Below are 115,343 nucleotides of genomic sequence, written 5' to 3' on the forward strand. Positions count from 1 at the left end.
AGCCGCCCATCCTGTTGATGGATGAGCCCACCGGGTCCATGGATCACTCAACGGAAGTGGCGGTGAAGCAGCAACTGACGGGCTGCCTCAAGGGGCGCACCTGGCTGGTGGTTACCCACCGCAACTCGCTGCTGGAGATGGTCGACCGCATTCTGGTTATCGACAATGGCAAGCTGGTGGCGGACGGGCCGCGCGATAGCGTTATTCAGGCGCTGCAGCAGGGCAAGATAGGGGCGGCGCGATGAACGAGGAAAAAGAAGCAGCGCCAGCGGAAACTGCCCCCGAGCGGCCGCGCCGTTTTCTGGCAGATTTCATTTTTGCGCCTTGGTTGCGCAAAACTGATGATACACCCGCCGGTTGGGAGCAGGATGCCCATCGTGCCTACCTGCAGCAGCAGCCGCTGCGCGCCCGGGGCCTGCTCTACGTGGTGGCCCTCATTGTGCTCGCCCTGGTGGTGTGGGCGGCATTTGCCGAGGTGGACGAGGTCACCCGTGGCGAGGGCAAGGTGATTCCCTCGCAGCAGATTCAGGTCATGCAGTCCCAGGACGGCGGGGTCGTCACCGAAATCCACGCGCGTGCGGGTGACGTCGTCGAGGCCGGCCAGCTGCTGGTGCGGCTCGACCAGACCCGCTCCGCCTCCAACCTGCGGGAAAACCAGGCGGAGTTCCGCGCGTTGTCAGTGCGTGCGGCGCGCCTGACGGCCAACCTGGCGGGCACAGCATTTACGCCGGAGCCGGAATGGTCCCTGCAGGCGCCGGGTATTGTCGAGCAGGAGCAGGCGCTCTACGCATCACTGCAAGCGCAGCTCACCCTGCAGCGCCAGATTGCCGCCGAACAGCTGGAGCAGCGGCAACAGGAGCTGGCGGAGGTGACTGCGCGCTCCCGGCAACTGGCCCGCTCACTGGAGTTGAGCCGGCAGGAGCTGAGCGTGACGCGGCCCATGGTTGCCTCCGGTGCGGTGTCCCAGGTGGAAATTCTGCGGCTGGAGCGCGAGGTGAACCAGCTCAGCGGCGAGTACGATCAATCCCGCGCCCAGCTCAAGCGCATCGATTCCGCCATTGCCGAGGCCCAGCGGCGGCTGTCGGAAGTGGAAGTGGAGTTCGAGAATACAGTGCGCCAGGAGTTGACCGATACCATCGCGCGTATCAACGGTCTGCGCGAGGCGGGCGAGGGACTCAGTGATCGCGTGCGTCAAACGGAAGTGCGCTCCCCCGTGAAGGGTACGGTCAACCGTCTTTACTTCAATACCATCGGTGGTGTGGTACTGCCGGGCAAAGAAGTCATTGAAATTGTGCCGCTGGACGACAGCCTGCTGGTGGAAGTGCGTATTCGGCCTAAGGACATTGCATTCCTGGTGCCGGGGCAGGAAGCGCTGGTGAAGCTGACGGCCTACGATTTTGTGGTGTACGGCGGCCTCGAGGGCGTGGTTGAACACATTGGTGCAGACACCATTATGGATGAGGAGGGCAACCCGTTTTATGAGGTGCATGTACGTACCCGCGAGTCGGGTTTTGGTGTGGACATGCCGATCATGCCGGGTATGACGGTGCAGGTGGATGTGCTCACTGGCAAGAAAACCATCCTTGCCTACTTGATGAAACCGGTGCTGCGCGCGAAACAGTACGCGCTGACGGAGCGTTAATGAAACATGTTTTTGTGACACCGGGTGGCGCCCTGCGTAACCGCTGGCGGGAAGCCTTTCCCGAGGCGCTGGTGGTAACCTCGGTGGAGGCGCTTGCGCTGGAAGCGCCCGCGGCGGAAGTGGCGTGGCTGGATGCCAGCCAGATGGACGACCCGGTGCGCCGGGCCAGCCTGGCGACCGCTATCGCGGCGGGTTACCGCGTTGTCGTCATGAGTGCGATGCCCGGGGAAGCGGATGCATTTCAGGCGCTCAATGCCGGTGCTGTTGGCTACTGTCACCTGGAATCGGCGCCAGAGCAGCTGCGCGAGATCGGCCTGGTCGTGGCCCATGGCGGCCTGTGGATGCCGCCGGAGCTGGTGCAGCGGCTTTTGGCGCTGTCAGTGCGTACGCAGCCCACAAGTGAGGCGGCTCGCGCCGATCTCAAGCTACTTACACCACGCGAGCACGATGTGGCGCGCCATATCGCGCAGGGTGCGAGCAACCGTGAAATCGCCGTTGCGCTGGACATCACGGAGCGAACGGTGAAGGCGCATTTGTCCGCCGTGTTTGAGAAACTCGCTGTGCGCGATCGGGTGCAACTGGCCCTGGTGATGCGCCAGATAGCGGGCTGAGCCACCGCTAGCGCGCCATCCGTCACGGTTTCTTGCCGCTGGTCAGCGCCCGCTGGTATTGCCCCGGCCGCTGGCGATACTGGAAGCTGATGGTATTGCAAGCAGTTGGAGCGGGTAGAGCGTGAGCAGAGTCACCACAGTTTGCCGGCGCGGTTCAGGCGGGTTCAGCCTCATCGAGATGATGGTGGTGCTGGTCATCCTGGCGATTGCCCTGTTGTTGGGTGGCCCCGCATTTACTGACCTCATTCGTGACAATCGCCTCGTGTCCAGCGTCTACGGGGTGCGTGCCACACTGAATCTTGCGCGCTCCGAGGCGTTGGCGCGCCGCGACCGGGTGGTCGTGTGCCCGAGCAACGCCGCGGGTTCCGCTTGCCTCGACAGCACCAACTGGAGTGGTGGTTACCTCGCCCTGATGGGGGTTGATGTCAGCGCTACCGTAGACGCAGCAAATCCCGGACGCAGCCGCATTCACTGGGAAAGCGAAACCAACCCGGCGGTTAGCGTCAGTTTTACCCCGAAACTTGTGGTTTTCGATACGATCGGTTCCGCGCTTGGGAGTGCGGGAACCTTTGTATTTTGCGACGAGCGCGGTGCGAGCAAGGCCCGCGGTCTGATTCTGACCAACGCTGGTACCGTTGCGGCCAGTGTCGACGGTGATGCCAACGGTGTGGTTGAAGACGGAGCAGGCAATGATGTTTCTTGCTAGAAAACAGCATTCGGTTAGCAGAACCCGGCGGCAGGCCGGCGTCACGCTGATTGAAGCGCTGGTCACCTTTGTCATTCTGTCGGTTGGGCTGCTGGGTATTGTGAGCCTGCAGGCCGTGTCCAAGGGTGCCCAGCACCAGGGCATCCAGCGCAGCAAAGCGGTGATGCTGGCCAACGATCTGGTTGAGCGCATTCGTATCAATCCCGCGGGTCTGGCGACCTACACCGCCGGTGGTCTGACGACGCCTTTTGGTGGCGGCACGTTGAGCGCCCCCGCGACCGATTGTGCCGCAGTGAGCTGCACCCCCGCCCAGCTTGCGGCTTACGATCTTTGGCTCTGGGAGCGCGGTATTGACGGCGCGACGGTTACCGCCACCGGTTCTGACGCAGTGGTCAGGAATGCCGCGGGCTTGATTGCACCGCAGGCCTGTGTGCGGTTCACCGCGGATGCCGGCATGACACGGACCGGTCTGGTAGATGTGATTATCCAGTGGCGTGGCCTGGGTGAAACGCAGGATGCGGTGGCAGCGGTCGGTGGTGAAGCCTGTGGTGGTGCCGCCGCGGGTGCAGACGATTTTCGCCGGCAGCTGGTGGTGAGCACGTTTGTCATTGACGAGGCCGAGCTATGACGCTGGGTGTGATGCGCAAGGCAAGCCAGGGCGGGTTCTCCCTGGTGGAATTCATGGTCGCCATGACGCTGGGCTTGATATTAATAGCCGGTGCTGTATCGGTTTACCTGGCCACCAAGCGTTCCTATACCGAAGTCGAGCAGGTGGCAAGCCTGGCTGAAAGCAGCCGTTTCGCCGTGCAGGTGTTGAACGACTCCCTGCGCCACGCCGGCTTTTTCGGTGGCGCACATCCGCGCGATATTGTGGAGGATACCGCTCTGGGTGCGGTGGCGGGAGACTGTACGGGTGATGCCTCTGCCTTCAGCGTCGGTGATTACTTGCTCGCCGGGGTGCCCTCGGCAGCCGGCGAGGCTTTTGGTTGCATTACTGATGCCCTGCCGCCGGTGGTGGGTGGACCGCCGCGCGAGGTGCTGGTGGTCAAGCGGGTGCTGCCACGTCCACTTTATGACCGCGACCCGGATGACGCCTCGGCAGCGGTCGATGGCGTGATCAGCTTTCCCTCGGCGATGAGTGCCCAGGAGGTCTATGTTGTTGCCAACAGTGAGCGTGGCATCTTGCTGGATGGCGCGGACACCGCGCCGGATGTGCTCGCGGGAAATCCCTTTGCCCTGGCAGCTGCCTGGCCGTATCGCCTGCAGGTCTATTACATTCGAAACTTGCCAACCCCGACCCTGAGTCGCCGTGTGCTGGCGTGGGACGCCGGTACTGGTGCCATGGCGATGACCACGGAAGATCTGGTGCCTGGCGTGGAGTCACTCCGGTTCCGCTTTGGCGTCGATACCACGGGCAACGGCGAGGTTGACCGCTTCATGACGGTAGCGGAAATGACGCTAACCCCGGCTTGGGAAGCAGTCGAGGCACTGGAGTTGTCCCTGTTATTGCGCGCACCGGCAGAGGATGGCGCCTATGTGGATGGTCGCAGCTACAACATCGGCGGGTTTGTGTGGCAGCCGGCCGCCAGCGACAACTGGCGCCGTCAACTGGTGCAGGGAAGTGTGTCGCTGCGTAACCCCAAATTGATGATTCGCGGAGGTTTGTGATGACTCGGCAGCATTCCGAGCGTGGTGTGGCCCTTGCGGTGTCACTGTTATTCCTGCTGGTGGTGACCATCGTCAGTATTACGGCGGCGACCAACAGCTCTATCGGGCTGCGCATGGCGGGCAACCTGCAGGACAATTACGAATCCTTTCAGGCGGCTGAAGCGGGCATCTACGGTGCATTGGCATTGGCCGGTACGGCGGAAGACCCTTTCCTGCGGGTTGACGACGATACGCCGTTTGCTGGCCTGGATGCGTCCACTGAGCATCCGCTGCGTCGCTTGCGCGACGGTGTGGGCGCCGTGGATGTGCGTGTGGCGGTCGTCGGGGTGGCGCGGGAGTGCCCGCGCCCGCCAGGCGAGACGGGCGGCAGCAGTATTGGCGTATTCGACTGTGATTTTTACCGGGTCACCTCGGAGCATGACGTGGCTGGGAAGGCGCGCTCGCGCGTGGAATTGGGTGTGGTCAAGACGGTGGTAGGTGAAGCCGGTTAGGCATCGATTGAGCCTGTGTGAACAGGGGGCGGAAAAATGAAAATGGCAATGGATACGTGGAAGACATTTCGGGCGACGGCGGCGGCGTCTTTGCTGCTGGTGGCGGGAACGTTCCCCGCAGGGGCTGATGACACGGAAATCTACAAGGCGGAGTTCAGTGCCAGTACCGGCTCCAGGCCCAAGGTGCTGGTGGTGTTCGACGACTCCGGCAGTATGGCGAGCATGGTGGACCAGCAGCGGCCACCCTATGACCCAGAGGATACGACCTATCAGTACTCGTTTAGCTCGGGTGGCCGGCCCAGCGACTGGTCTGACCGCATTTACTGGTCCACCGATGGCGACGTGCCGCCCAAGAGAATCGGCGGTCAAGCCAACCCGAACTGGTTTCTGAAAAGCAAGAATCGGTGTGCAACGTCTTACGACAGCCTGGCCTTGGACGGTCGCTTCACGGCGGACCGCGCGCGGCGCTGGGTGGATTCGCGCCTCGTGGAAACGGCGGGCTATTTTCGCTGTGATAACGATGATGAGACCGTGCAGGGCAATGGTTGCTTCAAGTTTGTGGATGTAGAAGTAACTACCGAGGTTTGCCCTGACCCCGTGGTTGTTGAGGTTACGCAGGCGGAGTGGGAAGCCTGGACGGGCCCAAAGACACGGGATTGCCCTGAAAAGCGTGAATCGAGATGTGTTGATAATCCGGCTCTTTGGGATTATTTCATTACCAGGCAGGACCCCTGCACGACCGAGACCGTGACGGAATCCACCTGGACGCGTATGCGTGACGCGGTGTGGGTGCCGCCATCCACATCCCTGAGCATCGAGAGCTGGCAGCCACTCACAGGCGGCGTGACCGAGCCGCCACATGTGGAGTGCCTGAACGACGTGGCCTCCGGGATCACCAACAACGGTTCCGGTACGGGCCCGGGTTATCCACAGGATGATGTGCAAACCGGCAGCGAATATGGTCCCAATCCGGACCCGTCCATGAATTGGGGTACCGGCGCCTACACGTTCTATACCGGTCACTATCTGGACTGGTATTACGATGACTCTCTGGAGGAGCCGCGTAGCCGCATCGATATCGCGCAGGACGTTGTATCTACCATTATGCGCAGCAACCCTGGTGTGGATTTCGGCTTGATGGAGTTCAACAGTAACCAGAGTAGCAGCAACAACGGCGGACGCGTGGTCAGTCGCATCATTCAGAACATGAGCGATACACAGCGCACCAACGTCATCGACATGGTCAACTCCATGTCGGCAGACGGCGCTACGCCCCTCTGTGAATCCATGTACGAAGCCTACCGCTACCTGTCTGGCGGGCAGGTGCTGTGGGGTGATGATCGCCGCACGGGAGATAGCTGGCCGCCGGATGATGCGCTGCCCCAGGATTCACTCGCCTCCAGTGGCGGCACCTATGTCTCGCCCAGCACGGATTGTGCCTATACCTATGTCATCTTGATGACCGATGGGCGGCCGACCAATGATGAAGGCGCAAATACCTTTATCGAGTCGTTGACTGGAAAAACCTGTAGCAATTATCAGTACGACAGCGGTCAGGGTATGCGCAAGAATTGTATGCCTGAACTTGCCGAGTATATGGCCAATACGGATCTGGATGACGATACGACCAACGGCAACCAGTTTGGGATCACCTACACCATCGGTTTCACTACCGATCAGGATCTGTTGGCTGATACCGCAGAAAAAGGCAAAGGCGAATACTACACCGCGAATAATGCGCAGGAACTGGCGGCGGCCTTCCAGGGCGCCATTGTCAGCATCCTGGCTACGGATACCACGTTCACATCACCCGCTGTGGCTGTGGACACCTTTACCCGTACGCAGAGCCGTGACGAAATCTTCTATGCCATGTTCAAGCCCGGTGAAACGGTCGACTGGCAGGGTAACATCAAGAAGTTGAAACTGCGTATCGACGACGGCGACGCTGTACTGGTGGACGGTAATGGCACCCCGGCCATTGACGCCGCGACCGGATTTATCAAGGACAGCGCGGTGACCTTCTGGGGCGCTACCGCAGATGGCGGTGGCGTGGAGAAAGGCGGTGTAGGCGCGTTGCTTGTTGCCAGGAACGCGGGTTCGCGCGCGATCTATACCAATACCGGGTCGGGTGGTGCATTACAAACGCTGGAGTCCGATAACATCACCGCAAGCACAATGGGTGTTGCCGATGATGCCGAGCTGCACAACCTGTTCGGCGTAACCTCCGATGTGGCCCTGACGCGCCTGATCAACTGGGCGCGTGGTTTCGACGCCTATGACAGGGACGGTGATGGCGACAGCACGGATACCCGCAGTTGGGTCATGGGGGATGTTCTCCACAGCCAGCCGCTGGTACTGAACTACGGTGCGCGCAGTGGTTATACCCAGGCGGCGCCGGACATTCGGCTGTTGGTGGGTACCAACGCCGGCTTTGTCCATATGTTCGGTAACGACAACGGGCAGGAAGACTGGGCGTTTTTCCCCAAGGAGCTGGCAACGATCCTGCGTGCTCGCAGCCAGAATGCGCGTTCATCGCAGAACATCTACGGCATGGACCTCACGCCGGTAGCCTATACCCTGGACGTCAACGGTGACGGTACGCTGAATTCCGGCGCCGGCGACAAGGTGTGGGCGTATTTCGGTATGCGTCGTGGCGGTAACGGCTATTACGCACTGGACATCTCCGATCCAGAGAATCCGTCGTTCCTGTGGCATATCAACGCCTCGACGACCGGCTTCACCGAGTTGGGCCAGACCTGGTCTGAACCCGTGGTGACGCGTATCCCGGGGTACACCGACGGCAGTGGTGTGGCGAAACCTGTACTGATATTCGGCGCAGGCTACGATACCAACAAGGACAGTTCTGGTTTGGCGACGCCGGATGCGCGCGGCCGCGGTATCTTCATCGTCGATGCCCAGACAGGCGCGTTGGTGTGGAGCGTAACGCCGGCTGCCAACAGTGCGAAAAACCTGCGGGAGTCGGGGCTGCAGCACTCGGTGGCGGCACCGGTCACGGTGCTGGACGGCAACGGTGACAAGCTGACCGATCGCATCTACTTTGCGGATACCGGGGGTAATATCTGGCGCGTCGACCTGCCGGGCAACGTACTGCCAACCGCAAGTCAGGATACGTGGCAGATCAATCAGCTGGCCAGCCTGGGTGGTGGGAACACGGCCAATGACCGGCGCTTCTTCAGTGCGCCAGATGTGGTGAGGATTCGCTTCGATGGTAACCCCATTGATGCCATTCTTATCGGCTCGGGCGATCGCACCAACCCGAATGCCACGGATGTGAACAACCGCTTCTACATGATCCGTGACCTGGCGATCGGGGCCTATACCACCCCCAGGCCCAGTACGGCGGATTGTGCCGATGAAGATATTGTCGACTTCCGCTGTTTCCTGCCGATCAATAACAGCAGTCTGTACAACATTACCAACAACCGCCTGGTAACCGGCACAGAGGAGCAACGGGCAACCGCGCTGGCGGCACTGAAGGCGGCGCTCGGTTGGCGCCTGAACCTGACGGGTGACGGTGAGAAGTCCCTGTCCAAGTCGATTACGCTGAGTGGCAAGGTGTTTTTCACCACGTTCACACCGAGCAGTGTGCTGGACGACATCAATGTGTGCGAACCGGTATCGGGGGCCGGTCGTCTCTATGTCGTGGATCTCTACAACGGGGACCGCAACGTGGTCGCGCTGGGTGCCATCATCCCGGATACGCCTTCGGTGCACTTCGGCGAAGACGGCCAGATACGCCTCCTGTTGCCCCCGGGTACGCCGCAGGGTGATACCGATGGCGATGGGGAGGAGAATTGCGAAGCGGGTGTGTGTGACATCGGTACGCCCCTGCGGGCGCCCTATGGTGATCACTGGTTCGAGGAGGGCTACTGATGCCGGGTACCGCGGTGAGCATCGCGCAACGCCGGGGAATGGCGGGGCGCAGTGCGACCGCCGGCTTCACCCTGATGGAGGTCATGATTGTGGTGGTCATTGTCGGCATTCTGATGGCGATCGCCTTGCCCTCCTATCAAGGCAGCTTGCAGAAAGGCCGGCGTAGTGATGCGATGTCGGCACTGCTCGACGCGTCCAACCGCCAGCAGCAATTCATGCTCGACCAGGGGCGCTACACCACGGACATGCAAGAGCTGGGTTATGCCGCCAGCCCCAGGATTTCCGAGGAGGGACACTACAGCGTCAGTGCGGCAGCCTGTGATGGGGGAGTGATAGCGAACTGCTACGAACTCACCGCCACCCCGGTCAGCGGTTCGCCGCAAAGCAGTGACACGCGCTGTACCACTTTTGTACTGGATTCATTCGGCACCCGCTCTGCGACGGGTACAACAGCCACCGAGTGCTGGTAATGCGGAAACGCGTAGGAGAGAAATCATGAAAGTAGCAGGTCGTTTGAGCGCGCTGGCAGTTTTCTGCGCCTTGTCTGTGTCTACCGGCGTTGTATTTGCACAGGCAAAAATGCCGCAGGGCGAGTTCGTCTGCCAGGTAAAAGATGCCGACGGCGAAACGCGTTTTGTCGGTATACAGGCGTCCGACATGGACAGGGCCCGAGAGATTGCCCAGGGCAAATCAAAGTGGGCGGTACCGGCGGGTCGTGAATTGGTCGAGTGCATCAATCCGAATACGCAGACATTCAAGAGCCGGTCGGCACAAAAGCAATACCGGGAAGACGTCCGGTAGTCGCGCTGGTCCCAGTCCTGCCCCGGAGCACGCGTCCGCCAGCGCCGGGGTTTCATCCAGCGATATCGCCCAACCCCCCGCTCTACCAGCCCGACACCTCGCGCATCCCATGCCGCGCTGATTCTTGTTGTAGCCGCTGCTTGTTTGCGGATCTGTGAACGAGGTCACTTTTCCAGAGCACGCCTTGTCCTTTCGTACAATGCCAGCCGCCGCCGGTCCCTCTACTATCACGCTATTGCTAATGGCGCGTAAACCGCGCACATGTTTCCAGGAGAACACCACATGGCAGATCAGGCGATTGCAACAGTAGTTTCGGTCTCGGGCACGGCGTACGCCCGTGGGCCGAACGGTGAGCTGCGTGAACTTCAGCCGGGCGATGTATTGCTTGAGGGCGAAACCGTTGTGACGCCGAATGGTGGCTCAGTCGAGTTGGCTCTCGAGGATGGCAGCCCTTTGATGGTAGTCGATGTGCCCGAATTGCTGCTCACACGCGATATCGTGGCGGAACGCGCAGCGAGCGCAGAAGAGAGTGCCGTTGAGGACGAAACGGTTGAAACCCTGTTGGCCAATTTGGAAGGGGGTGGCGACATTCTCGATGGGTTGGAGGCGCCGGCCGCTGGGGCCGAGGGGGGTGGCGTCAGCGAAGGGCACGGCTTTGTGCGCTTGACGCGGATTGTGGAGAACACGGACGAGTTCCAATCGGTCGCCCGTTTCACCCCTGCCGAAACCGAGTTGCGGGTAGAAGAATCGGCACTCCTGACAGTTGATGCCATTGATGATGCTGAAACGACGGAGGAGGGCGTCCCGGTTGTTGTAGCGGTCAAGGACAATGATGTCTTTGTCGAGGGGTCGGTCATCACCGGCACCAGTCAGCCCGCCAATGGCAGTGTCGTCATCAATGATGACGGCACAGTGACCTATGCCCCCAACGACGGTTTCACGGGAACGGACACGTTCACCTACACGGCAACCACGCCGGATGGCAACAATGCAGACACGGCAACGGTTACCGTGGTGGTGACGGGTGGGGAACCGATTACACCCCCTGCGCCGCCGGTGGTGAGCGTTGGCGACGCCACCGTGGTCGAAGGCGATGTGGCGGAAGTGGTGGTGAGTCTTTCCAAGGTCAGCGACGACCCCGTTACGGTGCGCTTTCAGAGTGAGGATGGCACGGCGACCGTGGTTGGGGGAGATTACGATCCGGCCTCGGGCACCATCACATTTGCGCCGGGGACGACCAGCGTCACGATTCAGTTCCAGACCAATGCCGATGAACTACAAGAAGGGACCGAGCAGTTCACAGTCAACCTGAGCGACGCGGCGGGCGCGGTCATTGGTGATGGAGAGGGCGTTGTCACGATCCTCGACGGGTTTACGCCGGTGATCAGCATAAACGATGTCACCGTGACCGAGGGCCAGACGGCGCAGGTGACGCTGAGCCTCTCCGGGTCGAGTGATCAGCCCATCAGCGTGCAGTTTGCCACCGTGGATGACAGTGCCACGGTAATCGGTGGTGATTACGACCCGGCGTCGGGCACGGTCACCTTTGCGCCTGGCACGACCACTGCGACAGTGCTTGTCCAGACCAACGAAGATGCGACTGAAGAGCCGACTGAGCGCTTGCTGGTGAACCTGAGCAACGCTTCGGGCGCGACCATTGGCGATCCGCAGGGCGTGGTGACAATTGTTGACGGTACGGAGATCTCACCGCCACCGCCACCGCCACCGCCACCGCCGCCACCGCCACCGCCGCCACCACCGCCGCCACCGCCACCGCCTGTGGATACAGAGCCCACCGCCAGCAATGGCGCGGCGACCACGGCAGACGCCACCCTGGGCACAGACAGCGGCACGCTGTCCTTCGACCTGGGTGACGACACCCCGGTGACCTTCGGAGCGGTGTACGACGGCGGCCTGGGTGCGGCGACGCAATCCAGCACCGGCGGCGTCACTACGCTGGCAGCGAACGACGGCAGCTGGACGCTGACCGTGAATGAAAGCACGGGCGCCTACGCGTTCACGCAGAACAGTGCCTACAGCCACGCCGTGGGCGCGGACAGCGACAGCGCGCTGGTGACGATTACCCTGACCGACAGCGACGGCAGTGTAGCCACGCCCCAGCTGACGCTGACCATCAACGACGACGGCCCGACGGCCGTCGCGGATGCGGCGAGTGCGACGGAGAGCGGCCCGGCGGTTGAGGGCAACGTACTGGGCAACGACCAGGCGGGCGCGGACGGTGGCATCACCGTGACCGGCCTCACCGGCGGCACGGTGGGCACGGCCCTGGCCGGCGCCCACGGCAGCCTGACGCTGGCGGATACCGGCGCGTGGACCTACACGCCCAACGCCAGTGTGCCGGCGGGCTCCACCGACGTCTTTACCTATGAGATCACGGATGCAGACGGTGATACGTCCAGCACCACGCTGACCCTGACCTTTGCCGGCGATTCGGTTCCTGTTGTCACGGTATCCAACGATGCCATGGTCGATGAAGACGATCTGCCCCTCGGCGCCGGTGATCAGGCGCCCGGTGACGATGCCGCAGTACCGACAGGCCAGATACAGTATGACCTGGGCGGTGACAGCTTTGCCTCTATCGCCCTGTCCACGGTAGGCAGCACAACGCCCCTGTTCACCAACGATGGTCTGGGGGTAGATACTTTCTGGGATGCGTCTACCAGTACGCTCATTGGTTACGTCAGTGGTGAAAACCCCATGGTTGCTGGCAGCCAGGTCTTCACAGTGGCGCTGAGCGGCATCGACAGCAGCTCGGCTGACTACGCCGTCACGCTGCTGCAGCCGGTACGCCACGCGCCGTCCGCGGAGGAAGATAATGTCGCCTTCTCGGTAGATGTTGCCGTGACTGATAGCGATGGCAGTGTGGGCACCAGCGCATTCACCGTTAGTATTGATGACGACAGTCCTCACGGTACTGACACCACATCCGCGACACTGGTCGTGCCATTGAGCGAGCTCGCTGTGGGTTCACTCAGCGCGGGTTGGCAGAATGTGACCTCGACCAGCGGCAGTGGCAGCATTGCGTCCAGTACAGACAGCGGTGGTATTGGCCTGCAGTGGGGGGGTAGTAATGGCTCGGGCTATGATTTCGATTACGCGCCGTCGCTTGTCGGCAATGTACCTGTGCAGGCAGACAGCATGTTCTCGGTTGGCAGCCTGACCCACAATAACTTCCCCATTTCGGCCAGTGCCAAGGTGCTGCAGACGGTCGATTTGAAAGTCAGCTTTACACTGGCGATTGACGGCGTTCCGACTCAGGTCACAAGCACTGTGGGGCTCAGCCACACAGAGACGCCTAACGATGCATCTCCCTCGTCCAACCCGGCTAACGACGATTTCCTGAGCATCTCCAACCCGAATCAGGTGCAAGTCATTACTGTGGGCGGACGTGAGTTCGAACTGGAAATTCTCGGCTTCCGCGATGCCCAGGGTAATCTCGTCAGCTCCGTGCGCACGGTTGAAGGCCAATCCACGTCGTACGAGTTGTTTGCGGAAGTACGGTCCATGGACGACCTGCCCGAACTGCAGGGCACGGTGCCCGGCAATTGGGGGGCGGACGGCCCCGGAACGACCGGTTCACTGGTCTGGACCGGCGAGAGCGGCGGGCAGGTACAGGGGAGCTTCGGCGTGCTCGCGGTCGATGGCCAGGGTGGTTATACCTACACCCTCTCCGCCGCAGCGCGGGATGCCATGAGCGTTGGCGAAATACGTCAGGAGACCTTCACTTACACGCTGCTCGACGACGACGGAGACAGCCAGCAATACACGCTCACGCTGAATCTCGACGGTGTTGCCAATGCCAGTATTGTCGATGGCGTCGTCGAGGGTATGAGCTACGAAACCTCCTCGGGCCTCACCGGCATCACCGATGAGGACGGCGGGTTCAACTACCGGCCGGGTGATACAGTCACGTTGCGCGTCGGTGGCGTGGTGCTCGGGTCTTTCCTGGCGGAAGAGGCGATTGCCGATGGCAAGGTCTTCCTGCAGGAGATTGCCGGCGTCGGCTTGCATGACCTCAACGATGACCATGTCGAGAAGATGGCGGTGTTCCTGCAGTCCATCGATAACGACCCCGATCCCTATAATGGCATTGTGATCACAGACGCCGTGCGGACGGCGCTTGCTGATGACGCGTTTGATCTTGACGCCGTCAGCAAGGATGCATTGCAGGCATTGCTGCTGGAGAACGGCTATGCGCCCGTCGATGAAGATGGCGCCATGCAGCACGTCAAGGACATGATTGTGGAGCATACCGGCCTGACCGAGTTCGATGCGCGCGCCGCGGATAGTGGTGCTTTGCTGGCGAGCCCGGGCGATGACGTCTTCGCCTTCTCGCTCGCAGCTGCCGACGCGGTCGCGCCCGAGGTCAGCATTCTCGGGTTCGGGGAGGCGGGCAACGATGCCCTTGATATGCGTGACCTGCTGCAGGGCGAAGAGTCAGCGGCGGACCTCACCAGCTACCTGAACGTCAGCTATGACGGGAGCAACACGGTGATAGAGGTCAGCGCCACGGGCGCGTTCACCGGCGGTGCCGATGATGCCGGTGCTGTCAGCCAGACAATCCATCTTGAGGGTGTTGATCTGGTAAGCGGCCACGACGATCTGGCCTCGGTGATCCAGAACATGCTGGACAGCGGCAGGCTGACTGTCGACCAGTAGGGTTCTGGGCTATCATGACCCCGGCGACCAGAGGGTTGCCGGGGTTTTTTTATGGAGTATAGGCGCGATGCCCTTTGTACAACGCGATTCCGCTCACCGCATTGTCGCGGTCAGTCAGCTGCCCCAGGATGGAATGGAGCCGATAGCGGCAGACGACAGCGAACTGGCCGACTTTCTCGCGACGCTAAATGACGAAGCGAGCCGCATCAGCGCAACCGACCAGGATTTCGTGCGGGTGCTGGAAGACGTTGTGGAGCTGTTGGTCAGCCGTGGCGTTATCCTGTTTACCGATTTGCCCGACTCCGCCCAGCAGAAGATGATTTACCGACAACGCCTGCGCAGTGCCCTGCCAGGCAGCCTTGATCTGCTGGGTGACGATTAGCGCGCTGAGCTGTCATCGGCGAGAGCGGAAATCGCCGGCCCGGTCGCACCGTCGAAACCCAGTTCCCGCAATTGCTGCCACTCCGCTGTGCTGCGCACACCTTCGGCGATGACCGTCACACCGATGGAGTGCCCGACAGTACAGAGGGTCCTGAGCAGTGTCTGATTGCCCGCGTTGCTGTCGATATCGCGGATAAAGGCCGCGTCCACTTTGAAGTAATCGAGTCCGATCTCGTGCAACTGACCGATGTCCGCCAGCTGGTGGCCACCGTGTTCAATGCCCACCTGACAGCCGTAACGGCTGGCGTGGCGGGTCAGAAGCTTGAATGCGTCAAAGTGGCGGAACGCCATGGCTTCAGGCACTTCCAGCCAAAGCTTGCCGGCGGCTTTGCCGGCAGTTGACAGGGCTTGATCGAGCCAGTGCAGGAAAGCGGGCTCGACCAGCGCGCCCACAGAGAGGTTTACAGCCAGTGGGGCAGCCGCGTCCTCTGCTGCCGTCAGCGCCATTTCGATCACCCGTTGGTCCAGATCGCCGGACATTTCCAGCCGGTTAATCCACGGTAGAAAGGTTGCGGCCGCGAGTTGCTGGTTGTCTTCCAAGAGGCGCACCGGGGCTTCCACATGCAGTAGCTGACCCCCGCTGTCCAGCACGGGAAAGCTGGCAAGGCTGAAGCGATCCTCAAGAAAGGCTTTCTGCAACACGCCCTTCCAGTGGGCCATCTGCTCGCGCACAGGCTGCATCTGGATGTCGCCCGCAAAGGTGATATTGATGTCCGAGCTGCCGGCCTGGGCAGCTGGCACCAGCGTGCTGTCGAGTCGGGTGAGCAGGGTGCTTGGTGTGTCTTCGTGGGTGAACAGTGTGGCCACAGCCGGCAGCGCCGTATCCGTATGCATGCTGTGCGCTGCCAGCACCTCCAGCATCAGTGACTGCATTTCTTCCACGAGTTCGCGTGGATCTGTCGCGCGCGGTGCCATCAGCGCAAAATCGGAGCCGTTCAGCCGCGCTGCGGCCCAGCGGCTGTGCCGGCTGACGATGGTGTTCAGCGCGGCGCCAATGTCTGCCAGCACGCCGTCGGTGGCCTTGCGGCCGTAGGTCTGATTCAGGCGTGTGAGGCTGGCAACGCGCACCAGTGCAAAGCTGCCGGCTGCGTTGATATCGTCGCTATCCAGCGCCGCATCGAGAGTGCGCATGAAGGGCTCGCGGCTGAGCAGGCCGGTCAGACTGTCGGTGTGCGTGTCTTTTTGCCACTGGTTCAGGCGGCTGGCTTCCTGTTGCAGGGCACTGCGTATACGCTTTGAAAGCGCGTTCATGGCGCTGACGAGGCGTTTGAATTCCAGTGTGCCCGGCTCCGGCAAGGTGACAAACCGCCTTTGACCAATCGCTTCGGCCTGTTCCACCACCTCGTTGAGCGGTCTGATGATGCGGCGTAACAGATAGCTGCCCAGCAGGCCACCGCCGATCATGGTCATCAGGAACATAAGCGCCAGCAAGCGGGTGCTGTCCCACAGCGCCCGATAGGCGAAACGCGAGTGGCTGCGCACGGTTAGTGTACCCAGTTGCTGCCAGCCTTGCTGCACCTGTGCCACACCGGGCTCGACCTCCAGCGGCAGTACCCCGGGTAGCCAGCTGGGGGCGTCGGCAAGCGGCTGGCGGTCCTCACGTCGAATCAGTACTGTGCCGTCGGGGGATACCAGCTCAATGAGCTCGTAGTGCCCTGTGTCGAACTGCGCCGCCAGTGTCAATTCAAGCAACACGTCGTCTACGCCCTGTTGGCCCAGTGATAGGGCTAACGCCGCCGCGTTGTCCACGTTCTTCAGGTACAACTGCTGCTGCAGGTAACGCTGTGCCGCCAGGCTGCTGACGATAAGGCTACTGCCGAAGGCGAGTGCCAGCAGCAAAATGATGGCGAGCCAGAGTTGTTTGAAAAGTGACATGCCCTTATCCCTCAGTTATTCCACATCAGCCCAGCCCATCAGCTGTCATGCGTCGCAGTAGATCGCGCCAGCGTGAGAGCCTTGCGGCTGGGTTGTTGATGGCCGGTGCACTGCCGCCGCTGACCCAGAGTCCCTCGCTGTTGAAGCCGAAAACCGGATTCAGGTCTTCGCGCTGCGAGGCGGGTCGCACCTCGGAGATCATATTGTCGAGAATCAGTGGATCCGCGTTCGGTGTGGGGTAGTAGGCGAGCACCATGTGCGCCTGGGTTACGTTGCCGTAATTGCCTCCGAGGCGTGCCTTCACATAAGTGATGCGCATTTTGTGCACATCAACGCCCGCCAGCAACAGCGTCATGTACTTCGCGATGCTGAAGTCCTCACAATCTCCCTCTCGCTTGGCCATCAGCTCCAGTGGTGTCGCCCAGTAGTCGTGCTGCTGCCAGATATCGATATCCTGTCGCCAGCGGGCGAGCTGGTTGAAGTAGCCGTTCACTCGTTCGATTTTCTGCCTCTCATCAAGCGCTGCCAGCTCTTTGAGCATGTCTCGCCAGCGTCCGACAATCAGGGCCGTTTCCGGGCCGTGACGGCTCAGCGCTATACGTTCCATGCGATCGAGGTCTGCCTTGGCCAGAAGTATCACGGCACACAACATCAATACAACGACCAGGGCCAGAAGCCCGGGTATACGCTGTAGAGGATGACTCATTGGGAGCATTGCGTTCTTCCAGTGCCGGTTGGCATCTTGGCGCTGCCAGTTGCGCGCCGGGTAGCGCCTGAAACGATTTGTGCACAGTGCCGAGTCTACGGGAGTTTCAGGCAAGTCCGGACAATTTCTCGCTGTAGTCGGGCCCGGCGGGGCTGTTTGTGATAGACGTCATACTTTTACCACGCAGAGTGTCTGCAGAGCCACTGTTTACCGTACAATGCCGGCGTTTCTGCTGATTAGAAACCTCGCCTGCACGTGTGGGCTGACAGTGGCCAATTGAAGGAAAGGGTTCCATGAAGAAGCAACTCTGTTTAGCGGTCGCCATGGTGGCGGCAGGTCTGCTGCAGTCTCAGGGCGTGGGAGCACAAACGCAGCCGGTCGCCGACTTTCGGGAGGCGGTTACCCAGGCCGTACTTACCAATCCACGCGTCAATGCGGCGTGGTACAACTTTGAGGCCACTCGTGAAGCGCAGCGTGCGGCAGAGGGCGGTTATTTCCCCAGTGTTGATCTGAGCTCTGAAATTGGTCGTGAGGAGCGTGAAACCCCGCTCGTGGACCTCGGCAGCTACACCCGCGACGCGACGCGGTTCACTATCACGCAAATGCTGTTTGATGGCTTCGCCACCCGCGAAGACGTGCGCGCCCTCGGCTTTTCCAAGCTGAACCAATACTACGAGCTGCAGCGTGCCTCAGAAGAGATTGCGTTGGAGGCCGCCCAGGCCTATCTGGACACGGTGCGCTATCAGCAACTGGTGCGCTTTGCCGAAGACAACTACGTGTACCACCGGGAAGTGTATGACAAGATTGCTGAACGCACCCGTGGTGGCGTGAGCCAGGGTGTTGACCTGGAGCAGGCCGCGGCGCGAGTCGCGCTGGCCGAGTCGAACCTGCTCACGGAAATGACCAACCTGCATGACGTACAGACGCGCTTCCAGCGCATTGTCGGCAATGTGCCCGCGGATAGCCTGAGCATGCCGGAAATTCCATCAGCACGCATTCCTGAGCTGCGTGAAACGGCGCTCAATGTCGCCTACGAGAAAAGCCCGGAAATTAACGCCGCTATCGAAAACCTGCGTGCCGCCCAATCCAACCTGAACCGTACCAACGCGCCTTTCATGCCGCGGGTGGATTTTCGCTACCGCAACGAAATCGAGCACGATACGGATGGCCTGGATGGCCGCTATGACGAAGAGGCCGTAGAACTGGTGCTCAACTACAACCTGTTCCGGGGCGGTGCCGATAGCGCGCGCAAGCGGGAGTTTTACAATCGTTACAACTCGGCGCTGGAAGAGCGCAAGCAGGCCTGCCTGAATGTGCGCCAGAACACCATGATTGCCTTCAATGACATTCAGGCGCTGGAGCAGCAGGTGGTGTTCCTCGGCCGCAACCGGGTGTCACAGGACAAGACGCGCCGTGCCTACCAGGACCAGTTTGATCTGGGTCAGCGCAGCCTGCTCGACCTGCTGGATTCACAAAACGAGTACTTCGAGACTGAGCGTGCCTACGTAAGCGCCCAGGCAGCGCTGCGAGCGGCGCAAACGCGCACGCTGTCGAATATGGGGCTGTTGCGTGCCGCCATGGATGTCGACGGGCTCAATGCGGAGCAGATTGCCGAGTACAATCTTGAGCTCGCCCGCGGTGACGACCCCAATGGCCAGGCGCTGTGCCCACTGGAAGCGCCACCGGCAGTGAAAGTCGACAAAGAGGCCCTGTTGGCGCGCCTGGCGAATGCCAGTAGTAGTCAGGATGTCAGCCGCTATCGCATCGTTGACGATAATCGGGTTGCCGCGTCACTGAACGTGCAGTTTGCGGTCAACTCCTCACTCATCACCAGTGCCTTCGACGAGGAAATCGGCAGGGCGGCTGCATTTTTGCAAGCCAACCCTGACATTGTGGCCATTGTGGAAGGCCACACCGACATAAGCGGCACGGCGCCCTACAACCAGTGGCTTTCCGAGCGTCGTGCCAACGCCGTGCGTAACCTGTTGGTGGAAAAGTACGCGGTACGCGACACGCAAATCACTGCCGTCGGCCACGGCCAGAGCCGCCCGATTGCGGACAACGCCACTGCCGAGGGACGGGCGCTTAATCGGCGAGTGGATTTGGTGTTGGACAGCAGCGGGTCCTGATTTCTGGCGCCTGCTGAAAGTGTCTGTAAGCTAATACTGCATCGAAGGCATAAGCGAAGCTGGAGCCTCTCTTGCTTCGCTTGTGTCTGTCATCAACGATGCATTGCTTGCGGACATCAAAAGACCTTTTGTGCTCAATCGCGTGGTCAAGGTAGTTTTCCTCGCCCTCGCCCTCGCCCTCGCCCTCTGAAGTCATTGTCTCCGGCCAAGCGGCGAGCGCAGCGCTGAAACGCAGGCAGGTGCCGCTGTTGTGAGGCTTCCTGCAGGTTGCGCAGGACTGCAATGATGTCCTCGCGCCGGGTTACGGTAAGCAGACGTTCATACATGTCACCATTGGCAATCTCAGCGGCGACACCCGCTTCACAGGCGGCTTGCAGGCTGTCGTAGCGCGTTACTTTACCTGGCCACTGGTTTTCCGGTATTGAAAGCTGGTAGCGCGCGAATAATGCTAGCAATGCATCGATATGGCGCGCCTCGGCATCGCGAATATTGGTGAATGGGCGTTCTTCGCCAAAATCCATAATTACCTGATCATAGGTAGCCCATGCGAGGTACTCGTCTTCGAGGGCTTCGTGAAGCACTTCAACTTCAACCTTGGTAAGCGCAAGCATGATTCATCCTCCGTGATGAAATATTGCGATGGTCCCTATTCCAGCCAACAGCAGTACTAGCTGACGTAGAGATTCCGCTGGAAACACCTGTCGGTGCAGGCCGGGAATCAAGTCTGCAGTGGAGATATAAAGAAAACTGGCAGCGGAGATCGCCAGAATATAGGGCACCGCTACCGTTGTCTCTGCCAGCCAGAAGTAGGCAAAGATTGCACCGGGCAGGGTGGTAGCTGCGGACAGTGTGTTGAGTAACAGCGCTTTGGTCCGGGCATAGCCGCTGTCGAGAAGAATTGCAAAATCCCCGACTTCCTGCGGTACCTCGTGCGCAATCACGGCGAGTGAAGCTATGACGCCAAGCTCGATCGAGTGGAGAAACGCAGCAGCTATCACAACACCGTCGACGAAGTTATGAAAGGCATCTCCAATGAGAATCAGTGGGGCTGCGCGCGCGTGCACTTCGCACCCCGCATCGTGGCAGTGACGCCATAGCACCAGCTTTTCCAGCACGAAGAACATTACCATCCCGCCCAATACGGTTGCCATGACTCCACGCGCGGGCGCCGAGGCCAGTGCCGCCGGCAGCATGCCTAGAAACGCGGCGCCAAGCAGCGTGCCGGCAGAATAGCTGATGAGGCACGGCACCAAAGTCTTGCGTGTGCTTTCCGAAAACAGCAGGAATAACGCGGCTCCAGCGATAGCACCTATGCTGCCTAAAATGCTGAAGCCAATGATCCACAGGAGCATTGGGTACGCCTCAATCCTTTTTCATGCCGACTTGAGAAAATCGGGAATCGCTACATGATCAGGGGATAAGTGGAGCGGCCGGCTCTATTCCTTCAACCTCCACTTCGGGGTCGAGCTTTTTGATAATCCGCTCGAATCGCTCAACATCGTTTTTCGGAACATCGGCCATGATCAGCAGCTTGCCTTCATCAATGGCGGCCTCAAACGACTGTAGCTTGGAATTAGAGAATGAGCCGCCGACAATGCCGGTAAGCACCCCGCCAACTCCCGCTCCCCATAATCCAACCAACAGCACCAGACCGCCGCCGACCACAATGCCGGACGGCGGAAAAGCCAGGGCCGCCAAGCCAACCAGAAGGCCTGCGGTACCTCCCAGTTCCAGTCCGCGCTTGTACGCCGGCATAAAATCATCGAAGTCCGGGCCGGCATCAGGCAGGCCCTCAACATCCACGTCATGCTTCGCGAGCACATAAATATGTTTATCCGTAACGCCTGCAACTTTCAGGTCGTTGACGACCTGACGCGCATGGTTCAGGTCAGGAGATAAAAAGCACAGTCTCTCCATCTTCAAATCCTCATTCCGCTAGACTACATATTTCACAATCAGGAAAGAAACGACTGCCAAACCCACGATTGTGCTCCCGAGAACCAACAGATTCCGCAAAGCAGCATTGTCTTTTCTCATGTCTTTCACCTCAACGAAATGAAGGGCCGTTAGCGTGAAGCGAGCTTGCGGTTAGCTGCGTCTGGTGCGCTGCTCCTATTTCAGGCGCCTCACAGTCCCATACGGTCCATTTCATGTTTAACGCAATAGCCATGGTCTTTTCAAGTCCTTTGTGTTTTCCAGGTCATACGGGCGGGCGGGCCCCAGGGCTGAAATGCCTCTTTGAGTGAGCGTCGACGAATTGTTATTGAGGTCGGCAATGACAGCGCTACAGGTGAAGTTTTTTCCACCTGGCTGTCGTTCGACAGGTTTGCTGGCTACACGGTGGAATACACGATAAATCTTGCAGAACGGGACCAAAAAAAGCCCGGCTCTTGCGAGCCGGGCTTTTTCATAGTTGCAGAATCGGCCCTAGAACGAGTACTTGGCCCTGACGCCGAGAATACGGCCTTCATCAACGAACTGGCTGTGGGTGCCGGCCAGCACCGGTGTGTCAAAGCTCTGCACCAGCACTTCTTCATCGAAGATGTTGCGGCCGTACGCCATGATTTCCCAGTTCTCGCCGCGCAACCCGGTGCGCAGGTTCACCTTGCTGTAGGAGTCGATACGGTCGATGGGGTCGTTGTCGCCGCCAGGCTCAAAGCTATCCCGGTAGGTCGCTTCGCCCGAGAGGAACAATTCCAGACCATTACTCATCGGGTAGTCGTAGTCAAACGTGAATGTACCCGTGTACTCGGGTGCGAAGGTTGTCGTAGCGCCGGACAGGTCGTTGTTGGTAAAGCCGCCTGGCGTGCCACAGAGTGGGTCTACGTCAAGTTGTATGGCGGTACACGGTGCGTCCACGAAGGAATCGTACGTGGCGTCCAGATAGGCACCGCTCAGGCCCAGACGCAAATGGTCAGTCGCCTGCCACAGCATATCGACTTCCAGGCCCTTGATCTCCGACTTGGCGGCATTGGTAACCCCGAAACCGAGACCTTTGAAGATTGAGGTCTGCAGGTTGTCGTACTGGGTATAGAAGGCCGCCCAGTTGAGTGTCATGCCACCGTTCAGCAGTGTGTGCTTGCCGCCGACTTCGAAGGCATCCACCTCTTCATCATCAAACTCGAAATCCTCGTTCGGGTTGGTGGGATCGTAACAGGCCTCAACCGGCTGGCCGGGAACGCAGGGGAAGGCGCCGGGTGTCAGGTCACCGGGTTCGCCGTCGTCGGCATCGGTGAAGCCGCCGCTCTTGAAGCCCTGGGAGAAGCTCGCGTAGAGCATGCTGTTCTCGGTGGCGTCCCACTGCACGTTGACTGATGGCAACCACTTGTCGGTGCTGCGTTCCTGTTCGTAGTCGTAAATATAGGCGTTGAAGCTGGTCGCCTGAATGAAGCGCAGGAAGAAGTCCTCCGAGGGATTATCCATTCCCGTGATGCTGTCACTGAGGAACTGGTTGGTGTCCACTTCCTTGTTTTCTTCCGTGTAGCGAAGGCCCACCGTAACCCGCACGCGGTCGCTGAGGTTGAATGTGCCCTGGCCAAACACGGCGAAGGAGTCGGCGTCCTGGTCGTAAAGGTGGTTGCGGCCAATCTGTTCAGCCGAGTAAGCGCCGCCGCTGACCAGTGCAAACAGGCTGTTGACACCCAACAAGCCCGGCACCAGGCCGTTCATGTTCGCATCCAGGGTCACGCGGCGGTCAAACTTGAGGGTACTTTGTTCGTAATATACGCCTGCCACGTAGTCGAAAAATTCACCCCCGGGTGAAGCAAAGCGGAACTCCTGGCTGAACTGTTCGAACTCCTGGTTATCGTCCCGATGGATAAACTGCAGCGGTAACCAGTCGACGTCTACGCCGTCGATATACTGGTACTCCGACCACCCCGTGGTTGAGGTCAGGGTGCCACCGGGGAGCTCGTAGTCGATGTTCAGGGCGAAGTTGTCGAAGTCTTCGTCACTGCCGTCGGGGTTCTTGCCAAGGCCCAGGCTGCCGCTGCCGACGCCGTTATCCTTGAAGGCAACAAACTCCCGCTGCCCAATCTCGTCAAAGTCAGGGAAATAGCTGTCGGTCAGCAAGTAGGCGATGGTGGCAAAGGCCGAGCGGTTGGGAAACAATTCGTCGCGGCTTGCCGGGTCCAGGTAGCGCTTCGTGGTGGAAGGCGAACCAATGCGCTCGTACTCGGTGTTGCTGTATTTGAAGTTTACGCTCAGCTCGTCACTGGGTTGCCAGACTGTTGTCAGGCGGAAGGCAGTTTCATCGATCTCACCCTCGGAGCGATTGAGGAATTCGTTGTCCATGTAGCCATCAGTCATGCGCGTTTTGAATGCGAGGCGTGCCGCGAAGGTGTCGGTCAGCGACCCCTGTACGAAGCCTTCCAGCAATTGCCCATCGTGTGATTCGAAGCTGGCGGCGATCTCACCGCTGAAGCCCTCGCCCGGGTCCGGTGATGCGCTGATGATATTCACGGCCCCGGCAACGGTGTTCTTGCCGAACAGGGTGCCCTGTGGCCCGCGCAAAACCTCTACCCGTTCCAGGTCGAGAAAGCCTGAGCGATACTGGCGGCCGCGGCCCATGTAGATGCCGTCGATATACATGCCCACCGATTGCTCGAACCCCTGGTTGTTGCCTGAGCCGACCCCGCGCAGGTAAATGTTGGTGTTGACCGATGCGGCCGCGACGTACAGGTTCGGAACGTAGTCTGACAGGGCCTGCATGTTGGGAATGCCCGCGCTCTGCAGTTGTTCGCCCTGTATGGCAGAAACAGAGATAGGTACATCCTGCAGACTTTCTGCGCGCTTCTGCGCGGTAACAATAACCTCTTCGAGTTGCTGGCTGTAAGCCAGTGGGGCTGCGGTCAGCACGGTAAGTGCTGCAACGAGCGGAGCCTTGCGAAAATGGAAAGCCATGGGTTAACCCTTTTTTGTCAGCTGTTATAAGAATTATGTCTGGCCCTCTGCGGGGCCAGTGACGCACGATCAATACTAGGTGATTACCTCCCGCCGACACAATACCCCCGCACGGCTTGCTGTTGCGCCCTTGCCACAGCAGTCTGTTACGCTGATCGCTCGCTGACGCGTTCATGAAGGGAGGGTGCAATGACAACCCGTACAGAGACAGACAGCCTTGGCGACGTGCAGGTGCCCCGCAGCGCACTGTATGGCGCGCAGACCCAGCGCGCGCTCAATCACGCCCAAATCGCTCCCCGGCGCACCATGCCGCTGCCTTTTTTGCACGCAATGGCCCTGCTGAAGTCCGCGGCCGCACAGGCCAACGCGCAAGTAGACGCGCTGAGCCCGGCGCTGGCAGCGGCGATTGTCGAGGCGGCGGAGGCGGTGGCGAGCGGGCACCACGACGATGCCTTTCCGGTACCGGTGTTCCAGACCGGGTCCGGCACCAGCAGTAATATGAACATGAATGAAGTGGTGGCGAGCCTGGCCAGTCGTGCCCTGGGTGAGCGTGTGCACCCCAACGATCATGTCAACTGCAGCCAGAGTAGCAACGACGTTGTGCCTTCTGCCACGGCCCTCGCAGCAGCCCGGGAGATCCGCGCGCGTTTGCTGCCCGCGCTCGGGCAATTGGAGGACGTGCTGTGCCAGCGGGGTAATGAGCTCGAGGCTGTGGTGAAGACCGGCCGCACGCACCTCATGGATGCCATGCCGGTCACGCTAGGTTTCGAGCTGCGTACCTGGGCAGCACAGTTGCAGGACTGCCGCCAGCGGCTGACCGATCTGCAGCCGCGGTTGTGTGCGCTGGCGATTGGCGGCTCCGCAGTCGGTACCGGCGTCAATGTGCCTCCGGGCTATGTGGAAGCATTGCTGCAGCGCTTGAGCGAGCGCGTGGGGTTCAGCCTGACCGCGGCTGCAATGCCCTCGACGCGGATGGCCGCTCAGGAGACTGCTGTGGAGTGTTCAGCCGGCTTGCGCAGCATCGCGCTGGTCCTTATCAAGATGGGCAACGACCTGCGCTGGATGAACTCGGGGCCGCTCGCGGGCCTGGGCGAACTGCAGCTCGAGGCGCTGCAGCCGGGCTCGTCCATCATGCCGGGCAAAGTGAATCCGGTGATTCCGGAAGCGGTGTTGATGGCCGCTACCGAGGCGCTGGGCAACGATGCGACGGTCGTGCTGGCGGCGCAGTCGGGGAACTTCCAGCTTAACGTCATGCTGCCGCTCATTGCAGACAAGCTGCTGGACAGCATCGCGCTTCTCGCGGGGAGTTGTGCATCAATGACGGACTGTCTGGCGGGGCTGCAACCGCTTGCCGACCACGCCGCGGCAACGCTCGCGCGCAACCCGGTACTGGTTACCGCCCTGAATCCCGAAATTGGCTACGAGGCCGCGGCGGCCATTGCCAAGCGGGCGGTCGCGGAGGGGCGGCCGGTACTCGATGTGGCCGAGGAGGACACTGGCATGTCACGTGACGCTCTCGCCCGCTTGCTCGACCCCGGACCTCTCGCGCGCGGAAACCACGGGGAGTAGGGTGCAATTGATGAGAATCGACCGGGTTTGACGTACCCCTGAGTCGCGCAATCGGCGATGCTGACAGCCACTTGAGAAAACGTGTGCTGTAAAGGAGTCGCCGATGTCGCTGCAAACAAGTCAACGTGTGCTGTCCGGTGTGCTCTTCATGCTACTTCTCCTGCCTTTGTCGGCAGCCGCCCAGTTGCCCCTCAATATTGAAGAATTGCTGGTAACCGGCAGCACACTCAAGCTGCAGACCTTGCTCGGCTATAGCAGCACGGATCGTGTCCTCTCCGGCGGTATGCCGGTCATCCCGGGTACCTCGCCACTTCCGCTCGTCGATCACCAAACCCGTTCCGCAACGGCGGTTACGCGGCTGCGTTACGGTCTCAGTCGTACTGTCGAGATCAACGCCAGTGTGCGGCGAACCCGCGTCGACTGGCAGCGCCCGGGAGCGTCCGGTGGCGGCGACGAATACGCGCTGGGGCTGGGAGCCAACTGGTTGGTGTCACCGGATACGAAAACCCCGGCGCTGTTGCTCACGGCCGGCCTCGATGCGGTGGAAACCAGTTGGCTGGCACCGGATGAACGTTACTTCGGCAAGTCGCTGCGCGCCGGGGCGCACGTCTACCGTGCGCTTGATCCAGTGGTACTTTCCCTGGCGGTTCTCTGCGAGTGGCGCGGCGCGCGCAGCATCGGTCCAAGTCGTTACTACCCGGGCGACACCCTGCGCCTGCAGCCACAAGTCAATTTTGCGGTGAACCCTCGGGTAACACTGATCGGCGGGCTCTCCTGGCAATATGCGGAAGCCGACCGTGTCGATGCGGTGCGCCCTGCGGGCAGCCTTTACCAGACCGATCTCTCTTTCGGCCTGGGCCTGCAAGCAGGCCGCGACTCAATCATTTTCGTTGACACGCGTGTCGCCACCAGTGGTGGTCGTGGTGCCAGCGTGGGTGTCGACTGGCACTACCAATTCTAGCGTGGGAGTGGGGATGGGCCTGCCATGAGGGCAGGGTCCACAGCAGGATAACCTGTGTACAAGGAGACGTACCATGAAAACACTAACGGCAATGAGCAGCAGCCTGGCGCTGGCTGCATTGATCTTCAACCCACTGGCGGCGAGCGCGGCGCCCACGCAGGACACACCCTGGGTGGCCAGTGCGTTCGGCAGCGCGGGCACGGTACCGGAAGGCGCCACGCTGCTCGCCGCGCCGGAGCTGGCATCCAGTACCGGGCGACTGGCACCGCTGGCGGTTGCTCTCGGTATTGCGGGTGTGGACATCGCGCTGATGTCGTTTTATTGGGGGATCTATGTTCCCCAGTACGGCGGCGGTGGTGGTTCCTGCGCGGTGTGTAACAACTCGAAATTCAATTCCCACTGAGTAGGCCGGGCAGCGCCCCATCGATGGGCTATGCTGTTGTCGTGGGGCGCTGTTTTTCTGTCAATCGTGTAGACGTCTAGGAGGCCTGGATGCGTGACCCTGCCCTGGAAAAAAAGCTCAGGGATTATCGCTTTGAGCAACTTGAATTGCGCCACTCAATCCGCCTGCTGTTTCAGGGCAGTGTGGTGCTGGTGAGCCTTGTCGCCCTGCTGGTGGCCCTGTTCCATGAGCACTGGCCCATGGCGGTGTTTCTGGCCCTGGCGGCGGCTGGTTTGGCCCTGGTTAGCGGGATATCGGCGCTGTTCAGTCGTCGTTGTGCACTGGCGGACCTGCAGCGGGAGTTGTCCCCCGGCGAGACCTATGAGCCGCCTCGTAGCGTCCTTTAGGCAAGTCGCCCTGCGTGGCTGGGTAGTCCAGTTTGTACTGTGCCTTGGGAGTGTCCTGGCAGCGCCGTCGCTTCATGCCGGCGAAGCCGTGGCCTTTCGTTCCTGGCTTGAGCTGCGCGATGCCGGGGTGGTCAAACAGCAGCGTGATTTCTCCTGTGGTGTGGCGGCACTGGCCACCTACCTCAGTTTGTACCTCAATACATCGGTGTCCGAGGCCGAGCTGCTGCAGTTATTGCAGTTGCGCGGTGACGACTGGGGATTGCCCCAGGACTGGCGCGAGCAAGGCGTTTCCTATGCCATCCTTATGGCCCTCGCGGCACATCACGGTGTGCAGGGAGCGGGCCTTGCGGTGACACCCGAGCGCCTCATGTCACTGCGTGTACCGGCGATCGTGCGTCTGCAGGTGGACGGGGGTGCGCATTTCAGCGTGTTACGGGGCATTGATCGCGCCGGGCGACTGCACCTGGCTGACCCGAGTTGGGGTAATCGCCAGCTGAGTTCGGACCGCTTCCTCGCCATGTGGCTGGACCCGGCGCAGAACGCGCAGGTGGGGACTCTGCTGCTATTGCGTAGCGACAGAAGCAAAGTGCAGCCGCTTGACGGGCCCGACACACTGCAGCCGCGGCGGCCCCTGGTGCGTGCGCCCGGCTAGTGCCTGCGGCGGCGTGTCGTTGGCAGCGTTGACAATCCCCTGTGGCTGGCTAAGGATGCGGCTTTCGCGTGGGTGGAATGATGGAGTGTCTTGCGGCTATGAGGTATGCGTGCAGTGCCCTGTTGAGCGGGTTGGTTTTGCTGGTATCAGTGTCAGGGCTGGAGGCGCATGCCGCTTCCGCGGATGAACAGCTGCGGGCCTTGTACGAAGCCGAATACAGCTGGCGACAGGCCCAGTGGGGGCAGGTCCGTGATGCCCAGGGCGGCTGGCGAGATGGCCCTGCGCTGCCACACGTCGATGCCGCCACCCAGCGGGACAGGTTGACGTACTGGGACAACAGCCTGGCACAGCTGGCGGCAATACCCCGCGGCGCGTTGAGCGCCGAGGGCAAGATCAATGCCGCTGTTTTTGAGCAAATCGTCACCGCGCTGGCGGACGAGGTGCGCTTCGCAACGTACGAAGCACCGCTCAACTCCGACACCTTTTTCTGGAGTGGCCTGTACCCGCGTATGGGTGGCTTCCAGACGGAGCCGGCTTACCGTGACTACTTGCAGCGGCTGGCCCAGTTGCCGCGCTTCTTCGCCCAGCATCAGGCCAATATGCGCATGGGATTGGCGCGGGGTTACAGCGTGCCATTCGTCTCTTTGCAAGGGCGGGAGCGTTCCCTCGAAGCCTACCTCGCTGCGGGCGAGGACAATCCCTTCTGGTCTCCCATGGCGGCTATGCCCGCGCAGTGGCCGCAGGCGCTGAAGGTCGAACTGCAGGCAGAGGCGCGCACAGTCATCAATGCCGCCGTGGTGCCCGCCTACACCGAGCTCTTGCAATTCATGCGTGAGGAGTACCTGCCGCAGACGCGCAGGTCGCTGGCGGCGCGCGATCTGCCCAACGGCGACGCGTTCTACCAGGCCCAGATCCGCAACTTCACCACGCTCGCCCTGAATGCCGAGGAGATCCACCAAATAGGCCTTGCAGAGGTCGCCCGTATCCGCGCCGAGATGGATGCTGTGCGGGCCTCCACCGGGTTTGATGGCGATATGCAGGCGTTCCTGCAGTTCCTGCGGTCCGACCCCCGCTTTTATGCGCAAACGCCCCACGAATTGCTGGCTTTCACCGCCTGGGTGGCCAAGCGAGTGGATGGTCAGCTAGCTGCCAATCTGGGGTTTCTCCCCCGCAGGCGCTACACCATATTGCCAGTGCCGGATGCCATCGCGCCGTTCTATACCGGGGGGCGGGGCGGTCTGGAAAGCTGCCTGTTCAATACCTACGACTTGCCCTCGCGCCCTTTATATACGCTCACTGCCCTGACCTTGCATGAGTGCGCGCCGGGGCATTCCCTACAGGCGGCCATTGCCCGCGAGGCGCCGGGCGACATTCCGGAGTTTCGCGCCAACAACTACTTCTCCGGTTACGGGGAAGGGTGGGGCTTGTATACCGAGTGGTTGGGCATCGAAATGGGGGTGTACGATACGCCCTACGAACACTTCGGCCGCCTCTCGTACGAAATGTGGCGTGCGGCACGTCTGGTGATCGACACCGGCTTGCATCACTACGGCTGGAGCCGCGAGCGCGCCCAAGCCTATTTGCGCGACAACACCGCGCTGTCCGAGCACGAGCTGACCACCGAGATTGATCGCTACATTTCCTGGCCGGCACAGGCCCTATCCTACAAGTTGGGTGAGATGCTGATTCGGCGCAAACGCGGCGAAGCCGAGGCGGCGCTGGGAGCGTCATTCGACAAACGCTATTTCCACGACACCATTCTCGGTCTGCGCTCTGTGCCGCTGACGGTGCTGGAGCAGGCGCTGGATCAATGGGTCGCAGCCGGGGGCCCCGATCCCTACGCCAATGCCGCGGTTCAGTGATCGGTGAGCGTCTGTCCGAGTTTGCGGTAGAGGCTGCGTACACTGATCCCGGCAATGCTGGCGGCGCGCGCCTTGTCGCCTTCACAGTGTGCCAGCAGGCTCTCCAGATATTGTGTTTCCTGTGTTCGCAGATCGGTCCAGGCACTGGCTGGCGGCGCCGGTGGTGTCAGCGTCTGGCCGATGCAGCGTTCCAGAATGCGGTGGTCGATGATATCGCCCTGGGCAAACACCAGCGCCCGTTCCAGTACGTTGCGTAGCTCGCGGATGTTGCCCGGGAACGGTTCCTGTTGCAGGCGTTGCACGGCAGACTCGGTCAGGCGAATGGGGCGCCCGTCTCGCAGTTTTCCCAGGATGGAGTTGGCGAGCAAGGCCAGGTCCTCGCGGCGCTCGCGCAGGGCGGGCAGGTGAATGGGGAAGGCGTTAATGCGGTAGAAAAGATCGCGGCGAAAGCTGCCCTCGTCAACCATGGCCGCCAGGTTCTTGTGGGTGGCGCAGATAAGGCGAAAGTCGGCATGGCGCAGCGTTGTGCTGCCCACCGGGCGCCAGGTGCCTGTCTCCAGCAGGCGCAGCAGCTTGACCTGCATGCCCAGGGGGACATCGCCAATCTCATCCAGAAACAGTGTGCCGCCCTGTGCCGATTCCAGTAACCCGGGTTTGTCCTGCGTGGCGCCGGTAAACGCGCCCCGGACGTGCCCGAACAGTTCGCTCTCGAACAGAGTTTCGGTCAAACCGGCGCATTCAACTGCCACCAGTGGGCGCTCCCGGCGCGCGCTCGCCTGATGAATCGCGCTCGCTGCCAGCTCCTTGCCGGTACCGGACTCGCCCAATAGCAGGATGGAGGTTTCGTGGGGCGCCACCAGATTAACCAGGTGCACCAGGGCGTTGAACGCGGCGCTGCGGCCCACCATCTGCCGCGTACTCAGCTCGGCGCTGGCGACCGTGACCGGTGTCAGCAGTTCAACGAAATAGAGCAGCTCGCCAGCATCATCGTGAATGGGCAGCATCGCCACGTCCACGTGTTGGCGCCCCTCGGGTGAAAGGTGCACGTGTAGTACCCGCTCTTTCTTGCCACTCGCCCGGGCCGCGGCCAGTGGGCAGCTTTCTCCTGCCTGGTCGCAGGGTACCTGGTAGCCGTGTGAGACCTCAAAACAGTGGGCCGGGGTTGCGGCGTCGAGCTCGCCGAAGCTTTCCCGGTAGGCGCTGTTGGTCGCCAGAATACGGTATTCCGGGGTTACCAGGATGGCGGGGCAATCGTAGCCCTCCAGCATGCGGGCCAGTGCGCGGTCGGTATCGGTGGCGATCAGTTCGCTCATGTCAATATTGGCAAGCTATTTTGCCAATATTGGCAGATTTGGGTTGGCCAAGGCCAGTCGTTTTTTCGGCCCGGCCAGCATTTTGTGATTAATAACACTAATAAACAATAGGTTACAGAATTCCGGATGACTGCCTCGTAGCTTGGCACGAGCATTGCTGTAGTACCTCACAAGCCCTATACCCGTAATCAGTGAGGTGGATGTCATGCAAGCAACGGTCAATTTTCAGGTGGATCTGCAATGCCGGCCGGAAGTCGTGCCTTTTTTCGATGCCGACACCCATACGTTTTCCTATGTGGTGCGCGATCCGGCGAGTACCGCCTGCGCGGTGGTCGACTCGGTGCTGGATATAGACTACGCAGCCGGCCGCATCAGCACCACCAGTGCGGATCGCATTCTCGACTACATCCGCCAGCACGGCCTGGCACTGGAGTGGATCATCGAGACCCATGTGCACGCGGATCACCTGTCCGCGGCGCCGTATTTGCAGGATGCCCTCGGCGGCAAGATCGGCATAGGCGAGCACATCGTGACGGTACAGGAGACCTTTGGCAGCGTCTTCAATGCAGGCGCTGACTTCGCGCGCGACGGTTCGCAATTCGACCGTCTTTTCACGGACGGTGACCGCTATCAGGTGGGCAGTATGACGTGCCATGCCATGCACACGCCCGGCCATACGCCAGCCTGCATGGTGCATGTGATGGGTGACGCCGCGTTTGTCGGTGACACCCTGTTCATGCCGGATGGCGGCACCGCGCGCGCCGACTTCCCCGGAGGCGATGCGCGTACACTGTATCGCTCTATCCAGCGCGTGTTGTCGCTGCCCGGCGAGACGCGCCTGTTCATGTGTCATGACTACATGCCCAATGGCCGCGAGCTCGAATATGAGACCAGCGTGGCGGCGGAGCTGGCCGACAACATTCATGTGCACACCGGTATCAGTGAGGACGACTTCGTGCGCATGCGCGAAGCCCGGGATGCAACACTGGATATGCCGCGCCTGATTCTGCCTTCACTGCAGGTGAATATGCGTGCCGGCCACCTGCCCGCGGCGGAAGACAATGCAACGGTTTACCTGAAGCTGCCCATCAACGCGCTCTGATCACTGTTCTCGAGGAAAGCCCCATGGATATTCGTACTCTGGACGACCGCCTCAGCGTGTCTGCGCAGGTAACGCCCGATGAACTCGCCGACCTGGCGGCACGCGGCGTGCAGCATATTATCTGCAACCGCCCTGACGGCGAGGGTGCTGACCAGCCCGCCTATGCCGAGGTGCAGCGCGCTGCGGAGGCGGCGGGGATACAGGCACACTACCTGCCCGTGGTGGCGGGCAAGGTGTCCGATGCCGAGGCACGCGAGTTCGGCCAGCTGCTGGATGCGACTGAGGGGCCGGTGCACGCCTACTGCCGCACCGGCATGCGCTCTACGACACTGTGGGCCCTCTCGCGGGCGCGCAGCGGGCTTTCCCCGGCCGACATCGTGCGACGGGGTCGAGAAGCCGGTTATGACATGAGCAGCGTTGTGGCCCGGGTGGCCGGTGATGGCGAGGGGCATGGGGGCCTTGTGCTCGCCGAGTATGACGTGGTGATCGTGGGGGCAGGGGCAGGGGGCATTGCCTGCGCGTCCAGTTTGTTGAGCCGCGACAAGACGCTGTCGGTGGCGATCATTGACCCGGCAGATATCCATTATTACCAGCCCGGCTGGACCTTTGTTGGAGCAGGCATCTTTCAGCCGGCGACCACCGCGCGCACCATGGCATCGTTGATTCCCCGTGGCGCTGACTGGATCAAGGCGGCGGTGGCGGCCTTCGACCCGCTGCATAATGCGGTGGTGCTGGAGGGGTGTCGTGTCATACGTTATCGGCGGCTGGTGGTGGCGGCGGGCATCAAGCTGGACTGGGACGCGATTCCAGGGCTGGCAGAAAGCCTGGGGCGCAACGGGGTCACCTCCAACTACCGCTTTGACCTGGCCCCCTACACCTGGCAGCTGGTACAAAAACTCAAAGGCGGGCGGGCCCTGTTCACGCAACCGCCTATGCCGATAAAGTGCGCCGGAGCGCCACAGAAGGCGATGTACCTGTCGGCGGACTACTGGTTGCGCCAGAAGTGCCTGCAGGACATCGAGGTGGAGTTCTACAACGCCGGTGCAGTCCTCTTCGGTGTCCCCGACTATGTGCCCGCGCTTATGGACTACGTAAAGCGCTACGATGCGCGCCTCAACTTCAGTCATCGCCTGCTGCGTATTGACGGCGATGCGCGCCGCGCCGTATTCGAGGCGACAGACAGCGATGGCGCCAAGCGTGAAGTGGAGCGCGAATTTGACATGATTCACGTGGTGCCCCCGCAGACGGCGCCGGATTTCATTCGTGCCAGCGCACTGGTGGATGAAGCGGGGTGGGTGGATGTGGATCAAACCACGCTGCGACACAAGCGCTTCGACAACATCTGGGCGCTGGGCGATGTGATGAACGCACCCAACGCCAAAACCGCGGCGGCGGCGCGTATGCAGGCCCCCATCGTCGCCAATAACCTGCTGGTAGACAGCGGGCGGGTTACGGGGGTGGCACACTACAATGGATACGGCTCTTGCCCGCTCACCGTGGAACGAGGCAAGATCGTGCTGGCGGAGTTCGGTTACGGCGGCAAACTGCTGCCGAGTATGCCGGCGTGGCTGCTGGATGGCCGCAAGCCCAGTCGCGCCGCCTGGTTCCTGAAGGAGCGCCTGTTGCCGCCGATCTACTGGAAAGCAATGCTGCGTGGCAGGGAGTGGCTGGCTAAGCCGGTGATCGGCGAGGGATAACACATTGCATGAATTAAAGCGCTATCTGCCGCTGCTGGATTGGGGGCGACGCTACAACAGCGAGAGTTTTGCCAGCGACGGCCTGGCGGCGGTGATCGTGACCGTCATGCTGATTCCGCAGTCCCTGGCCTACGCCATGCTGGCGGGCCTGCCCGCCGAAATGGGCCTGTATGCGAGTATGCTGCCGCTCATTGCCTATGGGTTGTTCGGCACCAGTACCACCTTGTCGGTGGGGCCTGTGGCAGTGGTGTCGTTGATGACCGCAACGGCAGTCAGCCAGGTCGCCGAGGCCGGGAGCCTGGCCTATATCGACGCCGCAATCCTGCTGGCGTTGATGTCCGGTGCGATGCTGCTGCTGTTCGGCCTGCTGCGCATGGGCTTTCTGGCGAGCTTTCTGTCCCACCCGGTGATCGCCGGTTTTATCACCGCATCGGGTGTGATTATCGCCGTCAGTCAGCTGGGCCATGTGCTGGGCATTCGGGGGCGGGGTGAGAACCTGCCACAGCTGGCGCAGCAACTCTGGGAGCAGCTGACCCTGGTACATCTGCCGACCGTGCTGGTGGGCGGGTGTACCCTGCTGTTCCTGTTCTGGGTGCGCAGCGGGCTGAAGCCCTTGTTGCAAAAAGCGGGGATGCCCGACTACTGGGCCGGCATGCTGACGCGCACCGGGCCGGTCTTTGCCGTGATTGGCACCAGCATGGTGGCCTGGGGGTTCGACCTGGAGGCGCAGGGGGTTGCCCTGGTAGGTCACGTACCGGCGGGGTTGCCGGGCCTCGACCTGCCAATGCTCTCGCATCCTGCCTGGCGGGAGCTGGCGGTATCGGCGCTGCTCATTTCCATTATCGGGTTTGTCGAGTCGGTTTCGGTGGGGCACACGCTGGCCGCGCGCCGTCGACAGCGCATTGTGCCCGACCAGGAACTGATCGGGCTCGGGGCATCGAATATCGCTGCAGCGGTGTCTGGTGGTTATCCGGTCACCGGCGGTTTTGCGCGCTCCATTGTCAATTTTGATGCGGGTGCCGCAACGCCGGCCGCCGGCATGCTGACCGCGCTGGGTATTGGCCTCACGGCAGTGTTTTTCACCCCCTATCTCGCCTACCTGCCCAAGGCGACACTGGCGGCCACCATTATCGTGGCGGTACTGTCGCTGGTGGACTTCTCCATTCTGCGCCGCACCTGGGATTACGGCATCTCCGACTTCGCGGCTGTGGCGATCACGTTGTTTGTCACCCTCGCGGTGGGCGTGGAAACCGGTGTCGCCTGCGGTGTGCTGGCCTCGCTGGCGCTGCACCTTTACAAGACGTCGCGGCCGCACATGGCGGTGGTGGGTGAGGTGCCCGGCACCGAGCACTACCGCAATGTGGATCGGCACGAGGTTATCACCCGCGGTGACATACTCTCCCTGCGCATCGATGAGAGCCTGTATTTCGCCAATGCCAGTTTTGTCGAGTCGCGCATTTACGCGCTGCTCGAACCCCGTCCGGAGGTTCGCCACGTGATCCTCATGTGCACGGCGGTGAATGAAATCGACCTCAGTGCACTGGAGGCCCTGGAGTCCATCAACCGGCAGCTCGCGGAGCGCGATATCGTGCTGCATCTCTCCGAGGTCAAGGGGCCGGTCATGGACGTATTGCGGCACACCCACTTCCTGCACGACCTCACGGGTAAAGTCTTTCTCTCCCAGCACCACGCGGTGCAGCATGTGATGGCAGAGGAAGATGCTGCCCGCGGCGACCGCCCCCACGACTGGGTGATCTAGCGCCGCGGCGTTGTGCAGTGCGGTGACACGGGCGCGCTTTCTCAGTACTGTATCGACATAACGATAGAGTAGGGAGAGCGGCATGAACTATTTCGTTACCGGTGGCACGGGTTTTATCGGTCGTTTTCTGGTGCCGCGGCTACTGGATCGTGGCGGGCGTGTTTACCTCCTGGTGCGGCCCGGCTCGCTGGCCAAGGTGGACGGGCTGCGTGAGCTTTGGGGCGCAAACCGGCGCCAGGTGGTGGCGGTTGAGGGTGACTTGAGTGAACCGCGGCTGGGCGTGAAAGCGGCATGGGTGCGCCAGCATGCAGGCAAGATGGATCATTTTTTTCACCTCGCGGCCATCTACGACATGCAGGCCAGTGCGGAGAGCCAGCGCAAGAGCAATGTCGAGGGCACACGCCAGGCACTGGTGTTGGCGAAGGCGCTGAAAACCGGCTGTTTTCACCAGGTCAGCTCCATCGCTGCGGCCGGGCTTTATGAAGGCACCTTTACGGAAGACATGTTCGAGGAGGCGGGGGCGCTGGATCACCCCTACTTCCAGACCAAGCACGAGTCTGAAGGAATTGTGCGCGCCGAGAAGCGGCTGAAATGGCGTATCTACCGCCCTGGTATGGTGGTGGGGCACTCGGTAACCGGGGAGATGGACAAGGTCGATGGCCCCTATTACTTTTTCGAGACGCTCCGCAGCCTGAGCAAAGTCGTGCCCGAGGGCCTGCCACTGTTGATGAACAAGGCGGGGTTGCTGAATATCGTGCCGGTCGATTACGTGGTGGCGGCCATGGATCATCTCGCCCACCTGCCCGGTCATGATCGTGAATGCTTCTTTCTCACCGACCCCGATGGCATTCGCGTGGGCGACCTGCTGAAAACACTCATGCGGGTGTCGCACGGGCCGAAGCTGCGTGCGGTCGATGCTTCCCTGCTGGACTCCGCCACCCGGCTGGCAGGCAAGGGTCTCGGCCATCTGGGGCCTGTGCGCAAGCTGGGCGAGCGCCTGATAGCCCAGATGGGCATTCCGCCGCAGGTGGTGGCCTACATCAATTACCCCACCCACTTCGACTCCACGCGGACACGGGCACTGCTTGAACCCGCTGCCATACAGTGCCCGCCCTTCGAAGAGTATGCCCCGGTTATCTGGGATTACTGGCTGCACTTTCTGCGCAAGGATGCCGGTGCTCTGGAGAAGGACGTGGACACGCTGTTCGATCGTCTGGTGGGCCGCCCGACACTGGCGGCGCTGCGCAAGCGGGTCAAGGGCAAGGTGGTGGTGGTCACCGGGGCGACCTCCGGTATCGGGCGCGAGTGTGCACTGCGCTTGGCGCGAGCCGATGCCCGCGTGGTGCTGGTGGCGCGCACGGTGGAAAAGCTGGAGGAGACCATCGCCGCGATAGAGGAACAGGGCGGTGTCGCTCACGCCTACGCCTGTGATGTGGCGGATCTGAATGCCTGTGACAAGCTGGTGGCAGACGTGATCGCTGACGTCGGCGGGGCAGATATTCTGATCAACAATGCGGGCCGCTCCATTCGCCGCTCCGTGCGCTACAGCTATGATCGTTTCCACGACTTCGAGCGCACCATGCAACTGAATTACTTTGGTGCCCTGCGCTTGATCATGGGCTTCCTGCCCGGCATGGAGCAGCGCGAGCAAGGCCAGGTCATCAATATTTCATCCATTGGCGTGCTCACCAGCCCGCCGCGCTTTTCAGCCTATGTGGCCTCAAAAGCCGCGCTGGACGCATTCAGCCTGTGCGCGGCACCCGAGTTCACGCGCTGCAATATCGAGTTCACCACCATTCACATGCCACTGGTGCGTACCCCCATGATTGCGCCCACGGGGCTGTACAAGGCCTTCCCCACACTCTCGCCCGAGCAGGCCCGGGACCTGGTCATGAAAGCCATTGTGTCGCGACCGAAGAAGGTCTCCACCAGTCTTGGTGTTGCCGGTGCGGTGGCGCAGGCCACGATGCCGAGCTTTACCGAGGCGTTTCTCAGTCAGGCCTATGACCTGTTTCCGGATTCACCGGCGGCCCGGGGCCTGAGTGCAGAGGAAGCGGCAGCGGAGCTGGCTGAACTGCCCTCCTCAAGACTGGCGCTGGCGCGGCGGCTGTTTTCGCAGGTCATGCGGGGCGTGCACTGGTAGGAACAATGCGTATGCCGCTCGGCCTTGTGCTGCTCATGGTGCTGGTAGCACTCAATTTGCGTCCGGCGCTGGCTTCGCTCGCGCCCCTGTTGAGCCGTGTGCAGGCGGACACCGGTTTGAGCGCCGCGGCTATCGGTGCCCTGACTACGCTGCCGGTGCTGTGTCTGGGCCTCTTTGCCCCGCTGGCACCCTGGCTGTCGAGGCGTATTGGCATTGAGCGAACACTCTCACTGGCTTTGTTGTTGTTGACGCTGGCGCTGTGGCTGCGCGCCGATGAGAGCAGTCTGCGCCTGTTCCTGGGCACTGCGCTCGCCGGTGCTGGCATCGGTATCGGCGGTACCGTGCTGCCGGTGCTGGTGAAGCGTGACCTGCCGCGCGGGGCCGACCTGATGACGGGTGTGTACACCATGGCGCTTTGCCTGGGTGGGGCGCTGGGTGCCGGCCTGAGCATTCCACTGGCTGACACGCTGGGCAGCTGGCAGCTCAGTCTGGCAAGCTGGTCAGCTCTCGCGGCCCTGGCCTTGTTTTGTTGGCGCGTGTTCGCGCCTCATCCCTGGCCGCAGGCCACTGCGGGCCCCCGCGCCCCGGTCGGCGCGGGTTTATTGCGTTCGCCCCTGGCGTGGCAGATTACCCTGCTCATGGCATCCCAGTCTGCTCTGGCCTATATCGTGTTCGGTTGGCTACCCGTGCTACTGCAGCGGCGCGGGCTGGGTGAGGCGGAGGCGGGGTTGCTGCTTGGCGCATCGGTGTTTGTGCAGCTGTTCGCCGCGCTGGCAGCCCCCTGGCTGGCGCGCCTGGGGCGCGACCAACGCCCGGCCCTGGTCTGTGCCCTGACGCTGGTGGCGGTCGGATTCTATTGCCTGTTGCAGGGCCCCGCTGTGCTGCGCTGGCCGGGTGTTGTGGCGCTGGGCCTGGGGCAGGGGGCGAGCTTCAGTCTCGCCTTGGCGTTACTGGTGCTGCGCAGTGCCAATCCGGCTGTCGCTGGCGAACTGTCGGGCATGACTCAGGGCCTTGGTTATTGTCTCGCCGCCCTGGGACCACTGGCGGTTGGCCTGTTGTTGCAGTTCGAGATGTCATTGACGGGCATCTGGCTGGTGCTCACCGCGGTGGTGTTACTGGCAATTTTTCTCGCCATGCTGGCCGGTCGCCAGCGCGTTCTCGATGTGGATACCGCCGGGCGCTTTGTCACCCACGACCGTGGGTCGCGCTAGCTGCCGACTCAGTCTTCCTCGAGGTCCTCGTCACCGACCTCGTCTGCGCTCGACTCTGTTCCCGCTGCGTGCGTTTCGTCGTCTCCGGCACTGGCAATATCGGCCTGCTCGGACTCCGCCGCCTCCTCGCCATTGATCGCCTTCACGTCGCCTGCATTGACAGAGGCATCTAGCAGGCGCCGGGCCTCCGCGGCATCTGTCGCTACCACCTCTTCCGGTGGGCTTATTTGCCCTTTGGGTGGGGTGATGCCGATATGGTGTGTGGCGAAGCCGGGCTGGACAACCTGGTTCAGGGCCATGCCGATGATGCGCCCATTGTGTTTGGACACGATGCGGGTACGGACGTTGGTGATGGGGTTGGTGACCGTGCCGAGCACATCACCCCGTTTCACGGTCTGCCCCAGCGTCACCCGGCTGAATACGATGCCCCCCACCTGGGCGCGCTCCCATACCGAGTTGTAGTACACCGGCTCAGGGTCGCCCCAGAGGCTGAAGCGGGTGGTCATGCCGAGGTGATTGAGCAAGGTGCGGATGGCTTTGACACTGTGGCTTACCGCATCTTCGCTGAGTACTGACGGCCCACCGGCCTCCAGTGTGACGGCGGGAATGCCCACCTCTACCGCGGCGCGGCGCAGCGTACCCGCCGTGCCCTCACTGTGAACCACCACCGTGGAACCAAAACCCTTGGTGAGCTGCACCACACGCGGGTCGCGCAGGTCGCCGCGCAGCTGCGGCAGGTTGGTGCGGTAGAAGGAGCCGGTGTGCAGGTCCACCAGGGCATCGCAATGTGCGATGACCTCGTGAAAGAATGAATAGGCAAGGCGCGACGCTGAACTGCCTTTCGGGTCGCCGGGGAAGTAGCGGTTCAGGTCGCGGCGATCCGTGAGGTAACGCGAGCCCGCATGGAAACCCTGCAGGTTCACGATAGGTACGCCGATGACTGCGCCCTTGAGTTTGCCGGCGTCCAGGTTATACAGCACGCGGCGCACGGTTTCGATGCCGTTCAGTTCATCGCCGTGCATGGCGGCGGTGAGGCAGAGCGTGGGCCCGGTCTCCACACCGTTTACCACCAGCACCGGGGTGTCGACGTAGATGCCCTCAAAAGACTGCGTAGGTGCCCACGCGAGTCGCGTCGAGGTTCTGGGTGGCACTTCACGCCCGAGCAGCACAAGTTCCTGCAGTGGTACGGGCACCGCTGGCGGTGCAGTGACAGGCGCCTCGGTTTCGACCGGTTCATCCAGTGGCAGGTTTGGGGCCCGGGGCAGCCCGGTGCTGGAAGGGACAGGATTTTCGGCGTCTGTGCCGGGAACATTCCCGTCGGTCTCGGCGCCGATGCTGGCAGGCTCAGGCTCAGGCTCAGGCTCAGGCTCAGGCTCAGGCTCAGGCTCAGGCTCAGGCGTTGGCTCAGGCGTTGGCTCAGGCTCAGGCTCAGGCTCAGGCTCAGGCGTTGGCTCAGGCGTTGGCTCAGGCGTTGGCTCAGGCTCAGGCGTTGGCTCAGGCGCTGTGGGCGTAATAGGTGCAGGCACAGGTTCGACTTTCGAGCGGGCAGCAGCGGGTTCGGGCTCGGTGTCAGGTGGTTGTGGCACAGGGCTGTCCGACGCGCTTGGGGCCGGGGCAGCCCCCACGGGTGCCGGCACGTTGGCTGGCTGCTCTCCGAGGGCTTCACTGACATCCTGCGCGGAGATTGGTGCACTGCATGCCAGCGCGAGCAGCAGGCAACGCGTGGTCATCAAACGGCGTACTGGCGTGCGTGTGGCGCGGTGCAAAACGGCGTCCTGAAAGGCGAAAAATGTGTAGCCAGTCTAGCAGACTTGACTCTGGCAGCGGGCGTAAATACGTCGGCGAGTTGCCACCGCTATCGCTCGTCGTGCTACTGCGCGCTTGTGTTTCCTCTCCGGCGGTGCGAAATTGGAGCGTCGGCGCGCAACAGGCAACATCGAATCCTGCAGCCGGTGTGTATGGACACTCAATGGGGAAGCCACAATGCTAAAAGAATTCAAAGAATTTGCCATGCGTGGGAACGTCATCGACATGGCGGTGGGTATTATTATCGGCGGTGCTTTCGGCACCATTGTCAAAAGCCTGGTGAACGACGTGATCATGCCGCCCATCGGGTTGTTGCTGGGGGGGGTGGATTTTGCCGACTTGTTTATCACGCTCAAGCAGGGCGAGGTTGCGGGGCCCTACCTGACGCTGGCCAGTGCGCAGGAAGCCGGCGCGGTGACCATCAGCTACGGCCTGTTCATCAACGCCGTGATCAGTTTTATCATCGTCGCCTTTGCCGTATTCCTGTTGATTCGCAGCATCAATCGTCTGAAGCGTGAGGAAGAGGCACCCGCCGCCGAGCCCACGGAGAGAGAATGCCCCTTTTGCCTTTCCAGTGTTCCCCTGAAGGCTACGCGCTGCAGTCATTGTACGTCGGCGCTTGAGCCTGCCTGACACGTGATACCAGGCGAACGAAGCGCCCCGGCACGTTCACACGGTTTGCGGGGCCCAGGGCGGAGGTGGCAGGCCTTGTTACTGCCGCTAGTGGCGGTGTCGCTATCGCCGCCGCTTTCGGCTCAGGAGTTGCTGGGTGCCTCAATTACCGAGGTGACCCTGACCTCGCTGCTGGTGGCGATGGCATTCACTCTGGGAGTCGTGCTGGTCCTGTATCGCAATCAGCGACGCCTGACGGCGTTGCTGCTGGCGGAGTCGCGCACCGACCACCTCACACAGATTCCCAATCGGCGCTATTTTCTCGCGGTTCTGGAGAGCAATATCGCGCGCTCATCGCGTTACCAGCAGCCACTTTGCCTGCTGATGATTGACGTCGACCTGTTCAAGTCCGTTAATGACCGCTATGGCCACGGGGGTGGCGACGTTGTGCTGAAAACCATCGCCGATGCGCTACAGGAACAGCTGCGTCGCTCTGATGACGTAGGGCGCCTCGGTGGTGAGGAGTTCGGCGTGCAATTGCCGATGACCGATGGTGCAGCGGGGTTGGCGATTGCGGAGCGTCTGCGCCGCCGCGTTGCCGCGCTCGAGTTCACGGGTCCGTTTAGCGGGCTGTCAGTGAGTTGCAGTGTGGGCGTCGCCGAGTTCAGTGCGGATATGTCGGCCGAGGCGCTTTTCGCCGCGGCGGATGCCGCCCTTTACCGTGCCAAGAATGCCGGGCGCAACCGGGTGGTGGCGGCCGAACACGAAGCCACGGGGCTGCCACTGGACGACAGCGTGCCGGCCTAGTGCCTAAACCGTATCCAGCGTATCCAGTTGCCGGCGCATTTCGCGCCGTATGCGGGCGAGGTCGTCCACGGTGTCGCCGGCGATGGTTGCGAGGGCGCCCAGCCAGCGGCCGCTGAGGCGAGCATTGTTCATTGCGCAGCGCGGCGCCGCGGTCAGCGGCGTGTCGCGTACGATCTGCAGTGACTCCTGCAGTGCACAACGCAGAGTATCACCGGTTGTCTCCAGCGCCATGCGATTGGCGTTGCCGAGAATCTCCAGCGACTCCAGCGCCGACTCCAGCCCCGCCCACTCAGCCATCACCCCGCGCTCAATGGTACGCCGGGCGCTGCGTCGCAGCTTGCGGGCGAGGTTCCTGAATTCGCGGTCGATGCGTGGGCCGAATACCGGATCGCGCGCCGCCTGCAGGCGGTCGTCCAGTTCCAGCTCCTGCCAGTCGGCAGGGCCCAGCACTGCCTCGATACGCGGGAACACCAGTTGCTCCTCGCTCTGCATGTGGCGGTCGCTGTTGGCCACGTAGTCGCGCCCGGCACGCACCACGTCTTCATCTGCAGCCTTGCCTGCTCGCCAGCGGCCGATAAGCTTCTGCAACGCAAGGGCATTGCTGGCCATGGCGTCGTGTTGCCGCTGCAGGCTGTCAACGTCATCGGCGAGCTGCGCATCGAGTTCCGCGGCACGCCCGTAGATCAGGTCCTCGCGGGGATGGTGATAGCGGTCGGCCCAATCGACCATATAGCTCATGATTTCGTAGAGGATGTGGCTGTCGACGGCGGCGCCACGGTCAATAGCATCCAGCTGCTCCGTCATCAGGGTGGAGATGCGCGCCAGGTGCACATGTTCCGCGCGCAGCGTGGCGATCAGCGGTGGCGTTGCGGGACGGTTGGGCATGTCGACGCTCCAATGTGGTCGAAAGGTCGCTGTGTGCAGGTTAACGCAGGCGGCAAGGGATGTGTATTGATCTGGCGCATGGCGGCGAAGACCTTTTGCCGCAGCGGTGTTGTGTCTCAGAGTGTAAGGGCGGGAATGCCCAGGACGTGTCGCAAGCGGTCTTCCCGGTCGTCGAGCAGGTCGGCCAGGGTGTGCTCGTCGAGTGCAGCAATGAAGGCATTGAAGGCTTCGCGCAACACCCGCGCCAGCTTGCAATGGCCCTGAATGGCACACTGTCCGTCTCTATCAAAACACTCGACCAGCGCCGTGGATGGCTCCATGCGTCGTACCACGTCGCCCACCACGATATCGCCTGCAGGGCGGGCCAAAGCAATGCCGCCGCCCTTGCCGCGCGTGGCCGCCACAAAGCCATGCCGGTGCAGGTGCTGTACAACCTTGGTGAGGTGATGACGGGAGATGTCATAGGCCTCGGCGATATCGCGAATGGTGTGGCGTCCGCCCTGACTGACGCCGAGGTAAATGAGGGTCCGCAGGGCGTAGTCAGTATATTGTGTCAGTCGCATCAACCGGGCTTCCCATCGATTCGGGGTCTGGTGAGTATCGGGAAATAGCGCCAGATGAAGAGCGCAAAGGCCACCGTCCAGCACAGTGTTGCTGCGTGGATTCCGAAGGCCCAGGGCAGCCAGCCAAGCCCTGCGATGACGCGCAACAGACCGGCAAGGAATATTAGCCCGAATGCCCACGCGATACCACTCGGTAGCGCCAATGGTCTGCCGGTGTGTCCCAGGGCGACCCGCGCCATGACCCCCAGGATCATGCTGCCCATGGCGCCGGCACCCAACGCATGCAGCCAGACAGCATCGGTCACCATCCCGAAGCCGGCCAGACTCCTGAGTAAAAAGCCTGCCGCAACCCAGAGCAGGCCGATATGCAGGATAGCGAGCAGGGGCTCCCTGCGCACCCGCCAGCCGCGCCAGAGTAGCGTACGCAACGCCGCCGAGAGGCCGGCAACCAGTGCAACCAGCGCCACCAGCCCGGCCGGCAGTTGACCACTGGCTTCCGCCAGGACGAGCAGCAAGGTACTCGCGAGAGTCAGTATGTCCAGCCAGCGCCAGGTGCTGATGTCGGCCGTGGGCTGCCCCTGCTGAAGCAGCCAGTTGCGCGAGAACGCGGGCGTAATACGCCCCCCGACCACCAGAATCAGGCCGCCGGTCAGCAACATCGCGGCGCGCAGCCATTGCGTGTCGCCGGAGAGGTGATAGCCGAGGTCACAGAGCCACAGCAGGGTCAGCACGGCCAGTAGAGGCAATTGACGCCACTGCCGTTTGGCGATGATGGGGCGCGCGGCCAGCAGGGCCACGGCAGGCAGGAAGGCCAGGTCAACCACCATCGCAAGCCAGGGGTGGCTGCCGAACAGCATGGCGGCGCGCCCCGCCAGCCACAGCAACCAGAGCGTGGCCAGGGGCCAGCCCGCGACGGGTCGGGTGCCGGTCCAGGCACAGACAGCGGTCAGGAGGAAACCGGCAATGGCGCTGTTGACGAAGGCGCCGAGCATCTCGTGCTGATGCCAATGCAATGCAGGCAGGGCCGGCTGCAGTGTGCCGCCACCGAGCAGGAAAAACAGCCACAGCGGAATCAGCAGTAGCGCGCTGATAGCGGTCGACAGGAAAAATATCCGAAAGGGGTAACGAAACGGGGCGGGGAGGGTCGTTGTTGCACTGTGCATGGCGTACCTGCTTGATCTGCATCAGGTTTCTGTCAATAGGAGGTGTTTCCACCCTCGTGGGCCGCTCAAAGTCGGGGTTTCGCTGGTTGACGGCCCCGCTCGGCAGTGTGAGAATCAAAACATGCATAGTATATGCATTTTATAATGCGCGTGTCTGCGGGCTTGTCGCAGAATACGCAAGGGGGCAGCAATCATGATGGAATCACTCTCTCGTTCAGCGGCGCGCAATATCTTCTTTGGCGGCTCGCTGTTCTTTTTTCTCGCCTTTGCAGGGCTCACCGCACACAGCCACTGGTACATGGTGAATGTGTCGACAGACAAAGAGGGCCTGACCGAAAGCGTTGCGGCGGGCAAACACGTCTGGGAGAAGCACAGCTGTATCAACTGCCACAGCCTGATCGGCGAGGGCGCGTACTTTGCGCCCGAACTGGGGAATGTGTGGACACGCTACGGCGGCCGCGAGAACCCGGATGCGGCGCGCGCCGGCATCAAGGGCTGGATCAAGGCGCAACCGTTGAATATCCCGGGTCGCCGGCAGATGCCCAAGTTTGACCTCAGTGAAGAAGAGCTGGACAACCTGGTGGATTTCTTCCGCTGGGCCGACTCCATCAACACCCAGGGCTGGCCACCGCACCCGGTCGGTTGAACCCTTTTGCAGAATTGAGTCCAGCGCACACGCAGGCAGGAGAACGCAATGAAATACGAAACTCAACGGGTCGCACTGCCCTTTTTCGCAGTCGCCATGGCGCTTTTCGCGCTACAGGTCATCTTCGGCATTCTGGCCGCCACCGTGTATGTCCTGCCGGAATTCATGGTGGACCTGGTGCCGTTCCATATCATGCGCATGAGCCACACCAACCTGCTGATTGTGTGGCTGTTGATCGGGTTCATGGGCTGTACCTACTTCCTCATGCCGGAAGAGGCAGAAACCGAGATTCACAGCCCGCTTATTGCCTACATTCAGCTCGCCATTTTCGCGGTGGCTGGTGCCGGCGCGCTGGTCAGTTACCAATTCGGCATTCACGAGGGGCGCGAGTTTCTCGAACAACCGCTGTGGTCGAAGATCCTTATCACGATCTCCTTTCTGCTGTTCCTCTACAACACCAGCATGACGCTGCTGCGTGGGCGCAAGACGGCGATCAACTCCATCCTCATGCTGGGTTTGTGGCTGGCCGCAATCTTCTGGTTTTTCGCCTTCTATAACCCGTCCAACCTGGCACTGGACAAGTTGTACTGGTGGTGGATTGTCCACGTTTGGGTTGAGGGTGTGTGGGAGCTGATCATGGCATCGCTGCTTGCCTACCTGCTGATCAAGCTGACGGGTGTGGATCGTGAAATCATCGAGAAGTGGCTGTACGTGATTATCGGCCTGGCGCTGTTCTCCGGTCTGCTCGGTACCGGTCACCACTACTACTGGATTGGCGCACCGGGATACTGGCAGCCCATCGGCAGCTTCTTCTCCACCCTGGAAGTGGCGCCGTTTTTCGCCATGGTGATGTTCGCCTTCTATATGTTCTGGAAAGGGCGCCGCAATCACCCTAACAAGGCTGCCATGCTCTGGACACTGGGCAGTGCAACCGTGGCCTTCTTCGGTGCGGGCGTCTGGGGCTTCATGCACACCCTGCATTGGGTCAACTACTACACGCACGGCACTCAGGTCACGGCGGCGCACGGGCACCTCGCCTTCTACGGCGCCTACGTGATGATGGTGCTGGCGGTGGTCACCTATGCCATGCCGCAGCTGCGTCGCATACAGCCGTTCAACCAGATCATCAATATGTGGAGCTTCTGGCTGATGACGGCGTCCATGTGCTTCATGACCTTTACACTGACTTTTGCCGGTGTGGTGCAGACCCACCTGCAGCGTGTCATGGGCATCAATTATATGGAGGTACAGGAGCAGCTGAGCCTGTTCTACATGATGCGTCTGGGCGCTGGTTGTGTGGTTGCTGTGGCGGCGGTCGTGTTTCTCTGGGCGGTATTCGGCCCGGCGCGTGAAGAGCTGCCCGCCGGTGAAACAGGCGTGGCCAACGCGTGAACATGCCTGAGCCGAAGCCGGTCCCGCGCGAGGAGGTTCCCTATTACGAACCGGTGGGAGATGAGTGTGAGCTGTTCGAGCAGGCCTGGCAGCACGGCCTGCCCCTGCTGCTGAAAGGGCCCACCGGCTGTGGCAAAACGCGCTTCGTTGCGCACATGGCCGCGCGTCTGGGGCGGCCGTTGTTTACCGTCTCCTGCCACGATGACCTGACCGCTGCAGACCTGACTGGCCGCTTTCTGTTGCTCGAAGGCGAGACGCGCTGGGTCGATGGGCCGCTGACGCGGGCGGTGCGCGAAGGCGGCATTTGCTATCTCGACGAAGTGGTGGAGGCGCGCAAGGACGTGACGGTCATTCTTCACCCATTGACCGACGACCGGCGGCTGTTGCCGCTGGAGCGCACCGGTGAGTTGTTGCAGGCGCCGCCGGAGTTCATGCTGGTGGTATCTTACAACCCCGGATACCAGAATGTGCTCAAGGCACTGAAACCCAGCACCCGGCAACGGTTTGTCTCCAGCACCTTCGACTTCCCACCGGCCAACCAGGAAGTCAGCATTGTTTCCCGCGAGAGCGGCCTTGCGCCGGAGCGTTGCCGCGCGCTGGTGACACTGGCGCAACGCTTGCGTGCTATGAAGGGGCAGGATCTGGAGGAAGGCGTTTCCACACGCCTGCTGATTTACTGTGCCACGCTGATCGCCTCGGGTATGCCCATCATGCAGGCGACCCGTGCCACGCTGGTGGAGCCACTAACCGATGAGCCCGATGTCCAGGAGGCCTTGCTGGAAGTGATCGCAATGGCCTTTGGCTCGGACTGACTCGCCCGCAGAGCGGAGCTTGCGACATGCTGCACCTGTTGGAATTCGAGGAACTGGTCGGCCGTTACTGGCACCGTTGGGCCTCAGCCACCAGCAGTTATCCCCATCATCCGCAGGCTGCTGTGCACCTCAATGAGATCGCCCCGGTCCTCGCCGTGTTTTTCCGCGCAGTGGGGGGAGAGGGGGGTGCTGCCGTTGGCGCCATTGCGGCACGGGAGTCCGGGCACCGCCTGCGCCTGCGCCAGCGGCTGGGTTTTGACCACGAAGTGATGGATCAGGCGCGTATCGACGAGGAGTCACTGCTCCTGCCACCCTGCATAGACCTCTTTCCCGATCGGGCCCTGAACCGCGATCTGTACTTCTGGCTCGCCGCGCACGCCGCTGCCCTGCAGCCGCCGCCCCCAGCCGAAAACGCGGTTCAGGCCGACTTGCTGGCCCTGCGCGCTGCGCTCACCGCGGCAGAGCGGGTGTGCAGCGAGCTCCCCGGATTCCGCGACCGCTATGATCGGCTCCGTGATGCCCTTTTACCGCTGCGCCCACAGCGGAGGCTGCCGCCGCTGGAGCAGGCTCTGGAGGTGGTGATTCGCCGCGCGCTGGGTGAAGAAACGCCGGCATCTGCCTTCGCTGGACAGCTGGTGGCGTTGGTGTCCAGCCCCGATGTTCCGGTTGACAATGTGCAGGCGCCGGCGAGCTATCATCCGCCGCTACCGGTGCCGCTGTGGGCCACCCGTTTCAGCCTGGGTACCCACAACGTGGAGCGTCCCGACGCCGAGGAAGAGGACGAACAGACGCCGCTGCAGGACCAGCGGGAGGGCGGCAAGCGCAAGGCGCGTCGTCAGCAACAGGATCAGGCTGAGCGCGAGGACTCGTTGATTTTCAACCGGTTCGAGAAAATGCTCTCGTTCGCCGAGATGGTCAACGTGAATCGCATGGTCGATGATGAAGAGGATGAGGACGCCGGGAAAGCGGCGGAGCAGCTCGAAGAGATTACCGTGAGCCCGCATCAGCAACAGGCTGCGGCGCGTTTGCGCATGGATCTCGACCTGCCGCCCGGGGAGGCTCTGGGCGCCCCTTCCGTCGCAAAGGTGACCTATCCGGAGTGGAACTACCGCAAGCGGGTCATGTTGCCGGCGCACTGCACGGTACTGCCGGGCGAGCAGGCCGCGGACGGTGACGCCTGGCAGCCGGATGCGGCGATGAAACAGCGCGTGCGTCGTGTGCGGCGGCAGTTTGAGGCCTTGCGACCGAAACGCCTGTTGCTGCGCGGTCAGCTCGACGGCAATGAACTTGATATTGACGCCGTGGTGCGCGCCCAGGCCGATCATTCCGCCTCGGGCAGCAGCAGCGACCGCCTGTATGCCGATGCCCGTAGCGTGGAGCGCGATCTCGCGGTATCCATACTGGTCGACGTCTCACTGTCGACAGAATCCTGGGTCGATGACCGCCGGGTGATAGACCTCGAAAAAGAGGCCCTGCTGGTGCTCGGGCATGGTCTGCAGGCCTGTGGCGACGAGTTCGCCATTCACAGTTTTACCTCCCGACGCCGGGACAAGGTGTGGCTGCAAACGCTAAAAGAGTTCCGCGAGCCAATGAACCACGATGTGGAGCAGCGTATCGGAGCGCTGAAGCCCGGGTACTACACCCGCATGGGTACGGCAATTCGTCACCTCACCAGTGGGCTTGCTGAGCTGGGCCAGCGCCACCGCCTGTTGCTGGTGTTAACCGATGGCAAGCCCAACGACACCGATTATTACGAGGGGCGCTATGCGCTCGAGGATACACGCCACGCCGTACGTGAGGCGCGCCGTGCCGGGGTGCGTGTATTCGCAGTGACGATTGACCGCGAGTCACAGGGCTATTTCCCCCGTATTTTTGGTCGCGGTGGCTATTCAGTGGTGTATCGACCTGAACACTTGTCGACGGCGCTACCGGCGATTTACCGACAAATTGTGGCGCAGTAAAAGCGCCACCGGCAATGGCAGGAGCGCGGCTTGCAGAGTGCGCGTTATCGGCTACTTGCCAAACAGCAGGCTTTCCGGTCGGTCAATGGGGCGGTTGGACGTCAGTCGAGCAATCCCCACACCGCAGCGCGCCACAAACCAGACGAGCATGGCGGTGATGTAGAGATAACCGAATGTCCAGGCCACCAGCGGCGATATACTCAGAATGCCGAGCAGTTGCCACAGGCCAACCGCCGCCGCCGAGGCCGCGACCATCCACCAGAATGTGCGCACCTGGAAGCGCAAGTGACTGCTTACCCAGGGTGCACTGCGCGCGAGCCGGTAGTGCGCCACAAGCGCCCCCAGGGGCAGGGTGACAACGCTCATGATGGCGCCCAGATACAAGCCGTAGACGATAACCGCGGTGCCTCGACCCGGTGAATCTTTCCCCGTTTGCGCAAACGCTGCACGCGCTTCTACGCTATCCACTGTCGACATGCCGACCTCGCGCATTCTAGTTGATGTTCCAGGTGAGCTTCATGGAGGCACTGCGTCCGGGCGCCAGCAGGTTCTCAGTAGACTCGCGATAGTCGCGGTCGAGGAGGTTCTGCAGTTCCACGGCCAGCAGTAGATTGTCACCCAGGCTAACGCCCAGCGCCGCGTTCAGTGTGGCCCAGCCACTGCGTTTGGTTTCAATCAGGCCTCTGGCGCCGGGCTCCAGCAGCAGGGACCCGCTTTCGCCACGCAGGTACAGGTCTGCCCACAGTGACTGCCAAAGCCCGTTGAGTTGCGGCTCCAGCATCACGCCGGCGCGCCCTGCCAGTGCAGGAATACCGGTATCCCAGGTGTCGAAGCTGCCGAAATCGTTGTTGCGCTGCATCCAGGTGACATTCACATAGGGCTGCAGTGCCTGATCGGCGGTTTCCCAGGCCAGGTACAGCTCCAGGCCGTGAGCGGTGGAGGAGCCGATGTTGCGGTATACCTTGTCCGATGGGCTCAGGCAGTTGTCGGCACTGGTGCAGAAGATGTGATCAATGTAGTCACTGGAGTCGGAGAAAAACAGCGCAGCGTCGAGCGTCCATTGTCCCTGCATGAAGCGCCAGCCGAGCTCATAGTTGATGCTGGTTTCGGGCGTGAGCTCGCTGTTGGGGTTCACGAAGTTTGAGCCGGCGTAGGCGCCTGTGGCGAGTTGCATGAGAGAGGGGTAGAGATAGCCCTCTGATACGTTGGCGCGCAGGGCACTGCCGGGGCCGGTGGACCAGTTCAGCCCGGCAGAGGCGATCAGGTGGCTGTCAGAATCCAGCGGCGCGGCGCGCAGGCCCGGGCGGTTGCTGCGGTCCAGTTCACCATCAATCTGGTAGTAGCGTGCCCCGACAATCGCCGTCACGCTGTCGCTCAGGGCCCAGTGGTCCTGCACAAAAGCGGCCAGGGTGCGGATGCTGGCTTCATCGTCGATACGCTCGATACCGGTGACGGCAATGGGTGTCCAGGAGAGAGTGTCCACCTCGCGTCCCTGACGCACCTCGTCGTTGCTGTACTGCAGGCCGCTGACCACGCGATGCTGTTTCCAGGGCAGCCAGTCCGCCTGTAGCAGCAAGCCGTCGCTGCGCAATGTGCTGCGCGTATCGATGTCGCGGCGATACCATACGGTTTCGGTGTTGCTCACAAAATGGCGCAGGCTGTCCTGGGTGAATGCCGAGACGAGCAGCCTGTCCAGCACGGCGGAGGCGGGCTCCCAGGTGTAATCCAGGGCGTAGCGCTCCCGATCCCGTTGCGGTGTACTGAGCGCCAGGTCCACGAGTGGGAATGTGCTGCGGGCCACCTCTTCAACGAAGATGTCCGAGCGCGACTCATAGCGGTCCCAGGTCAGCCCGAGCGCATGGTTGCCGGCGGCTTTTTCCAGGAAACCGTAGTAGCCCTGGTTCTCGAACGATGTGCTCTCGGCGCGCCCCTCGGGTGTCCGGCGCAGGCCGTGGTCACTGTCGGCTGCGGCCAGTCGGTAGCTCCAGCCATCTTGCAGGCCGTGTACGCTGGCGAACAGCGTGTCACCCCCGGTAGTGCCGTCGTAGCCGCCTTTTACGGTGGCCTGTAATGGCGCTGTGCCGCCTTTCAGCGTCAATAAATTGGTCACGCCACTCAGGGCCTTGGAGCCGTACAACACGGAACCCGAGCCGCGCAGGACCTCGATCCGGCCCAGCATGTCGGGGTGTATGGTCAGGGGGGTGCCGACTTCGCTGTGGTCCGCCAGCTCCTGGCTATCGACCAGGATGGCGCTCCGGCGGGAGTCTTCACCGCGAATGCGGATACGCTTCAGTCCGGCCTGGCCGGAGTCGGAAACCTGCAGCCCAGGCACATCGCGGAGGTAGTCGGCGACGCTGCTGCCTGTCATGCGGGCGAGGTCTTCGCGGGTCATTACGCTAAGGCTGGCACTGCTGTCGAGAAGCCGCTCTTCGACACGGCTGGCGGTCACCACGACTTCCTCCAGTGGCAATTCCGCGCTGGTGGCAGCAAGCCCCGGCGCCGCGCAGAACAGCAGGCCGTGGACAAGGCTGAGAGCGGCGTAGTTGGGCTTAAGTCGGAAGGGAGGCATACGATAGGTCATGAGATATCCAAACAGTTAATGCAGTGTCGTTGCGCAGGCCGCCGCCCGCTCGAGTGAATTGTCCAGCGCGGACGTGTCGTCCTTTTGCAGGGCTTGCAACAAGCGGTTGTAGTCGGGGCAGTGGTCAACCGCGGCTGCACCGGGTGGCTGGTAAATGAAACCGCATTTGCGCAGAGCGTCTGCCAGTTCGGCGCGCCTTTGCCCCGCGCGCTGTGCGCCGGGTTCGGTCAATGCCGCCACGGTGGCGCTGCAGTCGACCCGCCAATGCGCTTCCATATCCTCCCCTGAGGTTGTGAAACGCTCGTTCACGAGGTCGCTGTCGGCGCCGCTGGCAGCGCCGGCGGCGAACAGTAAACAGGCCATCCAACGATTCATGCGCCCAGTAAACCGCATTTGGGTCGGGAATAAAATGATGCAAGTCATTTGCTTCTTATAAAGCCTTGTCTATGCTGGTTCCCATGAGATAGCGGGATGCAAAGGCGTGTTGAACTACCGATTACTGTTGCCCGTCATTCTGTCGCTGGCCGTGGGTCTTGTGCTACTGCCGATCAGGGCACAGGCGGTCGATCGAACCGCGATACAGCGTGTTTTGCCGGGAGCCGGCGCAGCGGCAGCGGTGCAATCGGTGCCAGGGCTCTACAGCGCGAAAGCACCGGGCGTGGGCGCAGTTCTGTTATTTGAAACCAGTGATTTCGTGCATATTCCTGCGTATTCCGGAGCGCCCGTCAACCTGCTGGTTGCCCTGACACCAAGCGGTGAATTTCTGGCCGCCAGCGTGTTGGCCCATGAGGAACCCATTCTGGTGGTCGGCATTACCGATCGCGATCTGCAGGCGTTTGTGAACCAGTTTGTGGGCAAGCACGCGTCTGACGCTATTCGCGTGGGCGCCCACGATCGGGAGGGGTATGTCGGCATTGATGGGCTGAGCGGCGCCACTATCACCGCAATGGTCATCACGCGCACCGTCACGCGCGCCGCAGAGCAGGTGCTGGCGGCCTATGCGGCCGCGGCCCCAGGTTCTGAGGTGCCGATAGGCGCAGCCGGGCCACCTGTAGCCGAGCTCCGCGCCGCCGAGCCCGCGGAGCCGGAGTGGCACTGGAGCTGGCAGCAGCACCGTTTGCAGGTGGCGGCACTCGCGGTCGCCCTGTTCGTGCTGTTACTGGTGCTTTTCCTGCAGGATTGGCTGGTACAGCACAAGCGGTTCTTTCAGCGTTTTCGCATTGCCTGGCTCGCGTTCACGGTGGTCTATATCGGCTGGATCTGTCACGCCCAGCTGTCGGTCGTCAACCTGTTGGGTTTCGCACGCAATCTGGCGGGCGGATTTTCCTGGGAGAGCCTGCTGCTCGACCCGGTCATTTTTCTGCTGTGGGCCTTTGTAGCGCTCAGTATCCTGCTCTGGGGGCGCGGTGTGTATTGCGGTTGGTTGTGTCCCTTTGGCGCGGCACAGGAGCTGCTGTCCAAGGCATCGCGGGCGCTGGGCTTTGCCGGTTGGCAGCTCCCGCATGCAGTGCACGAACGCCTGTGGGCAATCAAGTACCTCATCCTTCTGGCGATTTTCGGGCTGGCGCTGGACTCCATGGCCAATGCCGCGCGCCTGGCGGAAGTCGAGCCCTTCAAGACGGTGTTCGTGATGCAGTTCGACCGCCCTCCCGCCTATGTGCTGTACGCGCTGCTGCTACTTGTTCTCACGGTGTTCAACAGCAAGTTCTACTGCAAGTATCTGTGCCCGCTGGGCGCGGCTCTGAGCTTTGTCACCCGCTTCAAGGTGTTTGACTGGCTGCGCCGGCGCGTGGAGTGCGGCCATCCCTGCCAGACCTGCGCCAATGAGTGCCAGATCGGCGCGATACGACCCACGGGCGAGATTATCGATAACGAGTGCCACTACTGTCTGGACTGCCAGGTGACCTATTGGGATGAGCACCGCTGCCCGCCGCTGGTGCGCAAGCGCAAGAAGCGTTATCAGGGTCGGTTGCCAGAGCATGCCGTTATCGCCACGGATGCGTCCGCCGGGCGGACTGAAAGTTGACCTGCATCATGTTGTCTACTAGAACATGCATATAAAATACATTTTAAGAAGCGCATTGAACCAGAGCGCGTTTAAGGGGAAGGATGATGAAAACCAACGCAAACCGCTGGAAGCAACGTGCAGGCGCAGGCCTGTTTTCCGTGACACTGGGTTTGAGCGCCGCAGCGGCGCTGAGCCAGGACAAGACTGACCACCCCGGCGTCACGCCGGGTGAAATGGCGTACAAAGGCGCGCCCGTCACGGCGGGCGACATGAAGCGCGTGATCTCGCCCGGTGCCCCGGATATGACCCAGTCCGAGTTCGAGTTGGCCACCAAGCTGTACTTTGAGCGCTGTGCAGGCTGTCACGGGGTGCTGCGCAAGGGCGCCACTGGCAAGCCCCTGACACCGGACATTACCCAGGAGCGCGGCACAGAATTTCTCAAGGTCTTGATCAACTACGGTTCGCCGGGCGGCATGCCGAACTGGGGCACCTCTGGCGACTTCACCGAAGAGCAGATCGATATCATGGCGCGTTTCCTGCAACACGAGCCGCCAGCACCGCCTGAGTGGGGCATGGCGGAGATGATGGACACCTGGGAAGTCCTGGTGCCCGAGTCCGAGCGGCCCAGCAAGGCGCAGCACTCATACGATGTGGACAATATTTTCTCCGTGACCCTGCGGGATTCCGGTGAAATTGCTCTCATTGATGGTGACAGCAAGGATATTATCACCATACTGAAAACCGGCTACGCCGTGCACATTTCACGTGCCTCGCATTCCGGCCGCTACGTATACACGATCGGACGCGACGCCAAGATCGACATGATCGACCTGTATATGAATCCACCGCAGCGCGTGGCAACGGTCAAGATCGGTCTCGAGGCCCGTTCCGTGGAAACCTCAAAGTTCCCCGGCTATGAGGACAAGATCGCCATTGCCGGCGCCTACTGGCCTCCACAGTTTGTGATGATGGACGGTGCGACACTTGAACCGACCAAGATCATGTCCACTCGTGGCATGACCGTAGACACCCAGGAGTACCACCCGGAACCTCGCGTGGCGGCGATTGTGGCTTCCCACGAGCATCCCGAGTTCATCGTCAACGTGAAGGAAACCGGCAAGATCCTGCTGGTTGACTACAGCAACCTCGATGCGCTCTCTGTGACCACGCTGGAAGCGGCGCGCTTCCTGCACGATGGTGGCTGGGATGCGAGTCACCGCTATTTTCTCACCGCGGCCAACCAGTCTGACAAGATTGCGGTGGTGGATTCCCGGGACCGCAACATCGAAGCCCTGGTGGATGTGACCAAGATTCCGCACCCCGGTCGCGGCGCCAACCTGGTCGACCCCGAGTTCGGGCCGGTATGGGTGACCTCGGCACTGGGTAACGAAAACATGACCTTTATCGGTACCGATCCGGAAAATCATCCGGAGCAGGCCTGGAAAGTCGTGCGCACGCTGAAGGCACAGGGTGGTGGCTCACTGTTCGTCAAGACACACCCCCAATCACGCAACCTGTGGGTCGATAATACGCTGCACCCGCAGGAGAGCGTGAGCCAGTCGGCGGCGGTGTACAACATCGACGACTTTGACGCGGGCTACGAGGTATTGCCCATCGCCGAGTGGGCCGGCATTGAGGAAGGCCCGGCACGTGTGGTGCAGCCCGAGTACAATGCTGCTGGTGATGAAGTCTGGTTCTCCGTCTGGAACGGCATGGATCAGGTGTCGGCCATCGTGGTTGTGGATGACAAGACACGCAAGCTGAAGCATGTCATCAAGGACCCACGGCTGGTTACCCCCACGGGCAAGTTCAACGTGTATAACACGCGCAAGGATATCTACTGAGATGGGCTTACTGCTCTTGTCAGGCAACACCGCAAAGGGGCCCTTCGGGGCCACGAGCGTTCGCGCCAACAGTCTATACGCACTGCTCTTGGGGACCACCCTGACAGCAGTGCCCGTTATTGCCGCCGACAGTAGCGGCAATAGTGTGGCTGGAATGATCAGCAATGGCAGTGCCCATCTGGATTTCCGTTATCGGCTGGAGTACGTGGATCAGGCGCCGCTCGCAGATACCGCACTGGCCTCGACCCTGCGCTCCAGGCTGACTCTGGCTTCCGCCGACTGGGCGGGCGTCTCGTTCATACTCGAAGTCGATGATGTCACGGCGATCGGTAACGACCTCTACAATTCCACCACCAATGGCGAACTGCGCTATCCCGTTGTGGCAGACCCGGAGGGCACCGAAGTCAACCGCGTGCAGGTGGACTACCGCCATGGTGATCTGCACGGCACGCTGGGCCGCCAGCGTATCCTGCACGGTAACCATCGCTTTGTCGGTAACGTGGTCTGGCGCCAGAACGAGCAGACCTTCGATGGCTTGCGCGCACAGTGGCAGCCTGCGCGCGGCCTGCAGGTGGACGCGAGTTACGTGTACCGCGTGCAGCGCATTTTCGGGCCCGATGACGGTGCGCAGCCGGCCGACTGGGACGGTGACATCGGTCTGCTGCGGGCCACCTGGTCACCGGCGGAAAAGCAGAGCCTGTCGGGCTTTGTGTATCTGCTGGATATAGACCCGGACGCCAACTTCGCACCGGGTCTCACCGTCGCCAATGCGACCGACACCGTGGGTGTCGAGTACAGCGGGCAGTGGTCGGATTTCAACCTGAACCTGGCGTTGGCGACCCAGTCTGATGCGGGCGACAATCCCGCGAATTACCGCGCCACCTACTACAACGTGGACGCCGGCTGGGCCCTGTCGCTGGCCAAGCTGGAAGTCGGTTACGAGGTGCTGGGCAGCGATAACGGGCAGGGTTTTCGCACGCCGCTGGCCACGCTGCACAAGTTCCAGGGGTGGGCAGACAAGTTTCTCGGTACCCCCGGTGACGGCATCCGGGACGCCTGGTTCGCGCTGTCGGGCAAGCGTGATGCCTTCAACTGGCGCGCGGTGTACCACGCCTTCGAGACCGATCGGAACAGCCGCAGTCTCGGCTCGGAACTGGACCTGCTGCTTGGTTGGGCGCTCACGCCCAAACTGTCACTGGAGCTGAAAGCGGCATTCTTCGATGGTGATGGCGAGCCGGCCTATCAGGATACCGACAAAATCTGGCTCACAGCACACGTCGCACTTTAAACAACACACACCTTACGACCCCGCGGTGGTCGATATACCTACCCGCCGTTCATTTGCGCGCCGAGGCGAGTATAAATGCCTCGAGCGTCTTGTCGATGCCGAATACATGGCGGCGGAGCCACTCGGTGAGGAAGGTGGCAACGACCGCCCTGAATGCGGCATCGTCCTCCTTCTGCTCCAGCAGCGACGCAATTTCCTCGCGAAACTGATTGTGCGCGGCAATGTGCTCGCTGCGTTCCGGGTAGGCGAGGGCGGTCATGTAGTGTTCCTCCAGGGCAAAGTGACTCTCCGCGTAGTCGTGCAGGTGGCGCACCACATCCGCGCCGGATTCGGGTTGAGCGATCAGGTCAAGGATCGCGAACAGCGTCTGGTGCTGCGCGTCCTGCCAGAGGATGTCACTGGTTTTTTGCATACTGAAAACATAGCTGTTCTTTCGCCGCTGTACAGAGTGCGTGGTTTAGCATGGCTACCGGCGGGCTCACAATTTTCCATCCCGGGCAGTGCGCTATACCTGAGCAGGCAGTAGCGTTAAGCTTGGCGCCTGAATAATGAACAACACTGGAGCACGTATGAGTCACAACGTCGATCCCACCCGCGAACAGTTTGATGATTTCAAGTCGCTGCCGCGTGATACGCCGATAATGATGCTGAACCTGGTTCGACTCAACGCCCAGGCTGTCTACCCCGATGGCGAGACCATCACCGGGGCAGAGGCCTACAGCCGTTACGGTGAATACAGCGGGCCGGTATTCAAGCGTCTGGGCGGCAGCATCCTCTGGCGTGGCCGGCCCGAATGTGTCGTCATTGGTCCGCCGGAGGAGCAATGGGATGTCGCGTTTGTGGCGCTCTATCCCAATTCCGGTGCCTTCATGGCCATGGTCACCGACCCGGAATACCGTGCGATCGTAGTGCACCGTCAGGTAGCGGTTGCAGACAGCCGCTTGATACGCCTGGGTCAGGCAGAGGCGGGTGCTGCGTTCAGCGCCTGATCGTGATTTGGTCAGCGCCCGTGCGCACGGGGAGTAATATATGAACTGGATTGTCGACGGCCTCGATCGGGATCAGCTGCTGGACCGCTTGCCAGCGATCAGCGGCCCTTTTCGTGAGCTGTACCAGAGTGTGTATCGGTTACCACAGGTTGCCCCTGAAACTCTGGAGCTGTGCCGTCTGCGGCTCGCGCAACTGCACCGCAGCGATGCGGATTTCGCACTGCAGGAAGTGCCGGTATCTGCCGAGCAGCGCGCCCAGCTGCAGGATTGGCCGCGCGCCACAGTTTTTACCGATGAGCAGCGCGCCTGCCTCGAGTTTACCGAGGTGCATGCGATGGACTGTAGCGCCATCACCGACGCCCAGGCCGATGCGGTCAAGGCGCATATCGGTGAGGACGGACTGGTGGCCCTGTTGCAGGCGCTGGGGGTATTTGACGGGCTGATCCGTTTGGGTCTTTTGTGGCAGGCAGCGCCTGCGGGAGTGCATCAACATGCCAGTTAGTGCGAGGGTGCAACCACCCGCGGGTAACTCCGGGAACGTCATTCGCGACTCTGCGCTGGGTATTGTGCCCGGTACCCTGGAGCCCTACCTGGCGCTGAATGCGGCGGTGTGGGACGCGGGCCCTCTGCCCGCCGCTGAAGTGGAGTTGGCACGGTTGCGCAATGCGCGCCATACGGGCTGTGTGATGTGTCAGGCGGTGCGGTATGACGTGGCGATCAGCGATGGGCTGACTGAAGAAAAAGTGCAGATGATTCGTGCGCAGGAGCCGGACGCCGAGTTGTCGCCGCGGGAGCGGCTGCTGGTGGCGTTTGTCGATCAGTACAACCTTGATCCAGCTGGCCTGGGTAGTGACTTGCGCAGTGCGTTGCTCGAGCAGTTCACGGAGGCAGAGTTGTTGCACCTCTCACTGTTGGTGGCGTGGTTCAATGGCTCATCGCGCTGTGCGGTGGCGCTGGGCGGCATGCCCGAGGCTATGCCGCGTATGGAGATCAGTATCCCCCGGTAGGAGAGCCGGCCACCGCACAGCGCGGGGCCGGATGATGGCAGCTTACTTCCCTTCGAGGAAGTGGCCGTATTTCTCCAGGGCCGCGGCGCGCTGGGTGGGGGTGTGATAGGTGGGGAACAGACCCGGGGCAGGTTTGTAGTCACGTAGCACGGTGCGCGCCACGGTGATCTTGTGCACCTCCGAGGGGCCGTCTACCACGCCGAGTTCCGGAATGTTCGCCCACATGGTCATCAACGGTACTTCGTCTGACATGCCCAGGCTGCCGTGGAGGTGCATAGCGCGATAAATCACCTCCTGCAGTATTTTCGGCGTTGCAGCCTTGATGGCGGCGATTTCCTTGCGCACCTCGCGATTGTACTCCTTGTACTTGTCGATCAGCCATGCGGTGTAGAGCACGTGTAGCCGGTATTGCAGAATCTGGGTGTAGCTGTCGGCTATCTTGTCCTGGGTCATCTGTTTGTTCGCCAGCGGCTCGCCCTTGGTGGTGCGGCTCAGTACCCGCTCACACATCATATCCATGGCTTTTTTCAGTACGCCAACGCTGCGCATGGCGTGGTGGACCCGGCCGCCACCGAGGCGCGTCTGCGCGACCAGAAAACCCTTGCCTTCTTCACCGAGGAGGTTGTCGGCGGGGACGCGGCAGTTGGTAAAGCGGATATAGGCGTGCACGCCGTCACCTTGCTCCACATAGGGGCCGACCGCTGAGTTGCGCAGGATTTCCATGCCCGGCGTGCCTTTTTCCACCAGCACAATGGACGCGCCTTCGTGGATGGGCACGTTCGGATTGGTAACCACCATCACCAGCAGGAATTCAGAGAAGCGGGCGTGGGAGGCGAACCACTTTTCACCGTTGATCACCCACTCGTCACCATCGCGCGTCGCGGTACAGGTGAACTCTGCCGGGTCGGCGCCGGCCTGGGGTTCCGTCATGGAGTAGCAGGAGGCAATCTCGCCGTCCAGCAGCGGTTGCAGGAAGCGTGCTTTCTGGTCGTCTGTGCCGAAGTGCGCGAGGATTTCAGCGTTGCCGGAGTCGGGCGCCTGGCAGCCGAACACGCTGGGGCCGAAGCGGCTGCGGCCGAGAATTTCGTTCATCAGGCCGAGCTTGACCTGGCCGTAGCCCTGGCCCCCCAGCTCCGGGCCTATGTGGCAGGCCCACAGACGCTTCTCTTTGACGATCTCGCGCAGTGGCGCCATCGCTTTGGCGGCGGGGGAGTCCGGGTCCCACGGGTCGCCGGGTTCGCGGAAAACGAGATCCAGCGGCTCGATTTCCTCGCGCGTGAAGGTGGCAATCCACTCCAGTTGCTGCTGGAATTCCGGGTCAGTCTCAAAGCTCCAACTCACGATGATATCCTTTATGGTCTGGTTTTCGGTTGAGGTCGGCTACCGCTCCCGATCAAGGTTGGGGAACCGCGCCAGCGTAGTCGGCCCTGTGGGCTTGTTTTACTTGACTTGCGTTAAGTGTAGTTTAGACTTGTTAGATGCAAACAAGCAAATAATAAACTCATCCGGGTTCGAGTGAAACAATGGTAGACGAAAAAATCTGGTTCATAACCGGTGCATCCCGTGGCATCGGACGCGCCATCGCCGAGCAGGCGTTGGCAGCGGGCGACAAGGTGGCACTGGTGGCGCGCGGCGAGGATGTCACCGCTCTGGCGACTTCGCTGGGGAGCCATTGCATGGCCTGCAGGGCAGACGTCAGCGACGCTGACGCCGTTGCCGCGGCGGTGGCCTCGGTGGTCGAGCGCTGGGGACGGGTAGACGTTGTGGTCAATAACGCGGGCTTGCACCGTGGCGGTCGCATCGGTCGCATCGCTCTGGACGCGTGGGAAAGCGTTCTGGACGTGAATCTGAAAGGCGCGGTCAATGTGATACGCGCCGCGGACCCGCACCTCGGAGAAGGGGCGGCAGTCATCAATATTGGCGCCGTGGTGGGCTTTCGTGGTTTCCCGGGCGACTCGGCGTACGCCGCCTCCAAGGCAGGGCTCGCCGGCCTTACACGCGCCCTGGCGGTGGAGTTTGCGTCTCGCGGCATCACCGTAAATCTGGTGATTCCCGGACTGGTGTTGACCGAAATGACGGGCGGGCTGTCGGACAAGGCGCTGGAAGCGATGCGACAGACGATACCCCTCGGTCGCTATGGCCAGCCGGAGGAGATTGCGCAAGTGGTAGACGCCGTGGCGCGTGCCCGCTATATGACGGGCGCCTTCGTGCCGGTCGATGGCGGCCTTATGAGCAGCTTCGGAGTGCCGGGATGAGCGCCGATCATCCTTTCGATGCGCCGCTGGCGGCGTGGATTGAGGCTGAAACAGGGCTCAAAGGGGCCCGGGTTTCGCGAGCTCTGAGCGGCGGCAACGCCAACCTCACTCTGCTGCTAGCGACCGACGACGGTCCGCTGGTTCTGCGCACCCCGCCCGAAAATGCCATCTCCGCGACATCGCACCGCGGTATCGAACGCGAGGCCACCGTATTGCGCGCCATACAGGGCCATGTCAAGGCACCCCGGGTGGTGGGCTGGTGTGAAGATGCCGCGGTCATCGGGCGACCCTTTCTGCTCGTTTCCCACGTTGACGGCATTGCGATTACGGATACTCTGCCCGCCACCTACCCGGCTACTGCCGCCAGCGTAAACCGTCTTGGCGAAGACTTGATCGACGAGCTCGCAGCAATCCACAAGGCGCCCTGGCAAACGATCGGCCTGGAGCGTCTGGGCAATCCCCAGAACTTTCTCGAGCGACAGATTACCCGCTGGCGTGCGGCGCGAGCCGAGTCTCCGGTGCGCGACCTCCCGCTTCTAGATGAACTTGCGGTCTGGCTCTTGAATAACATTCCCGCGTCCGGCCCCGTGGGGTTGATTCACGGTGACTATCATCTCGACAACACGCTGTCGCACCCGGACCGTCCAGGGTTGGCTGCCGTGATTGACTGGGAGCTGGCTACCATCGGTGATCCGCTCGCTGATCTGGGCCTGTTCCTGATGTTCTGGGGGCCGCGAGAGCTGGATCCGCCAGGATTCAGACATATTCAGGCGGTCAGCCGCTGCGAAAGTGCGCTCTCCCGTCGCGTACTGGCCGAGCGCTGGGGCGCAGCCACCGGCTTTCCGCTTACCAACCTGGATTTTTACCTGTGCTTCGCCTTCTGGCGGCTTGCAGCAATCGTCGAGGGTGCCTATAGCCTGTACTGCCAGGGCAAGGTGGACTCGGATTACGCCAGGGGGCTGGAGTACGATGTCCCTGCTCTGCTGGAAGAAGCGGCGGCAGCCGCGCGCGGCCACTGGTAAGAAGGAGCGAGTTCGATGCAGGCGACAATGATGCATATGCCCATGACCGTGCGCATGATCATGGAGCATGGTGCGGCGGTCTTCCCCGAAAGCCGGGTCGGGGTTTTCGATGGCGAGCAGACGCACTGGTCGTCCTATCGCGAGGTGGCAGAGCAGGCCGAGCGGCTGGCGGGCGCACTCGCGGCCCTCGGTATCGGTCGCGGCGACCGGGTTGCGACCTTCAGCTGGAACAACCCTGCGCACATGGAGGCGTATCTGGCGATACCCTCCATGGGCGCCATCATGCACACGGTCAACATCCGTCTGTCGGCAGAACAGGTGGCGTGGGTCATCAACCACGCTGAGAATCGTGTGGTGATTCTCGATGCCAGCCTGCTCGAACTGTTTCTGCCGGTTGTGCCTCTGCTCACGACCGTAGAGCATATTTTACTGGTAGAGGGTGACGATGCGGAGGTGGGCGGCATCCCTGCGAGCAGCTATGCCAAGGCACTGGCGGCGCAAGGTGCCAGGTTTCCCTGGCCAGAGCTGGAGGAAACCGCTGCGGCCGCTGTGTGCTACACCAGTGGCACCACCGGTAACCCCAAAGGCGTTGTTTACAGCCACAAGACCACCTTTGTGCACTCGCTGGCGTCCCGCGCAACCGACACCTTTGGCATCAACGAGCGCGACCGCATCCTGTTGCTGCCACCCATGTTTCACGCCAATGCCTGGGGGCTGCCTTACAGCGGCTGGCTCAGCGGCAGTGACTTCATTCTGCCCGGGCCGCATCTGCAGGCCGCGGGTATCGAGGCGATGATTCGCGCCGAAAAGCCGACCTTCACAGCAACCGTGCCGACCATCCTCGCCGACCTGCTGCGCGCTTCCCGCGACACCGGTCTGCAGATGGCTAGCTTCCGCATGCTGGTCTGTGGGGGCGCTGCGGTCGCACCGGCGCTCATTGATGCCGCGCGCGAGCGGTGGGGCGTGCCGGTGTTGCAGGGTTGGGGAATGACCGAGACCAGCCCGCTGTGTCATCTGTCCCACCCGCCGCGGGAACCGGGCCCGGATGGTGAAACGCCCTGGCGCGCCAAGAGCGGCCGACCGGTACCCGGTGTCCAGGTACGTGTGGTAGACGCCGATGGCCATGAACTGCCACACAATGGCCGCGACGTGGGTGAACTGCAGTTGCGCGGCCCGTGGATAACGGGCGCCTATCACAACAATAAAGCCGAAGACTCCTTCACGGCAGACGGCTGGCTGCGCACGGGCGACGTCGGCCATATTGATGCAAAACACTTTGTGCAGCTTACTGACCGAACCAAGGATGTCATCAAGTCCGGCGGCGAGTGGATTTCTTCGGTGGACCTGGAGAGCGCACTTCTGGCGCACCCCGCCGTGCGCGAGGTGGCGGTTATCGCCACAGATGATGAGCGCTGGCAGGAGCGTCCATTGGCTATCGTGGTTGCAGAGTCGGAGGTGGCGCCAGCTGCACTGCGGGCTTTTCTCGCCGACCGGGTGGCGAAGTTCTGGATTCCCGAGTACTGGTCGTTCGTTGACGATATTCCCAAGACCAGTGTTGGCAAACTGGACAAGAAAGTCTTGCGTGCGCGGCATGCAGCCGGAGAATACCCCGTCGACTACGTGAAATAGCGGCGCCGCGTACTGTGCGCGTCGCAGGATTGGGAGAAAAGCGGATGACAGCAGCAGGGAAGCGGGCAGGGGAAACCAGTACGCGTCGCAGAACGCAGGCGGAAAGGACGGCGCTATCCGACAAGCGCATGTTCGAAGCGGCCATCCAGCTCATCATCGAACGCGGTACCGAGCGCACCACACTGAAGGAAATTGGCGAGCTCGCCGGCTATAGCCGCGGCCTCGCGCATTCCCGCTTCGGCTCGAAAGAGGGTTTTCTCAACAAACTCTTTGTGCGTTTTGACGGACGCTGGAAAGCACATCTCAACAGTTACGTGGGCGGCAAGACGGGTATTGAGGCCGTGATCGGCGCACTGGATGCGTTGCGCGATTTTCTCACCGCCGAGGCGAGCTACATGCGTGCCATGTACATCCTCTGGTACGAGTCGCTGGGTCACGATTCAAAGATCCGTAACAAGCTCGCCGATCATCATCGCATTTACCGGGAGGATGCCGCGCGCTGGGTGCGCCTGGGAATCCAGGACGGCGAAATCGATCCGGTGATCAACCCGGAGCAGTTCTCCGTACAGTTCAATGCCTTCATTTTCGGCCTTATCTATCAGTGGCTGGTAAACGCCGAGGCCCTGGACCTGCATGCCGTGTTCAGTGACTACGAAAACAACATAAAACGACTTCTCAGCAACAAGGAGTAATGGCATGTCCTACCTGCAGACTGATTGTGGCAAGAGCGTATATTTCGAGGATTATGGTGAGGGCAGCAGCGCGATACTGCTGATTCACGGATGGGGCTTCAGCTGTCGCGCCTGGGACAATACGCTGCCGCCGCTACTTGCCGCTGGGCACCGGGTGATCATGCTGGATCACCGCGGCTGTGGAGCGTCCGATAAAGATTTTGCCGATCTGGGCATCAACGCCATCGCCGGCGATGTAGTCAGCCTGGTCGACAAGCTCGGCCTCGACTCGGTGGTATTGAACGGCTGGTCTCTGGGTGGTGCAGTGGCGGTGGAAGCTGCCGATCGCCTCGGCAGTCGTTGCAGAGGTTTGGTGCTGACTGGCGGCGCCACACCCATCTATGTGCAGAAACCCGACTTCAAGGCGGGCGGCACTGAGGCCGACATGGCCGGCACGGTCGCTGCACTGCAGGCCGATCGCATCGGGTTTCTTTCCGGCCTGGTGCACGCGGTGTGTGCGAAAGAGGTATCGCCTGCCATTACAGACTGGATGTGGCGTGTGTTCTGCCAGGCCTCACCCATGGCCCACGTTACGCTCGCACAGCTGGCGCCGCTCGATCAGCGCGCGCAGCTTGCGGCACTGGATATCCCCATCCTCTCCTTCGTCGGCAGCGAAGACGGCTTCGTGGCCCCGGATATCTGTCGCTGGGTGGGCGGCCATAACGCCAGGGCGCGTGTGGTGGAATACGAAGGCGTTGGACATGCCCCGTTCATCGAAGTGAAGGAAGAGTACAACCGCGACCTGCTGGCCTTTCTTGCAGACATAGCTTGAGCCTGGGAGGGCGCAAAACATGACATCGAATGTGAATTACGGACTCTGGTACGACTTCCGCAACCCGGCCCCCTGGCAGGAGAACTTCGAGAGTTTTTATGCCAGCCGCCTGGGGCAGATCGCCGATGCAGAGGCGCTGGGCTTCAACTCGGTGTGGCTCACCGAGCACCATTTTTGTGAGGACGGCTACACCCCTTCGCCACTGGTGATAGCCGCGGCGATCGCCGCGCGCACGCGCGCCATGCATATTGGCACCAACCTCATGTTGCTGCCCCTGCATGACCCGGTGCGCATGGCGGAGGACGCGGCGACGGTGTCCCTGCTGAGCGGTGGACGTTTCGACCTTGGCGTGGGCATTGGCTACCGGCAGCTGGAGTTCGATCAGTTCGGGCGTCAGCTCTCCCACCGGCCCAGCCTGGTGGAGGAGGGGATTGAAATCCTGCGGCGTAGCTGGTCGGGTGAGCCGGTCAACTTCAGCGGCAAACGCTTCACCGTGGGTGACCTGAAAGTACTGCCGGCGCCGGTGCACACGCCGAAAATCCTGCTGGGTGGCATGGCGCCGCCGGCCATTGAGCGGGCCGCCCGCGTGGCCGACGGATTCCTTTCCACGGGTGGACTGGGTCTGGACAACTACTGCGAAGCACTGGTCTCCCAGGGCAAGTCGCTGGACGACGGCAATGTGATTCTCGGCTGCTGGGCGATCATTGCGGAAGACCCGGAGGCAGAAGCGGCGCGCATAGCCGATCACATCCTGTATCAGACCAATGCCTACATCCAGTGGGGCGCGTTTGGCCCGCCGGACCAGGCAACGCTGTATGACGATGTGTTCTCGGCTATCGAGAACGGCCTGTATGAGCTGTGGGACGCGGATATGGCCGTATCCAAGCTGAAGACGCTGGTGGCGGATTATCCTATGATCCGTGACATCCACTTCTGGGCGCAGTTTCCCGGCGAGCCACTGGAGTCAGGTAACCGGCGCCTGCAGTATATTGCGGAAAAGGTCCTGCCGCGGCTGCGCTAGGGCGCGGTTGCGCCTCAGGCGCTGAAGCCACTCATCCTGTTGACGGTTTCCGTGAACAGGGTGTGTGCCCGTTCCAGGCTGATATCGTCATCGAAATACACCGCTGAGCGCAGACCGATCATCATCGAGTAGGCAATTTCCGCGGAGTCGCGCGCGTCCGCCAGCAGCAGTTGCGGCGCGCAGGCAAAAATGCTCGCCAGGTGGGCCTTGCAGCGGCTGTCGAAGTCGGCCTTGGTGATGCGCAGGATGTCATCATTCACCGCATTGCCGAAGCACTCCAGCATGAAGCCGATCTCCCGGCGTGTGCTGGTTTCTCCCTTGAACCAGAAATCAGCGAGCAGCTGTACCTGCTGCTCCGCGGGGTGCAGTGCGAAGGCTTCGATACGCTCAAGGAAGCGCACGGCCACGTTGGCAAAATACTGTTCGAGAATCGCTTCTTTGCCATTGAAGTAATAGAGCAGGTGGCTGGCACTCATGCCGGCCCCTTCGGCGATGTCCGCCAGTGTGGTTTTCACATAGCCCTTGCTGATAATGCAGTCGTGCAGTGACTTGTAGATGCGTCGGCGGCGCTTTTCTCCGCGCGTGTCTCGCCGGGGCGTGGCGGCCTGTGGCGTGGTAGCCGAGTCGCGGAGGGAGGTTTTTGCAGGGCTCGAGGTCATAGCTGGACTTTATCAGTTCACGGCAAACGCGACCAAGTGTTTGCCCTCTATTATCTTCAGAAATATCTTGAACAATGTTCAAGATATGCTTATGCTTTTTTCCGTAAGTATGTTGAGAAAACAATAATGCAGGTCAACAGCTCCCAATTCAGTCGGCGCCGCGAAGGCGCGCGTCCTGGCGCGAGCACAGCCAGTAGCGCTGCGTTCCTCATTGCAGGGCGGCACAATTTCACTGTCCATGACGCCGTTGGTGGTGCTTCGCATGTGAGTCGTGTTGGCTTGCTTGCTGGCGGCGCACGCTGACGAGTTTGGGTTTGGAGGATACCGTATGACGACAACGCTGGAACTGGCGGATAAACTCGCCATTCATGAATTGCTCTCTCGAGCTGCCTATGCTCTTGATGAACGGGATCTGGAGATGTTGGCGACAAGCTTCGCACTGGATGCCAGATTCAGCATGCGCATAGCCGGTGGTGATCTGGTTGGCCCCTTTCACTCTCGTGAAGGGATCATGGATCTGATGACGGGTGCCATGGCGCAGCAAACGGACAAGCGGCGACATGTAGTATCCAATATCTTTTTTCCCGATGAGCCGCACGCCGACAGCGAGGGCGAGGGCATACCTGTGATCTCCAACCTGACCCTGTTCGCGACCGAGGGCGGGGCTATCGCGCTATTGTCCGCCGGGGTTTATCACGATTGCGTCGTACAGCGTGAAGGGCGTTGGGAGCTGGTGTCGAGACACCTCGAGCTCGATAAAAGTTACTGACGGAGGACTGACGTGAATATTGGCATGATCCCGTCGAAGACGGCTCGGCTTGCGCCAGCACGGGAAGCACTGATTGATGTTTCCAGCGGACGGCGACTTACGTTCGGCGATCTGGATGAGCGTGTGCGTCGACTGGGTAACGCCCTCATGGGGCCGCTGGGCCTGTCCAAGGGTGCACGTGTCGCCGTGCTGGCTCGCAATTGTATCGAGTACATGGAGGTCTACTACGGTTGCGCCCGGGTTGGATTGATTGTGCAGCCACTCAACTGGCGCTTGGGTGGCGAGGAGCTGGTCAAGATAGCCAGCGGTGGAGATCCCGCTGTTTTAATGTATTCCGGAGAGTATGCGGAGATGGCAGCGACGCTGGCGGCTCGGGCTGGCATACCGGCTTCATTTGCTTTTGGTGAAGGAAGCGATGGCAGCTACGAGGCACTTCTGGCTCAGGCAAGCGCGGAGGAGCCTGTGCAGTCCGCTTTGGTGGCGGATGATGATCCGGTTTTGATTCTATATACGGGCGGCACAACCGGGGAATCAAAGGGTGCATTGCACACGCACCGGTCACTGTTTGCCGGGATGATCAACCAGACCGTTGCCGAGCGCATCGTCCCCTCTGACGTGTATATGCTCACCGGTCAGATGTTTCATATACCCGTTGGCCTGGCCATGAACTATATGGCCCATGGCTGCCCGTTGGTATTGATCAATTTCGAAGCGAAACTGGCACTGGAAGTTATTCAGCGCGAGCGTGTGTCCGCCTTCCTGGGTATCACCACCATGCTCAACTGGATGATGGCTGTGGACAATTTCGCCGACTACGATCTCAGTAGCCTGCGCAACATCCAGTATGGTGGTGGCCCTATGCCGCACAGCGTTGTGAAAGCGGCACTGGCAGCTTTTCCCTGCACCCTGATTCAGGGTTACGGCCAGACGGAAGGCATGACCATGAGCTTCCTGTCGCAGGAGGATCATGCCAATGCCGTCGCCGGCATCCACCCCGAGCGCTTGAGTTCCTGCGGACGGGAAGGCTTCATGACCACCATCAAGCTGGTGGACCGCCAGGGCGAGCCGGTGCCGCGCGATGGGGTAACGCCGGGCGAGATCCTGGTGCAATCCGAGGCCAATATGGTGGGCTACTGGCAGCGACCCGATCTGACGGCAGACACGCTGCGCGACGGCTGGATGTATACCGGCGATGTGGCGGTGTGGGATGAAGACGGCTACGTCTTCATTGTGGACCGGGCCAAGGACATGATCATTTCTGGCGGCGAGAATATCTACAGCACGCAGGTGGAGGCGGCGATTCACCAGCACCCAGCGGTGCTGGAGTCGGCGGTGTTTGGCGTGCCGGATGCCGAGTGGGGTGAGTCGGTGAAAGCGGTTGTTGTACTCAAGCCGGGTATGCAGGCAACGGAGCAGGACATCATCGCAGCTGCCAGTGAGCATCTTGCCTCGTACCAGAAGCCGCGTTCCGTGGACTTTGTCGACAGCCTGCCCAAGGCCCCCACCGGCAAGATCCTGAAGCGCGCACTGCGTGACCCTTACTGGAATCAGGGAGAGAGGAAGGTATGACGACGCTTCTCAGTGATGAGTTGTTGGCCAATATCGGGCGGCAGAGCACCCCGCAGCGGGAACTGGTGACCCGTCGCGATATTCGCAAATACGCGATCGCAACGGGCAATCGCCAACGCAAGTATCTGGACGGTGACCAGGCGCCCCCCATGTTTCATGTGGCGCTGTTCTGGGATGTGGTGGAACTCGATAAGCTCACGCCGGATGGGGTGTCCATCGATTCGCTGCTGCCGAAGTTCCCCCTGGAACGGGCCATGGCGGGCGGCTTGAGAATTGACTATCTCAAGCCCGTGTTCCCCGGCGACTGGCTTACCGCCACACGCACATTGACCAATATCTACGAAAAGCACGGCCGCTCCGGGCCGCTCATTTTCTATGAAGTCGATATGCAGATTGTCAACGACGCGGGTGAAGCAGTGATCCGCGAACAGACCACACGTATTCTAAGGTGAGCGATTTGGGCCTCTCTGAAAAACGATCCCTTGTTTCGGTACGGGTAGGCGATGCGCTACCGGAACGCGCACTGACGCCCGATAATGTGCAGCTTTTTCTGTACAACGCGGCGCTGTGGAACGCACACCGTATCCATTTCGATGAGCCGTATACACGCAATGTAGAAGGTTACCCCGGGCTGGTGATTGCCGGCCCCATGCTGGGTGACTGGCTGAACCAGTGCGTAGAGGAGTGGCTGGGCGACAGCGGTCGCTTGCTGTCCATCGAGTATTCCAACCGCGCCGCGACCTATATCGGTGAAACCCTCACCTCGGGCGGCACCGTCATCGCGGTCGATCAGCCGTCCGGTGAGGTGCAGGTCGAAGTCTTCGTCAAGAACGCTGCGGGCGAGGTGGTAACCCCCGGTATCGCCACTGCGGTGATGGAGGCCGAATGATTGTCACCGGAGCGGACCAGTGAGCCTCTTGCGCGGTAATGTGGCTATCGTGGGCGCGGCGGATACACGCGTCGGCGTTGTACCGGACCGCACGGCCACCGAGCTGTGTATCGAGTCGATACTGCTGGCCCTGACTGATGCCGGTATCAACAAGGACGAAGTGGATGGGCTGGTGACCTGCAACAGCATGGCGCAACCCATGCTGTACCACGCCGAAGCCATCGCCGAGTATCTGAATATTGCGCCGCGCTACTGCTTTGCCGCGGGTGCAGGCGGCGGCACCACCTTCGCCGTGCTGCAACATGCGGCATCGGCCATAGTGACGGGCATGGCCGATGTGGTGGTGATTGCCATGGCGGATAGCCTGCGCAGCGGCCTGACCCGTGACCAGGCGATGCTCATGCAGTCGTCTACCGGTCACCCGCAGTATGAGCAGCCCTATGGCCCCACCGTGCCCGCCTATTACGCGCTGATCGCCCAGGCACACATGGCCCGTTACGGTACCCGGCCCGAACATTTTGCCGAGATTGCGGTTGCCTGCAGGGCGCATGCGACGCGCAACCCGGCGGCGCAAATGCGCGACCCCATCAGTGTCGATGACGTGCTGAATTCCCGCATGATCGCCGACCCGCTGCATCTGCTGGATTGCTCGCTGGTGTCGGATGGCGGTGCGGCGATCATTCTGGTGTCGGCCGAGCGCGCGCGGGACCTGCCGCAGCCCCCCGTATATGTGCTGGGTATGGGCGAGGGGCATGGTCACGAACACATCAGCCAGGCGCGGGATCTCACCACCTCCACGGCGCGCGAATCCGGGCAGGGGGCCTACGCGATGGCGGGTCTGCGTCCGGCAGACATGGATTTCGCACAGCTGTACGACTGTTTCACCCCCACGGTGCTGGTGGAGCTGGAGGACCTCGGGTTCTGTGCCAAGGGCGAGGGCGGTGCGTTTGTTACGGATGCGGGCATTGGCCCTGGTGGTCAATTGCCGGTGAATACGCATGGCGGCCTGTTGTCGCACTGCCACCCGGGTAACCCCGGATCCATGTTCGCGCTGACCGAGTCGGTCTGGCAACTGCGAGGCACGGCAGGCGAACGCCAGGTGACCAATGCGCGCTACGGCCTGCTGCACGCGCAGGGCGGCATCATGTCCAGCCACAGCACACTCATTCTCGGCAGGGAGCCCCGCTGATATGGAACGGATTCAACCTGCCAGCGGAGCGCTCGCCGATGCCTACATTGCCGGTTGCCGGGTGGGAGAATTACGTCTGCAGCGCTGTGGCAGTTGCGGCATTTACCAGTTCTATCCGCGCATCATCTGCGGCAATTGCCTGAGTGACGAACTGGAGTGGTCTGCCGCCAGTGGGCGCGGCGAAATCCGCAGCTTTACCGTGGTGCGCCGGCCGATCTCCAAGGCCTATGAAGCGCCGTATGTGGTCGCTCTGATTAAACTGGAAGAAGGGCCAACGTTGATGAGTCATATCGTCGATTGCGTGCCCGAAGCGGTAGCGGTAGGGCTTCCGGTGCAGGTGAAGTTTGCAGCCTGGTCCGAAAACGTCACCCTGCCGGTGTTCACACTTGACAGCCAGAGAGGTAGCTCATCATGAATGCGAAAGGTGTACCGATTGCGGTGATCAACCCCGATGCCCCGGCAGAGTCGCTGGAGTCGAAGCAGCCAGAGGTGGACAACGGCGTTGCCGTTGCTGGCAAAGAGGGTTACTTCAGTCGCGAATACATGCAGCGTGAATGGGACAAGTTATGGACACGTTCCTGGCTGATTGCTGGTGTTGAGTCGGACATTCCCAACGTGGGTGATTTTTTCCTCTTCAACATCCGCGATGAGTCCATCATCGTCACGCGCACCGAGGAGGGTATCAAGGCCTTCTACAACGTGTGCAGCCATCGTGGTGCCCGCCTGGTGTGGGACGAGCGCGGTAACCGCAAGGTATTTGTCTGCCCCTTCCACAGCTGGAGCTTCCATAACAACGGCACTTTGCGGCGTATTACAGACGAAGAGTATTTCAAGCCAGAAGTGGTGGCCCATCGCCCGGGTCTGAAACCCGTGCACTGCGACACGCTGGCGGGCATCGTGTTCATCAATATGGACGAGAAGCCAGCGCAGCCTCTGAAAGAAGCGATCGGCCTGCCCGATGGCTATCTCGAAGCCTACTGCCTGGCCGATATGCGGGTAGCACGCCATGTGCGCAGTGAATGGGGCGCCAACTGGAAAGTGGGTGTGGAAGCCTTCTACGAGAGCTACCACCTGCATGCCGTGCATCCGGAGACCCGCGGTGTCATGGGTGACCTGAATGTGCAGTACGACCTTTACCCCAACGGTGCCAGCCGCATGATCGTGCCGCTCGGCCAGCCCAGCCCCCGCATGCGTGACCAGACCACGGTCAACGAGGGGCTGAAAATGATGCTGGAAGATGCCGGTCTTGATGCGTCGGGATTCACCGGTACCGCCGCTGATGTGCGCCGAGCCATTCAGCAAGGCAAGCGGCAGCGCGCCGAGCGGCTGGGTCTGGACTACTCGCGTTTTCTCGATGGGCAATTGTCCGACAGCTGGGCAACGGGCGTCTTTCCCAACGTGCAAATCGGCTGCCATCCCGAGGCGGTGTTCCTGATGCGCTTCTTGCCGCACGAAACTGACCCTGAGCGCTTCTACTACGACACCATGACACTGATTTTTCCAGTCGAGGACGGCAGTTATCGCCCGCCGGCCTGGATGGGACTGCCGGAAGGTACCGATACCACCGGCCGCCAGCGCCCGGCTACGGAGCATTACAGCATTGAAGAAGATGCCAACCTCGGGTTGGTGTTGAGCCAGGACTCCGCACTGCTGCCGGTGGTGCAACAGGGCATGCGCTCACGGGGTTTCGATGGCCAGCTCTGGAGTGAGCAGGAGCAACGACTGAGGCACTTTCACGTTGAATTGGAGCGGAGGCTCGCGCGTTAGGCTAGCTCGGTACGGACTGGCGCGCTGTTCCCGCTCGCGGTCAACCTGGCGCGGGTTTAGTGGGCCGCCGTTGCCAGCCCCTGCCAGTACCAAGTCAACCGCGGCCTGACCGGGATAGACACTATGGAGTTGATTCTTCACCACTTCGACATTTCCCCCTTTGCCGAGAAGATACGCCTGGCATTGGGTCTCAAGGGCTTGGCCTGGCGCTCGGTGGAAATTCCATTGGTGATGCCGAAGCCCGATCTCACCGCGCTGACAGGCGGTTACCGGAAAACGCCAGTGCTGCAGATTGGGGCGGATATCTACTGCGACACACAGTGCATCGCGCGCGAGCTGGAAGCACGCTTTCCTGCGCAGCGGACGCTGTTTCCCGGGGGCAGCGAGGGTATCTGCCTCGCCCTGTCGGCCTGGAGTGACGGTCAGTTCTTCCGCCCCGGTGCGGGCTTGTCCATGGGCACCAACGACGGGCTGCCGGAGGCGATCCTGCAGGACCGCAAGGCATTCTTCAATTTCCTCGACTTCAGTACGCTGGATGCGCAGCTGCCACACCTCTATGCGGGTTTTGGCGCGCAGCTGCAGCTGCTGGATACCGCGTTGGCTGACGGCCGACCTTATATTCTAGGTGACGCCCCCTCATGGGCGGATATTCTCGGCTATTTCCCGGTGTGGATGTGCCGGGGCAACATCCGTGATGGTGCGGCGTTACTTGCGCGCTACAGCACCATTGTCGCTTGGGAGCAGCGCGTGCAGGCCTTTGGCCACGGCAGGCGTACTGAACTGGACGCGGAATCAGCACTCGCTATTGCACGTAGCGCCGCGTCGACGGTTGTGCCGGACGTCTCTGCCGCACACCTGTCCGGTCTGCAGCAGGGCAGTGCGGTCACCGTCACGCCAGAGGATTACGGCTCGGTGCCGGTCGCGGGGGAGCTCGTGCGGCTTACCGGTCGGGATGTTGCTATTCGTCGAACTGATTCGAGAGCCGGGGAAGTCGTCGTGCACTTTCCTCGCGCTGGCTATCGCGTGGAGAACGTGTGATGAAAAACGGTTTATCTAACCTGGTACTGTCCCTGGTGCTGGCCGCGCCACTCGCGGGGGCAGAGGTCCCCGCACCGGCGGAGCCGGATGGCGCTGCGCTGTATCAGCAGCATTGTGCCAGCTGTCACGAGGGGGGGGTGGCCAAGGCGCCTCAATTGAGCCTGCTGCAGATCATGCCGCCAACATCGATTCTTCGCGCCATGCAGGGCGGCGTGATGCAAACACAGGCCGCGGCGATGACAGACCAGCAACAGCGTCGACTGGCCGAGCATATTTCCGGGCACAGCCTGTCGGAAGCCACCATGGCGAGTGCTGCGCCCCAATGCAGTGCCGAACGCTCCGCGTTTGATTTCGCTGCACGGCCGGATACGGCGGGCTGGGGTGTGAACCTTGGCAATCATCGTTTTTACGATCGCGATCTGGCGGGTCTTGCCGCAACGGACATGAGCCAGCTTGAGCTCAAGTGGGCCTTCGCTTTCCCCGGTGCCCTGCGGGCTCGTTCGCAACCGGCGATCGCGGGGGGTGCCCTGTATATTGGCAGTCAGGACGGCACGGTATATGCGCTCGACAAGGACACCGGCTGCATCCGCTGGCGCTTTTCCACTGTGGCCGAAGTGCGCAACGGTATCGTGGTGGCTGACTGGGAGCCCGACAGCAAAACGCCGCCGCTGCTTTACTTCGGCGATCTCGTGGGGAATGTTTATGCGCTCAACGCGGTTACCGGTGAGCTCGCCTGGCGCGACCGACCCGATGACCACCCGAGCCTGACATTGACCGCATCGCCCGCCTTGTACGATGGCCGGCTTTACGTGCCACTGTCGTCGCTCGAAGTGACCGCGGCGGCCGATCCCGGCTATGCCTGCTGCACGTTCCGCGGCGGCGTTGCCGTCTATGACGCGCACAGTGGTGAGAAGCTGCTCACCAGTTACACCATTGCAGAGCCGCCTGCGGTCGTCGGCAAGAACGCGGCGGGTACAGACCGCATTGCACCCTCTGGCTCGCCGGTGTGGAACACCCCGGCCCTGGATGTAGAGCGCGGGGTGATGTACGTGGGCACGGGCGAGAACTACTCCTCACCGGCCAATGACACCAGTGACGCCATTATTGCCCTGAGCCTGAAGGATGGCGCCATCGTCTGGAGCCAGCAGATGACGGTCGGTGACGCCTGGAACATGGGCTGCGAAACAGAAGAGCGCATCAACTGCCCGCCGGAGGATGGCCCCGACTATGACTTCGGTGCGGCAACTGTGCTGGTCACAACGTCCGAGGGACGCGATCTGGTGCTCGCCGGCCAGAAGTCGGGTGATGTCTATGCACTCGACCCGGATCGTGGCGGTGCCATTGTCTGGCAGAAGAAGCTGGGGCGTGGCGGGATTCAGGGCGGCGTGCATTTCGGTATGGCGGTCGAGGGTGATGTGCTCTATGTGCCGATATCGGACTTCGACGGTGGCCCGCGCTGGCCCGGTGAGCCCCTCCCGGGCATGTACGCTGTGGATATCCGCAGTGGCAAGGTGCTCTGGTACACCCGTGCGGAGGATACGTGTGAGGGGCGCGAGTTCTGCCAGCCCGGCCTTTCTGCCGCGGCATCAGCCATCGAGGGCGGGGTGATTGCCGGCGCCATGGACGGTGTACTGCGCGTTTACGACAAGGCAACGGGCGAGGTGCTCTGGTCCTACGACAGTGTACGTGAGTTCTCGACCACGGATGGCGGCACGGCCCAAGGCGGCTCGTTCGGCGGTGCTGCCGGCCCCGTGTTCAGCGATGGCATGATGTTTGTAAACTCCGGTTACGGTATCTATTTTCATATGCCCGGGAACGTGTTCCTGGCATTTGGCCCCAAATCCCCCTGAGTTCTGCCGTCGGCGCGGCACGGCTGCGTCGGCGTATTCCTCTCAAGTGGACTCTGCGCGTCGGCGCGACAGCGCTACGCGCGCCCGTGTGACTTATTACCCAATTTCCGCGCCGATGGCAGCTGTCGTCAATGCTTGACTCGCCTTTAAATATCACTACACTTGCTAGACGCAAACAAGCTAATTGCATTCGACCGCATCGAGCAATGGCTGAGCGCAAAAATAGTAATGATAAAAATGGCAAGAGGTAGGGCATGCGCGAGAATCGCGACACGCTGGTGGCATTGGCCGCGCGGGTGGACGAGCTGGAGAGTCGACAACACATTGTCGATCTCACTTCCGAGTATTGTCACGGCTTCGACAAACGCGATTTCGATCGTTTCCTCGCCATCTGGAGCGAGGATTGCGTGTGGAACATCGGTCCACCCTTCGGCACGTTTCGTGGCCACGCCGGCATTCACGAAGCGGTTCAGGGCGTTCTCTGGCCTGCATGGCAGGAATCACACCACCTGTCGACCAATCATATCGTACGCTTTCAGGATGCTGACAACGCGACCTGCGTGTGTGATGTGGACTGCATCGGTACGCTGACCGGCGACACCGACTGTCAGATGGTCGGCGCAACCTACAGTGACACCCTGCAGCGCAGGGCGGGACGCTGGTTGATTATCCAGCGCGATGTACAGATTCATTATTTCAACCCCATACCCGGTGCGCCCTTGGTGCCACCGCAAGGCTGAAAGAGGCCTTGGCTCATTCGTAAACGGTAGATAACGATTAACAAACCCGTCGAGGAGACGTTCCATGAAGACACAACGCAGCATGATGTTTGCCGCCATCGCCGCAGCCACGGTGGGCGTTTCCGCGCCCACCGTGGTTTCGGCAGCCCCTGGTGTGCTGGAAGAAATAACGGTGACCGCGCGCAAGCGTGAAGAGAGCATGCAGGATGTGGGCCTGGCGGTCAGCGCCTTGAGCGAGACCGAGATCCAGCGACAGTTTGCACGGGATATTCAGGACCTCGCCAACATCGCGCCCAACGTGATCATCGATGACACAGGCCAGGGCCCTGGTGGTACGGCCGCTATTTACATTCGCGGTGTGGGTATTGCTGACCTGGAGAAAAACTTCGACCCCGCGGTGGGCGTGAGTGTTGACGGCGTGTTCCTTGGCTCGAATGCCGGCGCCCTGTTGCGCGGTATCGATATCGCCCGGGTCGAAGTATTGCGCGGCCCGCAGGGCACGCTGTTTGGCCGTAACACGGTGGGCGGCCTGATCAACATTACGCGTACCCAGCCTACCGGTGAACTGGGTGGCCGTTTCCGCGCGGGCGTGGAGAACTTCGACACGTACTATGTTGACGGTATCTTCAACTTTGCGGTCACTGATGATCTTGCCATCAAGCTGACTGGCGCGAAGCGTGACCAGGGCGAAGGCTACTATGACAACGTCACCGTGCGTGGCGATCAGGGGCGTCAGGACTACGAGTCCCTGGGTTTCAACGCGCTCTGGAACGCAACCGATACGCTGGAACTCGAGTACAGCTACACCATGGAGCGGTTGGACCAGGACACGCCTGCACTGGTCAACGCCACGCGCCCCGATCAGCTATTCTGCGTGGCTTACGGCTATTGTTCACCCAGTGTTGATTCAACTATTACTGGCGACCGCAACGGTGTCGCTGGCGGTGGTGGCCGCCCGCCAACGCCGCCCAGCTTTGAGACCAACATTACGCCGGTAGATGCGGTCGACGATTCCTTCATGGATGCGTTCTTCGATACCGACACACACATTCTGGAGGCGCGCTGGGAAATCAGTGATGCCCTGCGCTTTGACTACATCTATGGTTCTTGGGAGTCCGATGAAGCGAGTCTGCAGGATTGGGACGGTACACCTGAATTGCTCTATCACACGGACCGCCCCGGCGAGTTTGAGCAACAGAGTCATGAGCTGCGCCTCACCTACGACAACGGCGGCGCGTTTAATGTAGTCGGTGGCCTTTTCTTCTGGGATTCCGAGTACGAAAGCCGTATGCGCAGCTACATCGGCTTCGCCGTGCCCGGCGTCATTCTCGACATTCCCCAGACCACGCAGCAGGAAACAGAGTCCGTAGCGGCCTTCTTCGAGGCAGACTACCGTTTCGCTGACCAGTGGGTACTGACGGTGGGTGGTCGTTATACGGAAGATGAGAAAACGTCACGTCAGTTCGGTGAAGTGAACACCATTCCCGGACAGCACCCGACAGAGAAGTGGGACGAGTTCACGCCTAAACTGGGCCTGCGCTACAACATGACAGACGATGTGATGTTCTACGCCACCTACTCCAAGGGCTATCGCGCCGGTGGTTTCAACGGCCGTGTGGCGAGCCTTGAAGAAGCGATCCAGCCTTACGATCCCGAAACCATCGACAACTATGAAATCGGGGTGAAGAGTGAGTTACTGGAGAACAGGCTGCGCCTCAACGCCACGATCTTCACCATGGATTACAAGGACAAGCAGGAAGAACTGCAGTTGCCCTCGAATGAAACGGATACCGGACAAAAGACCGTGGTAATCAACCCGTCTTCGGCAACCATTCAGGGCATTGAGCTGGAAATGCAGGCCTACCTGAACGAGAACCTGAGCATCCGGGCTAACCTCGGTTACCTTGACTCCGAGTACGATGACTTCGTCTACACCGACGTCGAAGGTTCGATAACTGACTTGAGTGGCCTGGAGTTCCGTCGGGCTCCCGAGTTCACCGGTACCGTCGATGCGACGTATGAGTGGGACGTAGCAGGCGGCAATGCCTGGGTTCGCGGCGCCTACCGTTACATTGGCTCGCACTTCACTAATGCCACCAACAACGCTGAGCTGGCAAACGACAGCCAGGGCATCGTCGACGCCTCGGTGAACTATGCCGTCAACAACCTGACGTTCAGCCTGTTTGGCCGCAACCTGACGGATGAAGATGGGTACACGCATGGCTACGAAGTGGCGGGGCTCTGGTCCTATGCTGCGACTCGCCCACCGCGTACCTACGGGTTCGAGGTGGTCTACAACTTCAACAACTGATCGTCATTCGTGAACGAACAGTTGCAGGAGTTACTGGCGAAGCAGGCGATCACGGAAGTGATCGTCCGCTACGCGCGGGCCCTGGACCGGATGGATGAAGCGCTGCTGCGCAGCGTCTTCCATCCCGGTTCCGAGCACCATCATTTCTACGAGGGGCCGTCGTCTGACCCTTCGCGCCCGTCTACCGCAGAGCAACCCGGTGATTTCGTCGCCTTCGCGTTAGGCGTTTTATCTGCTCACAGCCGCACCCATCACCATCTGGGTAACATCCTTGTGGAAATGGATGGCCCGGACAGGGCGCGCGCGGAAACTTATTTTACGGCCTTCCATCGCATGCGGCCTGTGGGGGACCCCTTGGCGGGTGCAGACGCCTTCGACAACGAGATGGACTACTTTGTCGGTGGCCGGTACCTGGATCATTTTGCGCTGCGTGGTGGCGAGTGGCGCATTGTGCGCCGGGTGGGCATGACCGATTGGACGCGCCTCGAGCCGGCGCAGTCGCGTGGTTTTGGCAGTATCGCAGCGGAGACCGTAGGGCAGCGTGCGCCCGACGATTATCTGTATCGCATGACATAGAGTTTATGGGGCTGCGGCCCCTTTTTTTTGCAATCTATAGTGTGGAGAAAACAGGCATGAGACTGGCGGGAAAAGTAGCATTGGTTACTGGCGCGGCGAGCGGCATTGGCGCGGCGGCGGTACAACGGTTTATCGAGGAGGGTTGCGCGGTCAGCCTGTGCGACATTCAGGAAGCCGAGGGCAACGCGCTGGCGGCCAAATATGGCGACCAGGCAATGTTCAGTTACTGCAACATCACCGATGAGGACAGCGTGAGTGCGGCCGTCGACGCAGCCATAGCACGTTTTGGCCGCCTGGATGTCATGTTCAACAGTGCGGGTATTGTTGGCTCCGTGGGCCCGGCAGCGCAAACGCCCGGTGCCGAATGGCGTTTCACTATCGATGTGTTGTTGAACGGCGCCTTCTACTGCGCCAAGCACGCGGCGCGGGTAATGCAGCCTCAGGGTTCGGGCTCGATAATCAGCATGGCGAGCACGGCCGGCATCATGGGCGGCCTTGGGCCGCATGCCTATACCGCAGCCAAGCACGGGGTTGTCGGACTGACCAAGAATCTCGCTGCCGAACTCGCCGCCAGCAACGTGCGCGTGAATGCCATTGCAGCGGCTTCGATGGCGACACCGATGGTTGCCAGTGTGCTCACGGGTGATCCGGGCAAGATCGACGAGGCCAAGAGGATTCTCGCAGATGCTTCACCGCTGCGCGGACGTCCGGGCCTGGCGGAAGATGTCGCCAACGCCGCACTGTGGCTGGCGAGCGACGAGTCGGGCTATACCACGGGCCACACCCTGACTACAGATGCGGGTTTCACGGTTGGGGCGACCGCGGCGGGACCCGCGTTCGCAGAATATCAGCCAATTATTCGCGAGGCAGGCAAGTCGGGGCTGCCAGGTAGTTAGCTGTAAACACGCGCGAAGTCTGGCGCGTCCGGCCTGCTCGTTCCGGTCAGGGGGCGGGCCAATGCGCCGCCTAAAAAAACTTGAATACTTTTCAAAAACTGCTTGCCTGGAATCGTTGTTTTGAATTATTGTTAAGATCAAGCAAGTGCTGATTCGCATAACCCAATAATCGCGAACGGCTACAGCTATACCTCACAATAATCCGGTATATATAAGATAAGAGAGGGAAGTCGATGATGAACTTTAACAGAAAGGTTTTGGGCTCTGCGGTATGCCTGGCACTTACTCATACGCTTGCTGGTGGCAGTGCGCTCGCGCAAGAGGAGAGTAAATCAAGCAGGCTTCAGCTTGAAGAAGTGGTTGTAACCGGCACCAAGCGGTCGGTGGCACAGCAGGATCTTTCGGTGGCCGTCACTACCGTGACGACCCAGCAATTGGAGAATACCTTCCAGAATGACGTAACGGCGTTGTCGGAGCTGGCACCCAACGTGAACCTGACGCCGCAAACCGGCTTTAACGCGATTGCCGGCGGTATGCGCGGCACCGGTTTCAACTCTATTCTGGTTACCAAGGATGCATCAGTTGGTATTAGTGTCGATGAGTTTGTCTTCAATAACGTGCAGTCTCAGTTCATCGAGATGTTCGACATGGAGCAAGTTGAAATCTACCGTGGTCCGCAGGGCACTTTGTTCGGCAAGAACACTACTGGGGGTGCAATAGCCTTCACTACGAAAAAGCCCGTGTTGGGCGAATTTTTTGGTCACGTTGAGGGCAACTACTCACAATTCTCATCAAATGATTCGAATGCAACAAAGCTGAAGTTGGGCTTGAACGTGCCGCTGGGCGATACCGTGGCAGCGCGTCTGGCAGTTATCCAGGACAAGAGTGATGGCTTCTACACCAACGACAAGCCAGCGGGTGGTGAGTTCCAGAGCCTCGGCTGTCCGTTCCCCGGGCAGCCCGGTTCAGCGGAATGTAACGACGCAGCGCGCTCCAAGTTTCCCGATGTGGGTCGGGGCGAGGACATTGGCGGGAAAGATGTGCTGGCAGCCAAGCTGAAGCTGCGCTGGCAACCCAACGACTTCTATCTTGCGGACCTCATCTTTGAATATGTGAAAGATCGCGGTGACACCGTAGCCGCGGCCAATGAGACACCCCTGGCGAGCCAGAATGGTGGTGAAGGTTATTTGTGGCCCATCGCCGGCTTCCCGGGCATCGGTGGTGGCGATCCCTTCTCTACCGGTCAGTCTTACACGTCAACGCCGGTTGTCGACATTCCGGGTGGGCACAAGATTGATGCCGATGGTATCTACTTGAACCAGACTTTCACCTTTGACAGCTATGAGGTGAAGTGGATCCTGGGCGCCCGTACTCAGGATGAGGTACTCGCGAGCACCTACACCGGCGAAGCTTATACATCCCAGTACGATGCCAGCCGGAACTCCGAGCGGGAACAGCTGCAGAATGAACTGCGTGTCTCCTCCAACTATAACGGGCCGTTCAACTTTGTCGCGGGCGCCAGCTACTACGAAGACGACGTGGACTTCCTGGTCTTTGGTAACCTCGGCTACTTCCTCATCTTCTCCGGTCCCGCTGCAGAGTTTTACCGGGATACCTATGAGGTGCAGGTAACCAGTCAGGAGCGAGAAGGTCTGGCGTTCTACGTTGATGGTACCTATGACCTCACGGATGCCTTGAAGCTGACGGCAGGTTTCCGTCACACCAAAGACGAAAAGGTCTTTGCGCGTCGCAGTCTCGGCACGGCCGAGAACCCGGTCAGCAACTTCATCACCGTTGACCAGTTCAAGGGCCCGCACACCAATCCGCTGCCCATCTCCGCTTTTGGCAACGTCATCGACGACGAAAAAGATTTCTCCGCGAACACCTTCCGGGTCGTGCTGGACTACAACTGGACTGACGAGTTGATGACCTATGCCAGCTTTGCAACGGGCTTCGTTTCCGGCGGCTTCTCGGAAACCTGTGGCAGTGCGTTCAGCTGTCAGCCCTACGCCAGCGAGGAGAACGAGAACTTCGAGGTGGGTGCGAAGGCCGACATGCTGGACGGCAAGCTCAGGATGAACGGTGCCCTGTTCCACACTGTGTATGAAAACCTGCAGCGCGACACGGTGGTATCGTTCAAGGATGCAGCCGGCAACGACTTCCAGGAAACCATTGCACTGAACGAAGGTGAAAGTACAGCTATCGGCCTGGAGCTTGAGCTCAGCTATGTGCCCACCAACAACCTGCGCTTCGATGCCAACTTTGGCTGGTTGGACCATGAGTACGACAACTACAACCCGGGTTACGACCCGGCAACGCTTGGTCTGGTCGGTGCCCCGCAGCCCTTCGATTTCTCTGAGCTTGAAGTGCCGTATTCGCCGGAGTTTAACGGTGGCGTGAGCGCGACGTACTTCCATGAGCTTTCCAGTGGCAGCATGCTTACCTACAACCTGAACGTGCACTACCAGGGCGAGGCAGAGGTGAACCCGGCGCCCGCTAGCTTCCAGGGAGGAACGCTGGAAAATCCGATACTGCGTCAGAAGGCCAACACACAGCTCGAAGAGCGTACGTTGCTGAATGCCTACGTTACCTGGGAGTCACCGGACAGTGAGTTCAAGGTCTCTCTTTACGGCAAGAACCTGACGGACGAAACATACCGTAACTCTGCCAACCCGGTTGCCAACTTGTGGAACTTCACAACATATGGTCCGCCACGCGAGCTCGGTATCCAGGTTGGGTATAACTTCTAGTCAAAATTGGGCTTAAGCCCGCTGCAGACGGGTGGGGCGACATGGCTGGTGTCGCCCCACCAAACTTACCGCATCCGGTGACTGCATAACCCTCTTTGCCATCGTCCAAAGTTTGCTCCGGGTCATGCCCTGGCAACACTGGCGCGGTGGCTTTTTTGTGCTCCCCGTACGGTTGATGTCGTGTTCAAACGCGTCAGAAACAGGGTGCTGCAAGGCAGGATGTCTTGCCGCTACAAATACCTGAAGAAGTATTGACAGCGGTTTGCTTGTTGCCTAAATTGAATTAAATTAAAAAATAAACGCAACGCATTTTCGGCGTCACCAATACAATAAATAAGGGAGAGCGCGACGTGGTTCGAGTGTTTTCGGTATTCGCTGTGTGCATGGTTTTCGCCGGTCCAGTTTTCTCTGCAGTGACGCCTACAAGTGGAGCGGATCTTTTTGCGACGCATTGTCTCGCTTGTCATGATGGCGGTGCGCCCAAAGCTCCGCACGTGGTGATGTTGCAGGTGATGAGTCCCGAGAGTGTTCTCGCGGCCATGAATGACGGCGTGATGAAGGCGCAGTCTTCGGACTTGAGCTCGGAAGACAAAGCCGCGATAGCCGAATTCCTCGGTGGACGCCCCTTGAGTGATAAGCCACTTGCGGTCACGAACTTCTGTTCCCGCGATATCGCCAGACGTGCATCTTCGCAGTCGGTGCTCAGCTGGGGTATGGGTGACACCAATCCCCGCAGCGTTCCCGGGAGCGTGTCTGGCATCAACCGCGCCAATGCCGAAACGCTGACCTTGGAATGGGCGTACGCATTTCCAGGCGCAACGCGAGCTCGCTCCCAGCCGACAGTACATCAGGGCGTTGTGTACACGGGCACGCAAAATGGTCGTGTTTATGCCATTGATTTGACGTCCGGTTGCACGCATTGGGTGTATCAGGCCAAGGCGGAGGTGCGCTCTTCAGTGTCGGTTCAGTCTGAAGGTGAAGCGGGAGGCATTACGCTCTACTTTGGCGATTTTAATGGCAACGTCTACGCACTCGACGGCGTGAGTGGCGAAGCGCGTTGGGTCAAGAATGTAGAAGACCACCCCGATGTGACGATCACGGGCAGCCCCAAGCTGCACGGTGACATACTGTATGTCCCCATGTCTTCCAGGGAGTGGGCGACGGCGGCAGATCCCTATTACCAATGCTGCACATTCCGCGGTGGCGTGGCGGCCTTCGACCGGCAAACCGGCGCCATTCGCTGGAAAAATTACGTGGTGGGCGAAGCGCCTTCGGCGACCGGCAAGGTGAATGTCAGGGACACACCCGTACTGGCACCCTCCGGTGCACCGGTCTGGAACTCCCCCACTATCGACGAAGCGCGCGGCCTGCTCTACGTGGGAACCGGCGAGGCCTACAGCTCTCCCGCGCACGAGGCCAGCGATGCTGTGGTTGCCTTTGATCTGGTGACGGGAGAGCGGCGCTGGGTGCATCAAGCCCTCGCGGGTGACGCATGGAATATGAGCTGCAATCTCGCGCAGCCCGACAACTGTCCCAGTGAGGACGGCCCTGATTTCGATATTGGCGCATCGACGATTCTGCATCGTGATCGCGATGGACGCGAGCGTCTGCTCGTAGGGCAAAAATCCGGTGATGTGTTCGCTCTGGACCCAGACGCTGATGGCAAGTTGCTGTGGAAGACGGCTGTCGGGCGAGGAGGATTCTACGGTGGCGTCCATTGGGGTATGGCGATCGATCCGCGGCGCGACGTGCTCTATGCGCCAATCGCAGACACCGACATCAACGACCGCTTCAAGGGCGAGCGCAAGCCCGGGCTCTTTGCGCTGGATGTAAAGACGGGTGAAATCCTGTGGGAGTCTCCGGTGGCCCTCGCCTGTGAAGAAGGTGCAGCGCCGGGATGCGATCCCGGGCTTTCGGCCGCAGTCACTGCCACAGACGGTGTTGTTTTCTCGGGCGCGCTGGACGGCACCTTGCGAGCACACGACAGCAATACAGGCGAAGTCATCTGGTCGTACAACACGGCGCGAACCTTCGACAGTGTCTCCGGCGTCCCGGGGTATGGCGGGGCCCTTGAGTCTGATGGTCCCGTCCTTGTCGATGGCAGCGTCCTTATCAATTCCGGTTACCTGTGGGGCGGCCGCTTCCCGGGCAACGTATTGCTGCATTTCAAGGCGGAGTAGTGGCAGCACGTCGAGTGTTGGCGCTCACCATCAGGGATGTTTGATGGCAGAAAGCCGCAGAGTGTATTGAGTCGCCAGGTGCACCGCCCCTGCGACGCCCACCCACATCAGGAAGTAAGCAGGTTGAACCATGACAAGACGTAAAGCCACCAGTGGCGTCAAGCTGGATCGTGAACAGCTGCTGCGCGCATACCGAACCATGCGCACCATTCGCGCTTTCGAAACCCGTATGGGACAAGAGTTCGAGAAGGGTACCGTGCCGGGTTTCACCCACTTGTACTCAGCGCAGGAGGCGATTGCGACCGCGGTCTGCATGAACCTCACCGACAGTGATTATATTGGAAGTACACACCGCGGGCACGGGCACTCTATTGCCAAGGGCTGCGACGTGAAGGGTATGGCCGCCGAGCTGATGGGCAAGGCAACCGGCATATGCAAGGGCAAGGGCGGCTCCATGCATGTCGCGGATCTCAGCAAAGGTATGTTGGGTGCCAACGGCATTGTGGGTGGATCGGCGCCGCTCTGTGTTGGCGCCGGGCTGAGTGCGAAAACGCGGAATACAGGCGGCGTTGCCGTGTCCTTCATTGGCGACGGCGGCTCCAACGAGGGCGCCGTTTTTGAATCGATGAACCTCGCTGTGGTACTCAAGTTGCCCGTTCTGTTCATGTACGAGAATAACGGTTACGGCGAGGCCACCGGCTTCAGTTACGCCGTGGGTTCCGGTGATATATCGGGGCGGGCCGGGGCGTTTGGGATGCCCGCCGAGAAGGTCGACGGTACCGACTTTTTCGCCGTGTACGAGGCGGTGCAGCGGGCGGTGGAGCGGGGTCGCGCGGGCGATGGTCCTTCGGCCATTGAGGCGATGACCACACGCTTCGGCGGGCACTTTGTGGGTGATCCGCAGCTGTATCGCGCCAAGGGTGAAGTGGAAAAACAGCGCCGCGAAATGGATTGTATCCCTGTCTTCGTCGACCGCGTGCTCAAGGACAAGTCGGTCACGCGCAAGGCGCTGCAGGATATCGATGCACAGGTGGAAAGCCTTATAGAGGAGGCTGTCGAAGAAGCCCTTGCAGCGCCTTATCCGGGCCCCGAAGAGCTCTTCACCGACGTCTACAAAACCTACTGAGTACTGTTTCATGCCTAAGAAGACGATACGAGAAGTAATTCACGACACGGTTCAGTCCGAGATGCGACGGGATCCCACTGTCATTCTCATGGGTGAGGATGTAGCGGGAGGCGCGGGGTGTAGCGGTGAAGACGATGCCTTTGGCGGCGCGTTCGGTTTTTACAAGGGATTGGTCGGGGAGTTTGGACGTGGGCGCATCATCGATACGCCTATTTCCGAAGCGGCCTATATCGGCGCGGCAGCGGGTGCGGCAATGACCGGGTTGCGCCCGATAGCGGACCTCCAGTTCTTCGACTTCCTCGGCGTGTGTTTTGACCAGATCTACAACCAGATGGCGAAGTTCCGCTACATGTTTGGCGGCAAGTCGGATACCCCGTTGGTCATTCTCTCGCTGGTGGGCGCGGGGCTTCGCTGTGGTGCACAGCATTCGCAGAGCCTGCATCCCCAAGTGACGGCGGTGCCGGGCTTGAAGGTTGTGATGCCCGAAAACGCCTACGACACCAAGGGACTGCTTTTAACGGCCATCCGCGACGATGACCCGGTCATCTTTCTGCTGCACAAGCTGCAGTTCGAGAATGCCTGCGAGGTGCCGGATGAAGAATACCTGATTCCGTTCGGTGAGGCGTCATTTGTCAGGGAGGGTACCGACGTCACGGTTGTGGCCTTTTCGGCTATGGTGGCAAAGGCCGTTGCTGTGGCGGACCGGCTGCGCGAGGAAGGGATTTCGGTCGAGGTCATTGACCCGCGAACAACCTCTCCGCTGGACGAAGAGGCCATTCTGGAGAGTGTCGAGATGACGGGGCGGCTCGTTGTTGTTGACGAAGCCTGGGAGCGCTGCAGTGTTGCTGCAGATATCTCCAGTATCGTGGCGCGCAAGGCTTTCGGCGCCCTGCAAGCCCCGATAATGACCGTTACCGCGCCGCACACGCCGGCACCGTTCAGTCCGGTGCTGGAAGATCTCTATATTCCCGGTGAAGACGATATTGAAAGTGCCATACGTGAGGTAATCGCGTATCGGCGCTAGCGCGCTGCCTGCGCATGTGCGCAGTCGCTTTAAGGGTGGAGTAAATGGTGTTTCGCTGTGTTTTGTTGACCTTGTTGCTGGCGGTGTTGCCGGGGCGCTTCCTGACTGCTTCGCCGCTGGAGCGAGAGGCTACTGCGTCCAACCACCCGGGTCGCGCGCTTTTCTCGGAGCATTGTGCCAGCTGCCATACCGGTAGCGTGCCCAAGGCCCCGGGGCTGGAGATGATGGGCTATATGGCGCCAGCAGCACTCGCGCGTGTGCTTGATCAAGGTGTTATGCAGCCGATGGCTGCGCATCTGTCCGCCGTCGAGAAAAATCAGCTGGTTGCGTTTGTCAGTGGTAAAGAGCCTGCAGCAGGAGACGTTGAAGCGCCCCTGCTCTGGTGCCATTCGGCCCGGAAGTCGTCGGTCCAGGCCGACACAAGTACTGTTGGCTGGGGTGTAACGCACGCCAACACGCGGGCCTACACGGCCGAGTTGTCCAGACTCAAGCGCGGCAATGTCGGGCAGCTGCGGCTGAAATGGGCGTTCGGCTTTCCTGACGCGGTGCGTGCGCGCTCGCAACCCCTGATCGCAGGCGAGCGCATTTTTGTCGGCAGTCAGGACGGGACGGTTTATGCGCTGAACCGGGAGACTGGCTGTATCCACTGGCGCTTTTTCGCACGTAGCGAAGTACGAACCGGCATCATCATGGCCACTGAGCAGGGCACCGGGTCGCTGTTATTGTTCGGAGACTATCTGGGCTACGCGTACGCGATTGACGCTGAAAACGGTGAGCTGCGGTGGGACAGGAAAGTGGACGAGCATCCCGCCGCCACGATAACGGGTACCCCTGCACTGCACGGCAACTCCGTATACGTGCCGGTTACCTCTCTGGAGGTGGCGAGTGCTGCACGCGGCACGTACCCCTGCTGTACGTTCAGGGGTGCAGTTGCGGCTTACGACTGGCGCAGCGGCGAGCCTCGCTGGAAAACCTACAGCATTGCCGAGATGCCACAGCGCGTTGGAGAAAACGGAAAAGGTGTTGCGCGCTATGCTCCGTCGGGCGCAGGTATTTGGAATACACCGACGATTGACCCGGAACGTGGCGTGCTTTACGTGGGCACCGGGCAGAACTACTCGTCACCGACATCTGCCACCAGCGATGCGGTATTGGCTTTTGAGCTGAAAACGGGCGCTCTGCGTTGGGCTTTTCAGACCCGGCGGGATGCCTGGAATACAGCGTGTGAGCTCGCAGACAGGACCAACTGCCCCGAAGAGGCCGGCGATGATTCCGACATGGATATTGGCGCTGCCATCATTTTGACACGCGGCAACGATGGCAAAGATTATCTGCTAGCGGGTCAGAAGTCGGGTCACGTCTGGGCGCTGCAGCCTGATCATGGCGACGTTGTCTGGCAGCGCAAGCTCGGTCGCGGTGGCATGCTGGGCGGGGTGCATTTCGGCATGGCAGCCACGCAAGGCACGCTGGTTGTGCCAATCAATGATGAGGACGTGCAGTTGAGCGCGTCGGCGACTGGCAGTCGCTGGAATGGCGAGCAGCGACCGGGTGTTTACGCACTGGATGTCGCCAGCGGCGAGCCTCTGTGGTCGTGGCCAGCGCAAGACGTCTGTGACGGAAGGCCCCTGTGCAAACCCGGACACAGCGCACCAGCGACGGTGACCGATGAGCTGGTTATCACCGGCAGTCTGGATGGTCACATACGTATCCATGATCTGCGCGATGGCAAGTTGCTCTGGCAGCACGATACGGTGCGTGACTACCAAACACCCGGGGGAGGCGTTGCTCATGGTGGCGCGATGGCCGGTGGCGCTGGCGCAGTTTTACAGGACGGGATGCTGTTAATGAATTCCGGCTACATGTTGGTACATCACATGCCGGGAAATGTGTTGCTTGCCTTTGAGCTGGCTGTCGATGACGAGTAGCCCTGACGGTTAACGGAGCGCTGTGTGATAGTGCGCGGGAATATGATGGCGGAGTGCAGTGAATGAGTGGGATCAGTACAGTCACCATGCCCAAGTGGGGCATGGAGATGGTCGAAGGCGAAATCGCCGAATGGCACGTCAGTGAAGGCGACACCATTGCCGAGGGCGATGATCTGCTGGATGTGGAAACTAGCAAAATCGTCAATACCGTGACCGCACCCGCGGGCGGCGTTGTGAAACGCCTGCTGTCGGCAGTGGGTGAGCTGGTACCCGTCGGTCAGGTGTTGGTGGTGATTGCGGCTGCGGAGACATCCGACGACGAAATCGAGAAGTTACTTGCGGGATCGGTGCGCAAGGCGGCGCCGGCGGAAATGGCAGATGAGTCTGCTACCCCGGAACCCCAGTCAGCACCTGCGACAGCGTCAGCGAGCGAAAAACCTGCCAGTCCTGCTGCCTCGTCAGCAGGCGAGAATACAACGGCGCTGTCGGCGGGGCCGGACGACAGCGCCGTTGCGGCAACGCCGGTGGCGCGTCGGGTCGCGCGCGAGCAGGGGATCAATTTACATCAGGTGGTCGCCTCTGGGCGACACGGCCGGGTCACCCTGGGCGATCTTGAAGCGGCATTGCAGTCTAGCGGGCGAAGCGTGCCCAGGCCGTACTCGGCGGCGCGCCCCGAGCTGCGGCCAGCGCGGGATGACAGTGCAGTGGCGGCGACGCCCGTCGCGCGACGGCTCGCCCGTGAACTGGGCATTAATCTGCATGACTGCCGCAGCAGCGGCCGTCACGGTCGCGTCAGCAAGGCCGACGTTGAAGCAGCCGCATCGCGAGCCTCCATCAAGACCACTGCCGCAAAGAGCACCGCGGCCTGTGCGTCATCGGTGGCCGAGTCCCGGCCGCTATCCGGCATGCGCAGGACAATCGCGACGCGCCTGCAGACCTCCAAGCGCGAAGCGCCCCACTTTCGCGTGCAGGTGGACGTGGAGGTGGATGCGTTGCTGGCGGTGAGAAAGCAGCTCAACCAGCAATACAGCGAAGCGAAAGTGTCACTCAACGACCTGCTGGTGAAAGCCAGTGCCTGTGCGCTGGCGGCCGTCCCCGGTGTGAACGTGCAGTTTGATGGCGACACGGTACAACACTACGCCGATGCGGATATCGCTGTTGCGGTGGCGCTCGACGAAGGGTTGATAACGCCAATCGTACGTGCTGCGAATCACAAAGGCGTGTTGGCGATTTCCAACGAGATCCGTGATTTGGCAACACGGGCCAAGGTGGGCTCTCTGCAGCCGGAAGAGTTTCAGGGCGGCACGTTCAGCATTTCCAACCTGGGGATGTTCGGTGTTGACCGGTTCGATGCGATCATCAATAGCCCGCAGGGTGCGATACTGGCTGTGGGTGCTGCAGGCGAGCGCCCTGTGGTCCGGCACGGTGAGCTCACCGTCGCAACAGTGATGACGCTCACGCTGTCCTGCGACCATCGTATTATCGATGGCGCACTCGCGGCCCGCTTTCTCGCTGCACTCAGGGCTTTCCTGGAAACACCGGCCACCATGTTGGCCTGAGGAGCGCCGGATTGAAAACACGCTATGACGTGATGGTGGTGGGAGGAGGCCCGGGTGGCTACGTTGCTGCCATTCGCGCTTCGCAGTTAGGGTTTCGCACGGCACTTGTGGAACGCGAATCCCTGGGCGGGGTGTGCCTGAACTGGGGGTGTATTCCCACGAAAGCGCTTTTGCACGGGGCGGAGATCGCGCACACCCTCAGAACCGCGGGTGATTTTGGATTTACCGTTGGCCCGACATCTCTTGATCTCGAGGTGCTTGTCGGTCGCAGCCGCTCAGTCGCAGCACGCCTGAGTGGTGGGATTGCTCAGTTACTGCGCAAGCACAACGTTGACCATATCAAGGGTGAGGCCAGCCTGGCGGGCAAGTGCCTGCTGAGCGTGGAAGATGGCAGTGGCCCCAAAACCTGCCACGCCGATCATATCCTGCTGGCCACTGGTGCCCGCCCACGGCAATTGCCGGGTGTGGTGGTGGATGGCGAACGGATATGGGGTGCCAGAGAAGCGATGACACCGACGCAGGTGCCGGAGCGTCTGCTGGTTATTGGTGCCGGTGCGATAGGGGTGGAGTTTGCCAGCCTGTACGCGGATCTCGGTAGCCAGGTCACGCTGGTGGAGATGGCCAGCGAGATATTGCCCGGTGCCGACGAAGAGATAGCAGCCCGCGCCCACGCCGCTTTGACTGAACGTGGTCTCCGTATTCTCACCCGGCACGCGCTGCTTAAGCTCGAGCATCAAGGCCCTGATGGGGTATCTGCGACGCTGGCGCCCACCGGAGAGACTGCCCCGCTTCATGTAGCGGCGGACCGCGCGATCCTCGCGGTGGGCGTGACCGGCAATGTCGAAGGCCTTGGCCTGGATGCACTCGGTGTCCAGGTGCAAGGCGGCTTTGTCGTCACCAACGACTGGGGCCATACCGGCGTTGTTGGGCTCTATGCCATCGGAGATGTGGCGGGCCCGCCCTGGTTGGCTCACAAGGCCAGTCAGGAGGGTGTGCAGTGCGTAGAGCACATCGCCGGAATAGGTCGTGGCCAGCCACTGCAGGCAACCAGGATTCCCACCTGTATTTACAGCCGGCCGCAAATTGCCAGCGTCGGTTTGACCGAGGCGCAGGTGCAAGCCGCGGGGCGCCCCTACCGTGTAGGCCGCGCGCCTCTGCAGGCTAATGGGAAGGCGCTGGCCATGGGGGAGGGCAATGGATTGGTGAAGACGCTCTTTGATGAGGTCACCGGTGAACTTCTCGGCGCCCACCTGATCGGGCCAGAGGTGACCGAACTGGTGCAGGGTTTCACCGTGGCGCGTCAGCTTGAGGCGACGGAAAACGACCTGTTGGACACCGTTTTTCCTCACCCAACCCTGTCGGAGTCCATGCACGAATCGGTATTGGACGCTCTGGACCGTGCGATCCATCACTAGACATGCGTCCACGGTTTGCATGACGAATAAACACGAGGGAGGCTAGCGTATGCAAAATCTTATGGAGCCGGAGGTACAGGCCTGTCCCTACGCGCTGTATGAGCAACTGCGCGCGGAGTCCCCTGTCTATCGTATGCCGGAGACGGGATTCTATCTTGTGACAACGTTCGATCTTTGCCACGAGATTATCCGCCAGCCTGACCTGTTCATCAGCGGTGTCTCGCCCATGGCACTCAACAGTGAAGGTGTCCCCCGCGAGGTGATGGCCGTCTACGAGGAGCAGGGCTGGGTGCCCGCTGCGTCATGCTCTACGTCTGATCGGCCGCGGCACACCAAGGTGCGGGGGCTGTTGTCGCAACTGTTTACCATGGCCAAGGTGCGTTCCATGGCTCCCTACATCGAAGAGACTGCCAATGGACTTATAGACATGTTTGTGAGCCAGGGTGAGTGTGAATTTGTGCGGGCGTTCTCCCACCCCCTGCCCATGATCGTGATTGCGGAACAGATCGGCGTGAGCGCCAGTGACCTGGACCTGTTCAAGCGATGGTCCGACGCAATCGTCGAGCCCTTCGGCATGATGATCAGCAGGGAGCGAGAGGTCGAATGCGCGAAACTGGTGGTTGAGATGCAGCACTTCTTCAAGGAGCAAATCGATATTCGCCGTCGTGAGCCGCGGGACGATATTCTGTCGCAACTGGCCAACGCAGAATACGAAGGTGGCGAAGCGATTCCGATGAATGAGTTGTTAACAATCGTGACCATTGACCTGCTGGCCTCCGGCAATGAAACAACCACAGCCGGCATTTCATCGGGAATGCTTCTGCTTGCCGAGCGGCCAGAGCTACTGGCTGCCATGCAGGAAGACGAGGAGCTGATCCCGACCTTTGTGGAGGAAGTATTACGCTTGGAGTCGCCCGCGCAGGGAATGTTTCGGGAGGTGACTCAAGATACTGTGGTAGGCGGCGTACAGCTGCACAAGGGCGACGTGCTGAGCCTGCGTTTTGGTGCTGCGAATCGCGATGCAAGTGCGTTCCATAATGCCGATCAGGTGGATATTCACCGCAAGAAGGCTGGCAACCATCTGGCCTTCGGTGTGGGCAGGCACCACTGCGTTGGTGCGCCTCTGGCCCGTCAGGAAATGCTGATCAGTTTTCAGGTGATTGCAAAACGCCTGCGAAATATCCGGCTGAAAAATCCAGGCGCCCCCCTGAAGTACTCCCCCAGCTTTTTCGGGCGCAACCTTGAGGCCCTCGATATTGAGTTTGAAGCCCATGCACACGCCGCTGGATAACGCGGAAATAGCGCAACTCAGAACGCTTCTGGAGGTTGAGGCGATACGGCAGCTGCACATCGATTATTCCATGGCGATGGACGAGCGGGACTTCGATAAGCTGGCCTTGTTCTTTGCCGATGATGTTCTATGCGAATACGGTCCTTACGGTTCGTGGTCGGGAAAAGAGACCGTGCTGGAAAACTACCGCAAGACGTTTGTCGGGGACCTTGCTCCACCGTTCACGTCGCAACACATCAATACCAACCATACCGTTGAATTGTTGTCGTCGACGGCAGCGAAGGGCCGTTGCTATCTGTTGGATGTCGCGACGCATGTTGCGCCAGATGAAAATCCGCTGCTCTGGTTCGCGCTTTATGATGAAGAGTATCGGAAAGAGCGAGGGCGGTGGGTTTTTACGCGCACAAGTCTGCAGTTCTTCTGGCCACAGAGGCATGTGACGACTTCTTTTGAAGCGGTTAAGGAGCAAGATATATGAGACTCGAAGGCAAGCGTTGCATTGTCACCGGTGGAGCGAGCGGGATCGGTGAGGCGACCGTGCGGCGCTTCGTCGAGGAAGGGGCCGAGGTACTCATCGCCGACCTGAACCTGGCCGGTGCTCAGGCGCTGGCGGCTGAATTGGACTCAGCGGTCACAGCAGTGAAGTGTGATGCGCGTCAGGAAGCCGATGTTCGAGACGTTGCAACGGCAGCCCTGGAGCGGTGGGAGAACGTTGATGTCCTGGTTAACAATGCGGGTATTGAACTCAGCAAGACCTATGAGGATACCAGCACGGATGAGTGGGCCGCCGTTATCGACACCAACCTGCGCGGGCCCTGGTTGTTCTGCAAATACATTGTGCCGAAGATGGTTGAGCGCGGGGCGGGCAGTGTGATCAATGTCTCGTCCTTGAATGGCCTGGTCGGGTTCCCGCTCTCGACCGCATACGGCAGTGCCAAAGGGGGGCTTGTGGTGTTCACGCGTGACATGGCGATAGAGCTCGGCCCCACCGGCGTGCGGGTCAACTGCGTCTGCCCCGGGGTCATTGCAACGCCCATGATGGAACGGTGGACCCAGTCGATGCCAGACCAGGCCGAAGCGCAGGAGATGTTGCGCGGCACCATGCCGATTGGGCGGCTGGGTCAAGCCTCCGAGGTAGCGTCAGCAATTCTGTTCTTCGCCTCCGATGACTCAACGCTGTGTCAGGGTTCCGTGCTGTCTGTCGATGGGGGGTTCACCGCGCAATAGCCTGCTTTTGACAGGCCGCGGCGGGTGTTGGAAACACTGGAACTGGGGATAGTCTATGAACAGGTTGCTGGCGATGGTGCTCGGTATTCTGCCATGCGTGGCCGGTGCGGAAGCGCCCTACAGTGAAGAAATCATGACCCTGCAGCAGGCGCGCGACCTGATTGAGGGGTGTGAACGGTATGCGACAGCGCAGGACCTCCCGGCGCTCTCGATGGCCATTTACGATGCGGCCGGTAATCTCAAACTGTTTGTGCGTCAGGATGGCACTACGGTGGCGACGGCTGATTTTGCCCACAGCAAGGGTCGCACCGCGGCTATCACCGCGCTGACTACCAGCGACCTAGCAGAAATCGAATACGCCGACAGCACGCAGCCACTGGGAATTCCCCACCTCGGCGCGTTGACTATTGTACAGGGAGGGGTGCCGGTACCGTCTGTTTCAGGCCAGCATCTCGGGGGCTTCGGTGTGTCCGGTGCACCGGCAGCGGATGATGAAGCCTGTGGGCGAGCCGGTATAGAGCATATGCAGGGCGCAAAGCGCGAGTAGCTGCGAAGGGTGCGGAAGTACTTTGCCGACGGCCAGTGCTCCCGCCTGGCCGTACTTGGGGCTCGCCTTAACGCTAACTCTCGACAATATTCTGGGGCAGGTTCCCTTCCCAGGCTTGCTTGAAGAACTCGCCATCACCGATGAACTGCAGGTTGTCGTCTTTGTCGATGTAGGAGACCGGGCCATGGCCAATATAGAGAAACTCGGTGACCTCTCCCTCACCGGCGGCTTCTTCATGAATCTCGCCAATTTGCTCATAACCGTAGACACCGGCGCCGGCTTCGCCGCGCTCGAACTTCAAAGTGCCCTTGGTGATAAAAAACTCCGCGGGAGTGATGTGCTTGTGGCGCGCAAACTTTACCCCCGGCTGCAGTTGCACGTAGAGCACCCAGTCGCCGGTGACGTCACAATAGCGTAGCAGCTTGAATTTCACGCCTTCGCCCAGTGTCACCCAGTCAATGCGGTTGGTGTCTGCCAGCATGGCTCCGCGCACTGCCGGATCGTGTTCTTCGTTGACTGCACCGTAGGACATGGTCGCTTCTTCCTCGTTCGGGAATACGTTGGGGAGTGACTAGGCACCCTGTTTGGAGATGTCAGCACTGATGTTCTGTTCGCTCAGGTCGCGCAGGAATTCGTGGTTCATGATGAAGCGAACATCGCCGGCGTCATCGGTGAAGGCGACCGCACCGTGGCCCATGAACAGGTATTCGGTGGGCACTTCACAACGCGCCTCGTTGTGCCGGGAGCCAATGGGCTCGTAGCCGTAGGTGCCCTCGGGCGCGGAGCCCACGTCATACAGCAGCTCACCCTTGGTGACAAAGTACTGCCCGTGCCCGAGGTGCCAGTGAGGAGCAAAGGTGGCACCAGGCTGCATGCTCACCCATAGAACCCAGTCGCCGGTTTCTTCGCTGTAGCGCAAGAGCTTGATGCTTGTGCCGGTTCCCAGCTCGAGGAAAGGCACGTCCTTGAGGTTCACGATCAGATCGCCAGAAATTCCGGGGTTGTGCGTGGAGGTCATATTCATACGCTTTCTCGTGGTGATAATTATTAAAGTTGAATTGTATTCAAAAGAGTAGGCCGGGCCGTTGTCTCTGTCAACCAACCTGGCAGCCCCCGTTCAATCAGGACACGTGGTGCACGCAAACAGGCTACTGCAGCTCAAACACATACAGCGCTTGCCCGCCCGTCGGCTGATAGATCTCCGGGCTGACCACCGCCGTCATGGCGCGGAATACACCGATGCCGGTGGGCACGGCAATGTACTGCTTGCCGTCCACCGCATAACTGATGGGGTACCCGTGCAGCGGTGCTCCCAGGCGCGTCTGCCAGAGGAGTTTGCCGTTCGCCACATCGAAAGCATTGAAGTAGCGGTCCAGGTCGCCGATAAACACCAGGCCACCGCCGGTGGTCAGTGCGCCGGTGAGGAACATGGCGCGCTGCTCGTGGGCCCAGCTCTCGGTCATGGTGCGCACGTCCCACGCCGCAAGCCGGCCGAGCAAATCGTTGCTGCCGGGCATGGCATAGGTGCGTGAGTCTGCGCCGTAGCCGCCAGACCCCGGCTCTTGCGCCACCTCGCGGCCCACCATATCGGAGCACAGCTGGTGCAGCGGTATGATCAGGTTGTGCGTTTCCGGGCTGTAGGCGGAGGCCTGCCAGTTGTGGCCACCGTAGATGCCGGGGCAGGCCTCAATCGTGTCGCCGACTCCGGCCGCCACAATGTCATCGCGGTAGCGCACCCGTCCCCGTGCCTTGTCGATCTCGGCGTAAATCGTCTGCTGCAGCGTTTCCACAACGCTGACGTAGTTGCCGGTGGTACGGTCGAGCTTCCACAGCAGGCCGTCCTTGCCGATGGTGTAGAGGAGGGGTTTGCCGTTGACATCAATGAGCACTCGTTCAAAGCCCACTTCCATGTCGATGGTTTCACCGGGGATGTGCTGGAAATGCCACACCAGCTCGCCGCTGCGCGGGCGCAGGGCGAGGGTGGAATTGGTGTATAGCGCTTCGTCCGTTGCGCTCATGCCGCGGCTCGCGGCCACCCAGGGCTTGGCCTGGGAGGTGCCGATGAAAAACAGCTCGAGTTCGGGGTCGTAGGAGCCGGCTATCCAGGTGTCACTGCCCGCGCGCATCTCGACTGGCAGCCCTGCCCAGGTATCACCGCCCGGTTCACCGGGCATGGCAATGGTCGACGTGCGCCACAGCTCCTCACCCGTATCGGCATCGTGGCCGGTAACGAAGCAGCCTTCCTCTTTGTACCATTCGCAGCCGTTGAGGCCGCTGATCACCACGCCATCACCGATGATGGGCCCCGCGGTGTGCGTGTAGCCCTTGCTGAAGTCGGCCTTGGCTGTGCGCCAGACTTCCGCGCCGGTGCGCGCGTCAATGGCGACGATAGCGGCATCGTAGGTGGCCAGGTACAACTTGTCGCCGTAGATGGCGATATTGCGGGTGGGCCCACCCAGGGTGCGCGATGCTTCCGGAAAGCGGTAGCCGTACTCCCAGATCAATTCGCCGGTGTCCGCGGCAATCGCCTGAATGATGTTGCCGGGGTGCGTGAGGTACATGATGCCGTTGCTGACCAGCGGTGTAGGCTGGTTGCTGCCATCCTTCATGGTCATCACCCAGGCCAGTTTCAAGCCGGCCACGCTATCCCGGTTGATTTGCTGCAGCGGGCTGTAGCCCTGGCCATCAAGGGTGCGCCGCCAGCTCAGCCAATCACCGTCCGGTGGATTGTGCAATTGTGCCGCGGTCACGGGTTGGAAGTCGGCGACGGTACGGTTCTGGAATCCGCCGCGGGTGCGCGCATCGGCGTCGATAGAGCCCGCCCCGTCGAACGCCACCCAGGAGACTTCCGTGCTGCCGTCGGCGGCGCCCAGGAGGGCTTCGGCACTGGTGAACAGTTGGTCCTCCGCGCCGGGGTCTCGGTTGACGTCGATCAGGTAGGCGGTGATGGCCGCGTGTTGCGCATCTTCCAGTGCCCCCGTGCCTCCAGGCGGCATATTGGCGCGGTTGAACGCCAGCAGTGTCATGGCTTCACGTTCGGCCCACTGCTTCATAAACCCCGGCCCCTTCAGCGTATTGCCGTGGGCTGATCCGCGCAGGGTCAGGCCGTGGCAGGTGGCGCAATGTTCTGCGTAGAGTGTTTCGCCGGTGGCGGCCAGTGTGGACAGTTCCGCGCTTCCGGCTTCTTCTGCCACACTGGTGCCGACACTGAGCATGCCTGCCATGGCGAGCAGGTTTGCCGCCATTTTCCAGTGAGCAGTCAGTCCCCTGTTTTTGCCGCTGCTCATGCGCTGTAGCCTCCGTCTATACCGATAATCTGACCGTTGATGTAGCCCGCGGCGTCACTGAGCAGGAATGCCGCGAGCGCCGACACTTCCTCCGGTTTGCCTAGCCGGGGCATGGGGGTTTTTGCCAGGCAGTCCTTGATAACCCCCTCGGCGACCGGGTCTGCGGTAAAGGAGCTGTGCACGATGCCGGCGTCGATCACGCCGGGTGCAATGCCGTTGAAGCGCACGTTCTGCGGCCCCAGCTCCCTGGCCAGCTGGCGTACGATGCCACTGATGGCGGTTTTGGGAATGCCGGACATGGCGTCGTTTTCCAGCGTGCGCAGCACCGCGGTTGTCAGCAATTGCACCACGCTGCCACCGCCGGCGGCGGCAAACAGCGTGCCCGCCTGGGTGAGCAGATTGAATGCGCCTTCCACATCCGTGCGCATGATGGCGCTGAACGTGTCGCCGCTGATTTCGCTGAGGGGGCGTAAGGGGATGGCGGGGCCAGTAGCGTTGATCACGCCGATCAATCGGTGCTTACCTGAGTGGGATTGCGCGAGAAATTCCGCGACCTGTTTAGCGTCGCAGAGATCGACGGCGCAGACCACCGCGCTGCCGCCGGCGGCGACGATATCGTGGGCGACAGACTCGGCGGCGGCTCTGCGGCTGTGAAACCCAACCACAATGTGTAAACCTTGCGAACCCAGGTGGCGGCACATGGCGGCACCCAGGCCGCCGCTGCCTCCGGCGATGGCGATGGTATCTGACATGGAGGGCCCCTGTAGCGGTATGCCGGTCGGCGCGCGGGTCCTGCCGCCGGCGTTGTTAAGATTATTGTTTGCGTCCAGCAACAGAGTTTAGACGCGCATCAAGAGCTTGTCACTCATTTGTGGTTGGTCGTTTGGCGCTGCCGACAATGTCGGTTTTTTTTACAGTGGTTCAGTTGTTAGAGAATTGCTCGCTCTTTCTGCGACAGGTTTTACCTGTTTTCCGACATCCCGGCTATTTTTCCAGCTGACCGTTTGGTGTCGCTGTCGATTCCGTAACAAACTGTTTTATATGGGAAAAATCCTTATCGTCTGTAGCGTCGGCAGTGCTTGATAGATCTTGGGTACACGCGCTCGATTCCGTGCCGGTAAGTTGGCACGATGTGTGCTTTGTGTCTTGCATCATTGTCCAATTCTATATGTAAGGGTGTTTCATGAAGATTTCCCATTTTGCACTTGGCCTTCTCGGTAGTGTCGCGGCTGGCTTCGTCAACGCGTCAGCGCCAGACCAGGATCTCACTGGCACCTACACGGTGATCGGTGCATCACTGGACGGCAGCGCTTGGACCGATAGCAGCACGGTCATCACGATGGGCCAGACGTACGCCCTCGCCATTGATCTTGATTACTCACGCTTTGCTGGCAGCAGTGCCTACGCCGACGCACAAAATGTGGAACTGGCAATTGGTCCTCAGGTTATAGGCAGTGCGGCTAGCGGGCTGCCTACCTCGGTTGTGGAAAATGACCAGTGCAACGACTTTGGTTTCTTTGAGCTGTGCACATTACAGCTTGACTCAGCCTCATGGACCTTGTCGGGGGAGGTCATGTTTGACGAGCTGTTCGGCGATGCGGGTATTTACGATGTTGCCTTCTCTAGCGGTTTTTCTCAGTCGTTGACCGTGCAGGCCGCTCCAGTGGCAAACCCCGTACCCGCCCCCGGCACACTCGCTATCTTCGCATTGGGCCTGTTCGGCCTGGTGGGCGCGCGCCGTCTGAAGCAGCGTCGCTAGAACGCGGTATTCAGCTCGCTCGGAAAGGCCCCGCATTGCGGGGCCTTTCTCGTTGTGAGGTATAGTGCTTCACCCGTCCAGCATGAAACCCAGCGGCGCACCTGAGCCGATCGAATAGAACCGTTCCAGGTTGGGCAGTACCGTACTCAGGTCGCTGTCACTGACACCGAACCAGCGCGCCAGCTCCGCAAAATACAGGTCGGTCGCGGTGGTGGGTACGTACACACCTCGCCCCACATCCAGTGGGTTGTCGGGGTGTATGTCCGGGTACTCGCCGTAGTATCTGCCGCCATTCACAGCGCCGCCCATCACGATATGTTGCCCGCCCCAGCCGTGGTCCGACCCCTTGCCGTTGGAGGTGAGGGTGCGTGCAAAGTCCGAGGTGGTGAATGTGGTCACCATGGGCAGCGCGCCCAGCTCCCCCAGTGCATCGCGGAATGCCAGCAGCCCGGAATCGATCATCGGCAGCATCGAGGCCTGGTTTTCCAGCAGGCCATCGTGGTGGTCCCAGCCTCCCACGGTGACAAAGAACGTCTGCCGCGAGGCGCCCAGTTGATCGCGCACGCTGATCATGCGCGCGATCTGGCGCATCGCCTGTCCAAAGGGGTCGGCGCCGAATGGCGTGCTGAGTGGCTGCGCCATCGCCAGCGCACCGGACACGGCCTGCTGCGTGGCGAGCGCCTCGGTAAACCGGTCGCCATATTCGCGGCGTAGCAGTTGTTGTTGCTTGCTGGCGAGCAGGTCGTCCACGACCGCGCGGGTGAAATTGCCACCCGGTGAGTCGTCGGTGTAGCCATTGAGTGATCTCGCGCCCTGTTCATCCGTGGTGATGCTGTAGGGGGTGGTGGTATTGCCGCTCTGGAAAACATTATTCCCGGACAGCGAGATGTTCATGGCGAGGCCATTGTAGGGCGAACTGGCTTGCAATAGATCGGCAATGCGCCCGCCCCAACCCTGTGCGATGCGCGCATCGGAGACAGCGGTTTGCCACTGCTGGATCTGGTCGGCATGCGAGAACAGCCCGAGCGGTACTGGCCAGTTGCCGGCCGCGATGGCAGCGCTATCCAGTGGTGCGACCAAGGCTCCGACGTTGTTCAGCAGCGCGGCATCACTCTCATTGAACAGGCGCTGCAAGCCGGGCATGCCGGGGTGCACCGCATAGGCGCGCCCGGCGCTGTCGCTGCCGGCAAGCGGTCGCAGCGCACTGCGCGGCAGGGCGAGGTCCGAGCGCATGCTGGCGTAGCCTGCATAACTGTCGCTGTCCCAGGGCACCAGCATATTGAAGGAGTCGTTGCCTCCAGCCAGCAGCACACACACCAGGGCGCGGTAGTCGCCGCTGGCGCTCTGGGCGGCGGCGCGCCGCACCAGCCCGAGTTGTAGCAGGCTGCCCGCGCCGGTGGCCGCACCGCCCAGCAGCAGGCCGCGCTGTAAAAGTCCTCTTCGCGTCAGCATATTACAACTCCACCGCGTAATCGGGAGATATCAACAGCAGGTACAGTACCACGCGGGTGCGCAGCTCCAGGTCGTCCAGCTGCTGCGCCGTGGAGGTCAGGCTTGCCCGGGTCTCCTCGCTCAACGTACCGTAGGTAAAGACGGTATCCAGTCGATTCAGCAGGGCGGGCACGTCGTCTGCCAGCGCCACATATTCGCTCAGGTCGAATGTGGCGGCACTGAACGGTGGTTCCCGCAGGTCGTTGAGGAAGTCACCCAGAATCGCGCCTTGCAGGAGGTTGGATATGGCGACGATGGAGCTGCTGTTGGTAATCTGGAATTCAGGTGCCACTAAGCCGTTATCGGCGATCTCGCCCACCGGGGCGAAAGCCGGGAGGAAAAAATTGAATACGCTGGGCGAGGATAGCGGGTGCTGCTGGATTTGCTCCTGCACGTAAAAGCCCGCATTGGCGTAGAAACCATCCGGGCTGCTGGTGTTGAGTTGGCGCAAGGTGGCAATCAGTCGCAGCAGCGGTTCTCGCAACTTGCCACGCGATTGCGCCGGGTCCGGTTCGGCCCGCGCTTCCGGGTCCAGCAACACCGCCTTTATGGTGGCGCGCATATCCCCACGCGGCTCGCCGCCGTCACCGTTGAACGCGGCCGCAACACGGGCCACGTACTCGGGGGAGGGGTTAGAGCTGACCAGGCGCTGAATGAGCTGGCGCCCGATGAACGGCCCCACATTCGGGTGCTGGAACAGGTTGTCCACCGCGTCCTCGATATCCTGCATGCCGGTTTGCCCTGCAGGCAGGATCGTGCCGCGCAGCAGGCGTTTTTCTCCGTTGTCGTGGAACGCTTCGAACATGCGCATGGGCTCGCGGAACAGGGGCTGTCGTGCCCGGAACACGGTGTTGTTGCCCCCCCAGGACAGGCCGGTAAAGACCTTGGCGAATTCCCTGATGTCGTCGTTGTCATAGGTCGGGATCGGCTTGCCGTCGTCGTCGCGTTTTTCGCTGCCGTCGGGGTTGAGCTCGAACAGACCAATGCTGAACAACTGCATAACCTCCCTGGCGTAGTTTTCATCCGGGAAGGTGTTGGCCGCAGGGTCGGCCGCGGCGTTCTGCAGGTGGCTGAGGTACACCCCCATGGCCGGATGCAGCGTAACGGCCAGCAGCAGGTCGCGGAAGTTGCCAAAGGCGTGTTGCAGCAGCGTATCGTAGTAGTTGCTCAGCGCGTAAGGCGACTGGTAAAGCAGGTCGACGTTGTCAGATACCACAAAGATTTCGCTGAGGGCGAACGCCACACGCTGACGCAGCTGGTCCGGCGCGGTAAGTGTTGTGTGCCACCACGCCATGCGGCTGAAAAGCCCTTCCAGACGGGTTGGGTCCGGGTCCAGCGCGGCTAATTCACCGCGTGCCGCGCGCGCCATCAATTCGTTGACTACCGCATCGTGAGAGCTCGCATTGGCGCCGAGCTGCGCGTCCAGCCAGCCACTTTCGCTCGCCTCATCGATAGCGCGGATATCGTCCCACGGCATACCGAAGGTGGCCCGCGATGCCAGCCTGGCGGCTGCGTCAATCCCGCGCAGGGGCTCTTCTCCCGGAAGAGGCTCCGGCTCCGGCTCAATGGGGGCGGGGGTAACGGGCGGTGCGTCCGGCGCCGGGTCGGCGCCAGAACCGCCGCCCCCGCCACATCCGCTGATGGCGGCGAAACACAGAACAATCACTGCAATAGCTGCTGCTTTCAACGACTCGCGCCTCGTTTGCAATTCGCTCAACACAAAGCTTAGGTGTTCTACGGGTATCTGTCTTCTGAAACCTGTGGAAAAAACCGGTTAGTGGCGGACGCCGCTGTGGCATCACGCATGCGTAGTCCGGAAGACTTTGCAGCGCCCGCAGCGCGGCTGGCTAGCAGCGTGAGTGGGACCGTATAATGACGAACGTGTGCAGGTTGCAGCAGAGAGTGAGAGCAGGGTGATCAGATACATTTTTTCCGGTGTGCTGATGATTCTGGCGTCACCGCTGGTGAACGCATGGCCGCTGGTTTTTGTCGCGCTGGCACCTGCCTTGACCGGCTTCTGGCAGGATTCCGGCGCATTTGCCGACCCCGTACAGCCGCGGAGGTTCTGGCGGGTTCTGCTGGGTGGATATCTGGTTGGACTCTGCTACGCCACCTCCCATTTTTACTGGCTGGTTGAGTTCAAGCCCCTGTGGCTGCTTCCCGTATTGGCCGGTTTCGCGCTGATGCCGGCGATGCTAGGGCTTGCGGTGTGGGGGGCTGTTGGTGCAGGCCTGCGGGGCTTCTGGCTGTTGTTGTGGACGGCGTTGAGCTGGACGGCGATCGAGGTACTGGGCTCCGACCTGTGGCTCGGCTTGCCATCCTATGCACTGGGGTATTACCTGTGGCAGGTGCCGTTGTTGCTGCAAACGGCCGACGTTGCGGGGGTCTTCGGCATCAGCTTCGGCATTATGGTCGTGAACGTGCTGGCCGCGCAGTGCTGGCAGGCGCGCGGTGCAGGCAGGGCCTCCTGGTGGTTGCTCACTGTGTGCCTGAGCGCGCTGGTGCTCGGTTACGGCATCTGGCGTCAGGCGGCGGTGGTCAGCGCCAGTGAGGAGGTGCCTGGGGTGCCGGTACGTGCCCTGCACACCGCTGTGACGATCGAAGAAAAACACGATGAAGCCGCAACACGGCGCATGTTCGACAATTTCAACCGCGTTACTCGAGACGCTGCGGATACTTCCGGTGCGGCTGCCTTGACCGTATGGCCTGAGACCAGTCTGCCACTCTGGCTGCGCTCCACGGAGTACCGTGACATCATGCAGGCGTTATCGCAGGCTGCTGCGGACACAGGCACGCCTGTACTGGTGGGTGCTTACTCCATGACCCTTACCGCCTCGGGATCCCCTCAGTTATTGAACGCGGCTTTTCTGGTTCCCGTTTCCGGCTATATTGCCGAGGAATACCACAAGGTGCTGTTGGTGCCGGGTGCTGAGCACAATCCCCTGGAGCGGTGGCTGCCCCAACGCTTGCGGGAGTGGTGGCCATCGCGCATGGCGCCGGGAGACAGTAGCGGGCCGCTTGATGCGGGCGCACTGCAGCTTGGGGTGTTCATCTGCTGGGAGGCCTTTTTCCCGGGGCATGTCCGCGCACTGACGCGCGCCGGTGCGGAGTTGCTCGTGAATATGTCCAACGACGAGGCCGCGTTCGGCCCGCTGCAGCGCGCCTACTCCATTCCGATGCCGCACCTGGTGCTGCGAGCGATAGAAAATCGCCGGTTTGTGGTGCGCAGCGCGAATGTCGGTTCCTCGCTGTTCATCGCCCCCACGGGCAAAGTCGTTGTGGCTTCGGAGCCGGCCACCACCGGCATGGTGCAGGCGCTGGTCACACCGTTGCAGGAACAGACCTTTTTCACTGCTCACGGGTTTCAGCTTGCCCGGGCCGCGTTCATGCTATGGCTTCTGTGGGGTGTGTGCTTGGTATGGCGCTTAGCGCGGCGCCCCGTGGTGCGCCAGTAGCTTCGTCTGCCGTGCCAGGTTGGCCGCTGCTTCGGGATGGCCCATTTCTTCCTGCAGGCGGGCGAGGTGTTGCAGCAGCCGCAGTTCCAGTGCGCCCAGGCGCAGTGTGCTGTACAGGCCCGTGGCTGCGGCCGGGAGGTCGCCTGCCTGCAGTGCCAGGTAGCCGTTGATGTGGCTGGTCGTGGCCTGCGCGGAGCTGCCGGCAACGCGCTGCAGCGCGCGCAGAGTCGCCCTCGATTCCTCCGCCTTGCCCTGTTCGGCCAGCGCCCAGGCGAGGGCGGCCAGCAGTGCAGGAGAGTCAGGCTTGAAGTTCAATGCCCACTCGCAAGTAGCTTGCGCCCGCTCGTGCTCACTGCGTTCCGTATACAGACGTGTCAGCGCCAGCTGCGCCAGCACAAAATCGGGATGCGCCTCAATAATGGTGCGGTAGCTTGTGAGGGCAGCGTCATCATCGTCGCCGGCCTCCTGCGCCGTGGCCAGTAACAGGCGCAGGGCAGCGCTGCCGGGAAGTACGTGCAGGGCGTCTTCCAGTGCAGCGGCTGTTGCCGCGTAGTTACCCATTTGCCGCAGGTTTTCCGCACGTAGCAACAGGAGCAGTGGGTGCTTCGGCCACTCTTGCAGGGCCTGGTCGAGCAGCGCCAGAGAGTGGCGGTGGTAGCCCTGATCAAAGGCGAAGTAAGCGAGGGCCAGGGGCGCCGCCAGATCGGTATTGTGCAGATGGTCCGGCAGCGTCGGCAGCCGCGCGAGTTCAGACAGAGGTAATGGCGCGCGCCGCATGGCTGCCAAAACTGCGTCTACATCGCCCTGGCCGAGAGCGATCATCGCCATACCGGGTTGCAGTGCGGGCGGCAGGGTGGCGGGTGGCCCCAGTGGTAGCAGGGCCTTAGCGGCCCTATCGGATTGGCTCAGTGCCATGTGGGCCAGCGAGCGCGTGAGCAGAATGGAGGCATCGGCGGCGCCCAGCATCGCTGCATCCAGCAGCGCCAGCGCCGCTTCAGGCTGCCCGGCAAGAACCTTGATCTGGGCGCGTGTCACCGCCAGCTCGCGCGTGTAGCCGCGAATATCGGTCGCCACAGCGCTGTCTGCGGCCTCAAAACGCCCGTCACTCGCCATACTGCGGGCGCTGGCGATGGCGTACACCGGGGTTGTAGCGGGTGCCGGTGCCGTGGTGTCGGCATTGAACAGAGCGAGGGCCTCTGCGGGTTGATTCAGCGTGAGCAGCAGGTTGGCCGTCGTGTCCTGTAGCCGGGCGCGGTCGAAATTGTCCTGGGCACTGGCAGGCAATGCGGCCGCTGCTTGCAGATAGCGGGCTGCTTCGCGGCTGCGTCCCGCCTGCAGTTGCAGCCTACCCATGAGGAATAACAGGTGGCTGGAGTCAAACTGCTCGATCAAACCCAACTGGGTGCTGTAGCCGGCAAGTTCAGGGTAGCCCGCTGCCAGGTAGGCTTCCGCAATCGCCCCTGCCGCCAGTGCGGGCAGCCCTTCACCGGGCCCGAAGGTCGCCAGGCCGGACTTAGCTGCCGCCAAATCGCCGGAGTATACCTGTGCTGCAATGCGCAAACCGCGGCTGGTCGCGTCCAGTGAACCATCGTGTTCGGCGGTTTTCTGCAGCACCTGGGCATACTCGCCGGCATCGAGATGCGCCAGCAATTCAGCCTGGAGAATGTCGGTGGCAAACAGGGAGTCGATAGGTGCGGGGGTTTCCGGTGTCACCGGAGCGGCATGAACGGGCGCAGCGATTACGGCAACGAGAGCCAGGCAGGACAGAGTGCGCAAGGGGGAACTCACCCGTATTGTCGGGGCTGCTGCCTGCGATCGGCGATGTGGCGGCGCTCACGGGTGATCAGCTCACCGTTGACGGTAATGGGAAACAAGGTTGGCGCGCTGGTCTGGCGGCGGTCGCCACGACTGCGTGGCTGGTGATCCCGGCCCGTGTTGGGTACCAGGGAAATGTGTTCGGGTTCGTCGTCGGAGACGTAACGCCGGGCGGCCATGGTGAAAAGCACGACGGACACGAGCAGGGCACCCAGTCCCAGTATCGCGATAATTGTCAGTACTGTATTCATTCCCCGCTCACTCCCCCGCACGATGCTGGCCTGAAGCGGTCGACTAAAGCCTGATAACCGCTAAGTTGTTATTCTAAATGCAATTTATGCACCAACATGGATAGACGTATTCGATATCAAGAGGTTACCTAATGCAGGGGAGCAGCTCAAGCGAAACTGCAGGCACTGGAATTAAAAAACCTGACACATTTGGGTAATGCAGGCGTCACATAACCCGGCTGAAAATGGCCGCGCTGCGAGCGCGTGGACCCTAGCGGGCACCCTTGCCAAACAGAATGACTTCTGTGGTCTGTAATAACACCAGGCAGTCGAGGAAGAGGCTTCTGTTTTTCACGTAGTAGAGATCGTATTCCAGCTTGTGCAGCGCATCGCGCCTGGAAGCGCCGTAGGGGTAGTTCAGTTGCGCCCAGCCCGTGATCCCGGGTTTCACGCAGTGCCGCTTGTCGAAGAAGGGGATGCTCTCGGACAATTCGCGCACGAACTCGGGCCTTTCCGGTCGCGGGCCTACCAGAGACATATCGCCTACCAGCACGTTCAGGATCTGTGGCAATTCATCGATGCGCAGCTTGCGGATCACATGGCCGATGCGCGTGATCCGGCTGTCATTGGTGGTTGCCCAGCGCGCCTTGCCATCACTTTCGGCATCCACGCTCATGCTGCGGAACTTCAGCACATCGAACACGCGACCGTTGAGGCCCACACGTTTCTGGCGGAAGATCACCGGGGCGTGCAGTCCGTCTTCGAGCTTGATGGCCAGCACGGTGACCAGCATCAGCGGCCAGGTGCCGATCAGCAGCACAAAGGCGGCGCACATATCGAGCGCGCGCTTGCCGCGATTGGATGAGCCGCCGGCAGCGAAGCCGTCCGAGTAGATGAACCACTCGCGGGGGGCTTCCTCAACCAACACCTTGCTCGCTTCCTGTTCGAAGAAGTCGAGAATGTTGACAACCTCGATGCCGGACGTACGGCAGTGCATAAGCTCGTCAGCGGGCAATGCCGCGGGGTTGTCCAGCGCGACCACAATCTGGCGGATGTCATGTGCCAGTGCGTACTCGTGCAACGGCTCGTCGGGGGTGAATACGTTTCCCGTTTCCACCAGCGTCTGCTCACTGTCGGCGCGCACGTAACCGGCAATACGAAAACCGCGCCTGTCGCTTTTGCGGCGCATGCGATCGGCGATGTTGGCTGCGCGCTGGCCGCTACCGAGTACGAGAACGCGGCGCTTGAACTGCTCAAGCTCGACGGTATTGGCGAAGATCACGCGGGTGATGAGGCACGAGGTGAAGGCAATGGCTGAGGTATAGGCCAAAACACCGCGCCACAGGTGCAGAGACGGCAGCAGGTAGAACATGGCTGCCATGGCGATGGTCACCAGCACGAAGGAGCCGGCAACGCGCAACATGATGCCGTTGAGCCCCTCGCGCAGGCGTGGCTGATAAAGCCCGAGTGCTGTCATCGCCAGCACCGTGGTGAGTGCAAACACCAGGGCACGCGGCAGCAGGGTTTGAAGGTGGGAATCCAACAGGGCCGGGTCGCGCAGGAAATACAGGAAAGTCCCCAGGTAGCAGGCGCCCGTGAAAAGGGCGGCATCAAGCAGTGCCAGCCAGTAATAGGCCACATGAACGTGGTGTTTAAAAACGCGTCGGGTTCCCAACAGGCTACTCGCTAACATGATGGCCAGTTCCCAGTGTACTGTGCGTGCGCTGATTATTGCGCGGTTTGTTTGCGCCGGATGTTTGTCGGCGTCCAAACTCTAGCAGCTGCAGCCAGTAGTACAGAAGGAATGTGACAGTTTGTGACAGGGTTCGCAGATCTGCAACCGCTAAACGAAGAATTCCAGAGGTTGTGGGTGACTGAGGAACAGGTGCGGGCTGGCGGTATATCCGTACGCACCGGACTGGAACAGCACCACAAGGTCACCAATATCGGCCGTGGGTAACGGCATGCGCTCGCCGAGCAGGTCAAGCGGCGTGCACAGCGGGCCAACGATTGTCACCGTCTCCTGTTCCTCGCTGATCACTCGATTCCCAATACATACCGGGTAGTTCTTGCGGATCACCTGACCGAAGTTCCCGGAGGCTGCCAGATGGTGATGCAAGCCGCCGTTGGTGATCAGAAACGTCTGGCCGCGTGAAATTTTCTTGTCGCTGACCGTACAGACATAAATTCCGGCCTCGGCCACGAGGTAGCGACCCAGTTCCATGACGAGTTCCACGTCCGGGAGTTGCCGCAGGGCCTCATCCACGCGCTGTTGCAGATTCTGTACCACTGGCGAGAGGTCGAGAGGCTCTTCCCCGGGAAAGTAAGGCACACCAAAACCACCCCCGATATTGAGCCAGCGGAAAGGCCGGGGTGCCTGACCGGCAAGTCGCAACGCGAGCTCAAAGGTTTTATCGTGCGCCTCGATAAGTGCCTCGGGCCGAAGGTTCTGTGAGCCACTGAAGATATGTACCCCGACAAGATCCAGCCCCAGCGCGTCTGCGCGCGCCATTGCATCAGGTACTTCTTCCGCATCAATGCCGAATGGCTTGGGCCCTCCGCCCATTTTCATGCCCGAGGCCTTGAGCTCGAAATCCGGGTTGACGCGGATTGCCACAGGCGGTCTGGTGCCAAGCTCGGTGGCGATATCCGCAACCCGTTGCATTTCGGTCATCGATTCCAGAATGATGATGACCCCGGCATGTACTGCTGCGCGAAGGTCTTCCAGTGACTTTCCGGGGCCGGCGAAACTGATTTCTGCCGGGTTGATGCCAGTAGCCAGTGCAGTGGCCAGTTCGGCGGCAGAGGCCACATCGAGGCCATCGGTCAGGCCGGCCATGTACTGTACGAGGGCGGGCATCGGGTTGGCTTTGATCGCGTAGTGCAAGTGAATGGCATCCGGGAGTTGTTGGCGCAGTTGCGCCACACGCGCGTCCATCACGCGATGATCGTAGGCGTAGAAGGGCCTGCCATTTGCCTGACGGGCGAGTTCAGTTACCGCCTGGTTGCCGACCTGCAGGCAGTTGTCACGCACCGCGAAGTGATTCTGTGGCGCATGCTGCGGGCGACCGCGTTCACGGGGTTTGGTCGCTGATGTGTCATGTTGCTCAGTCATTCCGTTGGCTCCTGAAACAGGCTCGCGTATTCGGCATTCAATGCGCGCCGGTCAATTTTTCCGTTCTGGTTGTGGGGCAGGGCTGCACGTACGATAAGCCGTGTGGGGACCATGAAGTTGGGCAGTTCGCGTTGGCACAAGGCCAATAGCTCGCGCTCCAGCGTTTCGCCGTTCGCCTGAGCCGACGGTGTTACCACCAGAGCGATCGCCTGCCCCAGTTGCGCATGGGGCAGGCCCAGTGCCGCGGCGCCGGCAATCAGCCCTGACAGGTAGGCGACTTCCTCCACCTCGGTGGGGCTGACCCGGTAACCGGAGGTTTTGATCATGTCGTCCTTGCGGCTGACGAAGTAGAGGTAACCCTCCTCATCGCGCACCACCTGGTCGCCCGACCAGACGGCAAGCTCCGGCAGAGGGAGTGCCGGGTCCTGCCCAGGGGCCGGCCGGAACCGTTTGGCGGTCTTCTCCGGATCATCCCAGTAGCCCAGAGCGACCAACGCGCCGCGGTGCACCAGCTCGCCGGGCTCGTTGTCAGCACACAGCTCACCGGCCTCATTCACTACCAGAATTTCGGCATTGGGGATCGCCTTGCCGATGGATTGCGGCCGCTGATGAACTTGCTCCGGCGGCAGGTAGGTTGAGCGGAAGGCCTCGGTGAGTCCGTACATGAGGAACACGCGGGTATGGGGGAGTTTGTCCTGCAGGGCACGCGTGCTGGCGACCGGCATGGCGCCGCCGGTGTTCGTGACATAGCGCAGGGTGCCGGCGACTTCGTCGGGCCACGCCAGTTGCAGCAGTTGGTTCCACAGGGGAGGCACGGCCGCAAGCCCGGTGACCGCGTAGCGCGCCACCGCTTTCAGTACGTCCCGCGGCAGCAGATAGTCCATCAACACGACCGAGGCGCCGACAGAGAATGCGGTGGTGATTTGGCTCAGTCCGGCATCAAAGCTGAGCGGCAATACCGCGAGCAATCGGTCGTCCGGCGTGTTCTCCAGGTACTCAGCCACACTGCGCGCGCCCGCTACCATGTTGCGATGCGAAAGCACGACACCCTTCGGGTTACCCGTACTTCCGGAGGTGTACAGCAGGGCAGTCATGTCGGTGTCGATGCGCCGGTGGGGTGCTCGGGCTGGGGCTGCGAGCAGCGCTTGCCATTCAATCACGTTGAGCCCATGGAGATCGCTGGCGAGGGCCTCACGTCGCTCCTCGGTGAGAGTGTCCACCAGCACGAGGGTGTGCAGGTCGCTACAGGCCGGCAGTTCGGCAACCAATTGTTGCAGCCGTTGTGCGGAGGTGATCAGCACGCGCGCCTGACTGTGGCGCAGGATATAGCTCACCTGCCGGGGCTTGAGCACCGGGTTGACCGGAACGAAGCAGCCGCCCGCGGCCGCCGTGGCAAAAATACCGATCACGGTCTCCGGCTGCTTGGGTAGATAGATGGCGACACGCTCCGCGGCACCCAGCGCCTGTGCCAGCAAACCGTGGGCCGCGTTTTCCACCTGCTCTGCAAGCTGTGCGTAGCTCAGCACTTGTTCGCGAAACAACAGCGCAGGTCGTGAGCCCTGAACCGGTGCGGCCCTGGTGAGGAACTGATGAATAAGGTCTGCCACCCGCGGTTCTCCTTGCCTGGGGTTGCCTGAGTCGCCGCCGTTGCACGGGCTCATGGTTCTGGACTATGGTCTCAGGTTTGCAGTGTCGCCTGTGCGCGCCGCCTCGGCAAGCATGAAGCGGTGCACAGTGCAGCTGGCTGCCACAGGAGTGAGTGCATGACACGTTTTCGTTCCCCCGGGTTGCCGGCGCTGGTCTGGCTGCTGTGCGGCGCTCTGTTTGCCCAGCCGCTGGCGGCCGCATCGCTGGCCGATGTGATAGAGGACGTGCGTCCCGCCATTGTGGGTGTAGGTACCAGCTATCCGCCGCGCCAGCCCATCGGCGAACGCCGCCCTGACAGCTTGCGTGGCACGGGCTTTGTGGTCGGCAATGGGCAGTTGATCGTGACCAACTTCCACGTGTTGCCGGAACTGCTGGACCACGACAACCAGCAGATGCTTGCGGTATTTTCCGGGCGCGGACGGCAGGCGGTGGTGCATCCGGCGGAAATCGCGGCGCAAGACCCGGTGCACGATCTGGCCATTCTGCGGATTACCGGCGCGCCCCTGCCCACCTTGCGGCTGGGTGACTCTGCCAGAGTGCGTGAGGGTGATGCGGTGGCCTTCACCGGTTTCCCCATTGGCGGTGTGCTGGGCTTGTATCCGGTCACCCACCGCGGGATGGTGTCGGCCATTACCCCGGTCGCGCGTACCGCGGATGCGGCGCGCGATCTCAATGCCGTGCAACTGCAGCGCATGCGCAACCCCTTTGATGTGTTTCAACTGGATGCCACGGCCTATCCCGGCAATAGCGGCAGCCCCGTTTACGACCCGGCAACAGGCGCCGTCATTGGTGTGGTGAACAGTGTGTTCGTCAAGGAGTCCCGTGAGTCCGTGCTGGAACGCCCCTCCGGTATCAGCTACGTGATTCCGGTGACCTGGGTGCGTCAGCTGCTGGACCGTGTGGCCGATTGAGTTGCCTGGGGAGGAGTGATTGATGTTCTGGCGGCGTCCGCAGCTGCGTGTATTGTTCATCTGCACCGCCAATGTGTGCCGCTCACCGTTGGCGGAAGCGTTGTTGCGTCATCGTTTGCGCAGCATGGGCTTGGCGCGCCGCATTGCGGTGGCCTCGGCGGGCACACGCCCGGGGCAGCTCGGTCGGCCACCCGATCCGCGGGTGGCTCGGTTGGCGCGGGAATACGGTTTCCCGCTGGGTAGAATCCGCGCGCAGGAGGTGACTCCTGCCCTGCTGGAACGCAGTACCCATGTGCTGGTCATGGAGCAGGTGCATAGCGATGAGCTGGCGGTGCTCGCAGCCGGTAGCGATGCCTTGTTACGCGTGCGGTTGCTGGGTGAGTATCAGGAGGGTGCGCCCCCGGGCGGTGTGCCGGTGGCGGATCCGTATTATGGTGACTGGCCTGGATTTCAGGCGGTGTATGCGCAGATCGATCGGGCGCTGGATGGTGTGCTGGAGCGGCTGCTGGCGGATCTGGCGCAGGCGCGGTGATGCCCGGCGAGGTCAGTGGCCGCGCTGCAGTTGGATATCGCCCATGTTCCGGGGTAAATACAGGGTCAGGGGCGGGTCGCCGTCCAGTGTCAGCGTCAGGGTGGCGCCGGTTGTTTCCAGCTTGGCCGCAGGTGCTGGTGTAATCGACTTGGTGGCGCTCCATTCCCCCGTGCGCATCGCCACGAGGAATTCCTGGGTTTCTGCCTGGCGCCCGGGTTGCAGCTCCAGGCGCCAGGCGCCGGGTTCGGCGCCACGCTCTTCGCGCTTGCGTTGCGCGACCGCCTGCACTGTGCCGTCCTCGTCGTAGTTCTTCTCATCGACGAAGTACTCAAGCCCGGGGCCGCCGATCGCGGTCAGGCTGGCGTCCTCCGGCAGCAGCACCCGGCCGTTTAGCGCGCCTCGCGGG

At 61.2% G+C, this 115,343-nt stretch carries 99 protein-coding genes (2 of these 99 only partly in view); 70 read left to right on the forward strand and 29 right to left on the reverse strand.

Going from position 1 to position 115,343, the window contains the following annotated elements; all coding sequences use genetic code 11:
* The 12 genes from EGJ68_RS05250 to EGJ68_RS05305 all read left to right on the forward strand — a co-directional run.
* A protein-coding gene (locus EGJ68_RS05250) for a type I secretion system permease/ATPase (RefSeq protein WP_123033441.1) crosses the window boundary here: on the forward strand, positions 1–245 show its end. The gene continues 1,882 nt to the left of window position 1, outside the view; 245 of the gene's 2,127 nt are visible here — the last part of the coding sequence; the start codon falls outside the window, past its left edge; its stop codon occupies positions 243–245.
* On the forward strand, positions 242–1,642 hold the full coding sequence (locus EGJ68_RS05255) for an HlyD family type I secretion periplasmic adaptor subunit (protein WP_123033442.1): 1,401 nt from the start codon (positions 242–244) through the stop codon (positions 1,640–1,642). The genes EGJ68_RS05250 and EGJ68_RS05255 overlap by 4 nt, the downstream gene beginning before the upstream one ends.
* Positions 1,642–2,253 carry a LuxR C-terminal-related transcriptional regulator gene (locus tag EGJ68_RS05260; protein ID WP_123033443.1) on the forward strand — a complete coding sequence of 204 codons (612 nt, stop codon included), beginning with the start codon at positions 1,642–1,644 and terminating at the stop codon, positions 2,251–2,253. The genes EGJ68_RS05255 and EGJ68_RS05260 overlap by 1 nt, the downstream gene beginning before the upstream one ends.
* A gap of 121 nt (positions 2,254–2,374) precedes the next feature.
* Positions 2,375–2,959, forward strand: coding sequence for a GspH/FimT family pseudopilin (locus EGJ68_RS05265; RefSeq protein ID WP_123033444.1), 585 nt, complete (start codon positions 2,375–2,377; stop codon positions 2,957–2,959).
* Complete coding sequence (pilV, locus tag EGJ68_RS05270; protein ID WP_158283504.1) at positions 2,943–3,587, forward strand: type IV pilus modification protein PilV; 645 nt, start codon at positions 2,943–2,945, stop codon at positions 3,585–3,587. Before EGJ68_RS05265 ends, pilV begins: the two co-directional genes overlap by 17 nt.
* The gene (locus EGJ68_RS05275; protein ID WP_123034055.1) at positions 3,584–4,627 is read left to right on the forward strand and encodes a PilW family protein; all 1,044 of its coding nucleotides are present in this window, start codon (positions 3,584–3,586) and stop codon (positions 4,625–4,627) included. Before pilV ends, EGJ68_RS05275 begins: the two co-directional genes overlap by 4 nt.
* Entirely contained in the window at positions 4,627–5,118 is a 492-nt protein-coding gene (locus EGJ68_RS05280) for a pilus assembly PilX family protein (protein WP_123033446.1), read from the forward strand. The genes EGJ68_RS05275 and EGJ68_RS05280 overlap by 1 nt, the downstream gene beginning before the upstream one ends.
* A 48-nt stretch (positions 5,119–5,166) precedes the next feature.
* On the forward strand, positions 5,167–9,012 hold the full coding sequence (locus tag EGJ68_RS05285; RefSeq protein WP_158283505.1) for a pilus assembly protein: 3,846 nt from the start codon (positions 5,167–5,169) through the stop codon (positions 9,010–9,012).
* Entirely contained in the window at positions 9,012–9,482 is a 471-nt protein-coding gene (locus EGJ68_RS18390) for a type IV pilin protein (protein WP_123033448.1), read from the forward strand. Before EGJ68_RS05285 ends, EGJ68_RS18390 begins: the two co-directional genes overlap by 1 nt.
* A gap of 25 nt (positions 9,483–9,507) precedes the next feature.
* Complete coding sequence (locus EGJ68_RS05295) at positions 9,508–9,813, forward strand: hypothetical protein (protein WP_123033449.1); 306 nt, start codon at positions 9,508–9,510, stop codon at positions 9,811–9,813.
* 282 nt (positions 9,814–10,095) lie between these two features.
* Positions 10,096–14,493, forward strand: a complete 4,398-nt coding sequence (locus tag EGJ68_RS05300) for a retention module-containing protein (protein WP_158283506.1) — start codon at positions 10,096–10,098, stop codon at positions 14,491–14,493.
* Positions 14,494–14,560: 67 nt separating this feature from the next.
* Positions 14,561–14,875 carry a tryptophan synthase subunit beta like protein gene (locus EGJ68_RS05305; protein ID WP_123033451.1) on the forward strand — a complete coding sequence of 105 codons (315 nt, stop codon included), beginning with the start codon at positions 14,561–14,563 and terminating at the stop codon, positions 14,873–14,875.
* Here EGJ68_RS05305 and EGJ68_RS05310 read toward each other — a convergent pair.
* Both EGJ68_RS05310 and EGJ68_RS05315 read right to left on the reverse strand, forming a co-directional pair.
* A complete protein-coding gene (locus EGJ68_RS05310; RefSeq protein WP_123033452.1) occupies positions 14,872–16,809 on the reverse strand; it encodes a bifunctional diguanylate cyclase/phosphodiesterase in 1,938 nt (645 codons plus the stop codon). The two genes, EGJ68_RS05305 and EGJ68_RS05310, sit on opposite strands and share 4 nt — an antisense overlap.
* A 25-nt stretch (positions 16,810–16,834) precedes the next feature.
* On the reverse strand, positions 16,835–17,515 hold the full coding sequence (locus EGJ68_RS05315; protein ID WP_233248678.1) for a transglutaminase-like cysteine peptidase: 681 nt from the start codon (positions 17,513–17,515) through the stop codon (positions 16,835–16,837).
* Positions 17,516–17,808: 293 nt separating this feature from the next.
* Between EGJ68_RS05315 and EGJ68_RS18395 the strand changes: the two genes are divergently transcribed.
* On the forward strand, positions 17,809–19,644 hold the full coding sequence (locus tag EGJ68_RS18395) for a TolC family outer membrane protein (protein ID WP_123033454.1): 1,836 nt from the start codon (positions 17,809–17,811) through the stop codon (positions 19,642–19,644).
* Positions 19,645–19,790: 146 nt separating this feature from the next.
* Here EGJ68_RS18395 and EGJ68_RS05325 read toward each other — a convergent pair whose 3' ends face one another.
* The 4 genes from EGJ68_RS05325 to EGJ68_RS05340 form a co-directional block, all read right to left on the reverse strand.
* Positions 19,791–20,255 carry a ferritin-like domain-containing protein gene (locus EGJ68_RS05325; RefSeq protein ID WP_123033455.1) on the reverse strand — a complete coding sequence of 155 codons (465 nt, stop codon included), beginning with the start codon at positions 20,253–20,255 and terminating at the stop codon, positions 19,791–19,793.
* Between the two features lie 3 nt (positions 20,256–20,258).
* The gene (locus tag EGJ68_RS05330) at positions 20,259–20,996 is read right to left on the reverse strand and encodes a ZIP family metal transporter (protein WP_123033456.1); all 738 of its coding nucleotides are present in this window, start codon (positions 20,994–20,996) and stop codon (positions 20,259–20,261) included.
* Positions 20,997–21,054: 58 nt separating this feature from the next.
* Positions 21,055–21,561, reverse strand: coding sequence for a DUF1269 domain-containing protein (locus EGJ68_RS05335; protein ID WP_123033457.1), 507 nt, complete (start codon positions 21,559–21,561; stop codon positions 21,055–21,057).
* A 510-nt stretch (positions 21,562–22,071) separates the two neighbouring features.
* A complete protein-coding gene (locus tag EGJ68_RS05340) occupies positions 22,072–24,546 on the reverse strand; it encodes a TonB-dependent receptor (RefSeq protein WP_123033458.1) in 2,475 nt (824 codons plus the stop codon).
* A 189-nt stretch (positions 24,547–24,735) separates the two neighbouring features.
* Between EGJ68_RS05340 and EGJ68_RS05345 the strand changes: the two genes are divergently transcribed.
* The 6 genes from EGJ68_RS05345 (at position 24,736) to EGJ68_RS05365 (ending at position 30,379) form a co-directional block, all read left to right on the forward strand.
* Complete coding sequence (locus EGJ68_RS05345) at positions 24,736–26,115, forward strand: class II fumarate hydratase (protein ID WP_123033459.1); 1,380 nt, start codon at positions 24,736–24,738, stop codon at positions 26,113–26,115.
* A 103-nt stretch (positions 26,116–26,218) separates the two neighbouring features.
* Positions 26,219–27,076: a hypothetical protein gene (locus tag EGJ68_RS05350; protein ID WP_123033460.1), complete on the forward strand. Its 858-nt coding sequence runs from the start codon at positions 26,219–26,221 to the stop codon at positions 27,074–27,076.
* A 73-nt stretch (positions 27,077–27,149) separates the two neighbouring features.
* The gene (locus EGJ68_RS05355) at positions 27,150–27,479 is read left to right on the forward strand and encodes a hypothetical protein (protein ID WP_158283507.1); all 330 of its coding nucleotides are present in this window, start codon (positions 27,150–27,152) and stop codon (positions 27,477–27,479) included.
* A gap of 89 nt (positions 27,480–27,568) precedes the next feature.
* A complete protein-coding gene (locus EGJ68_RS18080; protein WP_158283508.1) occupies positions 27,569–27,865 on the forward strand; it encodes a hypothetical protein in 297 nt (98 codons plus the stop codon).
* 88 nt (positions 27,866–27,953) lie between these two features.
* The gene (locus tag EGJ68_RS05360) at positions 27,954–28,517 is read left to right on the forward strand and encodes a C39 family peptidase (RefSeq protein ID WP_158283509.1); all 564 of its coding nucleotides are present in this window, start codon (positions 27,954–27,956) and stop codon (positions 28,515–28,517) included.
* A 98-nt stretch (positions 28,518–28,615) separates the two neighbouring features.
* Positions 28,616–30,379, forward strand: coding sequence for a DUF885 domain-containing protein (locus tag EGJ68_RS05365; protein ID WP_123033463.1), 1,764 nt, complete (start codon positions 28,616–28,618; stop codon positions 30,377–30,379).
* Here EGJ68_RS05365 and EGJ68_RS05370 read toward each other — a convergent pair.
* Complete coding sequence (locus EGJ68_RS05370) at positions 30,373–31,692, reverse strand: sigma-54 interaction domain-containing protein (RefSeq protein WP_123033464.1); 1,320 nt, start codon at positions 31,690–31,692, stop codon at positions 30,373–30,375. The genes EGJ68_RS05365 and EGJ68_RS05370 overlap by 7 nt on opposite strands.
* Before the next feature lie 205 nt (positions 31,693–31,897).
* Here EGJ68_RS05370 and EGJ68_RS05375 point away from each other — a divergent pair, with 205 nt between their 5' ends.
* The 5 genes from EGJ68_RS05375 to EGJ68_RS05395 all read left to right on the forward strand — a co-directional run bounded on the left by EGJ68_RS05375 (position 31,898) and on the right by EGJ68_RS05395 (position 39,604).
* On the forward strand, positions 31,898–32,794 hold the full coding sequence (locus EGJ68_RS05375) for an MBL fold metallo-hydrolase (protein ID WP_123033465.1): 897 nt from the start codon (positions 31,898–31,900) through the stop codon (positions 32,792–32,794).
* A 23-nt stretch (positions 32,795–32,817) separates the two neighbouring features.
* The gene (locus tag EGJ68_RS05380; protein ID WP_123033466.1) at positions 32,818–34,491 is read left to right on the forward strand and encodes a bifunctional protein tyrosine phosphatase family protein/NAD(P)/FAD-dependent oxidoreductase; all 1,674 of its coding nucleotides are present in this window, start codon (positions 32,818–32,820) and stop codon (positions 34,489–34,491) included.
* Between the two features lie 4 nt (positions 34,492–34,495).
* A complete protein-coding gene (locus EGJ68_RS05385) occupies positions 34,496–36,250 on the forward strand; it encodes a SulP family inorganic anion transporter (RefSeq protein WP_123033467.1) in 1,755 nt (584 codons plus the stop codon).
* An 82-nt stretch (positions 36,251–36,332) separates the two neighbouring features.
* Positions 36,333–38,393, forward strand: a complete 2,061-nt coding sequence (locus EGJ68_RS05390) for an SDR family oxidoreductase (RefSeq protein WP_123033468.1) — start codon at positions 36,333–36,335, stop codon at positions 38,391–38,393.
* A 5-nt stretch (positions 38,394–38,398) separates the two neighbouring features.
* A complete protein-coding gene (locus tag EGJ68_RS05395; RefSeq protein WP_199227923.1) occupies positions 38,399–39,604 on the forward strand; it encodes an MFS transporter in 1,206 nt (401 codons plus the stop codon).
* A gap of 8 nt (positions 39,605–39,612) precedes the next feature.
* On the opposite strand, the gene EGJ68_RS05400 is transcribed toward EGJ68_RS05395, so the two are convergent.
* Positions 39,613–40,797, reverse strand: a complete 1,185-nt coding sequence (locus EGJ68_RS05400; RefSeq protein WP_233248679.1) for a succinylglutamate desuccinylase/aspartoacylase family protein — start codon at positions 40,795–40,797, stop codon at positions 39,613–39,615.
* Positions 40,798–41,587: 790 nt separating this feature from the next.
* On the opposite strand from EGJ68_RS05400, the gene mscL reads away from it, so the two are divergent.
* The gene (gene mscL, locus EGJ68_RS05405; protein ID WP_123033470.1) at positions 41,588–42,043 is read left to right on the forward strand and encodes a large-conductance mechanosensitive channel protein MscL; all 456 of its coding nucleotides are present in this window, start codon (positions 41,588–41,590) and stop codon (positions 42,041–42,043) included.
* A 75-nt stretch (positions 42,044–42,118) separates the two neighbouring features.
* Positions 42,119–42,829: a GGDEF domain-containing protein gene (locus tag EGJ68_RS05410; protein ID WP_158283510.1), complete on the forward strand. Its 711-nt coding sequence runs from the start codon at positions 42,119–42,121 to the stop codon at positions 42,827–42,829.
* A gap of 3 nt (positions 42,830–42,832) precedes the next feature.
* Here the strand turns inward: EGJ68_RS05410 and EGJ68_RS05415 are convergent, their stop codons facing one another.
* The 3 genes from EGJ68_RS05415 to EGJ68_RS05425 all read right to left on the reverse strand — a co-directional run bounded on the left by EGJ68_RS05415 (position 42,833) and on the right by EGJ68_RS05425 (position 45,440).
* Positions 42,833–43,714 (reverse strand): hemerythrin domain-containing protein, encoded by an 882-nt coding sequence (locus EGJ68_RS05415; protein WP_123033472.1) that lies wholly within the window; start codon positions 43,712–43,714, stop codon positions 42,833–42,835.
* Between the two features lie 116 nt (positions 43,715–43,830).
* A complete protein-coding gene (locus EGJ68_RS05420; RefSeq protein ID WP_123033473.1) occupies positions 43,831–44,277 on the reverse strand; it encodes an RrF2 family transcriptional regulator in 447 nt (148 codons plus the stop codon).
* Positions 44,277–45,440, reverse strand: coding sequence for an NnrS family protein (locus tag EGJ68_RS05425; RefSeq protein WP_123033474.1), 1,164 nt, complete (start codon positions 45,438–45,440; stop codon positions 44,277–44,279). The genes EGJ68_RS05420 and EGJ68_RS05425 overlap by 1 nt, the downstream gene beginning before the upstream one ends.
* A gap of 193 nt (positions 45,441–45,633) precedes the next feature.
* Here EGJ68_RS05425 and EGJ68_RS05430 point away from each other — a divergent pair, with 193 nt between their 5' ends.
* The 4 genes from EGJ68_RS05430 to EGJ68_RS05445 are packed head-to-tail and all read left to right on the forward strand — an operon-like array spanning position 45,634 to position 50,251.
* Positions 45,634–46,086, forward strand: coding sequence for a c-type cytochrome (locus tag EGJ68_RS05430; protein WP_123033475.1), 453 nt, complete (start codon positions 45,634–45,636; stop codon positions 46,084–46,086).
* A 48-nt stretch (positions 46,087–46,134) separates the two neighbouring features.
* On the forward strand, positions 46,135–47,478 hold the full coding sequence (locus EGJ68_RS05435) for a cbb3-type cytochrome c oxidase subunit I (RefSeq protein WP_123033476.1): 1,344 nt from the start codon (positions 46,135–46,137) through the stop codon (positions 47,476–47,478).
* Positions 47,479–47,480: 2 nt separating this feature from the next.
* Positions 47,481–48,290, forward strand: coding sequence for a CbbQ/NirQ/NorQ/GpvN family protein (locus tag EGJ68_RS05440; RefSeq protein ID WP_123033477.1), 810 nt, complete (start codon positions 47,481–47,483; stop codon positions 48,288–48,290).
* A gap of 26 nt (positions 48,291–48,316) precedes the next feature.
* The gene (locus tag EGJ68_RS05445) at positions 48,317–50,251 is read left to right on the forward strand and encodes a nitric oxide reductase activation protein NorD (protein WP_123033478.1); all 1,935 of its coding nucleotides are present in this window, start codon (positions 48,317–48,319) and stop codon (positions 50,249–50,251) included.
* A 51-nt stretch (positions 50,252–50,302) separates the two neighbouring features.
* Here EGJ68_RS05445 and EGJ68_RS05450 read toward each other — a convergent pair whose 3' ends face one another.
* Genes EGJ68_RS05450 through EGJ68_RS05460 form a run of 3 tightly spaced genes read right to left on the reverse strand, consistent with a single transcriptional unit; the run spans position 50,303 to position 53,207 of the window.
* Positions 50,303–50,728, reverse strand: coding sequence for a DUF4870 family protein (locus EGJ68_RS05450; RefSeq protein ID WP_123034057.1), 426 nt, complete (start codon positions 50,726–50,728; stop codon positions 50,303–50,305).
* Positions 50,729–50,744: 16 nt separating this feature from the next.
* Complete coding sequence (locus EGJ68_RS05455) at positions 50,745–52,832, reverse strand: TonB-dependent receptor plug domain-containing protein (protein ID WP_123033479.1); 2,088 nt, start codon at positions 52,830–52,832, stop codon at positions 50,745–50,747.
* Between the two features lie 15 nt (positions 52,833–52,847).
* On the reverse strand, positions 52,848–53,207 hold the full coding sequence (locus EGJ68_RS05460) for a hypothetical protein (RefSeq protein ID WP_158283511.1): 360 nt from the start codon (positions 53,205–53,207) through the stop codon (positions 52,848–52,850).
* A gap of 106 nt (positions 53,208–53,313) precedes the next feature.
* On the opposite strand from EGJ68_RS05460, the gene EGJ68_RS05465 reads away from it, so the two are divergent.
* From EGJ68_RS05465 to EGJ68_RS05475, 3 genes are all read left to right on the forward strand, one after another.
* Entirely contained in the window at positions 53,314–54,858 is a 1,545-nt protein-coding gene (locus EGJ68_RS05465; RefSeq protein WP_199227924.1) for a 4Fe-4S binding protein, read from the forward strand.
* An 86-nt stretch (positions 54,859–54,944) separates the two neighbouring features.
* Complete coding sequence (locus tag EGJ68_RS05470; RefSeq protein ID WP_123033481.1) at positions 54,945–56,684, forward strand: nitrite reductase; 1,740 nt, start codon at positions 54,945–54,947, stop codon at positions 56,682–56,684.
* 1 nt (position 56,685) lies between these two features.
* Complete coding sequence (locus EGJ68_RS05475; RefSeq protein WP_158283512.1) at positions 56,686–57,972, forward strand: alginate export family protein; 1,287 nt, start codon at positions 56,686–56,688, stop codon at positions 57,970–57,972.
* A gap of 49 nt (positions 57,973–58,021) precedes the next feature.
* On the opposite strand, the gene EGJ68_RS05480 is transcribed toward EGJ68_RS05475, so the two are convergent.
* Positions 58,022–58,384 (reverse strand): hemerythrin family protein, encoded by a 363-nt coding sequence (locus tag EGJ68_RS05480; RefSeq protein WP_123033483.1) that lies wholly within the window; start codon positions 58,382–58,384, stop codon positions 58,022–58,024.
* Between the two features lie 157 nt (positions 58,385–58,541).
* Between EGJ68_RS05480 and EGJ68_RS05485 the strand changes: the two genes are divergently transcribed.
* Genes EGJ68_RS05485 through EGJ68_RS05495 form a run of 3 tightly spaced genes read left to right on the forward strand, consistent with a single transcriptional unit; the run spans position 58,542 to position 59,968 of the window.
* Complete coding sequence (locus tag EGJ68_RS05485; RefSeq protein WP_123033484.1) at positions 58,542–58,961, forward strand: DUF1330 domain-containing protein; 420 nt, start codon at positions 58,542–58,544, stop codon at positions 58,959–58,961.
* A 40-nt stretch (positions 58,962–59,001) separates the two neighbouring features.
* Positions 59,002–59,463, forward strand: a complete 462-nt coding sequence (locus EGJ68_RS05490) for a carboxymuconolactone decarboxylase family protein (protein ID WP_123033485.1) — start codon at positions 59,002–59,004, stop codon at positions 59,461–59,463.
* Positions 59,453–59,968, forward strand: a complete 516-nt coding sequence (locus tag EGJ68_RS05495) for a carboxymuconolactone decarboxylase family protein (protein WP_123033486.1) — start codon at positions 59,453–59,455, stop codon at positions 59,966–59,968. Before EGJ68_RS05490 ends, EGJ68_RS05495 begins: the two co-directional genes overlap by 11 nt.
* Before the next feature lie 42 nt (positions 59,969–60,010).
* Here the strand turns inward: EGJ68_RS05495 and EGJ68_RS05500 are convergent, their stop codons facing one another.
* Positions 60,011–61,309, reverse strand: a complete 1,299-nt coding sequence (locus EGJ68_RS05500) for an acyl-CoA dehydrogenase family protein (protein WP_123033487.1) — start codon at positions 61,307–61,309, stop codon at positions 60,011–60,013.
* A 182-nt stretch (positions 61,310–61,491) separates the two neighbouring features.
* Between EGJ68_RS05500 and EGJ68_RS05505 the strand changes: the two genes are divergently transcribed.
* Genes EGJ68_RS05505 through EGJ68_RS05530 form a run of 6 tightly spaced genes read left to right on the forward strand, consistent with a single transcriptional unit; the run spans position 61,492 to position 67,398 of the window.
* Positions 61,492–62,223, forward strand: a complete 732-nt coding sequence (locus tag EGJ68_RS05505) for an SDR family oxidoreductase (protein ID WP_123033488.1) — start codon at positions 61,492–61,494, stop codon at positions 62,221–62,223.
* Positions 62,220–63,245 carry a phosphotransferase family protein gene (locus EGJ68_RS05510; protein ID WP_123033489.1) on the forward strand — a complete coding sequence of 342 codons (1,026 nt, stop codon included), beginning with the start codon at positions 62,220–62,222 and terminating at the stop codon, positions 63,243–63,245. Before EGJ68_RS05505 ends, EGJ68_RS05510 begins: the two co-directional genes overlap by 4 nt.
* Before the next feature lie 15 nt (positions 63,246–63,260).
* Positions 63,261–64,874, forward strand: coding sequence for a long-chain fatty acid--CoA ligase (locus tag EGJ68_RS05515; RefSeq protein ID WP_123033490.1), 1,614 nt, complete (start codon positions 63,261–63,263; stop codon positions 64,872–64,874).
* A 44-nt stretch (positions 64,875–64,918) separates the two neighbouring features.
* A complete protein-coding gene (locus EGJ68_RS05520; RefSeq protein ID WP_123033491.1) occupies positions 64,919–65,566 on the forward strand; it encodes a TetR/AcrR family transcriptional regulator in 648 nt (215 codons plus the stop codon).
* A gap of 4 nt (positions 65,567–65,570) precedes the next feature.
* Entirely contained in the window at positions 65,571–66,377 is an 807-nt protein-coding gene (locus EGJ68_RS05525; protein WP_123033492.1) for an alpha/beta fold hydrolase, read from the forward strand.
* Positions 66,378–66,396: 19 nt separating this feature from the next.
* Entirely contained in the window at positions 66,397–67,398 is a 1,002-nt protein-coding gene (locus tag EGJ68_RS05530) for an LLM class flavin-dependent oxidoreductase (protein WP_123033493.1), read from the forward strand.
* Between the two features lie 14 nt (positions 67,399–67,412).
* Here EGJ68_RS05530 and EGJ68_RS05535 read toward each other — a convergent pair whose 3' ends face one another.
* Positions 67,413–68,057, reverse strand: a complete 645-nt coding sequence (locus EGJ68_RS05535; RefSeq protein WP_123033494.1) for a TetR/AcrR family transcriptional regulator — start codon at positions 68,055–68,057, stop codon at positions 67,413–67,415.
* Between the two features lie 328 nt (positions 68,058–68,385).
* Between EGJ68_RS05535 and EGJ68_RS05540 the strand changes: the two genes are divergently transcribed.
* The 24 genes from EGJ68_RS05540 to EGJ68_RS05655 all read left to right on the forward strand — a co-directional run bounded on the left by EGJ68_RS05540 (position 68,386) and on the right by EGJ68_RS05655 (position 96,695).
* On the forward strand, positions 68,386–68,826 hold the full coding sequence (locus tag EGJ68_RS05540) for a nuclear transport factor 2 family protein (RefSeq protein WP_123033495.1): 441 nt from the start codon (positions 68,386–68,388) through the stop codon (positions 68,824–68,826).
* Between the two features lie 12 nt (positions 68,827–68,838).
* Positions 68,839–70,395: an AMP-binding protein gene (locus EGJ68_RS05545; protein ID WP_199227925.1), complete on the forward strand. Its 1,557-nt coding sequence runs from the start codon at positions 68,839–68,841 to the stop codon at positions 70,393–70,395.
* Positions 70,392–70,847: an FAS1-like dehydratase domain-containing protein gene (locus tag EGJ68_RS05550; RefSeq protein ID WP_123033496.1), complete on the forward strand. Its 456-nt coding sequence runs from the start codon at positions 70,392–70,394 to the stop codon at positions 70,845–70,847. The genes EGJ68_RS05545 and EGJ68_RS05550 overlap by 4 nt, the downstream gene beginning before the upstream one ends.
* Positions 70,844–71,284, forward strand: a complete 441-nt coding sequence (locus tag EGJ68_RS05555; protein WP_233248680.1) for a hotdog family protein — start codon at positions 70,844–70,846, stop codon at positions 71,282–71,284. Before EGJ68_RS05550 ends, EGJ68_RS05555 begins: the two co-directional genes overlap by 4 nt.
* Before the next feature lie 19 nt (positions 71,285–71,303).
* Positions 71,304–72,473 (forward strand): thiolase C-terminal domain-containing protein, encoded by a 1,170-nt coding sequence (locus EGJ68_RS05560; protein WP_233248681.1) that lies wholly within the window; start codon positions 71,304–71,306, stop codon positions 72,471–72,473.
* A gap of 1 nt (position 72,474) precedes the next feature.
* Positions 72,475–72,888: a Zn-ribbon domain-containing OB-fold protein gene (locus tag EGJ68_RS05565; protein ID WP_158283513.1), complete on the forward strand. Its 414-nt coding sequence runs from the start codon at positions 72,475–72,477 to the stop codon at positions 72,886–72,888.
* Positions 72,885–74,240, forward strand: coding sequence for an aromatic ring-hydroxylating oxygenase subunit alpha (locus EGJ68_RS05570; RefSeq protein WP_123033498.1), 1,356 nt, complete (start codon positions 72,885–72,887; stop codon positions 74,238–74,240). The genes EGJ68_RS05565 and EGJ68_RS05570 overlap by 4 nt, the downstream gene beginning before the upstream one ends.
* 123 nt (positions 74,241–74,363) lie before the next feature.
* Positions 74,364–75,278, forward strand: a complete 915-nt coding sequence (locus tag EGJ68_RS05575; RefSeq protein WP_123033499.1) for a glutathione S-transferase family protein — start codon at positions 74,364–74,366, stop codon at positions 75,276–75,278.
* Positions 75,278–77,128, forward strand: a complete 1,851-nt coding sequence (locus EGJ68_RS05580) for an outer membrane protein assembly factor BamB family protein (protein ID WP_123033500.1) — start codon at positions 75,278–75,280, stop codon at positions 77,126–77,128. The genes EGJ68_RS05575 and EGJ68_RS05580 overlap by 1 nt, the downstream gene beginning before the upstream one ends.
* A gap of 254 nt (positions 77,129–77,382) precedes the next feature.
* Entirely contained in the window at positions 77,383–77,868 is a 486-nt protein-coding gene (locus tag EGJ68_RS05585; RefSeq protein WP_123033501.1) for a nuclear transport factor 2 family protein, read from the forward strand.
* Positions 77,869–77,932: 64 nt separating this feature from the next.
* Positions 77,933–80,179 (forward strand): TonB-dependent receptor, encoded by a 2,247-nt coding sequence (locus EGJ68_RS05590; protein WP_233248682.1) that lies wholly within the window; start codon positions 77,933–77,935, stop codon positions 80,177–80,179.
* A gap of 9 nt (positions 80,180–80,188) precedes the next feature.
* On the forward strand, positions 80,189–80,755 hold the full coding sequence (locus tag EGJ68_RS05595) for a nuclear transport factor 2 family protein (protein WP_123033502.1): 567 nt from the start codon (positions 80,189–80,191) through the stop codon (positions 80,753–80,755).
* Between the two features lie 56 nt (positions 80,756–80,811).
* Positions 80,812–81,651, forward strand: coding sequence for an SDR family oxidoreductase (locus tag EGJ68_RS05600; protein ID WP_123033503.1), 840 nt, complete (start codon positions 80,812–80,814; stop codon positions 81,649–81,651).
* 236 nt (positions 81,652–81,887) lie between these two features.
* On the forward strand, positions 81,888–84,401 hold the full coding sequence (locus EGJ68_RS05605) for a TonB-dependent receptor (RefSeq protein WP_233248683.1): 2,514 nt from the start codon (positions 81,888–81,890) through the stop codon (positions 84,399–84,401).
* A gap of 383 nt (positions 84,402–84,784) precedes the next feature.
* Positions 84,785–86,581, forward strand: coding sequence for an outer membrane protein assembly factor BamB family protein (locus EGJ68_RS05610; protein ID WP_123034063.1), 1,797 nt, complete (start codon positions 84,785–84,787; stop codon positions 86,579–86,581).
* Between the two features lie 130 nt (positions 86,582–86,711).
* Positions 86,712–87,707 carry a thiamine pyrophosphate-dependent dehydrogenase E1 component subunit alpha gene (locus tag EGJ68_RS05615; RefSeq protein ID WP_199227926.1) on the forward strand — a complete coding sequence of 332 codons (996 nt, stop codon included), beginning with the start codon at positions 86,712–86,714 and terminating at the stop codon, positions 87,705–87,707.
* Positions 87,708–87,717: 10 nt separating this feature from the next.
* A complete protein-coding gene (locus tag EGJ68_RS05620) occupies positions 87,718–88,731 on the forward strand; it encodes an alpha-ketoacid dehydrogenase subunit beta (RefSeq protein ID WP_123033505.1) in 1,014 nt (337 codons plus the stop codon).
* A 44-nt stretch (positions 88,732–88,775) separates the two neighbouring features.
* The gene (locus tag EGJ68_RS05625) at positions 88,776–90,656 is read left to right on the forward strand and encodes an outer membrane protein assembly factor BamB family protein (RefSeq protein ID WP_123033506.1); all 1,881 of its coding nucleotides are present in this window, start codon (positions 88,776–88,778) and stop codon (positions 90,654–90,656) included.
* A gap of 62 nt (positions 90,657–90,718) precedes the next feature.
* Positions 90,719–92,215, forward strand: a complete 1,497-nt coding sequence (locus EGJ68_RS05630; RefSeq protein WP_123033507.1) for a 2-oxo acid dehydrogenase subunit E2 — start codon at positions 90,719–90,721, stop codon at positions 92,213–92,215.
* Between the two features lie 11 nt (positions 92,216–92,226).
* Entirely contained in the window at positions 92,227–93,630 is a 1,404-nt protein-coding gene (gene lpdA / locus EGJ68_RS05635) for a dihydrolipoyl dehydrogenase (protein ID WP_123033508.1), read from the forward strand.
* A 49-nt stretch (positions 93,631–93,679) separates the two neighbouring features.
* Positions 93,680–94,921, forward strand: coding sequence for a cytochrome P450 (locus tag EGJ68_RS05640; RefSeq protein ID WP_123033509.1), 1,242 nt, complete (start codon positions 93,680–93,682; stop codon positions 94,919–94,921).
* Positions 94,902–95,399, forward strand: a complete 498-nt coding sequence (locus EGJ68_RS05645; RefSeq protein ID WP_123033510.1) for a nuclear transport factor 2 family protein — start codon at positions 94,902–94,904, stop codon at positions 95,397–95,399. The genes EGJ68_RS05640 and EGJ68_RS05645 overlap by 20 nt, the downstream gene beginning before the upstream one ends.
* Complete coding sequence (locus EGJ68_RS05650; RefSeq protein WP_123033511.1) at positions 95,396–96,148, forward strand: SDR family NAD(P)-dependent oxidoreductase; 753 nt, start codon at positions 95,396–95,398, stop codon at positions 96,146–96,148. Before EGJ68_RS05645 ends, EGJ68_RS05650 begins: the two co-directional genes overlap by 4 nt.
* A 55-nt stretch (positions 96,149–96,203) precedes the next feature.
* Positions 96,204–96,695 (forward strand): GlcG/HbpS family heme-binding protein, encoded by a 492-nt coding sequence (locus EGJ68_RS05655; protein ID WP_123033512.1) that lies wholly within the window; start codon positions 96,204–96,206, stop codon positions 96,693–96,695.
* Positions 96,696–96,768: 73 nt separating this feature from the next.
* Here EGJ68_RS05655 and EGJ68_RS05660 read toward each other — a convergent pair whose 3' ends face one another.
* The 4 genes from EGJ68_RS05660 to EGJ68_RS05675 all read right to left on the reverse strand — a co-directional run bounded on the left by EGJ68_RS05660 (position 96,769) and on the right by EGJ68_RS05675 (position 100,734).
* On the reverse strand, positions 96,769–97,227 hold the full coding sequence (locus EGJ68_RS05660; RefSeq protein ID WP_123033513.1) for a cupin domain-containing protein: 459 nt from the start codon (positions 97,225–97,227) through the stop codon (positions 96,769–96,771).
* A 39-nt stretch (positions 97,228–97,266) separates the two neighbouring features.
* The gene (locus EGJ68_RS05665) at positions 97,267–97,719 is read right to left on the reverse strand and encodes a cupin domain-containing protein (RefSeq protein ID WP_233248684.1); all 453 of its coding nucleotides are present in this window, start codon (positions 97,717–97,719) and stop codon (positions 97,267–97,269) included.
* Positions 97,720–97,843: 124 nt separating this feature from the next.
* Positions 97,844–99,982 (reverse strand): outer membrane protein assembly factor BamB family protein, encoded by a 2,139-nt coding sequence (locus tag EGJ68_RS05670; protein ID WP_123033514.1) that lies wholly within the window; start codon positions 99,980–99,982, stop codon positions 97,844–97,846.
* Positions 99,979–100,734, reverse strand: a complete 756-nt coding sequence (locus EGJ68_RS05675; protein WP_123033515.1) for an SDR family NAD(P)-dependent oxidoreductase — start codon at positions 100,732–100,734, stop codon at positions 99,979–99,981. The genes EGJ68_RS05670 and EGJ68_RS05675 overlap by 4 nt, the downstream gene beginning before the upstream one ends.
* Positions 100,735–101,165: 431 nt before the next feature.
* Between EGJ68_RS05675 and EGJ68_RS05680 the strand changes: the two genes are divergently transcribed.
* On the forward strand, positions 101,166–101,741 hold the full coding sequence (locus EGJ68_RS05680; protein ID WP_123033516.1) for a PEP-CTERM sorting domain-containing protein: 576 nt from the start codon (positions 101,166–101,168) through the stop codon (positions 101,739–101,741).
* Positions 101,742–101,810: 69 nt separating this feature from the next.
* Here EGJ68_RS05680 and EGJ68_RS05685 read toward each other — a convergent pair whose 3' ends face one another.
* Entirely contained in the window at positions 101,811–103,193 is a 1,383-nt protein-coding gene (locus EGJ68_RS05685) for a DUF1501 domain-containing protein (protein ID WP_123033517.1), read from the reverse strand.
* A gap of 1 nt (position 103,194) precedes the next feature.
* On the reverse strand, positions 103,195–104,898 hold the full coding sequence (locus EGJ68_RS05690; RefSeq protein ID WP_233248685.1) for a DUF1800 domain-containing protein: 1,704 nt from the start codon (positions 104,896–104,898) through the stop codon (positions 103,195–103,197).
* Positions 104,899–105,145: 247 nt separating this feature from the next.
* On the opposite strand from EGJ68_RS05690, the gene lnt reads away from it, so the two are divergent.
* Positions 105,146–106,687, forward strand: coding sequence for an apolipoprotein N-acyltransferase (gene lnt / locus EGJ68_RS05695; RefSeq protein WP_123033519.1), 1,542 nt, complete (start codon positions 105,146–105,148; stop codon positions 106,685–106,687).
* Here the strand turns inward: lnt and EGJ68_RS05700 are convergent.
* From EGJ68_RS05700 to EGJ68_RS05720, 5 genes are all read right to left on the reverse strand, one after another.
* Positions 106,658–108,463 carry a tetratricopeptide repeat protein gene (locus EGJ68_RS05700; RefSeq protein ID WP_158283514.1) on the reverse strand — a complete coding sequence of 602 codons (1,806 nt, stop codon included), beginning with the start codon at positions 108,461–108,463 and terminating at the stop codon, positions 106,658–106,660. The two genes, lnt and EGJ68_RS05700, sit on opposite strands and share 30 nt — an antisense overlap.
* A gap of 8 nt (positions 108,464–108,471) precedes the next feature.
* Positions 108,472–108,753, reverse strand: coding sequence for a hypothetical protein (locus EGJ68_RS05705; protein WP_123033521.1), 282 nt, complete (start codon positions 108,751–108,753; stop codon positions 108,472–108,474).
* A 250-nt stretch (positions 108,754–109,003) separates the two neighbouring features.
* Entirely contained in the window at positions 109,004–110,425 is a 1,422-nt protein-coding gene (locus EGJ68_RS05710; protein ID WP_123034066.1) for a TIGR03013 family XrtA/PEP-CTERM system glycosyltransferase, read from the reverse strand.
* Between the two features lie 150 nt (positions 110,426–110,575).
* Positions 110,576–111,847: a pyridoxal-dependent decarboxylase, exosortase A system-associated gene (locus EGJ68_RS05715; RefSeq protein WP_123033522.1), complete on the reverse strand. Its 1,272-nt coding sequence runs from the start codon at positions 111,845–111,847 to the stop codon at positions 110,576–110,578.
* The gene (locus tag EGJ68_RS05720) at positions 111,844–113,454 is read right to left on the reverse strand and encodes an acyl-CoA ligase (AMP-forming), exosortase A system-associated (RefSeq protein WP_199227927.1); all 1,611 of its coding nucleotides are present in this window, start codon (positions 113,452–113,454) and stop codon (positions 111,844–111,846) included. Before EGJ68_RS05720 ends, EGJ68_RS05715 begins: the two co-directional genes overlap by 4 nt.
* Positions 113,455–113,610: 156 nt before the next feature.
* Here EGJ68_RS05720 and EGJ68_RS05725 point away from each other — a divergent pair, with 156 nt between their 5' ends.
* Positions 113,611–114,405 (forward strand): S1 family peptidase, encoded by a 795-nt coding sequence (locus tag EGJ68_RS05725; RefSeq protein WP_123033524.1) that lies wholly within the window; start codon positions 113,611–113,613, stop codon positions 114,403–114,405.
* 22 nt (positions 114,406–114,427) lie between these two features.
* On the forward strand, positions 114,428–114,937 hold the full coding sequence (locus tag EGJ68_RS05730; protein WP_123033525.1) for a low molecular weight protein-tyrosine-phosphatase: 510 nt from the start codon (positions 114,428–114,430) through the stop codon (positions 114,935–114,937).
* Positions 114,938–114,949: 12 nt separating this feature from the next.
* Here EGJ68_RS05730 and EGJ68_RS05735 read toward each other — a convergent pair whose 3' ends face one another.
* Positions 114,950–115,343, reverse strand: partial view of a VanZ family protein gene (locus EGJ68_RS05735; RefSeq protein ID WP_123033526.1) — the 3' end only. It continues 2,990 nt past the right edge of the window; 394 of the gene's 3,384 nt are visible here — the last part of the coding sequence; its start codon lies off the right edge, out of view; the stop codon is at positions 114,950–114,952.

The organism is Haliea alexandrii (assembly GCF_003719295.1).
GTDB lineage: Bacteria > Pseudomonadota > Gammaproteobacteria > Pseudomonadales > Halieaceae > Haliea > Haliea alexandrii.

Bases quoted from the DNA above. Each gene is read 5' to 3' on its own strand.
- EGJ68_RS05255 (WP_123033442.1), top strand. From the start codon at position 242: ATGAACGAGGAAAAAGAAGCAGCGCCAGCGGAAACTGCCCCCGAGCGG.
- EGJ68_RS05260 (WP_123033443.1), top strand. From the start codon at position 1,642: ATGAAACATGTTTTTGTGACACCGGGTGGCGCCCTGCGTAACCGCTGG.
- pilV (WP_158283504.1), top strand. From the start codon at position 2,943: ATGATGTTTCTTGCTAGAAAACAGCATTCGGTTAGCAGAACCCGGCGG.
- EGJ68_RS05275 (WP_123034055.1), top strand. From the start codon at position 3,584: ATGACGCTGGGTGTGATGCGCAAGGCAAGCCAGGGCGGGTTCTCCCTG.
- EGJ68_RS05280 (WP_123033446.1), top strand. From the start codon at position 4,627: ATGACTCGGCAGCATTCCGAGCGTGGTGTGGCCCTTGCGGTGTCACTG.
- EGJ68_RS05285 (WP_158283505.1), top strand. From the start codon at position 5,167: ATGGATACGTGGAAGACATTTCGGGCGACGGCGGCGGCGTCTTTGCTG.
- EGJ68_RS18390 (WP_123033448.1), top strand. From the start codon at position 9,012: ATGCCGGGTACCGCGGTGAGCATCGCGCAACGCCGGGGAATGGCGGGG.
- EGJ68_RS05295 (WP_123033449.1), top strand. From the start codon at position 9,508: ATGAAAGTAGCAGGTCGTTTGAGCGCGCTGGCAGTTTTCTGCGCCTTG.
- EGJ68_RS05300 (WP_158283506.1), top strand. From the start codon at position 10,096: ATGGCAGATCAGGCGATTGCAACAGTAGTTTCGGTCTCGGGCACGGCG.
- EGJ68_RS05305 (WP_123033451.1), top strand. From the start codon at position 14,561: ATGCCCTTTGTACAACGCGATTCCGCTCACCGCATTGTCGCGGTCAGT.
- EGJ68_RS05310 (WP_123033452.1), bottom strand. From the start codon at position 16,809: ATGTCACTTTTCAAACAACTCTGGCTCGCCATCATTTTGCTGCTGGCA.
- EGJ68_RS05315 (WP_233248678.1), bottom strand. From the start codon at position 17,515: ATGAGTCATCCTCTACAGCGTATACCCGGGCTTCTGGCCCTGGTCGTT.
- EGJ68_RS18395 (WP_123033454.1), top strand. From the start codon at position 17,809: ATGAAGAAGCAACTCTGTTTAGCGGTCGCCATGGTGGCGGCAGGTCTG.
- EGJ68_RS05325 (WP_123033455.1), bottom strand. From the start codon at position 20,255: ATGCTTGCGCTTACCAAGGTTGAAGTTGAAGTGCTTCACGAAGCCCTC.
- EGJ68_RS05330 (WP_123033456.1), bottom strand. From the start codon at position 20,996: ATGCTCCTGTGGATCATTGGCTTCAGCATTTTAGGCAGCATAGGTGCT.
- EGJ68_RS05335 (WP_123033457.1), bottom strand. From the start codon at position 21,561: ATGGAGAGACTGTGCTTTTTATCTCCTGACCTGAACCATGCGCGTCAG.
- EGJ68_RS05340 (WP_123033458.1), bottom strand. From the start codon at position 24,546: ATGGCTTTCCATTTTCGCAAGGCTCCGCTCGTTGCAGCACTTACCGTG.
- EGJ68_RS05345 (WP_123033459.1), top strand. From the start codon at position 24,736: ATGACAACCCGTACAGAGACAGACAGCCTTGGCGACGTGCAGGTGCCC.
- EGJ68_RS05350 (WP_123033460.1), top strand. From the start codon at position 26,219: ATGTCGCTGCAAACAAGTCAACGTGTGCTGTCCGGTGTGCTCTTCATG.
- EGJ68_RS05355 (WP_158283507.1), top strand. From the start codon at position 27,150: ATGAAAACACTAACGGCAATGAGCAGCAGCCTGGCGCTGGCTGCATTG.
- EGJ68_RS18080 (WP_158283508.1), top strand. From the start codon at position 27,569: ATGCGTGACCCTGCCCTGGAAAAAAAGCTCAGGGATTATCGCTTTGAG.
- EGJ68_RS05365 (WP_123033463.1), top strand. From the start codon at position 28,616: ATGAGGTATGCGTGCAGTGCCCTGTTGAGCGGGTTGGTTTTGCTGGTA.
- EGJ68_RS05370 (WP_123033464.1), bottom strand. From the start codon at position 31,692: ATGAGCGAACTGATCGCCACCGATACCGACCGCGCACTGGCCCGCATG.
- EGJ68_RS05375 (WP_123033465.1), top strand. From the start codon at position 31,898: ATGCAAGCAACGGTCAATTTTCAGGTGGATCTGCAATGCCGGCCGGAA.
- EGJ68_RS05380 (WP_123033466.1), top strand. From the start codon at position 32,818: ATGGATATTCGTACTCTGGACGACCGCCTCAGCGTGTCTGCGCAGGTA.
- EGJ68_RS05390 (WP_123033468.1), top strand. From the start codon at position 36,333: ATGAACTATTTCGTTACCGGTGGCACGGGTTTTATCGGTCGTTTTCTG.
- EGJ68_RS05395 (WP_199227923.1), top strand. From the start codon at position 38,399: ATGCGTATGCCGCTCGGCCTTGTGCTGCTCATGGTGCTGGTAGCACTC.
- mscL (WP_123033470.1), top strand. From the start codon at position 41,588: ATGCTAAAAGAATTCAAAGAATTTGCCATGCGTGGGAACGTCATCGAC.
- EGJ68_RS05415 (WP_123033472.1), bottom strand. From the start codon at position 43,714: ATGCCCAACCGTCCCGCAACGCCACCGCTGATCGCCACGCTGCGCGCG.
- EGJ68_RS05420 (WP_123033473.1), bottom strand. From the start codon at position 44,277: ATGCGACTGACACAATATACTGACTACGCCCTGCGGACCCTCATTTAC.
- EGJ68_RS05425 (WP_123033474.1), bottom strand. From the start codon at position 45,440: ATGCACAGTGCAACAACGACCCTCCCCGCCCCGTTTCGTTACCCCTTT.
- EGJ68_RS05430 (WP_123033475.1), top strand. From the start codon at position 45,634: ATGATGGAATCACTCTCTCGTTCAGCGGCGCGCAATATCTTCTTTGGC.
- EGJ68_RS05435 (WP_123033476.1), top strand. From the start codon at position 46,135: ATGAAATACGAAACTCAACGGGTCGCACTGCCCTTTTTCGCAGTCGCC.
- EGJ68_RS05440 (WP_123033477.1), top strand. From the start codon at position 47,481: ATGCCTGAGCCGAAGCCGGTCCCGCGCGAGGAGGTTCCCTATTACGAA.
- EGJ68_RS05445 (WP_123033478.1), top strand. From the start codon at position 48,317: ATGCTGCACCTGTTGGAATTCGAGGAACTGGTCGGCCGTTACTGGCAC.
- EGJ68_RS05450 (WP_123034057.1), bottom strand. From the start codon at position 50,728: ATGTCGACAGTGGATAGCGTAGAAGCGCGTGCAGCGTTTGCGCAAACG.
- EGJ68_RS05455 (WP_123033479.1), bottom strand. From the start codon at position 52,832: ATGACCTATCGTATGCCTCCCTTCCGACTTAAGCCCAACTACGCCGCT.
- EGJ68_RS05460 (WP_158283511.1), bottom strand. From the start codon at position 53,207: ATGAATCGTTGGATGGCCTGTTTACTGTTCGCCGCCGGCGCTGCCAGC.
- EGJ68_RS05470 (WP_123033481.1), top strand. From the start codon at position 54,945: ATGAAAACCAACGCAAACCGCTGGAAGCAACGTGCAGGCGCAGGCCTG.
- EGJ68_RS05475 (WP_158283512.1), top strand. From the start codon at position 56,686: ATGGGCTTACTGCTCTTGTCAGGCAACACCGCAAAGGGGCCCTTCGGG.
- EGJ68_RS05480 (WP_123033483.1), bottom strand. From the start codon at position 58,384: ATGCAAAAAACCAGTGACATCCTCTGGCAGGACGCGCAGCACCAGACG.
- EGJ68_RS05485 (WP_123033484.1), top strand. From the start codon at position 58,542: ATGAGTCACAACGTCGATCCCACCCGCGAACAGTTTGATGATTTCAAG.
- EGJ68_RS05490 (WP_123033485.1), top strand. From the start codon at position 59,002: ATGAACTGGATTGTCGACGGCCTCGATCGGGATCAGCTGCTGGACCGC.
- EGJ68_RS05495 (WP_123033486.1), top strand. From the start codon at position 59,453: ATGCCAGTTAGTGCGAGGGTGCAACCACCCGCGGGTAACTCCGGGAAC.
- EGJ68_RS05505 (WP_123033488.1), top strand. From the start codon at position 61,492: ATGGTAGACGAAAAAATCTGGTTCATAACCGGTGCATCCCGTGGCATC.
- EGJ68_RS05510 (WP_123033489.1), top strand. From the start codon at position 62,220: ATGAGCGCCGATCATCCTTTCGATGCGCCGCTGGCGGCGTGGATTGAG.
- EGJ68_RS05515 (WP_123033490.1), top strand. From the start codon at position 63,261: ATGCAGGCGACAATGATGCATATGCCCATGACCGTGCGCATGATCATG.
- EGJ68_RS05520 (WP_123033491.1), top strand. From the start codon at position 64,919: ATGACAGCAGCAGGGAAGCGGGCAGGGGAAACCAGTACGCGTCGCAGA.
- EGJ68_RS05525 (WP_123033492.1), top strand. From the start codon at position 65,571: ATGTCCTACCTGCAGACTGATTGTGGCAAGAGCGTATATTTCGAGGAT.
- EGJ68_RS05530 (WP_123033493.1), top strand. From the start codon at position 66,397: ATGACATCGAATGTGAATTACGGACTCTGGTACGACTTCCGCAACCCG.
- EGJ68_RS05535 (WP_123033494.1), bottom strand. From the start codon at position 68,057: ATGACCTCGAGCCCTGCAAAAACCTCCCTCCGCGACTCGGCTACCACG.
- EGJ68_RS05540 (WP_123033495.1), top strand. From the start codon at position 68,386: ATGACGACAACGCTGGAACTGGCGGATAAACTCGCCATTCATGAATTG.
- EGJ68_RS05550 (WP_123033496.1), top strand. From the start codon at position 70,392: ATGACGACGCTTCTCAGTGATGAGTTGTTGGCCAATATCGGGCGGCAG.
- EGJ68_RS05565 (WP_158283513.1), top strand. From the start codon at position 72,475: ATGGAACGGATTCAACCTGCCAGCGGAGCGCTCGCCGATGCCTACATT.
- EGJ68_RS05570 (WP_123033498.1), top strand. From the start codon at position 72,885: ATGAATGCGAAAGGTGTACCGATTGCGGTGATCAACCCCGATGCCCCG.
- EGJ68_RS05575 (WP_123033499.1), top strand. From the start codon at position 74,364: ATGGAGTTGATTCTTCACCACTTCGACATTTCCCCCTTTGCCGAGAAG.
- EGJ68_RS05580 (WP_123033500.1), top strand. From the start codon at position 75,278: ATGAAAAACGGTTTATCTAACCTGGTACTGTCCCTGGTGCTGGCCGCG.
- EGJ68_RS05585 (WP_123033501.1), top strand. From the start codon at position 77,383: ATGCGCGAGAATCGCGACACGCTGGTGGCATTGGCCGCGCGGGTGGAC.
- EGJ68_RS05590 (WP_233248682.1), top strand. From the start codon at position 77,933: ATGAAGACACAACGCAGCATGATGTTTGCCGCCATCGCCGCAGCCACG.
- EGJ68_RS05600 (WP_123033503.1), top strand. From the start codon at position 80,812: ATGAGACTGGCGGGAAAAGTAGCATTGGTTACTGGCGCGGCGAGCGGC.
- EGJ68_RS05605 (WP_233248683.1), top strand. From the start codon at position 81,888: ATGAACTTTAACAGAAAGGTTTTGGGCTCTGCGGTATGCCTGGCACTT.
- EGJ68_RS05610 (WP_123034063.1), top strand. From the start codon at position 84,785: ATGGTTTTCGCCGGTCCAGTTTTCTCTGCAGTGACGCCTACAAGTGGA.
- EGJ68_RS05615 (WP_199227926.1), top strand. From the start codon at position 86,712: ATGACAAGACGTAAAGCCACCAGTGGCGTCAAGCTGGATCGTGAACAG.
- EGJ68_RS05620 (WP_123033505.1), top strand. From the start codon at position 87,718: ATGCCTAAGAAGACGATACGAGAAGTAATTCACGACACGGTTCAGTCC.
- EGJ68_RS05625 (WP_123033506.1), top strand. From the start codon at position 88,776: ATGGTGTTTCGCTGTGTTTTGTTGACCTTGTTGCTGGCGGTGTTGCCG.
- EGJ68_RS05630 (WP_123033507.1), top strand. From the start codon at position 90,719: ATGAGTGGGATCAGTACAGTCACCATGCCCAAGTGGGGCATGGAGATG.
- EGJ68_RS05640 (WP_123033509.1), top strand. From the start codon at position 93,680: ATGCAAAATCTTATGGAGCCGGAGGTACAGGCCTGTCCCTACGCGCTG.
- EGJ68_RS05645 (WP_123033510.1), top strand. From the start codon at position 94,902: ATGCACACGCCGCTGGATAACGCGGAAATAGCGCAACTCAGAACGCTT.
- EGJ68_RS05650 (WP_123033511.1), top strand. From the start codon at position 95,396: ATGAGACTCGAAGGCAAGCGTTGCATTGTCACCGGTGGAGCGAGCGGG.
- EGJ68_RS05655 (WP_123033512.1), top strand. From the start codon at position 96,204: ATGAACAGGTTGCTGGCGATGGTGCTCGGTATTCTGCCATGCGTGGCC.
- EGJ68_RS05660 (WP_123033513.1), bottom strand. From the start codon at position 97,227: ATGTCCTACGGTGCAGTCAACGAAGAACACGATCCGGCAGTGCGCGGA.
- EGJ68_RS05665 (WP_233248684.1), bottom strand. From the start codon at position 97,719: ATGAATATGACCTCCACGCACAACCCCGGAATTTCTGGCGATCTGATC.
- EGJ68_RS05670 (WP_123033514.1), bottom strand. From the start codon at position 99,982: ATGAGCAGCGGCAAAAACAGGGGACTGACTGCTCACTGGAAAATGGCG.
- EGJ68_RS05675 (WP_123033515.1), bottom strand. From the start codon at position 100,734: ATGTCAGATACCATCGCCATCGCCGGAGGCAGCGGCGGCCTGGGTGCC.
- EGJ68_RS05680 (WP_123033516.1), top strand. From the start codon at position 101,166: ATGAAGATTTCCCATTTTGCACTTGGCCTTCTCGGTAGTGTCGCGGCT.
- EGJ68_RS05685 (WP_123033517.1), bottom strand. From the start codon at position 103,193: ATGCTGACGCGAAGAGGACTTTTACAGCGCGGCCTGCTGCTGGGCGGT.
- EGJ68_RS05705 (WP_123033521.1), bottom strand. From the start codon at position 108,753: ATGAATACAGTACTGACAATTATCGCGATACTGGGACTGGGTGCCCTG.
- EGJ68_RS05710 (WP_123034066.1), bottom strand. From the start codon at position 110,425: ATGTTAGCGAGTAGCCTGTTGGGAACCCGACGCGTTTTTAAACACCAC.
- EGJ68_RS05715 (WP_123033522.1), bottom strand. From the start codon at position 111,847: ATGACTGAGCAACATGACACATCAGCGACCAAACCCCGTGAACGCGGT.
- EGJ68_RS05725 (WP_123033524.1), top strand. From the start codon at position 113,611: ATGACACGTTTTCGTTCCCCCGGGTTGCCGGCGCTGGTCTGGCTGCTG.
- EGJ68_RS05730 (WP_123033525.1), top strand. From the start codon at position 114,428: ATGTTCTGGCGGCGTCCGCAGCTGCGTGTATTGTTCATCTGCACCGCC.